The sequence below is a fragment of the Luteolibacter flavescens genome (genome assembly GCF_025950085.1).
Classification (GTDB): Bacteria; Verrucomicrobiota; Verrucomicrobiia; order Verrucomicrobiales; family Akkermansiaceae; genus Haloferula; species Haloferula flavescens.
Genome location: NZ_JAPDDS010000001.1, coordinates 746,285 through 850,607 on the forward strand (window position 1 = coordinate 746,285; position 104,323 = coordinate 850,607).

88 protein-coding genes and 1 tRNA gene (1 of these 89 only partly in view) are annotated in these 104,323 nt (G+C 63.1%); 45 read left to right on the top strand and 44 right to left on the bottom strand.

Translation table 11 applies throughout. The annotated features are described in order from the left end of the window. The 3 genes from OKA04_RS03110 to OKA04_RS03120 form a co-directional block, all read left to right on the top strand. Window positions 1–742, top strand: partial view of a sulfatase/phosphatase domain-containing protein gene (locus tag OKA04_RS03110; protein WP_264499660.1) — the 3' end only. The gene continues 1,439 nt to the left of window position 1, outside the view; only the last 742 of its 2,181 coding nucleotides appear in the window; its start codon lies off the left edge, out of view; the stop codon is at window positions 740–742. An 84-nt stretch (window positions 743–826) separates the two neighbouring features. Then, complete coding sequence (locus OKA04_RS03115; RefSeq protein ID WP_264499661.1) at window positions 827–1,852, top strand: zinc-binding alcohol dehydrogenase family protein; 1,026 nt, start codon at window positions 827–829, stop codon at window positions 1,850–1,852. Between the two features lies 1 nt (window position 1,853). After that, on the top strand, window positions 1,854–2,510 hold the full coding sequence (locus OKA04_RS03120; RefSeq protein ID WP_264499662.1) for a phytanoyl-CoA dioxygenase family protein: 657 nt from the start codon (window positions 1,854–1,856) through the stop codon (window positions 2,508–2,510). 22 nt (window positions 2,511–2,532) lie between these two features. Here the strand turns inward: OKA04_RS03120 and OKA04_RS03125 are convergent, their stop codons facing one another. From OKA04_RS03125 to OKA04_RS03135, 3 genes are read right to left on the bottom strand one after another with little or no spacing between them, the layout of a single operon-like run. Beyond that, window positions 2,533–2,832 carry a carboxypeptidase-like regulatory domain-containing protein gene (locus OKA04_RS03125; protein ID WP_264499663.1) on the bottom strand — a complete coding sequence of 100 codons (300 nt, stop codon included), beginning with the start codon at window positions 2,830–2,832 and terminating at the stop codon, window positions 2,533–2,535. 3 nt (window positions 2,833–2,835) lie between these two features. Continuing rightward, entirely contained in the window at window positions 2,836–4,350 is a 1,515-nt protein-coding gene (locus tag OKA04_RS03130; RefSeq protein ID WP_264499664.1) for a J domain-containing protein, read from the bottom strand. Between the two features lie 5 nt (window positions 4,351–4,355). Continuing rightward, window positions 4,356–6,062 (bottom strand): Hsp70 family protein, encoded by a 1,707-nt coding sequence (locus OKA04_RS03135; RefSeq protein WP_264499665.1) that lies wholly within the window; start codon window positions 6,060–6,062, stop codon window positions 4,356–4,358. A gap of 151 nt (window positions 6,063–6,213) precedes the next feature. Between OKA04_RS03135 and OKA04_RS03140 the strand changes: the two genes are divergently transcribed. The 3 genes from OKA04_RS03140 to OKA04_RS03150 all read left to right on the top strand — a co-directional run bounded on the left by OKA04_RS03140 (window position 6,214) and on the right by OKA04_RS03150 (window position 9,906). After that, window positions 6,214–7,266: a hypothetical protein gene (locus OKA04_RS03140; protein WP_264499666.1), complete on the top strand. Its 1,053-nt coding sequence runs from the start codon at window positions 6,214–6,216 to the stop codon at window positions 7,264–7,266. A 94-nt stretch (window positions 7,267–7,360) separates the two neighbouring features. Further along, window positions 7,361–8,899: an FG-GAP repeat protein gene (locus OKA04_RS03145; protein ID WP_264499667.1), complete on the top strand. Its 1,539-nt coding sequence runs from the start codon at window positions 7,361–7,363 to the stop codon at window positions 8,897–8,899. Window positions 8,900–8,937: 38 nt separating this feature from the next. Then, the gene (locus tag OKA04_RS03150; RefSeq protein ID WP_264499668.1) at window positions 8,938–9,906 is read left to right on the top strand and encodes a LysR family transcriptional regulator; all 969 of its coding nucleotides are present in this window, start codon (window positions 8,938–8,940) and stop codon (window positions 9,904–9,906) included. A gap of 9 nt (window positions 9,907–9,915) precedes the next feature. Here the strand turns inward: OKA04_RS03150 and OKA04_RS03155 are convergent, their stop codons facing one another. The 4 genes from OKA04_RS03155 to OKA04_RS03170 form a co-directional block, all read right to left on the bottom strand. After that, window positions 9,916–11,064: a Gfo/Idh/MocA family protein gene (locus OKA04_RS03155; RefSeq protein WP_264499669.1), complete on the bottom strand. Its 1,149-nt coding sequence runs from the start codon at window positions 11,062–11,064 to the stop codon at window positions 9,916–9,918. Window positions 11,065–11,112: 48 nt separating this feature from the next. Further along, the gene (locus OKA04_RS03160; protein ID WP_264499670.1) at window positions 11,113–12,423 is read right to left on the bottom strand and encodes a hypothetical protein; all 1,311 of its coding nucleotides are present in this window, start codon (window positions 12,421–12,423) and stop codon (window positions 11,113–11,115) included. A 43-nt stretch (window positions 12,424–12,466) separates the two neighbouring features. Further along, window positions 12,467–13,468, bottom strand: coding sequence for a sugar phosphate isomerase/epimerase family protein (locus tag OKA04_RS03165; RefSeq protein WP_264499671.1), 1,002 nt, complete (start codon window positions 13,466–13,468; stop codon window positions 12,467–12,469). A gap of 65 nt (window positions 13,469–13,533) precedes the next feature. Further along, window positions 13,534–14,637, bottom strand: coding sequence for a hypothetical protein (locus tag OKA04_RS03170; RefSeq protein WP_264499672.1), 1,104 nt, complete (start codon window positions 14,635–14,637; stop codon window positions 13,534–13,536). A gap of 106 nt (window positions 14,638–14,743) precedes the next feature. Here OKA04_RS03170 and OKA04_RS03175 point away from each other — a divergent pair, with 106 nt between their 5' ends. Both OKA04_RS03175 and OKA04_RS03180 read left to right on the top strand, forming a co-directional pair. After that, entirely contained in the window at window positions 14,744–15,586 is an 843-nt protein-coding gene (locus tag OKA04_RS03175; RefSeq protein ID WP_264499673.1) for a sugar phosphate isomerase/epimerase family protein, read from the top strand. A gap of 65 nt (window positions 15,587–15,651) precedes the next feature. Further along, window positions 15,652–16,182, top strand: coding sequence for a phosphotransferase-like protein (locus OKA04_RS03180; RefSeq protein WP_264499674.1), 531 nt, complete (start codon window positions 15,652–15,654; stop codon window positions 16,180–16,182). Here OKA04_RS03180 and mnmE read toward each other — a convergent pair. From mnmE to hisA, 12 genes are all read right to left on the bottom strand, one after another. Beyond that, on the bottom strand, window positions 16,157–17,500 hold the full coding sequence (gene mnmE, locus OKA04_RS03185) for a tRNA uridine-5-carboxymethylaminomethyl(34) synthesis GTPase MnmE (protein ID WP_264499675.1): 1,344 nt from the start codon (window positions 17,498–17,500) through the stop codon (window positions 16,157–16,159). The two genes, OKA04_RS03180 and mnmE, sit on opposite strands and share 26 nt — an antisense overlap. Further along, entirely contained in the window at window positions 17,497–20,601 is a 3,105-nt protein-coding gene (locus tag OKA04_RS03190) for a hypothetical protein (protein ID WP_264499676.1), read from the bottom strand. Before OKA04_RS03190 ends, mnmE begins: the two co-directional genes overlap by 4 nt. A gap of 75 nt (window positions 20,602–20,676) precedes the next feature. Then, window positions 20,677–21,780, bottom strand: coding sequence for a histidinol-phosphate transaminase (gene hisC / locus OKA04_RS03195; protein WP_264499677.1), 1,104 nt, complete (start codon window positions 21,778–21,780; stop codon window positions 20,677–20,679). A gap of 59 nt (window positions 21,781–21,839) precedes the next feature. Further along, on the bottom strand, window positions 21,840–22,238 hold the full coding sequence (locus OKA04_RS03200; protein WP_264499678.1) for a DUF2752 domain-containing protein: 399 nt from the start codon (window positions 22,236–22,238) through the stop codon (window positions 21,840–21,842). Between the two features lie 3 nt (window positions 22,239–22,241). Beyond that, entirely contained in the window at window positions 22,242–22,883 is a 642-nt protein-coding gene (locus tag OKA04_RS03205; protein ID WP_264499679.1) for a GYF domain-containing protein, read from the bottom strand. 21 nt (window positions 22,884–22,904) lie between these two features. Further along, complete coding sequence (locus OKA04_RS03210; RefSeq protein WP_264499680.1) at window positions 22,905–23,402, bottom strand: GYF domain-containing protein; 498 nt, start codon at window positions 23,400–23,402, stop codon at window positions 22,905–22,907. A gap of 16 nt (window positions 23,403–23,418) precedes the next feature. Continuing rightward, entirely contained in the window at window positions 23,419–24,606 is a 1,188-nt protein-coding gene (gene fabV / locus OKA04_RS03215; protein WP_264499681.1) for an enoyl-ACP reductase FabV, read from the bottom strand. A 52-nt stretch (window positions 24,607–24,658) separates the two neighbouring features. Continuing rightward, window positions 24,659–25,045 carry a type II toxin-antitoxin system VapC family toxin gene (locus tag OKA04_RS03220; RefSeq protein ID WP_264499682.1) on the bottom strand — a complete coding sequence of 129 codons (387 nt, stop codon included), beginning with the start codon at window positions 25,043–25,045 and terminating at the stop codon, window positions 24,659–24,661. Continuing rightward, complete coding sequence (locus OKA04_RS03225) at window positions 25,042–25,272, bottom strand: DUF2281 domain-containing protein (protein ID WP_264499683.1); 231 nt, start codon at window positions 25,270–25,272, stop codon at window positions 25,042–25,044. Before OKA04_RS03225 ends, OKA04_RS03220 begins: the two co-directional genes overlap by 4 nt. Before the next feature lie 45 nt (window positions 25,273–25,317). Beyond that, on the bottom strand, window positions 25,318–26,124 hold the full coding sequence (locus tag OKA04_RS03230) for a M90 family metallopeptidase (RefSeq protein ID WP_264499684.1): 807 nt from the start codon (window positions 26,122–26,124) through the stop codon (window positions 25,318–25,320). Next, on the bottom strand, window positions 26,121–26,867 hold the full coding sequence (locus OKA04_RS03235) for a CorA family divalent cation transporter (RefSeq protein WP_264499685.1): 747 nt from the start codon (window positions 26,865–26,867) through the stop codon (window positions 26,121–26,123). The genes OKA04_RS03230 and OKA04_RS03235 overlap by 4 nt, the downstream gene beginning before the upstream one ends. A 34-nt stretch (window positions 26,868–26,901) precedes the next feature. Next, window positions 26,902–27,663: a phosphoribosylformimino-5-aminoimidazole carboxamide ribotide isomerase gene (hisA, locus tag OKA04_RS03240; protein ID WP_264499686.1), complete on the bottom strand. Its 762-nt coding sequence runs from the start codon at window positions 27,661–27,663 to the stop codon at window positions 26,902–26,904. 83 nt (window positions 27,664–27,746) lie between these two features. Here hisA and OKA04_RS03245 point away from each other — a divergent pair, with 83 nt between their 5' ends. The 3 genes from OKA04_RS03245 (at window position 27,747) to OKA04_RS03255 (ending at window position 30,889) form a co-directional block, all read left to right on the top strand. Further along, the gene (locus tag OKA04_RS03245; protein ID WP_264499687.1) at window positions 27,747–29,285 is read left to right on the top strand and encodes a pyridoxal-phosphate dependent enzyme; all 1,539 of its coding nucleotides are present in this window, start codon (window positions 27,747–27,749) and stop codon (window positions 29,283–29,285) included. A gap of 67 nt (window positions 29,286–29,352) precedes the next feature. Then, window positions 29,353–30,336: an MBL fold metallo-hydrolase gene (locus OKA04_RS03250; protein ID WP_264499688.1), complete on the top strand. Its 984-nt coding sequence runs from the start codon at window positions 29,353–29,355 to the stop codon at window positions 30,334–30,336. 133 nt (window positions 30,337–30,469) lie between these two features. Next, window positions 30,470–30,889, top strand: coding sequence for a hypothetical protein (locus OKA04_RS03255; RefSeq protein ID WP_264499689.1), 420 nt, complete (start codon window positions 30,470–30,472; stop codon window positions 30,887–30,889). Window positions 30,890–30,905: 16 nt separating this feature from the next. Here the strand turns inward: OKA04_RS03255 and OKA04_RS03260 are convergent, their stop codons facing one another. From OKA04_RS03260 to OKA04_RS03280, 5 genes are all read right to left on the bottom strand, one after another. Continuing rightward, window positions 30,906–31,514, bottom strand: coding sequence for a lysophospholipid acyltransferase family protein (locus OKA04_RS03260; RefSeq protein ID WP_264499690.1), 609 nt, complete (start codon window positions 31,512–31,514; stop codon window positions 30,906–30,908). 14 nt (window positions 31,515–31,528) lie between these two features. Next, window positions 31,529–32,188, bottom strand: a complete 660-nt coding sequence (gene cmk, locus OKA04_RS03265; RefSeq protein ID WP_264499691.1) for a (d)CMP kinase — start codon at window positions 32,186–32,188, stop codon at window positions 31,529–31,531. Further along, a complete protein-coding gene (aroA, locus tag OKA04_RS03270) occupies window positions 32,185–33,543 on the bottom strand; it encodes a 3-phosphoshikimate 1-carboxyvinyltransferase (RefSeq protein WP_264499692.1) in 1,359 nt (452 codons plus the stop codon). Before aroA ends, cmk begins: the two co-directional genes overlap by 4 nt. A gap of 11 nt (window positions 33,544–33,554) precedes the next feature. Then, window positions 33,555–34,412, bottom strand: coding sequence for a prephenate dehydrogenase (locus tag OKA04_RS03275; protein WP_264499693.1), 858 nt, complete (start codon window positions 34,410–34,412; stop codon window positions 33,555–33,557). 80 nt (window positions 34,413–34,492) lie between these two features. Further along, window positions 34,493–34,960 carry a hypothetical protein gene (locus tag OKA04_RS03280; protein WP_264499694.1) on the bottom strand — a complete coding sequence of 156 codons (468 nt, stop codon included), beginning with the start codon at window positions 34,958–34,960 and terminating at the stop codon, window positions 34,493–34,495. Window positions 34,961–35,102: 142 nt separating this feature from the next. Here OKA04_RS03280 and OKA04_RS03285 point away from each other — a divergent pair, with 142 nt between their 5' ends. Beyond that, the gene (locus OKA04_RS03285) at window positions 35,103–35,327 is read left to right on the top strand and encodes a S1 domain-containing protein (RefSeq protein ID WP_264499695.1); all 225 of its coding nucleotides are present in this window, start codon (window positions 35,103–35,105) and stop codon (window positions 35,325–35,327) included. 343 nt (window positions 35,328–35,670) lie between these two features. Then, a complete protein-coding gene (locus tag OKA04_RS03290) occupies window positions 35,671–39,126 on the top strand; it encodes a pyruvate carboxylase (protein ID WP_264499696.1) in 3,456 nt (1,151 codons plus the stop codon). Between the two features lie 190 nt (window positions 39,127–39,316). Here the strand turns inward: OKA04_RS03290 and OKA04_RS03295 are convergent, their stop codons facing one another. Then, window positions 39,317–39,922, bottom strand: coding sequence for a hypothetical protein (locus OKA04_RS03295; protein WP_264499697.1), 606 nt, complete (start codon window positions 39,920–39,922; stop codon window positions 39,317–39,319). 109 nt (window positions 39,923–40,031) lie between these two features. Between OKA04_RS03295 and OKA04_RS03300 the strand changes: the two genes are divergently transcribed. From OKA04_RS03300 to OKA04_RS03325, 6 genes are all read left to right on the top strand, one after another. Further along, on the top strand, window positions 40,032–40,751 hold the full coding sequence (locus OKA04_RS03300) for a pseudouridine synthase (protein WP_264499698.1): 720 nt from the start codon (window positions 40,032–40,034) through the stop codon (window positions 40,749–40,751). A 150-nt stretch (window positions 40,752–40,901) separates the two neighbouring features. Beyond that, the gene (locus OKA04_RS03305) at window positions 40,902–46,022 is read left to right on the top strand and encodes a LamG-like jellyroll fold domain-containing protein (RefSeq protein ID WP_264499699.1); all 5,121 of its coding nucleotides are present in this window, start codon (window positions 40,902–40,904) and stop codon (window positions 46,020–46,022) included. 15 nt (window positions 46,023–46,037) lie between these two features. After that, complete coding sequence (locus tag OKA04_RS03310) at window positions 46,038–49,796, top strand: fibronectin type III domain-containing protein (RefSeq protein WP_264499700.1); 3,759 nt, start codon at window positions 46,038–46,040, stop codon at window positions 49,794–49,796. Between the two features lie 14 nt (window positions 49,797–49,810). Next, window positions 49,811–51,970 carry a hypothetical protein gene (locus OKA04_RS03315; protein ID WP_264499701.1) on the top strand — a complete coding sequence of 720 codons (2,160 nt, stop codon included), beginning with the start codon at window positions 49,811–49,813 and terminating at the stop codon, window positions 51,968–51,970. Window positions 51,971–52,064: 94 nt separating this feature from the next. Continuing rightward, window positions 52,065–52,220, top strand: coding sequence for a small basic protein (locus OKA04_RS03320; protein ID WP_264499702.1), 156 nt, complete (start codon window positions 52,065–52,067; stop codon window positions 52,218–52,220). A gap of 98 nt (window positions 52,221–52,318) precedes the next feature. Continuing rightward, on the top strand, window positions 52,319–53,221 hold the full coding sequence (locus OKA04_RS03325) for a pseudouridine synthase (RefSeq protein ID WP_264499703.1): 903 nt from the start codon (window positions 52,319–52,321) through the stop codon (window positions 53,219–53,221). Between the two features lie 8 nt (window positions 53,222–53,229). Here the strand turns inward: OKA04_RS03325 and OKA04_RS03330 are convergent, their stop codons facing one another. Beyond that, window positions 53,230–53,523, bottom strand: a complete 294-nt coding sequence (locus OKA04_RS03330) for a HigA family addiction module antitoxin (protein WP_264499704.1) — start codon at window positions 53,521–53,523, stop codon at window positions 53,230–53,232. Window positions 53,524–53,530: 7 nt separating this feature from the next. Beyond that, entirely contained in the window at window positions 53,531–53,839 is a 309-nt protein-coding gene (locus OKA04_RS03335; RefSeq protein ID WP_264499705.1) for a type II toxin-antitoxin system RelE/ParE family toxin, read from the bottom strand. Between the two features lie 210 nt (window positions 53,840–54,049). On the opposite strand from OKA04_RS03335, the gene acs reads away from it, so the two are divergent. Both acs and OKA04_RS03345 read left to right on the top strand, forming a co-directional pair. Further along, window positions 54,050–56,005, top strand: coding sequence for an acetate--CoA ligase (gene acs / locus OKA04_RS03340; protein WP_264499706.1), 1,956 nt, complete (start codon window positions 54,050–54,052; stop codon window positions 56,003–56,005). Between the two features lie 3 nt (window positions 56,006–56,008). Further along, window positions 56,009–56,872, top strand: coding sequence for a hypothetical protein (locus tag OKA04_RS03345; protein WP_264499707.1), 864 nt, complete (start codon window positions 56,009–56,011; stop codon window positions 56,870–56,872). 73 nt (window positions 56,873–56,945) lie between these two features. On the opposite strand, the gene mpl is transcribed toward OKA04_RS03345, so the two are convergent. Then, on the bottom strand, window positions 56,946–58,331 hold the full coding sequence (mpl, locus tag OKA04_RS03350; protein ID WP_264499708.1) for a UDP-N-acetylmuramate:L-alanyl-gamma-D-glutamyl-meso-diaminopimelate ligase: 1,386 nt from the start codon (window positions 58,329–58,331) through the stop codon (window positions 56,946–56,948). Between the two features lie 152 nt (window positions 58,332–58,483). Next, the gene (locus tag OKA04_RS03355; protein ID WP_264499709.1) at window positions 58,484–59,365 is read right to left on the bottom strand and encodes a haloacid dehalogenase-like hydrolase; all 882 of its coding nucleotides are present in this window, start codon (window positions 59,363–59,365) and stop codon (window positions 58,484–58,486) included. 132 nt (window positions 59,366–59,497) lie between these two features. Here OKA04_RS03355 and scpB point away from each other — a divergent pair, with 132 nt between their 5' ends. Together scpB and pheA are read left to right on the top strand one after the other, a co-directional pair. Then, window positions 59,498–60,208, top strand: coding sequence for an SMC-Scp complex subunit ScpB (gene scpB / locus OKA04_RS03360; protein WP_264499710.1), 711 nt, complete (start codon window positions 59,498–59,500; stop codon window positions 60,206–60,208). Continuing rightward, window positions 60,205–61,275: a prephenate dehydratase gene (gene pheA / locus OKA04_RS03365; protein WP_264499711.1), complete on the top strand. Its 1,071-nt coding sequence runs from the start codon at window positions 60,205–60,207 to the stop codon at window positions 61,273–61,275. Before scpB ends, pheA begins: the two co-directional genes overlap by 4 nt. A 301-nt stretch (window positions 61,276–61,576) precedes the next feature. On the opposite strand, the gene OKA04_RS03370 is transcribed toward pheA, so the two are convergent. After that, complete coding sequence (locus tag OKA04_RS03370) at window positions 61,577–62,275, bottom strand: hypothetical protein (RefSeq protein WP_264499712.1); 699 nt, start codon at window positions 62,273–62,275, stop codon at window positions 61,577–61,579. 117 nt (window positions 62,276–62,392) lie between these two features. On the opposite strand from OKA04_RS03370, the gene OKA04_RS03375 reads away from it, so the two are divergent. The 5 genes from OKA04_RS03375 to mqo all read left to right on the top strand — a co-directional run bounded on the left by OKA04_RS03375 (window position 62,393) and on the right by mqo (window position 69,744). Beyond that, window positions 62,393–63,430 carry a quinone-dependent dihydroorotate dehydrogenase gene (locus OKA04_RS03375; protein WP_264499713.1) on the top strand — a complete coding sequence of 346 codons (1,038 nt, stop codon included), beginning with the start codon at window positions 62,393–62,395 and terminating at the stop codon, window positions 63,428–63,430. A 100-nt stretch (window positions 63,431–63,530) separates the two neighbouring features. Further along, window positions 63,531–63,773, top strand: a complete 243-nt coding sequence (locus OKA04_RS03380) for a YMGG-like glycine zipper-containing protein (protein ID WP_264499714.1) — start codon at window positions 63,531–63,533, stop codon at window positions 63,771–63,773. Between the two features lie 119 nt (window positions 63,774–63,892). Then, on the top strand, window positions 63,893–66,058 hold the full coding sequence (locus OKA04_RS03385; protein ID WP_264499715.1) for a protein-disulfide reductase DsbD family protein: 2,166 nt from the start codon (window positions 63,893–63,895) through the stop codon (window positions 66,056–66,058). 48 nt (window positions 66,059–66,106) lie between these two features. Then, complete coding sequence (locus OKA04_RS03390; protein ID WP_264499716.1) at window positions 66,107–68,092, top strand: alpha amylase C-terminal domain-containing protein; 1,986 nt, start codon at window positions 66,107–66,109, stop codon at window positions 68,090–68,092. Between the two features lie 152 nt (window positions 68,093–68,244). Next, window positions 68,245–69,744 carry a malate dehydrogenase (quinone) gene (mqo, locus tag OKA04_RS03395; protein WP_264499717.1) on the top strand — a complete coding sequence of 500 codons (1,500 nt, stop codon included), beginning with the start codon at window positions 68,245–68,247 and terminating at the stop codon, window positions 69,742–69,744. Window positions 69,745–69,800: 56 nt separating this feature from the next. On the opposite strand, the gene OKA04_RS03400 is transcribed toward mqo, so the two are convergent. Both OKA04_RS03400 and OKA04_RS03405 read right to left on the bottom strand, forming a co-directional pair. Further along, on the bottom strand, window positions 69,801–71,120 hold the full coding sequence (locus OKA04_RS03400) for a hypothetical protein (RefSeq protein WP_264499718.1): 1,320 nt from the start codon (window positions 71,118–71,120) through the stop codon (window positions 69,801–69,803). Between the two features lie 17 nt (window positions 71,121–71,137). Beyond that, window positions 71,138–72,373 (bottom strand): hypothetical protein, encoded by a 1,236-nt coding sequence (locus OKA04_RS03405; RefSeq protein WP_264499719.1) that lies wholly within the window; start codon window positions 72,371–72,373, stop codon window positions 71,138–71,140. A 196-nt stretch (window positions 72,374–72,569) separates the two neighbouring features. On the opposite strand from OKA04_RS03405, the gene OKA04_RS03410 reads away from it, so the two are divergent. Beyond that, window positions 72,570–73,262 carry an RNA polymerase sigma factor gene (locus OKA04_RS03410; RefSeq protein WP_264499720.1) on the top strand — a complete coding sequence of 231 codons (693 nt, stop codon included), beginning with the start codon at window positions 72,570–72,572 and terminating at the stop codon, window positions 73,260–73,262. Between the two features lie 44 nt (window positions 73,263–73,306). Beyond that, window positions 73,307–73,672 (top strand): hypothetical protein, encoded by a 366-nt coding sequence (locus OKA04_RS03415; protein WP_264499721.1) that lies wholly within the window; start codon window positions 73,307–73,309, stop codon window positions 73,670–73,672. A 1-nt stretch (window position 73,673) separates the two neighbouring features. Here the strand turns inward: OKA04_RS03415 and OKA04_RS03420 are convergent, their stop codons facing one another. The 7 genes from OKA04_RS03420 to OKA04_RS03450 form a co-directional block, all read right to left on the bottom strand. Next, a complete protein-coding gene (locus OKA04_RS03420) occupies window positions 73,674–74,759 on the bottom strand; it encodes a glucose-6-phosphate dehydrogenase assembly protein OpcA (protein ID WP_264499722.1) in 1,086 nt (361 codons plus the stop codon). 100 nt (window positions 74,760–74,859) lie between these two features. Then, window positions 74,860–76,392 carry a glucose-6-phosphate dehydrogenase gene (gene zwf, locus OKA04_RS03425; protein ID WP_264499723.1) on the bottom strand — a complete coding sequence of 511 codons (1,533 nt, stop codon included), beginning with the start codon at window positions 76,390–76,392 and terminating at the stop codon, window positions 74,860–74,862. Between the two features lie 252 nt (window positions 76,393–76,644). After that, window positions 76,645–77,952 carry a 3-deoxy-D-manno-octulosonic acid transferase gene (locus tag OKA04_RS03430; RefSeq protein WP_264499724.1) on the bottom strand — a complete coding sequence of 436 codons (1,308 nt, stop codon included), beginning with the start codon at window positions 77,950–77,952 and terminating at the stop codon, window positions 76,645–76,647. Between the two features lie 80 nt (window positions 77,953–78,032). After that, complete coding sequence (locus OKA04_RS03435) at window positions 78,033–78,830, bottom strand: SDR family NAD(P)-dependent oxidoreductase (protein WP_264499725.1); 798 nt, start codon at window positions 78,828–78,830, stop codon at window positions 78,033–78,035. Between the two features lie 3 nt (window positions 78,831–78,833). Then, window positions 78,834–79,262 carry a DUF6941 family protein gene (locus tag OKA04_RS03440; RefSeq protein WP_264499726.1) on the bottom strand — a complete coding sequence of 143 codons (429 nt, stop codon included), beginning with the start codon at window positions 79,260–79,262 and terminating at the stop codon, window positions 78,834–78,836. 182 nt (window positions 79,263–79,444) lie between these two features. Beyond that, window positions 79,445–81,487: a peptidoglycan D,D-transpeptidase FtsI family protein gene (locus tag OKA04_RS03445; protein WP_264499727.1), complete on the bottom strand. Its 2,043-nt coding sequence runs from the start codon at window positions 81,485–81,487 to the stop codon at window positions 79,445–79,447. A gap of 46 nt (window positions 81,488–81,533) precedes the next feature. Next, window positions 81,534–82,142, bottom strand: coding sequence for a hypothetical protein (locus tag OKA04_RS03450; protein ID WP_264499728.1), 609 nt, complete (start codon window positions 82,140–82,142; stop codon window positions 81,534–81,536). An 87-nt stretch (window positions 82,143–82,229) separates the two neighbouring features. Between OKA04_RS03450 and OKA04_RS03455 the strand changes: the two genes are divergently transcribed. From OKA04_RS03455 to OKA04_RS03475, 5 genes are read left to right on the top strand one after another with little or no spacing between them, the layout of a single operon-like run. Further along, window positions 82,230–83,477 carry a M48 family metallopeptidase gene (locus OKA04_RS03455; protein ID WP_264499729.1) on the top strand — a complete coding sequence of 416 codons (1,248 nt, stop codon included), beginning with the start codon at window positions 82,230–82,232 and terminating at the stop codon, window positions 83,475–83,477. A 4-nt stretch (window positions 83,478–83,481) separates the two neighbouring features. Beyond that, the gene (locus OKA04_RS03460) at window positions 83,482–83,901 is read left to right on the top strand and encodes a hypothetical protein (RefSeq protein ID WP_264499730.1); all 420 of its coding nucleotides are present in this window, start codon (window positions 83,482–83,484) and stop codon (window positions 83,899–83,901) included. 20 nt (window positions 83,902–83,921) lie between these two features. Continuing rightward, on the top strand, window positions 83,922–84,407 hold the full coding sequence (locus OKA04_RS03465) for a VOC family protein (RefSeq protein WP_264499731.1): 486 nt from the start codon (window positions 83,922–83,924) through the stop codon (window positions 84,405–84,407). Window positions 84,408–84,445: 38 nt separating this feature from the next. Next, window positions 84,446–85,462 (top strand): aldo/keto reductase, encoded by a 1,017-nt coding sequence (locus OKA04_RS03470; protein WP_264499732.1) that lies wholly within the window; start codon window positions 84,446–84,448, stop codon window positions 85,460–85,462. An 8-nt stretch (window positions 85,463–85,470) separates the two neighbouring features. After that, entirely contained in the window at window positions 85,471–85,809 is a 339-nt protein-coding gene (locus OKA04_RS03475) for a MotA/TolQ/ExbB proton channel family protein (RefSeq protein ID WP_264499733.1), read from the top strand. 3 nt (window positions 85,810–85,812) lie between these two features. On the opposite strand, the gene OKA04_RS03480 is transcribed toward OKA04_RS03475, so the two are convergent. Next, window positions 85,813–86,412, bottom strand: coding sequence for a YdcF family protein (locus OKA04_RS03480; RefSeq protein ID WP_264499734.1), 600 nt, complete (start codon window positions 86,410–86,412; stop codon window positions 85,813–85,815). Window positions 86,413–86,543: 131 nt separating this feature from the next. Here OKA04_RS03480 and OKA04_RS03485 point away from each other — a divergent pair, with 131 nt between their 5' ends. Next, window positions 86,544–89,231: a PQQ-dependent sugar dehydrogenase gene (locus OKA04_RS03485; RefSeq protein ID WP_264499735.1), complete on the top strand. Its 2,688-nt coding sequence runs from the start codon at window positions 86,544–86,546 to the stop codon at window positions 89,229–89,231. 60 nt (window positions 89,232–89,291) lie between these two features. Beyond that, window positions 89,292–92,966, top strand: coding sequence for a PQQ-dependent sugar dehydrogenase (locus tag OKA04_RS03490; protein WP_264499736.1), 3,675 nt, complete (start codon window positions 89,292–89,294; stop codon window positions 92,964–92,966). A gap of 73 nt (window positions 92,967–93,039) precedes the next feature. Here the strand turns inward: OKA04_RS03490 and OKA04_RS03495 are convergent, their stop codons facing one another. The 4 genes from OKA04_RS03495 to OKA04_RS03510 all read right to left on the bottom strand — a co-directional run bounded on the left by OKA04_RS03495 (window position 93,040) and on the right by OKA04_RS03510 (window position 95,301). Then, window positions 93,040–93,474, bottom strand: coding sequence for a hypothetical protein (locus tag OKA04_RS03495; RefSeq protein WP_264499737.1), 435 nt, complete (start codon window positions 93,472–93,474; stop codon window positions 93,040–93,042). 100 nt (window positions 93,475–93,574) lie between these two features. Further along, the gene (locus tag OKA04_RS03500; RefSeq protein ID WP_264499738.1) at window positions 93,575–94,018 is read right to left on the bottom strand and encodes a hypothetical protein; all 444 of its coding nucleotides are present in this window, start codon (window positions 94,016–94,018) and stop codon (window positions 93,575–93,577) included. Window positions 94,019–94,161: 143 nt separating this feature from the next. Next, a tRNA-Ala gene (locus tag OKA04_RS03505) sits at window positions 94,162–94,234 on the bottom strand. Between the two features lie 80 nt (window positions 94,235–94,314). After that, window positions 94,315–95,301, bottom strand: coding sequence for a M28 family peptidase (locus OKA04_RS03510; RefSeq protein WP_264499739.1), 987 nt, complete (start codon window positions 95,299–95,301; stop codon window positions 94,315–94,317). A 90-nt stretch (window positions 95,302–95,391) separates the two neighbouring features. Between OKA04_RS03510 and OKA04_RS03515 the strand changes: the two genes are divergently transcribed. From OKA04_RS03515 to OKA04_RS03550, 8 genes are all read left to right on the top strand, one after another. Next, on the top strand, window positions 95,392–96,180 hold the full coding sequence (locus OKA04_RS03515; RefSeq protein ID WP_264499740.1) for a ParA family protein: 789 nt from the start codon (window positions 95,392–95,394) through the stop codon (window positions 96,178–96,180). 33 nt (window positions 96,181–96,213) lie between these two features. Beyond that, a complete protein-coding gene (locus OKA04_RS03520; RefSeq protein ID WP_264499741.1) occupies window positions 96,214–96,687 on the top strand; it encodes a hypothetical protein in 474 nt (157 codons plus the stop codon). 291 nt (window positions 96,688–96,978) lie between these two features. Continuing rightward, a complete protein-coding gene (locus OKA04_RS03525) occupies window positions 96,979–98,010 on the top strand; it encodes a rod shape-determining protein (protein ID WP_264499742.1) in 1,032 nt (343 codons plus the stop codon). Window positions 98,011–98,036: 26 nt separating this feature from the next. Beyond that, window positions 98,037–98,846, top strand: coding sequence for a rod shape-determining protein MreC (gene mreC, locus OKA04_RS03530; protein ID WP_264499743.1), 810 nt, complete (start codon window positions 98,037–98,039; stop codon window positions 98,844–98,846). After that, the gene (locus tag OKA04_RS03535) at window positions 98,843–99,445 is read left to right on the top strand and encodes a hypothetical protein (RefSeq protein ID WP_264499744.1); all 603 of its coding nucleotides are present in this window, start codon (window positions 98,843–98,845) and stop codon (window positions 99,443–99,445) included. The genes mreC and OKA04_RS03535 overlap by 4 nt, the downstream gene beginning before the upstream one ends. Before the next feature lie 10 nt (window positions 99,446–99,455). After that, window positions 99,456–101,618, top strand: a complete 2,163-nt coding sequence (locus OKA04_RS03540; protein ID WP_264499745.1) for a peptidoglycan D,D-transpeptidase FtsI family protein — start codon at window positions 99,456–99,458, stop codon at window positions 101,616–101,618. Between the two features lie 33 nt (window positions 101,619–101,651). Beyond that, entirely contained in the window at window positions 101,652–103,238 is a 1,587-nt protein-coding gene (locus OKA04_RS03545) for an Rne/Rng family ribonuclease (RefSeq protein ID WP_264499746.1), read from the top strand. Between the two features lie 155 nt (window positions 103,239–103,393). Next, on the top strand, window positions 103,394–104,224 hold the full coding sequence (locus OKA04_RS03550) for a hypothetical protein (protein WP_264499747.1): 831 nt from the start codon (window positions 103,394–103,396) through the stop codon (window positions 104,222–104,224). The last annotated feature ends 99 nt before the right edge of the window (window positions 104,225–104,323 follow it).

The window sequence follows — 104,323 nt, forward strand, 5'->3', positions numbered from 1 at the left end:
CGTGCACGACGATCCCGCCTACGCCCCGGTGCTGGCTGAGATGAAGAAAACCTACGAGGAGCAGCGGAAGAACTACCACGTCAGCCAGGCCACCATTCCAGCGAACCGCTTCGGCGAGGCCTGGTGGAAGACGCGCCATGAGGAGAAGGTGAAGCTTGCCAAGAAGGGCGGCTACGACCTCGTCTTCATCGGCGACTCCATCACGCAGGGATGGGAGGGCGGAGGCAAGGCCACCTGGGACAAATACTATGCCCACCGGAATGCACTGAACCTGGGCTTCTCCGGAGACCGCACCGAGCAGGTGCTGTGGCGGCTGATGAACGGCGAACTGGAGAACGTGGATCCGAAGCTCTTCGTCCTGATGATCGGCACGAACAACACCGGACACCGGCAGGACGATCCGGAGATGACCGCCGACGGCATCAAGCTCATCCTTGAGCTCCTGCAGGATCGCAAGCCGGATGCGAAGGTGCTACTGCTCTCGATCTTCCCCCGCGGCGCGAAGCCGGAGGAGCCCCTGCGCCAGCTCAACGACCAGATCAATGCCCGCATCAAGTCCTTCGCCGACGGGGAGCGCGTGCAGTGGCTCGAGGTGAGCGACGCCTTCCTCGATGACGAGAAGGTGCTCGCGAAGGAGATCATGCCTGATTTCCTCCACCCTAACGACGTCGGCTACGCCATCTGGGCGAAGGTGATCGAAAAACACATCGCCAAGCTGACCGGCACGCCGGAGGTGGAGTGATCGCCCGCAAAGGTAAGAGCCACTTTTCTCGAAAAGCAAAATCGCGAAGCTGACAGCCCCCGCAAGCTGGAGTAGTTAGACAGCGTGAAAGCCATCGCCATCACGCAGAAGCTCCCGCTCGACCACCCCGAATGCTTCGTCGAACTCGATCTCCCCGATCCCGTCCCCGGGCCGAATGACCTGCTCGTGCGGGTGAAGGCGGTGGCGGTGAATCCTGTGGACTACAAGGTCCGCCAGTCCCGCAAGGACGAGGAGACGGAGCCGAAGATCCTCGGGTGGGACGCGGCGGGCATCGTCGAGGCGGTCGGATCGGACGTGAAACATTTCCGCCGTGGAGATCAGGTTTACTACGCGGGCGACATCACCCGGCCCGGTTGCAATGCCGAGCTCCAACTCGTGGACGAGCGCATCGTGGCGAAGAAACCCGCGTCCCTCGACTTCGCCGCCGCGGCAGCCTTGCCACTGACCGCCATCACGGCGTGGGAGTGCTTCTTCGAGCGTCTCGGGCTGTCCGCCGGCGACCTGAAGGAGGGCAAGGGCAAGACCCTGCTCATCATCGGCGGCGCGGGCGGCGTGGGCTCCATCGGCATCCAGATCGCCACAGCGCTCACCGGCTTCACCGTCATCGCCACGGCCTCGCGCCCGGAGACGGTCGAGTGGTGCCGGAAGATGGGAGCGCACCGGGTGATCGATCATTCGGTGGACTGGACGGCCGAGTTGGAAAAGCGCGGCATCCCTACCGTGGATTACATCGCCTGCTTCGCGGACACGAATGCCCACTGGGCAAACATGGCGAAGGCCATCGTCCCGCAGGGCAAGATCACCGCCATCGTCGAGTCATCCACCGTACCGGACATCGGCCTCATGAAGGCGAAGAGCGTGACCTTCTCTTGGGAATTCATGTTCACCCGCTCGATGTTCCAGACGCCGGACATGATCTCGCAGCATGACCTGCTGAAGGAGCTGGCCACGCTCGTCGATGCGGGCCGCATCTTCAGCACGATGAAGGAGCACGGAGGAAAGCTCACTCCCGCTTCTCTCGCCCAAGCCCACCGCGACCTCGAATCCGGCGGCATGATCGGCAAGCGGGTCTTTGAAACCACGTGGTGATATGGACCTCGCGCGCGACGGCTGGAGCATCGCCCGCCCCGGCCTCACACATGATCTGTTAGAAGAATTGCGCTCCGAGGCATTCTCTCCGGGAAGTGCCGGAGTGCGCTGCCTGCTCGATTTTTCCTCGGTGAAAGTGGCGGCTGAGGAAATGAAGCAGCATCTCATCGCCGGGGATGTCATCCCATCATCCGCGGTGGCCATTCAGGCAATCGCCTTTGACAAGACTCCCGACACGAATTGGAAGGTGCCTTGGCATCAGGATCTGATGTTCCCGTTTTCGGATGAAGTCTCATCACCAGGATACGACCTACCGTCCCGAAAGACAGGCGTCCACTATGCCCGCCCTCCCGTCGATGTGCTGGAAAGCTTGCTCGCAGTCCGTCTGCACCTTGACGACTGCGATGAAACGAACGGCCCCCTGAGGGTGAGCCCGGGAACCCACTTGAGCGGCATCATTCCCTCCGCCGAGGCCGCGAATCGCGCCGCGGAGAATGGCGAAGTCGCATGCCTCGCATCCATCGGTGAAGCACTCCTCATGCGGCCGCTGCTGCTCCACGCCTCGTCACAAGCCACCGAACCTGGACATCGGCGCGTGCTCCACGTGGTCTATCACTCTGGAGCACCGATGCCTGAGCGCTGGCATCGGTTTCTGTGACGAGAGGTGCCCGTCGCGTCAGTCAGGGTTTCAAGATCACACGGATGGGCTTCGCGGTGGTATAGTCGATGTTGTTGACTCCGGTGAAGCCGGTCTTGCTGACATTGATCGACTGGACCGGTTGTGCTGCACCACCGATGTGAACTTCTCCCTTCGCATCGGTGACCACTGCTGGGAGATTCATGGACGCGGTGACAGGCTCCACTGCCGCGCCCGCAATGGGAACTCCCGCCGCATCCGTGACGATGACGTCCGGCTTGGATTGGCAGGACACGGCGAGAAGCCCGATGATAATGGCGAACAGTCGGTTGGCGATTTTCATGGTCTATCGGGACTTGCTTTCGAACTCTTGGAACAAGGGGTTCTTCGATTCCGGCGATCCGGGCACGGACTTCGGAAACGGGTCAAAGGTGGGGACTTCGCCCGCCCCCCCGGGAAGGGGTCTCAGCGACGGGAATTGATCCAGCTTCTCCTGGGCCTCCTGGAGTCTCTTCGCGCCTTCTTCCACCCGGCGGCGTTCTTCCGGACTGAAGTCTTCCAATGCAAGCGGGCGCCGGGGCACGGGAACCGGATCCGGCCCCTTGGACATATTGACGACGAGGAGGATGAGTTTGATGGCGACGAAGACCGCGAAGCCCCACAACCAACCTGGAATCCCCGAGCCCGAATTCGAAGTGGCATGATATTCCCTTCTCTTCTTCGGCTTCGGCTCGTCCTGCTCCCACTTCGGGACGTTGAGAGGCTTATGCCCCGCCGATCTCCGCATCGGGATAGAGGAAGTAGAAGACGATGAAGATGACGACGAGGTCGCCTCGCCTTCCGGCCGCTGCCACTTGGCCGTGCTGTTCTTCACGCCGGCTGCCAGATCTTCCGGCAGCAACCCGAGGAAGACCTCGAAACAAGGGCCACGTCTCGCCAAGGGCGTCTTGAGCCACTCGATCGCGGCGCGGCTTTCCTCATCGCTCCAGGTGTCCCTACCCGCGGTCCGCATCAGGCGCTGCCGCCAGAAGGACTTCAGGTGATCCGGCACCAGCGTCATCATGTGGGCCATCGCCACATGGCGGTCGATGAGCTGCATGTGGAAGTCACGCTCTCCACGGGCAAGCTGCTCGTAGGCGAAATTCGCCAGCCGCTCGGTATGGCGGCTCGTCCAGAATGCAGCGGCCCCTGCGAGTCGTGCGGCTGCGATGCCCGCCGCGGGCGTGGCGATGCGCGAGGCATTCTGGTGAAGGAGATTCGAGAGGTTCGCGATTCCCTGCGGACTCCCGTTCCGATCCAACCGGTCGATCACCGCCAGCGTGGCGACGAATCCTCCGTGCTCCAACTCGAAGACGATCGTGTCCGCCTTCAGCGCCACGGCGGGATTCTCGCCATGCCGGACGAAGACCTCTTGCATGAGTTCACCCCATCGCTCGACCTCGGACGGATTGTCGTATAGCAAGCTCTCGGCTTCCTCCACCAGCAACTGGATGTCCTTCGACCCGCCCGCAAGAGCCGCATTCAAGCGGTCGAAGCAATCGGTGATCGCACGCAATCCGGACGACATGCCAATGGAGGCAGGCTCCTCCATCCGCATCGGTTGGGTGACTTCCGGCACCTCTCGACTCGTCGCATCATCGGGATCGGGCGCTATTTCTGAAGAGATCGGAACCAGAACGTCCTCCCTCTCATAGCTCTGCCACTGCAACTGATGCAGCGCTGCCTGATAAGCATCGTGAAGCTTGCGAAAGCCCTCGGGATTTTGATCCGGACGGCAGTCCTTCAGCAACTTCGCGTAGGCGCGCTTCACGTCCCGCTCGGTCGCCCCGGCGGGGTCCAGTCCCAGTGTGGTCCACGGCATGGAGGTCAGGCGTCGAGGGGTTCAGGCTGGCGTTCGCCTTCGTGTTCGAAGAAGCCGCGCAGGAAGGTATCGAGCACAGCCGCCGCCTCCTTGATCGCCTGCGCATCCTGCGACTCCAGCGCGGCTTCGAAGCGATCCGTCACGGCATTCAGATGATCGCGCGCAGGCCCGACCAACTCTGCGAACACGCGGTTCGCGCGTTCCAGGCGCGCCCGGTTTGGCAGCAGGTCCCTCGGGTGCAGCTTCAGCGGTTGCATCCGCGCGATGGCTTCCTCGATCTCCATCTTCGATAGCGATCCCGGACGCTGCTCGATCACGAGGCGTTTCTTCTGGCCGCTGGAAAGCACGGTCACTTCCACCTCGAGGATGCCGTTCATGTCGTAGGAAAAACGGATGTCCACCTCGCCCGGGCGCTTCTGCCCCGGCTGATGCCGCAGGCCGGCCACGGTCACCTGGCCGATCCGCTGGTTGTCCTTCGTCATGCGTGCCTCGCCCTGGAAGACTTCCACCTCCACGAATTCCTGCTGGGGATGCATGGTATTGAAGACGCGGCTGCGACTGACGGGCACGGTCGTGTTCCGGTCGATGATCGGAGCGAAATAGCCAGCTTCCGGACGACCGCTCGCACTTTCCTTCGCCATCTCGACGCCCAACGTGTGCGGGCATACATCAGTCAGCACGATATCTCCCACCGCCGAGTCATTCGCACAGAGACCTGCCTGCACCGCTGCGCCCAGCGCGACGACGCGGTCGGGGTCCAGCTTGATCGATGTGATGCGCTTGAGTTGATCCTGTGCGAAGTCCTTCACCACGCTCATGCGGCTCGCACCGCCGACCATGAGCACGTCATTCAGATCGGCAGCGGTGATCCCGGCATCCCGGAGACAACGGCTCACGACCGGTCGCAGGCGGGCGGTGATCGCGGCGGTGGCATCCTTGAATTCCTCGCGCGTCACCTCCACGAGCTTGCCGTCGAGAGATACACTCGCGGATTCATGGACGGCCAGCAGGCGCTTCGCCACCTCGACCCGCTGCCGCCAGTTTCCACGCTGCGATTTGTCCGGCACCCAGCCGTGTCTCTTCTCCAGCCACTCGCACAGGGCATCGGTGTAATCCTCGCCACCGAGGCGGCTCTCGCCAGCGGTGGACTTCACCTCCACCACGCCGTCGAAAATTTCCAGCAGCGTCACGTCAAAGGTACCGCCACCAAGATCGAATACGAGCACCTGCGTCTCCTGCTCGGGATTCCGGTAGCCATAGGCCAATGCCGCGGCGGTCGGCTCATTGATGATGCGCTCCACCTGCAGTCCGGCGATCTTCGCTGCCTCCACGGTGGCTTGCCGCTGCTGGTCGTGGAAGTAGGCGGGCACGGTGATCACTGCCTTCGTGACTTCCTCGCCGAGATGCAGGCTGGCGATCCGCTTCATCTCGGACAGGACCATTGCCGAGCAGGTCACCGGACTCCATTCCTTCCCGCCGAAGCGGTACTTCGCGGGCGTGCCCATGTCCCGCTTGAAGCAGGCCATCCCGGAGGCGGGATCGGAGACCAGGCGGTCCTTCGCAGCCCTGCCGACCAAAAGCCGCCCATCCTCCGCCACCGCCACGACACTGGGGGTCAACTCCTCTCCCAACTCATTTGCGAGGACCCGGGGATGGCCGTTTTCAAAAACTGCGACAAGGCTGTTCGTGGTTCCAAGGTCGATGCCGATCACGCGCGGGAGACTGGCGGAAACCCCTCAACTTTGCAATCGCGCCGGAGATGACGGACGGGATCACTTTCCGGAAAGAGTGCCGCAGCGCCCTGATTTCACCGCCCTTGACCCTATCCTGCCGATTTTCTATGTGAGGAAAGTCATTAGAAAGATGCGCATCCCCCTGTCACATCCGATCCTCCTGCTGTCGTTCAGCCTTGCCACCACTGCGTTGGGCCAGGCCTCTAAGACCGACGTCACCCCCGCGGTGGCGATGGAATTGGACTATCTCCGGTCGCTGGCCGAAGACGGCAGAACCAAGGCAAAGGCACCACTCCTCGAACTCGCGACCAAGTATCGGGAAGCCATCGAGAAGATCCGCGATGATTCCAAAGCAGCGGCAAACCCCACCGCCCTGATGGAAGCGGAGGCGGCTCTCGGGGAATACCAAAGCTACGGCACACCCGACGGCGAGTCGGGCAACGCTGCCATCGCACGACTTGAGAGAATCTATCTCGAGCAGCGGCCCAAGGTGGCGGAGCAGGCCCGCCCTGCCCTGCTTCAGGCCGAGCGTTCGTTCGGGCAGGAGCTCAAGCGCATCGTCGAGGATCTCACCAAGAAAGGTGAGACCAGCCAGGCGATTGCCGTAAAGGAAGAGATGGATGTGATCGCCGAGCGGGTGAAGACGCTGCAACAGCCCGGCGGATTTGTCGTTCCAAAGGTTCGCGCGAAATCCGACGTGACCATCGTGGAGGCAACCTTCACCGGAGATGACAAGACCATGGACGTGACCCGCAGGATCTCGGAACTCGTCGCCGCGGGAAAGGACTTCAACGTGAACACGACGGACATGGGCGGAGATCCGAAGTATTGGCACCGCAAATATCTGAAGATCACCTACACGAAAGGCGGCATCAAGCGGGTGCAGGATCTCGAGGAAGGAGATGCCGTGCAGGTGGAATCCATCACCGGCCCGCAGGATTTGAAGGAGGCCGCCGCCTGGCTGATCGGGTCGAATTGGAAGTCGGAGAACGGCGAGCTTTTCTTCAAGGACCAGTCCGACGTGAAGAAGAAGGACCGGACCGGCCGATGGAAACTGGAGGGGCGCTATCACCTCTCCATCGAGTGGAGTGCGGGGGAGAAGCAGCGGTTTGAAATCGATACCCGCTACTCCCGGCTCAATGCACTCGGCGGCATGGCGGAGAGCTTCGTGCCCGCGGAGTGATCATGACTGCCGCTCAACTTCATAGACTGGATCTATGATGAGGACGATTTCTTTCGATTAACGGAACGTGACCACCGCAGCCTAATGTGCGGTGATGATCACGACTGTTAGAAGCATCGCCGTCGCCGCTATCTGCCTCCCCTTCCTCCCCCAGGCCAGCCAAGCTCTCACCGCCGCCTTCGACCAAAATGTCTCCGGTCCGAGGAACAACAACCGCTTTGGCGACAACATCGTCGCAGTCGGCAATTTCATGGCCGTCTCCGAGGACAACCGCGTGCTGCTCTATGAGCGGAATGGCGGCACCTGGGAGCCCTTTGCCCGGAAGCCCGTGTTGCTTTCGACGGGCGACAACTCCGATGAATTCGGCCACTACGTGCTGATGCCGGACCGGAACACGATCTTCGTTTCCGATCCGCTCTACAACGCACGGACACCTTCCGACGGCACGAACAACGACCAGGGCGCGGTGTATGTCTATGGCCGGGATGTCGGCGGGGATAACAACTGGGGCCTGATCAAGCAGATCACCGCCACCGACCACCAGCTACCGAATGGCGCGCTGTCGAAGGGACTCGGCGACGTGATGGCCTACAGCGACGGACGTCTGGTCGTATCGGCCAAGGCCAGCAGCGTCGGCATGAAATTCCTCTACGTCTTCGAGAAGGACCGCGGCGGCACGAACCAGTGGGGCCAGGTGCCCGGCGTGAAGCTGGAAGGGACCGACCTCAGCATGAGCCATTTCGCATACACTCTGGCACTCACCGGAGACACCTTGATCGTGGGCTCGCCCTTCGAGGGATACCGGGAGACACCCTCGTCTCCCTCCGATATCGGTCGCGGGGCGCTCTTCATCTATCACAGGAACCAAGGAGGATCCGACCGCTGGGGCCTGCTGCCAAATGGCCGGAGATACGCACCGGACGGAGTAACCGCCGACTACTTCGGCCGCACCATATCCATCTCGGGAGACCAGGTGGCTGTGGGTGCCATAGGCAGGGATCTCTCGTCCACGCAGAGGGACGCGGGCACCGTCTACATCCTCTCCAGGAATGAAGGCGGCCCCGGCAACTGGGGCATCACTCCCACGCGCATCACCGCGCCGGACGCCGCCGCTGGAGATGAATTCGGAGCCGTGGCGGTACTGCGCGGCGACGTCCTTGCCGTGTGCGCGAACAATGACGACGTGGCCGGAGTCAACGACGCGGGCTCGATCTATCTCTTCGAAAAAGCCACCACGGGCACCTGGCAAGCGGTCAGCGGCGGGAAGTTCTCCATCGACAACGTGCCCGGCATCACGCTGGTGAACACGAGCTTCGACACGGAGCTCTTCATGGACGACCAGCGCGTCATGTTCTGGTCGCGCACGTCCTCGATAGGACGGGTCGTCACGGACATCAGGCTGACCGGTTTCCCCTCGCCCGGCGGCTTGGGCACGGTGGACTTCAGCAGGCTCGGACGCATCACCTTCACTCCGAGGGGAACGGGAAACTATCAACTGCGCACCAGCACGGACCTGCAGGGCTGGACTGACGTGGGGGTCCCCTTCCCCGCTTCCAGCGGCGTGCCGAAGATCATCGAGACAGGCACGCCCGGCGCCGAGCGGAAGCGCTTCTATCGCATCGAGAGCCGGTGAGCTTGTCCCCCTACATCTCCCCGTGTAGCGAAAGAGGCATGAATGTTCATCACCTCGAGCTCTTCTACTATGTGGCGAAGTTCGGCGGCATCACCGCGGCGGTGCGCAGCATGCCCTATGGCATCCAGCAGCCCTCGGTGAGCGCGCAGATCTGCCGCCTGGAAAAGGAGCTCGGGGTGACGCTTTTCATCCGTCGGCCCTTTTCGCTGACCCCCGAGGGCGAGATCCTCTTCGACCGCATCCAGCCCTTCTTCACCCAGCTCCCGGATCTGGCGGACGAGATCCGTCAGGAAGGATCGCTCCACCTGAAGCTCGGCGCGTGCCCCTCGGTCCTGCGGCATCACCTGCCGGGCCTGATGCTCGCGATGAAGTCGAAGAAGCCCGGCCTGCGGATCAGCCTGCGGGAAATCCAGATGGACGAGATCGCGGACCATCTGGTGAAGCAGATCGCGGACATCTCCGTCGGCGCGGTGATCGGTGCCTTCCCTCCTCCGCTACGGATGGACGAGCTGCTCCGAGTACCGCTCGCATTGCTCGTGCCGGATGACTTTCCCTGCACGACGTGGAAGCAGGTGCTCTCCCGCCACAAGCGGAAGGACGGAAGCCTCGATCTCCCGCTCATCGCGCCGCCCGTGCAAAGCGTGATCACCCGGCGCTTCCGCGAAGGGCTCACCGCCGCCGGACTGATCTGGGAGACGGAGGTGGAAGTCGGCAACTTCGACGTGATCCGCGACTACGTGAAGCACGGCTTCGGCGTGGGCATGTCTGTCATGATCCCCGGTGTCCAGGTCACGGGCGGCCTGAGGCAGATACCGATCCGCGAATTCGCGCCCGTCCAGGTGGTCGCCGTCTATCTCCGCGAGCCGAAGCCCGTCGTCTCTTGGTTCGTGAACGAGCTGAAGGGCTACGTCCGCATGCTCATCGAGCAGACGACAGCCGGTGCCGCTGCCCCTGCAAAAAAGAACGTGACCGCGACACGAGGCCGCGGTCACGTCGCAAAGGGCTGACAGAAGAGATCAGGCCTTCTTCACGTTCACCCACTGGCCCGTCTTCGCCGACTCGAGGACGGCGTCGCAGACGTACTGGGTGCCGAGCGCGTGGCGGAAGTCGGGGTAGCGCTTTTCCTTCTGCGGGCTGTCGAGGTCCTTGAAGAACTCGGCCAGCTCGTGGGTGAAGGAGTGCTCGTAGCCGAGGCACAGGCCGGGCACCCACCAGTTGCCGGAGTAAGGATGGTCGCCATCGGTCGCGTGGATATTGGTCCAGCCGCGACGGTCACCGGGAACCCCGTGATCGAAGTAGGACAGGTAGTTGAGATCGTGCAGATCCCAAGCCAACGACTTCTTCTCACCGTTGATCTCAAAGGTGTAGAGCGCCTTGTGGCCACGCGCATAGCGGGTGCTTTCAAAGATGGCCAGCGCGCCATTCTCGAAGCGGGCGAGGAAGGCGCAGGCATCGTCGATGGTGACGGGATGCTTCTCGCCGGTGGCGGTATGCACGCGCTCCTTGATGAAGGTCTCCGTCATTGCGCTGACCGACACGATATCGCCGTTGATCCAGCGCGCGGTATCGATGCAGTGCGCCAGCAAGTCACCGGTCACACCGGAACCCGCAGCCGCCGCATCGAGGCGCCAGAGGCCGGCACCACCCTGCGGGAGCTCTTCCGAGATGGTCCAGTCCTGGAGGAAGTTCGCGCGATAGTGGAAGACGCGACCGAGCTCACCGGCATCCACGATGTTCTTCGCCAGCGTGACGGCGGGCAGGAAGCGGTAGTTATACCAGACGAGGTTCGGCAGGCCGGATTCCTCGACGGCTTTGACCATCGCCTCGCCCTGCTCGCCATTCAGCGCGAGCGGCTTCTCGCAGAGGATCATCTTGCCATGCTTGATGCAGGCGAGGGCGATCTCGGCGTGCGAATCGTTCGGCGTGCAGATGTCCACCGCGTCGATGTCGTCGCGCTCGACCAGCTTGCGCCAGTCGGTCTCGTAGGAAGCATAGCCCCACTTCTCTGCGAAGGCCTTCACCTTCTCCTCGTCACGGCCGCAGACGGCCTGACGAACCGGGACGTGCGTGGTGTCGAAGAAGTGGCTGAGCTGCGAGTAGGCATTCGAGTGGGTACGGCCCATGAAGCCGTAGCCGATGAGACCGATGCGGATTTCCTTTTTCATGATGAGGAAGAGGGTTCGTCTTGGGTTGATGTTTGATTCAAAACGGCGTCATGCCGCGCCGGGTGTTTGGGAATGCGCTTGTTGCGGGAAGTCGAAGGTCAGCACGAGTGGTTCATCTCCCGTATTCTCGATTTCCACACCACCGCGATTCAGCGCGGCCTGGGTGATGAATCCGATTTCGGGATAGATTTCGCCGAGCTTCATGTCCTGGTGATAGCGCACTTCGAGTTTTCCGACCCGACCGCGTCCGCCGTTCGTGTGGAACAGCGCGGGGCTTTCCGGGCGGAAATTCGTCCTGGCTCCGGGTGCAAGGATGAGACGGAGAATGGAGCACTTCTGGTCACCGAGGAAATCACCGTAAACAATCCACCGCGCGTCGACTCCATCGCCGGAGAACTCCTTGGCGGTGATGGCCGGACGCGAATTCTTCTGAACGAAGTCGGGATCCTGGTTCGCCTCGAAGTCGAACTTGTCCACCAAGTACTCCCAGTCTTCGTGCCGGTTTTTCGGATAGTCCTCTTCCCGGCAGGCGTAGAACGCATCGGCCGCTCCGATCCTTCCGTCGAGCGTCAGATCCTCGGCCAGGAAATGCTCGTCCATCGTGACGTGAAGCTCGTGCGTGCAAAGGTCCGTCGGCGAGTGCAGCACGCCATTCGGCATCACGAAGCCGTCATCCAGCTTCATCATCGTGTGCGACGACAAATGCCGCACCCCGTTGTATTCGCCCTGACCCCAACGCTGCATGCAGGCAAGGAACTGGTCCTTGGTGACGAACGGATACAGCCCCATGGCCGTGGTGTGGTAGTGCGACGGGCTGACTCCGGGATTGTCGAAGGAATTGATGTCGTAAACCTCCCACTTCGACCAGTGAAGGTGATGGGGAATGGGGTTCAGGTTGTCGAACTTCTTGGACACGATCGGCCAGGTGATCCTGCCGAACAGGGATTGGGAAACCGCCACGATCTTTTCTCCCATGACGGCTTCAGGATTGGTCTCGATCAGATCCTGAAGCGAGATGACTTGCCCGCCAGGAGTGAGCACGTGGGCTTCTCCTTCACGGAACGGCGCCTTTCCCGTGCGGGTATCGATGACGCCGGTCACAATTGGCACGGTGCAGCACATCCAGACCTCATCGAGGCCGGTTCCGCCCATGTAGTCCGGATAGTAGGATTTCTCATCCAGACGAAGACGTTTGCCCGGCGAGCAGAATGTCCGGCCGGCGTAGCGATGCAGAAGCTGCAGCACCCCGTCGTTCTGATTGAGGCAGTCATCGAGAATCGAATCCGATCCTCCGTCGATGACATCGTGATGAGGATACTCGTGCAGTTTCTCCGCAAGAATTGAAGTCTGGGTAGCCATGATAGATGGTTACTGAAGAATGATATATGGAGTGGCCGCCGCTTCAGAGCGCCTCGTCGACTTCGATCATCTTGCCGAGGATGGTCTCCCAGGTGCGGGCGTCCTCGAGGATGTCGTTGGGGAACATGCAACCGTCCCAGCAGATGTGCTTCACGCCGCGATCGGCAGCGCCTTGCAGCCAGAAGGTGGAGCACTTGACGATGTCCAGCTTGCCATTCGGATCATCGGCACGGCAGTGGCGGCCGGTCTTGTCGTGGCTGCCGGTTCCGTGGACCGAGCCATCGTTCTGCGCGACGTGGAAGTCGATGGTCCACGGACGCAGCGCATCGGTCAGCGTCTTGTAGGCAGGCCAGAATTCCTCGTCGGTGTAGCCTTCCTTGAGGAGGGCCGCCTCGGGAGCATTGTAGCCCATGAGGTAGAGGTAGGTGTGGGCGAGGTCGGCTTGGAAGCCAACGGTCTCTGGCATGCCGGTCGCTTCCAGCGTGTCGATCATCGCCTTCCACGAGTGCATGCCGCCCCAGCAGATCTCGCCTTCTGCAGCGAGGCGCTCGCCGTGTTGGGCAGCGACCTTGCCGGCTTCACGCCAGGTCTCGGCGATTTTCTTGGTATTGCCCGCGGGATCCTCTGCCCAATCGTGCACGCCACCGGCGGAGTCGATGCGGATCAGTCCATACTCGCGCACACCATGCGCCTTGAGGATGTCTGCGATGCGGCAGGCCTTCTCGACGGCGAGAACGAAGTTCTTGCGATCATCAGCCGAGCCGAAAGCCGGTCCGCCGACGGTGCCCGGCCAGACCGGGGCCACCAGCGAGCCCACCTTCAAGCCGTGCGCCGCGATCTTGTCGGCCATTGCCTTGATCGCATCGTCGGACGCATCCGGATCAGTGTGCGGGTGGAAGAGGAAGAGATCGACACCGTCATACTTGCGACCACCCACGGATGCAGCGGCAGTCATCTCAAGCATGCGGTCGAGTGCAATCGGCGGATGGTCGGTGCCGGGTTCCTTCCCGACCAAGCCGGGCCACATGGCATTGTGAAGTTTCATGATCTTGGGTTGTAGATGTTGGGTTGTAAGTGACTCGAAGTCCTGTTTGCGGATGCCTTGGTTTGTTAGAGAATGAAATTCCAGTCGATGGGAGCCTCGACGGAGGTGCCGGATTCCCCGGAAATGACGACCTTGCCGGGCCCGGCAGGCGTGATGGAGATGACACGGCCGAACCTCTCCGGCACGGCGGCCACCGCCTGGATGAGACGCAGCGAGACGGTCTCATCCTTCCGGAAAGCCCGCGTCGTGGGGACGCCTTCCGCTGCCAGCGGGTTCGTGCGGGAGACGTCCACGGAATCGGCGAAGTAGGAGCAGACCTCCTCGATGCCCATGCGGCCGAAGTGGCGGCCATTCCACGGAGCACCGTGACGCCCGCCATTCGAGATCCACAGCAGCGTCGAGGGAAAGTCCGCCGGGTTCTTCAGGGAAAACCACACGTAGCCGTCGAAGACCGCGGCAGACCACGCGAAAGGCTGCTCCTCCGTGGCAGGCTCCGCATGCATCATGACCGAGTCGTCGAAGCCTTGGCGCGCCGGGTACTTCGAGACATCGGCAGTGCCGCCGGTTGCAAGCGGTACCTCACGGAGATCCGTGAAGGTCGCGGAGGGCTTCAGCGCTCCGTATTCGCGATTCAGCGGGTTTGAAAATAGCCCCTGATAGACCGATCCCCAACGGAAAGGCGACACGCTGACAAGCCCCTCGCCCTCGGTGAGACGGGAAAAGTCCATCACCGGGTGATTGCCGTAGCTGTAGTCGCCCTCGACCCCGGAAATACGATGTTCGCAGTAGATCGCGGTTTCGCCCTCCCGCAAAATGACAATTTTCTCCAGCCATCCACCACTATCTTGGTCGTCCATGCCAAGGTGGAGGCGATCGTCGCCGCCGGCCACGATCTTCCACTCCGCATTCGCCGCGACGCCGTGGGGAGGCGCACTCTTCTGACCACCAAAGGGAAAGCAGAGGAAGTCCCCGCGCAGGACGGTCAAGAGCGGAGGAAGCGCGGAATCCACCTCATCCGGCGTCCAGGGAGCCAGCGCGTAGGGAGAAACCGTGCGCTCACCGAGCTGGAACTCTACCGGTGCCATGTGCCCGGCACGGCAGGAAATCCACAATGAAACCCCGCCTAGGGAGAGCTTCCAGCTTGGTTCGCCATGGACAAGATCGTTCATTGATGAGCGCGATTCAGAAAAAACCTCACAAAAACGGAAGCAAAATCACATGACCTATAAAAATGAGTAGCCGCCCGGCACTCGGAAAACTAGTCACTGACCTACCATGAACATCGGCTTCAATCTGCTCCTCTGGACCCCGGCCCTTCAGGAAGACCAGTTCCATCTCCTCTCCTCCCTCAAGGGAGCCGGCTACGATGGCGTGGAGCTGCCGATCTTTTCCGCGGACACGGAGCACTACAAGGTGGTGGGCAAGGCACTGGCCGACCAAGGCCTGCGCTCGACTGCCGTGACGGTCATTCCGGATGAAGCCCACAACCCGAGCAGCGCCGAGGCCGCCCACCGCGCCGGGGCCGTGGACTACCTTAAAAGCATCGTGGACTCCTGCCATGCCGCCGGCACGGAGATCCTCATGGGCCCCTACCACCAGCCGCTGGGCGTCTTCACCGGCAATGGGCCGACCCCCGACGAGTGGAGCCGCGCCGCCGAGGTGCACCGCGAGGTGGCAGAGTATGCCCAGCAGGCCGGCGTGAAGCTGGTCATCGAGTGGCTGAACCGCTTCGAGTGCTACTTCATCACCACCATGGCCCAGGGTGCCGAATACTCCGCACTGGTGAACCATCCGAATTTCACGACGATGTTCGACACCTTCCATGCGAACATCGAGGAGAAGGACCCTGCGGCATCGCTGCGGAAGCACATCGGCAGCGTGGGCCACGTCCATATCTCCGAGAACGACCGCGGCACCCCCGGCACGGGCAATGCCGCCATTCGCGAGAGCATCCAGGTACTCAAGGAAGTGGGCTACGACGGTTGGCTGACCATCGAGGCCTTCGGCCGCTCCCTGCCGGAACTCGCCGCCGCCACCCGCGTCTGGCGCGATCTCTTCCCCGAGCCCGAGGAAGTTTACACAAAGGGCATCGCGTATATCCGCGAGTGCTTGAAGTGAGGCTCTTCGATCTCCCGGCCCAAGAGAATTGCTAGAGGACGCGTGGCATTCACACGGACGCGGTAATGTCACATTCATCAAAGCTGATCTTTTTGGAGGGCCCGTCCGGCTCCGGAAAATCCTCCCTCGCCAACGCGTTGCAGGAGTTACTGCTTCCCACGATGTGGCTCAGCTTCTCGATGGACACGCTCATCTACACCCTCCCGCCAAGCGTCCTTCACCGATGCAATTCGGCCAACGATTGGTCGGGAGTGGACGGCAGGGCGATTGGGGCGGCAGCCCTGCGTTGCCTGAGGGCCTTGGTCGAGTGCGGGAACAACGTCATTTTCGATCTCTGCATCCCGAGCCGCAAATTTGCCGATACGCTTCAGACGGATCTCCGGGACCTTTTCCCGATCACGGTTGGGGTGCGTTGCGAGTGGAGTGAGATCAAGCGCCGCACGCTCCAGCGTGGGGATCGCAGCTTGGAAGAGGCTGAACGCTCCTTCAGGAATCAGCACCAGCTAGAGAGCTATGATCTTGTCATCGATACGACAGCGATCAGCCCTCAAGATGCCGCCGAAAAATACCTCACTTCCCGATACAAAACTGGCTGAAGATCGCGCCAAGAATGTCCTCGGTGTCTACCTTGCCGACGATTTCGCCCAGTGCGTCCAGTGCTCCGCGAAGCTCAAGGGCCGCGAGCTCTGGGGCGGCGGCGCTTTCTAACAGGACCTCTGCCGTCTCCAGCGATTCGTCGGCCCGTCGAAGGCAGTCCCGGTGACGCGTATTGATCGCCACCGAGTGTTCGCCCCAATCCGCCTCACCGAGATCCAGCGCTTCACGGATGGCCCGGCGGAGATCATCGAGACCAGCCCCGGTGCTGCACGACAGCCGGATGCCAGCATGCTCCGCCCACTCGGCATGCTCGCCCAGGTCGGCCTTGTTCAGCACGGTTACGGCGCGGTTGCTCTCCGGTAGCTCGACCGAACTATCTGCGGCAGGCAGCGACGCATCGCGGACGACCAGCAGGAGATCGGCGCGGCCGGCCTCATGAAGCGTGCGGCGAATGCCCTCCCGCTCGATGCCGCCCGCCTCATCCCGCAGGCCGGCGGTATCGACGAGCCGGAGCGGGACGCCATCGAGGATGATCGTCTCCTCGATCGTGTCGCGGGTGGTCCCCGCCTCATCGCTCACGATCGCGCGTTCGCTGCCGAGCAGGAGATTGAGCAGGCTGGATTTCCCGGCATTCGGACGACCGCAGATCACGGTGCGGACGCCTTCGCGGAGGATCCTCCCCTGCTCCGCCGTCGCGAGGAGCTTCGCGATGCCCTCGCGGACAGATGCAACCCGCGCGAGGAAAAGGTCGCCGGTATCCGGGTCGATGTCCTCCTCCGGGAAATCGATCCACGCCTCAAGGTGGGCGACCACGCCGATGAGATCCTCGCCGAGACGCACGGCCTCGCGCCCGATTCCCCCCTCAAGCTGCTCGTGAGCGGCCCGCAACGCCAGATCGCTCTGGGCGGAGATCAGGTCCATGATTGCCTCGGCCTGCGTCAGGTCCAGCTTGCCATGGAAGAATGCGCGCTCGGTGAATTCACCAGGACCCGCGGATCGGGCACCACACTCCAGCAAACGCTCCAGCACCCGGCGCGTCACGAGACGCCCACCGTGGCAGGCGATCTCCACCACCGGCTCGCCCGTGAAGCTGCGGGTGCCGCGGAAGACGGTGATCAGCACGTCATCCAGCACGCGCCCCTCGGCATCGCGAACCTTCGCACGGGTCGCCCGGCGTTCCCCGGCCCGGCTCGCCGCTCCAGCACAGGCACGATCCGCCACCTCCTCGGCTTGTGGCCCGGAAATGCGGATCAGCGCAACTGCCGCGGTGCCTCCACCGCTGGCGAGCGCCGCGATGGTATCGGTGGACTCGGTCATCTGCGAGTGGTGTCCACCGCTTGACCGCCGATGCCAAGGAATTCCCAGCAAATGAAGCGCTTCACCGCCAATTCGGGCACGGGATCCTTCGTCCACTCCAGCTCGATCGTCGCCGTGCGGGTCTTCGGTCTGGCGTCCTTCACGCCGCGCCAGTTCAGGATGGAAAGCGCGCGCCCGGCCTCGGAATCGACCGGTGCATCCACGCGCGCCGAGTCCGTCTTGTGCGCGGGATCGACCATGCGGTAGGTCTTCATGCCGGTGCGGTCCTTGCCCTTCTCCGGCACGTCCTCCACCACGAAGAGCCGGAAGATGCCGCTGGCACCGGGATTCGGCAGTTCGGTGAAGTCACGGAAGGTGCGGTGCTTCGTCTGGACAAATGTTTCCCAATCCAAGCGAAGGCCATCCGGCGTGCGCTTGAAGAAGACGTGGGCCTTGACGGGCTCCGAGGTGAAATTATCCGCACGGGCGAGTGCCGAGAAGAGCAGGTCGGGCGGCTGCAATCCGAGCTGCACCTCGATCGGCGCGAGGGGCGTGAAGAAGTCGCGCATCTCGAACTGCGGAGGCTGATCGTAGCGCATCATGAAGATGCCGCGCTTCCGGTCATCAATCGGGAGTTGCTCGACGGAAAACCCAGTCAAAGGGGTGTCCGAGTCATCAATGCGACCCGGCCCGTAGAATTGCTCCATGGTCTGCAGGAGGTCGCTGCCGTTGATGGAAAAGGCGGCCTTCCCGGAAGCCGAGTCGGCGACCAGGAATTCGGAAAGGATCTGGCGGGCCTCGGTTTGCCAGCCGGTTTCCAGATACTCCTTCTCCCGCACCTGAGCCTGCGCGCTGGTGTTCAGCCTTGGATTCCCGGCTGTGCGCTGGGGATTCAGCCACTTCGGCAGGATGATCCAGACGGCAACTCCGGTGGCCATCAGCATCATGGCCACGAGGCACGGGACGAGGACGCTCCGCCGTGAAGCGGGCTTCGCGGCTGCTTTACGTTTCTTCTTCTCCGCAGGAGCCTCCGTAGCCGGGGCTACGGCAGCCTGCGCCGGTGCAGCAGAGGCCGCACCCTGCCCCACGGGCTGTGAAGCACCAGATGTAGCCACAGGAACCTGCTGGCCATGGAGCGCCTGCTCCTGGGCCATCGCCTTCTGGACTTCCAGAGTCTGCTTCGCGGCGAACATCCGTTCCACCGCCATTGCCTTTTCCGATTGGAGGGCCTGCTCGGCGAGCCGCGCCTTCCGGGCGGCCTCGGCCTGCTCGCGCTCCGCCGTGCGGACTCGCTCTTCGGCAGCGGCTTTTTCGGAAGCACGGGCCTTCTCCATCGCCTGGGTCATCGCTTTCTCCTCGGCGAGGGCCTGCGCGGCGGCACGGGCGCGATCCGCAGCCATCACCCGCTCGGCGGCGAGGGCGCGCTCAGCCGCGGCGGCCTTTTGCTCGGCAGCAGCCTTCTCCTCCGCGAGGGCCTTCTCCGTAGCCAATGCCCGTTCTGCGGCGGCCAGCTTCTCTTGATCCTTTGCGCGCTGCTCGGCGATCTCCCGCCCTGCGGCTGCTTGTGCCTCAGCGCGGGCTTTTTCCTCGGCGACCAGCCTCTCCGCTTCCGCCTTCGCGCGCTCGGCAGCCACGGCTTTATCCGCGGCCAGCTTGGCATCGGCGCGTGCCTTCGCTTCGGCGAGTCGGCGCTCTTCCTCGGCCTTGGCCCGCTCGGCAGCCAGTGCCGCCTCGGCGGCGGCCTTGGCTTCGGCGCGCGCCTTTTCCTCGGCCAGGCGTCGATCCTCCTCCGCCTTTGCACGCTCGGCGGCGAATGCCTTCTCAGCGGCAGCCCGAGCCTCGGCACGCGCCCGCTCCTCAGCCTTCGCGCGTTCCTCTTCCAGAGCTTTTTTCGCTGCGACCGCTTGGGCCTGGGCCCGGGCCTTTTCTTCTGCCAAGGCTTGGGTGATCTCTGCCATGCGCGCCTCGGCGCGGGCTTTCTCGGCGGCCAGCGCTTGTTCCGCAGCCTTGGCGCGCTCGGCAGCGGCGGCCTTTTCCTCCGCCATGGCACGCTCCGCAATCAGCGCCCGTTCGGCCGCGGCGGCGCGCTCGGCAATGAGCGCCCGCTCGGCGGCCAGCGCTTGCTCGGCGAGGCGGGCTTCTTCGGCAGCCTTTGCCTTGCTGGCGGCTTCCGCCTTCTCTCGCGCGAGGATAGCCTCCATCTCGCGCGCCCGTTCCTCGGCCCGGGATTTCTCCTCGGCCAAAACCCGCTCGGAAGCCATGGCTCGCTCGGCCTCCTTCGCCCGTTCCTCGGCACGGGCTTTCTCCTCGGCCAAGGCTCGCTCCGCAGCGAAGGCCCGCTCCATCGCAGCCGTCTTCGCCTCGGCCTCGGCCAATTGCCGAGCGTGGACCTTTTCCACCTCGGCGGCGATCTCCGCGGCACGTGCCTTCTCGGCAGCCAGCGCGGATTCGGCGGCATGAGCACGCTGGGCGGCGACCGCCTTTTCATCGGCGATTGCCTGCTGGTTCGCCTTCGCTCTCTCGGCCTCCGCGGCGATCTCCGCGACGCGGGCTCTTTCCGCAGCGATGGCCCGCTCGGCTTCCGCAAATTTCTCGTCGGTAACCGCCCGCTGTTGGGCGCGGCCCGCTTCGGCCTCGAGTTCGGCCGCCCTCGCTCTTTCCGCAGAAAGCGCACGCTCCGCCGCGAGTGCCCGCTCGGCAGCAGCCGCGCGCTCCTCGGCCTGCGCCTTCTCGCGAACATGGGCCTTCGCCAATTCCTCAGCCCGCGACCACGCGTCATTCCGCGGCTCCTCGACCGGCGCAGGTGGCGTATCGCTAAAGGGCGAGCGAACCTGGTGCGATGGCGGCAGAGGCGGAGGAAGCACCGGCTTCTTCACCTCTGTCGCGGGTGCAGGCACGGGCACCTGCTTTTCCGTCACTGCGACGGCCGGCACCTGGATCTTTGCCTCCAGACGCTGCGGGCCAGAAGGCAGATCGTCGGTCGGGTCGGGCGACGTGATCGTCCCTCCGCAATGGGGGCACGGGCCGGTCATCGGCGGCATGTCCCGGGGCACGAGAATCCGTCCGCTGCAGTGATTGCAGCGGAATTCCCGCTGGTCCTGGAAGGCGACGGAACCCGGCATCGAATCGTAAAACCGTTAGACATAGGCCCCGCCGACCCGGCTGTCAAACCGACCGGGCTGCGGGACCATGGCTTATCACACCGCCGCTGTAGCCAGGACGGTATCGAGAACTTCGAGGCAGCGGCGATTCTGCGCGGGAGTGCCGATGGAGATGCGCAGCCAGTCGGGCAGCTTGTAGCCACTCATGGCGCGGACGATCACGCCGTGCTTCAGCATTTCGCGGAAGACGCGGTCGCCCTCGCCCACCTTAACGAGGATGAAGTTCGCCACGCTGGGGACAAACTCCAAGCCACGCTCGCGGAAGGCGGCCTCATAGAAGGCGAGGCCTTCCTTGTTGATCGCCTTGGTCTTCTCGACGTGATCGGCGTCCTCAAGCGCGGCGAGTGCGCCGGCCTGGGCGATGGCGTTCGTGTTGAAAGGCTGGCGGGCTTTTTGGAGGACCTCGGCGAGATTCTTCGGTGCAAGGCCGTAGCCGATTCGCAATGCGGCGAGGCCGTGGATCTTCGAGCAGGTTCGCAGCACGCAGACATTCCGACCCTCGCGGATGTATTTGATCACGTCCGGAGCATCATCGAGGAACTCGTGGTAGGCCTCGTCAAAGACCACCACCACATGCTCCGGCACGCGGTCCATGAAGCGGTCGAGCGCCTCCTGGCCCACCATCGTGCCTGTCGGGTTGTTCGGATTCGCGATGAAGAGCAGGCGCGTCTCCGGGGTGATCGCGTCCGCCATGCCGTCAAGGTCGTGGATGAATTCCGGATCAAGGACTTCCACGTATTTCGCGCCGAAAAGCGTGGCCATCAGCTTGTAAACCACGAAGGCGTGCTTCGCGGCGATCAGCTCGGCCTTCGGATTCAGAAAGCTGTGGCAAAGGAGCTCGATGATTTCATTCGAGCCGTTGCCGAGCACGACATTCGAGATATCGAGATCGAACTTCGTCGCGATCGCGCTACGGAGCTTCCAGCCGCCGCCGTCCGGATAGATATGCGATTCCTCGAGCGCCTGGCGCATCGCCTCCTTCGCCAGGGGCGAAGGACCCAGCGGGTTCTCGTTGGAGGCGACCTTCACGATATCGGCGGGATCCAGTCCCAGCTCGCGTGCGGTTTCCTCGATCGGTTTTCCGGGCTCGTAGGCGATCAGGTCGCAGACGAAACGGTTGGCGAATTGCTCGATGGCCATGCGCGGACGCTAGGCGGCTGATTTCACGCCCGCAACCCGCAAGATGAGTCGCGCCACTGTCAGTGCGGGGCAAGCAGCGTGAACGGCCACCACGGGAGATTCCGCACGAGGGAAAAGAACAGGACGAAGATCGCCACGGTCCACAGCAGCCATGGCGGCACGCCTGTGGCAGCTCGCCCTCGGGACTCCTGCCAAACCGATGTGGCCACTATTCCCAGGGCTGACGCCGCGATCAGGACCACGGCGGGATTCATGGAAAGGGCACCGGCCAGATCCCCCTCCAGCAGGCGCGTGGCACAGCGTGTGCCACCGCACCCGGGGCAGTGCAGGCCGGTCAGATCCCGGACCATGCAGGACGGCATGGCGGCAGACCACCATGATGCCGTTCCGCGGAGCAACAGCGCACCGGGCAGGCAGACGATCGCCAGCCACGTCCAAGGGCGCTGCACTCCGCGCATGACTCAGGGAGCTTCCCGCTTCGCCCGCTCCGCATCCATCTGGTCGCGGATCTGCTGGCGCATCTCTTGTGGGAAGAGATTGATGAAGTTGTCCTCGACCTCCTGGGGCGACATCGTGGCGACCCAGAGATTCAGGGCGACGATGATGATCGAGAGCACCAGACCGAGATAGCCAAGCACCAAGCCGGTGCGAGCCATCCCCTTTCCGCCGTTCACCGCAGGATTCTGCTTCACCTTCGAAATCGCGATGTGGCCCATCACCACCGCGCCGATGGCAAGGATCGCGGCCAGCACACCGGTGCAGCAGAAGATGAAGGCGATGATACCGCAGACCATCGAGGCGATTGCCAATCCTTGGGCTGGCTTCTGTCCCGGGATCATCTGGGCGGGATACGGGGACGCCGCGGGAGCTGCCGGAGCCTGGTATGGCGACGGAGCCGCTGCCGACACGGGCGGCGGGACATCCTCTCTCACCGGGGCCTCGATCTTGAGCTGGGGAATCTGCGCGACCGGCAGCCAGTCGGACATGCCTTCGCACCAGGCCAGGTCGTCTGGCCCGATTTCTCCCATGGAGATGCGGCTCTTGATCTCGTCCGTGGACAGCGGCCCCTGCTGGGAGCCGTTCTTTGCGTAAAACCAGTTCATGATGATGTCTTGGAAAGGGAATTAGGGATGCGCGGACGAAATGGCGAATACGAAAAACGAGATGAATCCCACACTCATGACGATTCCCAGATAACCCAGCACCAGTCCGGCGATGGCCATACCGCGGCCACCCATGGGCACCGAGCTGTTATTGATCTGGGAAATGGCCATGTGCCCGCAGATCACGGCAGGCAGGCCGAGCAGCCCCGCGAAATAGCAGGTGATGATGCCGACGATCCCGCAGACCATGCTGGCGATCGCCAATCCATTGCTGGGTGCGACCGGAGGATAATAGCCGGGAACGTAGGCACCCGGAGGTGGCTGGGTAATGTAGGGGGTGGGCAGCACCGTGCTCCCCGACAGCTCCGGGACTGAATGCAGGGGCAGCCAGTCCTTCATCCCATCCCGCCACACCAGGGTCTCCGGACCCACGCCGCCGGAGGCGATCATGGCGCGAAGTTCTTGCTCTTCAACGGGACCGGACTGGCCGGCGGAGGATCCGTAGTACCACTGGGACATGGCGATGGTATGTAAATCAGGAAGCGCTCGGCAGCTTGCGCTGGGGGTCGGTTTCGGCGGAATAGTCCACGCCGCTCAGGCCGAAGCCGAAGAGGCGATAGAACTCCTTCTGATAGCCTTCGAAATCAGCCACGTCGTCAAGCGTCTCCGTCGTGACGGTGTGCCAGATCTTTTCGACCTCCGCCTGCACCTCGGGGCGCATTTCCCAGTCGTCGATGCGGATGCGGCCCTTTTCATCGAGCTGCGGGCCGCCATCCGCGCCGTAGTGATCGGCAAAGAGGCGATGGATCTGCTCGATGCACCCCTCATGCAGACCCTTGGCCTTCATGATCTTGTAGAGAATCGAGATGTAGAGGGGCACCACGGGAATCGCGGAGCTTGCCTGGGTCACGAGCGCCTTGTTCACGGAGACCACGGCCGTGCCTTCGCCGAATTCCGTGTTCAGGCCCTTGGCCGTGTCTTCCAGGTTCAGCTTGGCGCGACCGATCGTGCCGTCAGTGTAGATCGCCCAGGTGAGTTCCGGCCCGATGTAGGAATAGGCCACGGTCTTGAAGCCATCCGCCAGCACGCCGGCAGCCTTCAGCGCGTCGATCCAGAGTTTCCAGTCCTCGCCGCCCATCACCTTCACGGTTTGCGCGATCTCGTCCTCGTTCGCGGGCTCGATGGTGACGCTATCGACCTGCTTCTTGTCGGTGTTGAGATTCTTGTTCGTGTAGATCTCGCCGGTCGGCTTGAGCACCGACTTGTAAACCTCGCCCGTTTCCGGGTCGGTGCGGCGCGGCGAAGCGAGGCTGTAGACGACCATGTCCACCTGGCCGAGGTCAGCCTTGATGGCCTCGATCACCTGCTGCTTCATCTCATTGGAGAAGGCGTCGCCATTAAAGCTCCGCGCATACAGGCCTTCCTTCGCCGCTGCTTCTTCGAAGGCCACCGAATTGTACCATCCAGCCGTGCCGCACTTGCCCTCGCTGCTCTCCTTTTCGAAGAAAACGCCGATGGTCGAGGCACCGCCGCCGAAGGCAGGCACGATCCGCGAGGAAAGGCCGTAGCCGGTCGAGGAACCGACCACCAGCACGCGCTTCGGGGCGTTCTTCAGCGCTGGCTTCGACTTCACGTAGTCGATCTGCTCCTGGACATGGGCGGCGCAGCCGTCGGGATGAGCGGTCGTGCAGATGAATCCGCGGATTTTCGGGGAAATGATCATATCGGCCCGGGACTTCTACGCCTTTCCCGGCAGAGGGCAAGCAACGAGCATGCTACCAAAGGAGAGGTATCCCGTAGGCCGGAAACCCTGCATCGCACGTCACCACGGTGAGCCCCTCCACCTTAGCTTGGGAGATGATCAGCCGATCAAACGGATCTCCGTGAAATCGTGGAAGCGACAGCAGTTCCTGATAATGCGACAAGCTGGGCGGAAGAAGCATGAACCCGTTTGCCTCCAAGACTCCCGGAAAAATGGATTCATAGCCCCCGGTCAGACGGAGCTTTCCCAGTCCGAGCTTGATCGCGATCTCCCAGGCAGTGGCGTGACTCACGTAACACTCATTGGCAGGATCCTCCATCGCCTTGCGCGCTTCGAAGCCGAGGGCATCATTGCCTTCGCAGAACCAGAGCAATGCATGGGTATCGAGGAGCAGCCTCACGCGGTGTAATCCCGGAAATCTTCCAAAGGCTCATCGAAATCCAGAGCCATCACCATCTGCCCCTTCAGACACCCAAATCCCCGGAGCGCTGCCGCAGGCTTGTCATCGCCCCCGACCGGAACCAATTCCGCGTTTACCCGGATCGGACGGCCCTGCCATTCCACAGGCAATGGCAGATGGAGCGTTCCATCGGGATCGGGATTGAGAACCGCGGTGATCTGTTTCACGACAGCAAAGATGCCCGTTTGCAACAGAAAGTAAAGACGAGGAGATCACCCCCACTCCCCGGGATCCATCCCGTAAAACTTCACCAATTCCGCGTAGATTTCAGGCTCCTCGCGCTTTAGGCCCTTGGAACGCTCGAAGAAGGTCTCGGTCGCGACGGCAAAGAACTCCGCGGGATTTTCCGCGCCGTAGTCGTCCAGCACGCTGCGCTTCCCGGCATTCACCCGCTCGCAGAAGGCGTCGTAGGCAGGCAGGAATGCCTCCGACCAACGGCCATAATCTTCCGGCTCATCCAGCTCCGGGACGCCGTCTCCCGCGCCGTCCGCCTGGTCGAGCTGGTGGGCAAATTCGTGCAGCACCACGTTCAGGCCGTCTTCCGGGTTCAGGTCGCCCTGCTTCACGGTTTGCCATGAAAGCACCACGCTGCCATGACCCCACGACTCGCCGAGCCGGATGTCTTCCATGCCCCACTCGTCCTTCACGGTGAAGGCATCCGGATACACGAGGATGCTACGAAGCCTCTCGTAGTAATCCTGCGGGCGGCGGGAGATGAGCAGGCAGGCAGGCGCGGCGATCGCTAGACGCATTTCCTCGGTCACCTCCGTCAGCCCGCCGCAGGGCTCGAAATTCATCTCTGTTAGGAAAACGTGCATCCACCCCTCAGTGTCCGCGCGGATGTCCTCCGGGATCTCTTCCCAGAGAGGAAAGGCTTCGATCAAAATGGCCCGCTGCCTCGCATCCAGACGCCGGGTCCGAAGCTTGCCGCGGTCCCTTTTCACCCGCCCGCCGTGCCAGAAGACAATGGCCGCGATCACGAGCAGGCCACCTAACAGAATCCAGAGGCCTGCGGTCATGGCTTCAGTCCTGTCTTGCGGGCCACCAGCCAGACCAGCGTGCCCCCCATGGCCAGGCCGCCGCAGAAGATAAGCCAGAACCAACCGTCCACGAAGTCCGGCAGGTCCACATTCATCCCGAAGAGTCCGCCGAGCGCCACAAGCGGCAGGAAGAATCCCGCGAGCAGATTCAGGCGAAAGGCGATCTGGTTCAGCTTTTCCGCCGTCGCCTGCTGTTCCTCGCTATGCTCGGCCTTCCAGAATTCCAGCGTCAGTCGCGCGTCCTGGGCAAGCTGCTCCGCGGCGCGCTCCACCTCACGAGCCCGGTCACGGTAGTTCCGCAAGTCGCGGTTGTCCTCGTCATTGGCCAAGGTCTGCTCGATCGCGCCGGCGAGATTCCTCGTCGCCCGGGCCAGGGGACCGGCGGCACGGGCCAGCTCGAAGACTTCCTGCGCCGTGTCCGCCTCGTCGATGACGTCCTCGTATTTGTCGATGACCCTCGCGTAGTGATCTAGCAGCTCGCCGATCTTCAGCAGCCCGCGCTTCCCCGACGAATCTACCCAGACATCGTCTCCCCGTCGCCAAAAGAGGATCGGATCGCGGTCCGGCGACCCGCACTTCGGCACCGCGTGGACAACGAGCAGCAGCTCGTATCGCCCGATCACGCAACGCTGGGCTCCCGGGCGGTTGCTGAGCTGGTCCAGCAACTCCGGCTCCAGGTCAAACCCGGCAGGGAGATAGGGGAATTCGCTGCTCTTCGACATGACGGGCGGATTTCAAACCGCCGCCCGGAAATAATCAACGGCGGTTCCACGCCACCAGCTCATCGTAGCGCACGCCCTTCCCCCCGAAGATATCGAGAGCCGAGCCTACGGTGACGTCCACCTTTCCGCCGGAGAGGCTCTGGACCTTCTCCACATCCGCGAGGGAGGCCGCACCACCGGCATAGGTGACCGGCCGTCCTGCCCAGGCACCGAGCATTTCGACAAGCTCGCCATCGATGCCACCGCAAAGGCCTTCCACGTCGGCGGCATGGATCAGGAACTCATCGCACCACGGCGCGAGGCGATCGAGGGTGGCAGGAGTGACGTCGAGGTCGGTGAGGGTCTGCCAGCGGTCCATCGCGACGGTCCAGCCGGAGGCCGTGCGACGGCAGGAGAGGTCGATGATGAGCCGGTCCGCGCCGATGGTATCCACCAGCTCCCGGACCCGATCCTCGGAAAATCTCGCGCCATCGAATAGCCACGAGGTGACAATTACGCGGGAGGCCCCGGCTGCCAGCCATTCGGCGGCATTCCCGGCATGGATCCCCCCGCCGATCTGGAGACCGCCGGACCACGCGGAGAGCGCCTCCTTGGCAGCGTCCTCATTGCCGGGACCGAGCTTGATGACATGCCCGCCGGTCAGCCCGTCGCGGCGAAACATCTCCGCGAACTCCCCCGCCCCGGCGCTGGCCACGAAGTTCTCCTTCGGCCCCGGGCCATCGTCGCGCAGTGTGCCGCCTACGATTTGCTTCACCTTTCCCTGATGGAGGTCGATGCACGGGCGAAACTTTGTCATGGCGCGCGAGCCATCGCCGCGAGATCGGCGGGCGTCAAGCTCCGGCCTTGCATGCCCCGCCCCGATGCGCCACACCCGCCGACGTGGAACGCGAAGGACTGCCACCCGACCGCCGCTTGCGCCAGGAAATCCTGTTTGCCCGTGAGCGGGTCTATCGTTTTGGCCAGCCCACGCCGCTTGAGCATCTGGCCATCCCCGGCCTCGATGTCTGGGTGAAGCGCGAGGATCTCTCCCCGATCAAGGCCTACAAGTGGCGCGGTGCCTGCAATCGCATGGCCGTCCTCACTCCCGAGGAAAAGGCATCCGGCGTGGTCACCGCCTCGGCGGGGAACCATGCCCAGGGAGTCGCCCTCGCAGCCCGGGCGCTCGGCATCGGCACTCGCATCTACATGCCCCGCTCGACCCCGCGGGTGAAGCAAAATGCCGTCCGCCATCACGGCGGGGATCGCGTGGAAATCATTCTCACCGGCGACAGCTATGACGAAGCCGTGGCGGCCGCGCTCGATGACGCGGCGAGCAGCGGTGCGACCTACGTCCACGCCTACGACGACGTGCAGGTGATGGCCGGGCAAGGCACCCTCGCCGACGAGGTCGTGCTTTCGGGCCACGGCCCCTTTGACGTCGCTTATCTGCAGATCGGCGGCGGCGGCATGGCTGCGGGCGTCTCGACGTGGCTGAAAACCTACTGGCCTGAGATCGAGATCGTCGGCGTGGAAGGCGCGGGGCAGGCCTCGATGAAGGCCGCACTGGAAGCGGGCAAGCCGGTGCCGCTCGATCAGGTGGACATCTTCTGCGACGGCACCGCGGTGCGGAAGGCGGGCACGAATACCTTCGAGATCCTGAGCACCACGCTCGACCGCATCGAGACGGTGACGAATGCCGAAGTCAGCCGCGCCATCCGCACGCTGTGGGAGGGCCTGCGCTGCGTGTCCGAGCCCTCCGGCGCACTTGGTCTGGCAGCGGTGATGAAGAACCGCGAGCAACTGGCCGGAAAACGCGTGCTGGTCGTCGTCTCCGGGGCCAACATCGACTTCCTGCAGATCGGCCTGATCGCCCAGTCCGAGGGCTCTTCGCAAAGCGCATCCCGCACGCTGCGCATCCGCATCCCGGAGCGCCCCGGCACGATGCTGGAGCTGCTGGATACCTGCTTTGAGGACGTGAATATCGCGGACTTCCAATACGGCAAGATCCACGAGAGCGAGGCATGGCCCGCCTTCACGATCACGGCGGAAGAGGCCTCGGTGCTCGATGCCCTGCCGGAGAAGCTGCAAGCGCGCGGATTCGAGTGGGAAGACCTCACCGGAGCCATCGACATCGCCTTCCGCGCGATCCCGCTGCGTGGCGATCTCCTGGAGTGTCCCGCTTTCCTGCGCCTCGACTTCTACGAGCGCCCCGGTGCCTTGCACGACTTCCTCGACAAGCTTGTCCGCGGCCGGGCGAATCTGTGCTACTTCAACTACCGCCAGTCCGGCGAACGCATCGGCCGCGCCTTGATCGGCCTCGATTTCGCGGACGAAACGAAGCGCCGCGAATTCCTCGAGTCCGTGCCGGAGCATGGCGAGGGGTATCGCTCCTGCAAGGAAGTGGACCAGGCGACCCGCGAACGACTGATCGGGCGCTGAGCCACGGCTGACACGGCGGCGGCGTTTCACTGATGAAATCCGTCCCGGGTCCGCGTAGAGTCGCGCCATGGAAGATCTTTCGAGACGCGGATTCGTGGGCACGGCCCTCGCGGGCATGGCAGCGCTGACGGCAAAGGCCGCCGCCCAACAGCCGGCGGAGCCAAAGGCCTTTCGCGATCCCTTCGTCTATCGCTTCAAGATCGGCGAGCTGGAGGCCTTCTCGATCAGTGACTGCGACCTCCGCCTCGGCGAAGGGCTCGACCTGATGTGGCCGGTGGAGGAGCGGCCAAAGATGAAGGAGGAGATGGTGCGCCACGGCGAGCGCGCCGGTCCCCTGCCCCTCTATGTGAATATCCTCGTGGTGCGCTCCGGCAGCGACGTGCTGCTTTTCGACGCCGGCTTCGGCAAGGGCAACAACCCGAAGATGGGATGGCTTCAGGAAGGGCTAGCGGCTGTCGGTATCTCGCCGGATCAGGTCACGGCCGGCTTCCTCAGCCACGCCCATGCGGATCACCTCAATGGCTTCGTCCATCAGGGCAAGCCCGCCTTCCCGAATGCCGTGGTCTATCTGCTGGAGGAAGAGCTGGCCTTCTGGCGCGCGGACAAGCCGGATTTCTCGAAGAGCAAGCGCAACCAGAACCAGATCCCCGGCATGATCAAGGAGGTGCGCGGGCACTTCGACACGCTGCAGGAAAAGCTCCGCCCCGTGAAGGACGGTACCGAGGTGCTGGGCGGACTGGTACGCATTGAGTCAGCTCCCGGCCATACCGACGGCCACGCCTGCTTCCGCATCCGCTCAGGCGATGCCGAACTGCTGCACCTGATGGATCTCGCCCATCACCACTTGCTGATGTTCGCCGATCCGAACTGGACTATCGCCTTCGACCACGACCCCGTGGTGGCCGTCGCGACACGGAAGAAATATTGGACCGAGGTCACCGGGAAACACACCCGCTGCTACGGCTTCCATCTTCCTTGGCCAGGACTCGGACACATCGTCACCGAGGACGATGGGTATCGCTGGGCGACCGAGGCGTGGGCATGGGGGTGATCAAAAGCAAACCACACACGCTGACCGGAGTCTTCCCATGCTCGAACTTGATAATCCATTCTGGGAGCAGGTGAAGTGCGGATACGGGGTTACCTACAATCCGGTCCCGGCATTGCTACGACTTGGAGCAGCAATGACCGCAGCCGAGGAAAGCGAGGCATTCGTCGAACTCTGGGATGAGCTCCATCATCAGGGAGATCTGGGAATCGGCTCCTATGCCTGCGTGCCGCAGATCGTGAGGATCGGACAGAAGCGCGCTCCGATGACTCCGGATTTCTTCGCCCTGATCGCGGTGATCGAGATCGAGCGTCACGAGAACGATAATCCGGAGATGCCCCGCGAACTTGCCGGGGAATACTCGCATGCCTTGAACCTGATCCCGGAATTGATCGCGAAGGCCTCACCGCCCAAATGGGATCAGTCGATGATCAGCTCGACGTGTGCTGCATTGGCTGCATCCAAAGGCAACCGGCTACTTGCCAGAGCCTATCTTGAGATGAACGAAGACAATGCAGTTCCGTTTCTTCGGGAGGAAACCGGCTACGAGCCCTGACCTCACGCCACTGTGATCAAAGCGCCTTCACCGCGTCCCAGATCCGGTCGGTGATCTGCTGGTAGCCGTGCTTGCCCTTCGCGGTGGTCAGTTCCGCTTCCGTGAGGCGGATCGGCGGACCGATGTGGAGAGAAATCTGGCTGAAGCGCACCCGCCCGGAACCGCGGGGCAGCGCCTCACGCGCACCGCGGATGCGGATCGGCTGGATGACCACGTTCGACTTCACCGCGATCAGGCCGACGCCCGGCTGAGCGGGGCCGAAGGTCCCGTCGAGGCTGCGTTCGCCCTCCGGGAAAATCAGCACGCGGCGACCGTTCGACAGCAGCTTGATGATCGTCTTCAGGCTGGTCATGTCCGGACGGTCCTGATCGACCGGGATGGAATTCCACGCGAGGTAGATCCACTTCAGCAACGGGCCGGACATCAGCGTCTTCCGGGCGAGATAGAACATCTCGTCCTTGTAGAGCGTGCCGACCAACGGCGGATCGAGGAAGCTCTCATGGTTCGCGGCGATGAGCACCGCACCCTCGGTGACCAAGTGCTCGCGGCCCACGACCTTCAGGCCGAAGAGCGAGCGATAGGCACTGCCGAAGAGATTCCAACCTAACCAGTAGATCCAGCGCATGGGGTGAAAGGGTGTCAGGCTGAGGCCGGCATCACGAAGCCCTGTCCACGAAGGATCTCGATGGCAGCTTCCACGCCGGATTCGATGGTATGCCCCGAGGTATCGAGCACGCATGCGCCCTCGGCGATCTTCAGCGGGGCGGTCGCACGGCCGCTGTCGGCGCGGTCGCGCGCGGCGACGCTGTCCACCTCGCCGACGACCTCGCGGCGAGCCTCGCGCACCGAGGGATCGGCATCCATGTAGATTTTGAAAGGAGTCTCGGGGAAGACGACGCTGCCGATGTCGCGGCCTTCCATGACCACGTCACCGAGCTTCAGGTAGTCGCGCTGGAGAGACACCAGGCACTCGCGCACCTCGGGGACTGCGGACACCGCGGAGACATGGGAATTGACGCTCTCGCTGCGGAGTTCGTCGCCGGGATCGATCCCGTCGACCTTGATCGTGGAAACCAGATCCGCCACGCCACACTCCAGCTCCATCTCACGCAGCGCCTGCACCACGGCCTCGCGGTCATTCGGATCGATACCGCGCTGCAGCACCTTCCAGGTTACGGCCCGGTACATCGCGCCGGAGTTGACCATGATCAGATTGAGCCTCTGCGACAGGAGCCGGGAGAGCGTGCTCTTGCCGGACGCTGCCGGTCCGTCGATGGCGATGGCGCGGTGGAGGATCATGCGGGGACGGGAACGGTGGGAAGATCGTAGTCGGCGAGATCCTTGCTTTCGGCGAGGACCGCATCGAGTTGCTTGGCGAATCCCGGGTAGGACGTGTTCACGCACGCGGTATTCCGGATCACCGTCTCACCGCTCGCGAAAAGACCCGCGATGGCGAATGCCATGGCGATGCGATGGTCCCCGTGGCTCTCGATGGTCGCGGCATGAAGCGGCGCACCGCCGGTGATTTCCATGCCGTCCTCGAATTCCTCGATCTGGCCGCCCATCGCGCGAAGTCCCTCAACGACCGTGGTGATGCGGTCGGTCTCCTTCACGCGGAGTTCCTTGGCATTGCGGATGATCGTCTTGCCCTCGGCCATGGCGGCGGCCACGGCGATGACGGGGATCTCGTCGATGAGATTCGGGATCTCGGCGCGAAGGAGTTCCGTGCCCTTGAGCTGGGAGCCACGGATCTCCACATCGCCGATCGGCTCGCCGTCGTCGGTGGAGATCACCGTGCGGGTGATCTGCGCGCCCATGCGCTCGATTACGTCGAGCACCGCGGTACGGGTCGGATTCAGGCCCACGTTCTTGATCACCAGCCGCGAGCCGGGGAGAGCGGCTGCAGCCACCACCCAGAAGGCGGCGCTGGAAATGTCTCCCGGCACCCGGAAATCGCGCGCCTGCGGAACCTGGCCACCTTCAATTGAAATCGCATTGCCCTCGGTGACGATCTTCACGCCAAAGGACTCCAGCATCCGCTCCGTGTGGTCGCGGGTATCGGCGGGCTGCACGGCGGTCGTCACGCCTTCGCAGAACATCCCCGCGAGCAGGACCGCGCTTTTCACCTGGGCGCTGGCGACCGGCAGTTCGTAGCGGATCGGGTGGAGCCGGGCACCGTGGATTTTTAGCGGGGCGCAGCCGGGCTTCTCGCCCAGGCAATCGATCTTCGCGCCCATCTCGCCGAGCGGCACGGTGATGCGGCCCATCGGGCGACCGGAGAGCGACTCATCGCCGAAGAGCTCCGTCTCGAAGGACTGGCCCGCGAAGAGACCCGCGAGCAGGCGCATGCCGGTGCCGGAGTTCCCGCAATCGATCGGCTTCGACGGCGCGTCGAGCTTCATGCTGCGACCGTAGATGCGCATCGAGGTCGGGCCGAAGCCCGGCATTTCCTCCAGCACCTGCACCTGCACGCCGCAGGCCTGCATGGCACCGAGGGTATTGAGGCAATCCTCGCTGGGGAGGAAATTGCGCACCGTGGAAACACCGTCCGCGAGACCGGCGATCATGGCCGCGCGGTGGGACATGCTCTTGTCGCCGGGCACCGGAAATGCGGCATCCAGCGTGCGGATCGATCGGACTCGGAACTCGCTCATGGAAAGGGATTTCAATCGCGGCGGAGGGAGGCGTCCCGGGCACGCTTCGCGTCCTCCAGCCAGTGGCGCAGCGCTTCATGGTCGCCAGTTTCCAGCATGGCAAGCATTTCGCTCATCTCGCGGATGCCATGACTCAGGACACCGTGTAGGGCCTCGCGGTTTTCCATCGCGATCTCCGCCCACATGGCGGGGTCGCCGCCGGCGACCCGGGTGGTGTCGCGCAGGCCGCCGCCGCCGAAAAGCCCGTCGGTCGGATCTTCCAGCGCCACCTTCGCCGCCGCGGCAGCGATCAGGTGCGGAAAATGGCTGATCCGCGCGACGAGGGCATCGTGCCGGGCGGCATCAAGCCAAGAGACACGGCAGCCGAGGCTTTCCCAGAAGCGCTGGAGCTTGCCCGCCAAAGGCTCGCCGACCTGCTCGTCATCGGTCAGAAGGCATGCCGCGCCTTCAAAAAGAGCCTCGTCCGCGGCTCCGATCCCGGTCTGCTCGGAGCCTGCCATGGGGTGGCTGCCGATGAATTTCCCGCCCGTGCGCTCCAGCAGCGGGCGCAGCACGCGGTGGGGTGCCGCCTTCACGCTGCCCACGTCGGTGACGAGCGCGTCGCGGGAAAGCCCTGCGGTCTGCGCCGCCAGCAGCACCGTGGCCATGGCACCCACCGGCGTGGAGAGCACGATGAGATCCGCGCCCTCAACCGCCTCGGCCATGTCCAAGGTAGCACCGGCTATCCCCCGCTCCTTCGCGGTCGCCACGGTCTCAGCCCGGCGGGCCCAGAGGGAGACGGGAGTCTCCGGGAAATGACGTGCCAGCGCCAATGCCAGCGAGCCGCCGAGCAGCCCGCCGCCGAGGATGGCGACTTTTTCGAACTCCATTGCCAAGGGTTGGGAAAGAAAGAGCCGGGCCCGAACGGGACCGGCTCCTAAAAATCAAGCGTGGGTCATCCGGCCGGAAATCAGGGCACCCGGAAGTGCTTCTTCTCAGAAGCCGGATACGTCGGGTCGGCGACGAGGCGACCGCTCGGGATACCCTTCACGTCGATGACCTTGTTGTTGAAGGGGCTGAAAACCATGCCGGGCTTGCCGGGGACCGGACGTGCGACCGGGATTTCCTTCGGCGGGGTCACGGGGCGATCCGCGCCAGTGCTGCCACCGGTGCCTGCCGTGTTATCATTTTTTGGCGGCTCGGAAGTTGTTCCACCGGCGGTCTCGCTCTCGGACTTGCGCTCCTTGTCAGGAGTTTGGTTCGCCTCGTCCTTCTTCTTCATCTCCTCGCGCTGCTGGCGGATCTTCTCCTGCTCTTCAGCGGATGGCTTGCGCTGGGACGGGTCGGACGGCGACTCCGGCGGGGGCTCGACGTAGGGGGTGCAGGAGGCCGCCAGGAAAACGGCGGCCGCGGCCGGGAGAATCAGTCGGAGATTCATGGTGAAGGGAAAGGCTTCCGGGGCTCGTTCGGCAACCACCGGGAAGACCTGAAGATTGCTCCGTGACCTCCTACCCGTCAAGCCGGGGCCTTGCGGGAGCTTGCAAATCGCTCAAATCCCGGGATTCCATCGCGCACGAACCATGTCATCCTCCTACGACGACTGCCTGCGCCCCCACGCCACCATCCTCCGCACGCTCGGCCCCGGCCTCTATGAAGCCGCCCTACCCAATGGCAAGCCGGTCATTTCCCATCTCTCCCGGGAACTCGCCGCAGCCCCGCCGGAAGAAATCCCGGATGGCACCAGGGTCCTGCTGGAAATCAGCCCCTTCGACCTCGACCGCGCCCGCATCGCAGAAATCGGATAGCCTTCCTGGGAGCGCCGGTCATTAGACCGGCCCGAGTGGCTTCTAACTGCCACCATCAGAGGAAGAACCTCTCTTCAAAGGAAGTGAACCGGCATTCGCCAGCACCCGGACAAAAAAGAAGCGGCCCGATCGATAAGACTCCGGAAAAACCCAAAAACCGGAAGACTCTTCAATCGGGCCGCCTGCTATTGTCGCGACAAGGCGATCCTAATCGAAAAACGGACCCCGTCAACACCTTTCCGAAACTTTTTCTCTAACAGTTCCAAACCATCAATCCGCGGCAATCTGCCGTCATGCTTTCCCCTTGGCCGATTCGGCAGCCTTCCCTTAGGAACCTATCTGCATGCCGCACCCCAAGACCGACAAGCTCCTCGCCGCGAACCGCGGTGAAATCGCCATCCGCATCTTCCGCGCCGCGAATGAACTCGGACTGCGCACCGTCTCGATGTTCGCCGAGGAAGACCGCTTCTCGCGTCACCGCTTCAAGGCCGACGAGGCCTACCAGCTAGACAAGGACAAGGGGCCGGTGGGTGCCTACCTCGATGTCGAGGGCATCGTAGCCATGGCAAAGGCGAAGGGCGTGACGCTCGTCCACCCCGGATACGGCTTCCTTTCCGAAAACGCCGCGTTTGCCCGCGCCTGCGCCCGCGAGGGCATCACCTTCGTCGGGCCCTCGCCCGAGCTGCTGGAAAATATGGGCGATAAAACCGCCGCCCGCCAGCTCGCGGAGAAATTCAACGTCCCCACCCTGCCCGGCACCGAGGACCCGATCACCGATCCCGGGGAGGCACTGAAGATCGCAGAGGGCATCGGCTTCCCACTCATCATCAAGGCGGCCTTTGGCGGTGGCGGACGCGGCATGCGTGTCGTCGAAAAACCGGAGCAACTCGCCGGCCTGCTCGCAGAGGCCCAGGGCGAGGCCGAGAAGGCATTCGGAAACGCTGCCGTCTTCCTCGAGCGCTACATCTCGAAAGCCAAGCACATCGAGGTGCAGATCCTCGGCGACCAGCATGGCAATGTGGTCCACCTCCACGAGCGCGATTGCTCCGTGCAACGCCGCTACCAGAAGGTCGTGGAGATCGCCCCGTCCGTGGAGCTCGATCCCGTGGTCCGCAAGGAACTCTGCGACGCCGCGGTCACGCTCGCCAAGGGCATCGGCTACAACAACGCGGGCACCGTCGAATTCCTCTACGACATGGACAAGGGCGACTGGTTCTTCATCGAGATGAACCCGCGCATCCAGGTGGAGCACACCGTGACAGAGTGCGTCACGGGCATCGATCTCGTGCGCTCGCAGATCCTCGTCGCGAAGGGCTACTCGCTCTTCTCGCCGGAGATCGCCATCCCGCAGCAGGACCAGATCCCGTGCAATGGCTACGCGATCCAGTGCCGCATCACCACGGAGGATCCGGAGCGCGGCTTCGCGCCGGACTACGGCCGCATCCTGAACTACCGCTCGGCCGCGGGCTTCGGCATCCGCCTCGATGCGGGCTCCGGCGATGCGGGCTCGGTGATCACGCCCTTCTACGACTCCATGCTGGTGAAGCTCACCGCGATGGGCCGCGACTTCGAGACCGCCTGTGTCCGCATGGACCGCGCGCTCCGCGAATTCCGCATCCGCGGGGTGAAGACGAACATTCCGTTTCTTGAGAACGTCATCAAGGACGACACCTTCCGCAGCGGCCAAGCCCACACGAAGCTGATCGACACCAAGCCCGAGCTGCTGAAATTCAAGCCGAAGCGCGACCGCGCGACGAAGCTGCTCACCTACCTCTCCGACATCACCGTGAATGGCAATGCCACGGCGAAGGGATGGAAGCCGGAGCAGCCGATCCTGAACCCGCGTGTCCCCCACCCCGCCGCGAAGACCTTCACCGGCAGCCGGGAGATTCTGTTGGAGAAGGGACCCGAGGCATTCTCGAAGTGGATCCTGGAGCAGAAGCAACTGCTCATCACAGACACCTCGATGCGCGATGCCCACCAGTCGCTCATTGCGACGCGCATGCGCACGCTGGACATGCTGCGCATCGCGGACGCCTACGCGGACGGCCTGCCGGAGCTTTTCTCGCTGGAGATGTGGGGCGGCGCTACCTTCGACACCGCGATGCGCTTCCTGAAGGAGTGCCCGTGGGAACGTCTCCGCCGCCTGCGCGAGAAGGTCCCGGGCATCCTCTTCCAGATGCTTTTCCGCGGATCGAATGCGGTGGGGTATTCGAACTACCCGGACAATGTCGTCGCGGGCTTCGTGAAGCACTCCGCCGATGCGGGCATGGACATCTTCCGCATCTTCGACTCGCTGAACTACCTGCCGAACATGCAGGTGGCGATGGAGGCAGTGCGCGATCACGGCAAGGCGCTGTGCGAAGCCGCGATCTGCTACACGGGCGATATCCTCGACCCGCGCCGCGACAAATTCTCGCTGAAGTATTACGTCGAGAAGGCAAAGGAGCTGGAGAAAATGGGCGCGCACATCCTTGCGATCAAGGACATGGCGGGTCTCTGCAAGCCACAGGCGGCCTACAATCTCGTCGCCGCGCTGAAGCAGGAAATCGGCATCCCGATCCATTTCCACACGCACGACACCTCCGGAATGAATGCCGCCTCGGTGATCGCCGCGGCGCGCGCCGGCGTGGACATCGCGGACCTGGCGATCGCGTCGCTTTCCGGATCCACCTCTCAGCCGAACCTCAACTCGGTGTGCGCAGCGCTCGCGAACTCGGACCGCGATCCCGGCCTGAATGCGGACACGCTCAACGAACTCTCCGACTACTGGGAGGAAGTGCTCGCGCAGTACAAGCCCTTCGACTCAGCACCGCGCGCCGGCACCGCCGAGGTGTATGAGCACGAAATGCCGGGCGGCCAGTACACGAACCTCCGCGAGCAGGCGAATGCCATGGGACTCGGCCACCGCTGGCGCGAGATCGCCCGCACCTATGCGGACGTGAACCAGCTCTTCGGCGACATCGTGAAGGTCACTCCCTCCTCGAAGGTCGTGGGTGACATGGCGATGTTCCTCATCACCCGCGGCATCAAGGCGGCGGACGTCACGAAGCTGAAGCCCGGCTCGATCGATTGGCCGGAGAGCGTGATCGACATGCTCGCCGGCGGCCTCGGCCAGCCCGACGGCGGATGGCCCGCGGACGTGCAGAAGGTGGTGCTGGGCAACAAACCCTCCACCACCCAGCGCCCCGGCGACCTGGCCGATCCCGTGGACCTCGAAGCCACCCGCGCGCAGGTGGCCAAGAAGATCGGCCGCCAGATCGATGACGACGATCTCTACTCTCACCTGATGTATCCGCAGGTCTTCGCGGACTTCGTCGAGTTCCGCCGGAAGTACGATGACCTTAGTGGACTCGCCACCCCGGCCTTCTTCTACGGCATGCATGTCGGCGAGGAAGTCGAGGTCGAGATCGATCCCGGCAAGACTCTCTTCGTGAAGCTTGTCTCCGTGGGTGACGCCGACCCGGACGGAAAGCGCACCCTCTTCTACGAGCTGAATGGCATGCCGCGCGAAAGCGTGGTCGTGGACAAGTCCCGCGTCAGCACCGGCTCGAAGGCCGCCCGCGCCAAGGGCGACCCATCCGACACCGCCCAGGCCTGCGCCCCCATGCCCGGCATGGTCACCGAGATCGCCGTGTCACCGGGACAAGAGGTCAAGGAAGGCGACAAGCTCGTCGTCCTCGAAGCCATGAAAATGCTCACCACCGTCAGCGCCTCGAAGGACGGCGTGGTGAAAGAGGTCCTCGTCCAGAAGGGCGAACAGGTGGACAGCGATGATTTGCTGGTGAAGCTCGCTTGAGACGAAAGCGGGAGGCAATCCTCGGGCTTAGTGCGGTATGTCATCCGCTCGTAATCCCGGAGAACTTCGGAACTTAGCCGGTGGCGAAAGCCACCGGTCATGACAACATCCCGCCCAGAAGGGGCGCAGAAGTCATCGTCCGACTCCATAGGACTCTATTGACCCGGCCCTCCTATGGCAGGCTTCTCGGTCACAAGGGCTTATCCTTCTTCGTTTTGCGTGACGAGATTGCAGCGAACAACGCGTAACCCACAGCGGCAAAGACGACGCCCGAGCCAACGTATTCCCAGAAGCTCCGCCCTGAAGTTTTCGTTGCTCCTTCAATCTCGGGCGTCACAGCAGCAGCCGGTAATTGTATCCAGTTTAGGACATCGTTGATCGTTGTTGATGCATCTGCCCCGGTGACGCCTGCACTCACCATGCTGTCCTGCGTCAAAATAATGTATGATTCGACTGGAATTTTGTCCTCTGAACTGGGGATCGGGATAACGCCCTTGATGTGCCTGCTCTCATACCCCTCGTGCATCACCTTGGATGTGGTTTCATGCTGAAACCCACCTTTAGCCATTCCGCGCACGTAGCCCTCTGCTGCCTCATCCAAGGACATCACCACCTCCATCTCGGTAAAGGACGCTTGAGCGTCTCCGCTAGGAGACACTACTTGGATCATCGATTTAATAGACGGCGGCATCTTCGATGGAACCTCCAACTGGGACCAACCCTCGGGCACGTTAACCTCCAACGCGAAAACGACGTGGATATTCAAGAACAAGGCTGCAAGCAGGAGGTGGAACATTTTTTGTAACATGCAATGGGTCCCCCCTGTTAAGGCTGAATCCCTGCTCAAGGCGAAACCAATCTTCGCCGACTTGCACGCCGAACACATTCATCCTCGAATCCCCTCCGTGAAGTTGGACCGCCTGCTCGCGAAGCACGAGTCAATGGGACGAAACCGCGCCCGCGCCCGGATCCTCGGCGGGCGGGTGCGGGTGGATGGCGGGGTGGCGCGCCAGTTCGATCACGAGGTGGATCGCTTCATGAAAGTGGAGCTGGATGACGTGGTGATCCAAGCGGCCGAGCGGCTGCTCTACGTGATGCTCTACAAGCCAACCGGCGTGGTGAGTGCGACGGTCGATCCCGAGCATCCGACGGTGATCGATCTCATCGACGATCCCGACCGCGGGTCGTTGCATCTGGTCGGGCGACTGGACCGCAATACCTCCGGGCTGGTGCTGCTGACGAATGACGGACGATGGTCGAAGGCATTGATGGATCCGGCCAAGAAGGTGCCGAAGGTCTATCGCGTGCAAACCCGCGATCCGATCCCCGCGGAAGCCGTGGCTGCGTTTGCGGAGGGCTTCTACTTCCATACAGAGGACCTGGTGACGCGACCCGCGAAGCTGGAAATCATCGGCGAGCGCGAAGCCCGCCTGACGCTTCACGAGGGGCGCTATCATCAGATCAAGCGGATGTTCCACCGCGTCGGAAATCTGGTCACCGGACTGCACCGCGAGCAGATCGGGGAGCTGGCCTTGCCCGATGATCTGGAGTCGGGACAGTGGCGACTCTTGAGCAAAGAGGAAGCGGGAAGATGCAGGGGCGAAGCAGCGACGGGACCCTGCTGAGCTACATTTCACCCAAGCTTGGCGATGCCGGGGACCGATAGTTTGGAACCGCGTGACGTCCGGGGGATAGGCAATCCTGCGTACGCCAAAGATCTCGACCCAAAAATCATCAAGATATAAAAGAATGTCTCAATCGCCCCCTTGGCGTTTATGGCATTCCAACCCTTCCTCCGGCGTCTCTGCGCCACCCTTCTCCTGCTCATCCTGGGAAGCTCGCTCGCCGGAGCGTCGATCCAGGAGGTCCGCGGCCTATACTCTTTCAGCGGGAATCTGAACTCGCGGTGGAACTTCCAGTCGCCCCTCGCGGCAGGCAACTTCACCCCCGTGTATGGCACCGAGACCATGCCCACCGGCGGCGCGTCGCTGAAGCTGGAATTGCCGGCCCTCACCTCCAACCAGTCCCTCCAACTGAGAAACTGGGCGGCTTCCAACAATGGAGCGGGAATCAATGGCGGAGGCGCGGCCACCCGCACGAACCGGTGGACGCTGGTGATGGACATCAAGCCCACCCTGGGTGCGACATGGACGTCCATCCTCCAGACCGACGTCGGGAACACCACCGATGCCGAGATCTTCCTCAACTCCTCCGGGCGCGTCTTCATCCGCGGCTATGTGGGTGCCGCCGGCACCATCGTGCCGAACCAATGGCAACGCCTTGCCTTCGTCTGCAACAATGACGGTGCGGGAGGCCCCCTCTCCATCACCGCCTATGTGAATGGCACGCTGCTCGGCACCTCCACCACGACCACGCCACTGGACGGAGACTTCTCGCTCGGACCCGCCGCCCACCTCTTCACCGATGACAACAATGAGACGAGTCCGAACCAGATCAACACGCTCGGCTTCTGGACTCATCCTCTGAGCGCTGCCGAGATCGCTGCCATGGGCGGTGCCCAGGGAACCGCGCCAGAGATCCAGTGGCCATCCATGCCTTCGGCGACGGCCATGCCCGGCCTCACGGGAAAGCTGAACTTCGGCAGCTTCCAACTCGTGCTGCCGAATTCCGGCTTCCAGATGGGCTCCGGGACCGTCGCCTTCAACGGGGCAAATGCGTACGTCGCGGCATTTCCGAATTACTTTCTCAGTGGCACACGGGCCGTGCGTCTCGCGGCTAACGGCGACCTGATCTACACCGGCCCGGACACCACCCTCAGCTTCACCGGTGGCGGCTCCGTCCGGCTGAACAACGTGCTGATGAATCCCGGCACGATCACCCTCAGCACGACGGGCGCGATCGCATCGAACTACCAATGCACCCTGCCCATCGGCATGGGAGTCACCACCTCTCCGAAAGGTAGGAAGCTGGCCCAGATCGCCAACAACGGACCGCGGGGTCTGACGTCGGGATTCACCCCGACCGGCGGTGCCATCACCCTGAGTTCCTCGAGCTTCGGCTTCACGGGAGGCCAGACCCTGTATCTCTCGGTCGAAAATTTCCCGGTTCGCTACACCGTCCCTTCGATCACGTGGGCTCCAAGCTCGGGCGCCTTCCAGGTTCCGGCTTCGTCCACCCCCGCCTTTGACCGGCAATACGAGAGGATATGCCTGGAGGAGTGGAACGCCATCTCCGGCGTGCAGGGAGATCCCCGTCCGTCCAATGACGACTCCTTCGCCTTCGTGACAAACACGTCCCTCATGGTCTTTGACACAAATGCCAGCGGGTTGCCGCGACTGCGTGAGGGGACTTTCAATTTCACCACGGGATCTTCCACCGGCTTCGAGTCGCACTTCCCGCGCGGCGCGAGGCTGCGCTGGAGTCTCGGCGGGAGCTCGATGCTTCGCTACGTCGCCGGAGCGATCGATGGCAGCGTGAGCCACCTCTTCGAGGGCACCACCGCATCGCTCTCCGTCCGGCGGGACAGCCCGGAAAGCGGTTGCGGTATCCTCGCCGGGAACAGGACCTTCTCCTTCACCCCGCCGGATCACTGGAAATTCACGCGCGACGGAGGACTCCACGCCCAAGTCACGGTTGGCAATTCCATCGAGTGGGGAGCGATCGATGCCTCCACCTTCGCGCACCGGACCAATTCGGGGTTCGCCACGGGTGGCTTCCTGATGGCGGGGAATTGCCTCCGCTCCGAAAATTCGACGGGCATCAACATCATCCACCGCCCTGCCGCGCTGCTGCTCTCCGGCAATGGCAACGGGACCGTGCCTGACACCGTGGTCGAGCGTCCGGGAACCGCTGCCTATTACACAGGGGCGGCCGATTACCCGGGGCTGAACCTTCGGGCTCCTTCCAATGGATCCATGACGGCCACCAGCCGGCTCGCAGGCACGCCGCTGACCTACTCGCTGCGCGGAGCCAGCAAGTTCAACCTGCGCCCGGCAGGAGTGACCGGCGTGCTGGATGCCGTGACCCAGACACCCGGTCCCGGGCAGAGCTATCCGATCAGCACCGTGCTGGCGGGCTATGCGGTGGGGCTTTCCGATATCCGCCTCTCCTTCCTCGACGGGGCAAACGTGGGCTCCGGTGTGAACGGTGCCTTCAATCTCCCTGCCCCTGCCATGCTCACGAATCTGGCGGTCGAGCGCCTGCGCTTCGGACAGCGGGGGGAATTGCTCGATGCCACCTTCCCGAACTCCAACGAGATGACGCTGGGCTACTGGGGCTGCAAGCTCACCCCCCGCGCGATCCACTTCGCCCTGCCGGACACGGCTTGCCCCTCGCCATCACAGTCAACGCTCATCCTCGGCTCGGAGGTGAAGCTGCCCGCTCTTTCAGACCAGGCATTCCACGGGAACATCGGCGTGAAAGCCAACGGCCACACGGTCACCCCGAATGACAACCTGGTGCTGAACAACGGAGAGAAGGTGACGAGCCGCCTGCGACCGCCGTCGCAACTCAAGCTGAAGGGCCCGGGGACCACCACCTATCCCTTCACCCCCTGCTCCACGGGTGCCTACTTGAATGAATACTCGAATGTCGTTCCTCAGGGTTTCGTGGTGCTTCCCGGCGAGATCGACGTGCCCTTCTTCCGCAGCCTGCGCACCGTGATCCACGCGAAATCGAGCGCAGGAGCCACCACTGCCAGCAGCCTCAGGATCTTCGCCGGGGACACCCCTACCTTCAATTTCTTCGGCGCTGCCGAGCCGGACGGAGGAAATCTCGGTCATCCGATCGGAACTAATCCTGATGGAGTCCCGCTGCCGGCTCCTAATGCACGGCGCGAGTTGTGGGATCTCATCAAGTTCGATCTCCCCGTGGAATGGAACGACCTTACCCGTCGATTCGTTGGAGAGCCGAAGCAGGACGACCTCGTCCTCTTCAAACTCGACCAACGTTGCACGAGCCTCGGTCCGAAAGTCGCGGAGATCAATTTCGGTGCATCGATCGATCCTGATGCGATTTCGATCAGCACCGCGAAACTCTTCGACAGCTTGGGGGCCGACTCGTCCGGGCTCCTGGGCCAGATCGTAAGCAATCTCAATGACGCCGGCGGAAGCGGCAGCGCCTTCTCCTCCGCCTTGGACAAGCTGCTGTCGGCAGAAAAGCTCAATGACGACCTCCTCGCCATCCTGGTGCCAGGCCTGGAGTCGGCTCTCGATACGCCTGCTGACGCCCTCTACAAGGCCTTGGCCAAAAGATACGAAGACTTTGGTAGCGCAACCTACAGATCGGGAGGCCAAGAGGTGGATACCATCTTCAACAACGCCATAGCTGGCACCAGGGGCCAAATCTCCGCGCTCCCCGACGCGGAATGGGGCCAGTCGATCCGGGCATCCCTCGAAGATGCGATCGGCGTGTGCGACCAATTGCTCGTTCTGACCGACAATGCGGACAGGGTCCTCGCCATTTCCATGGCCATCGCGAGTTTGGATGAGCCGATAGCCCCACCTCCGGGATTTGTCCAAACGCTACAGGATCTCAAATCGTCGGTCACCGAATTACGGAAGACCTTGGCCAACATTCAGGACACCTTCGATGGCGGGTCGTCCATCGATCTCCTCAATAGCACGATCAGCAATGACGGAACCGTCGAGCTCTGGTTGCAACAGGCAATCAAGCAACTGAAGGATGATTGGGTGAGCCGTATCGACGACCCGATGGGCGCGGACTTCTTCAAACCGGATGCCCGTAGGCAAGAATTCATCGCTGCTTTCAAGAAGGCGGTGAGTGCTGGCTTCCTGGGATCATCCACGGCACACAGGCTCCGTTCGGCAATCTCCGCCACGACGGACGACGCCCTCTATCAGCTTCGCGGGTCTTTCGATGGTGTCATCTCGACCGCGAATCTCGCCGCTCAGTCCGTCTTTCCCCTTCCCGATACGACCGTCCAGACACTCGGAGCCATCTCGGAAGTCTTCCAAGGTGCGTCGATGACCGGCTATGCGCGCATCAATGGCGACTCGCTCCAGGAGATACGGTTGGATGGAAACCTGAAGCTCAAGATGCCGGACGACATGACCATCCAGGCGTGGTTCCACCTCCGGGACGTAGATGGATCCATGCCAGGCGATGGGACACTTTCGCCAGGCACCGTGAAGACCGTGGTGGAAGTCGGCGCCAGCGCTCCGCTGGATTTCCTCGGCCAGAAGGCGCAGGCCACGGCAGAGATGCGCGTCGGCATCGGTGCCAATGGCCCCGTGATGGTGAGCGGCTGCATCGGCACGAAGGGCAACCTGGACTTCCAATCAATCCGCGTGAAGGAAGCCCAGTTCGGCGTGGGGATCGGCGCACTCGATGCCTACGTCTTCGCCAAGGCGGCGGGAGAGCTCAACGCCGCGGCGTTTGCCATGAGCGCGGAGGCAGCCCTTTTCTTTGGAAAGACCTCGACCATCCAACCCATCCAGAAGGTCAATCCGAACATCGCGGCCCTGTTGACGGCTCTCGATGTCACCACTCCCGAGACAGGGGGGCCGCTCTACGGTGCCTACATGTTTGCCTACGGCGACTTCTCGGTGCTGTCCTTGCTCGGGATACCACCAAGCTGCCTCCTCGATCTGCGGGTGGGCGGTGGCCAGGGATACTACGGCTTCTACCGTCCCGGTGCCTCCACCCTCGCGGGGATGCAGTTCGCCTATGGGGTCCGGGGTCAGGTGCTGTGCCTGCTGGACATCAGCGGCCGCCTCGACGGCTACATCGCCGGTGCCGTGGCGAACGAAGATATCAGCTTCAACTCCATGAAGGCGGCCGGACGCATGATAGCCACGCTCTCGGGCGAGATCGGCATCAGCCCCTTCAGCTACGATTGGAAGAAGAACTTCTCCGTGGATGTCATCTTCAACGCTGCCGCCGACCCGAAGACCTCCTGGTCGATTCACTACTAATTTTCTAGTAATTCCATGTTCCGGACCCTCCGAGTGATCCTCCTGGCGCTCGTGGCCGCCCACGGCAGCCTTGCCCTGGCCGCACCACCCGCAAAGATCGTCCTGCCCGACAACCTCGCCACCACGGCGACAGGCAAGACCGTCGTCGGCAAATCGTGGCTGTATCTGGTGATCCAGCCGAGCGATCCCGCGGCGATCAGCGGGAAGACCTTCCGCGTCTATCTGAAAAACGCCGGCATCAATGCAGGCGGGACCTTCACTCCCATCGGAGACATCAAGCCGGTCACCGATCCCGCCACCGTGGGAGTGATGCTCCAGCGCGCGTGGACGCTGGGCGACACGGAGGCAAACATCTCCGCCATCGCCCAAGACCTCACGAACCAGTGGAAGACCGCCGGGCAACTGGTGCCACCCACCCTGCCCGGCAAGATGGCCGCGCTGGTGAACCGCAGCAACCAATCCACGAATGACGCGATCACGCTGCGCCAACTGGCGATCAGCCACCCCGCCTTTCGCATGCCGCTGGGACTTGCCTGGGGAGGCCCGATCGCCCCGGCCCCCGGAACCCTCTGCACCGCGGAGGTGCGCCAGCTCACACCCGGAGGAGAGGATGCCGGTGTGGTGGGAAGGTGTGAATTCACCGCCGGCCAGGCGACCGCACTGGTCGCGCCAGGCAAGCCAGTCCAAGTGGCGGACCTCACCGCCGAGGGCGACCTCACCGTGAAGCTGCGCTGGGCGCTGCCGACCAATCTCCGCCGCCAAGCGCTCCAGACCGTGGGCTTCCGTGTCTGGCGGGTGCCGGCCGATGCCACGTTGCCGACCCAGCCGACCCTCGCCCAGGTGCTGGCCGTGCCCGGATCCAAGCAACTCAGCATCGCCCCGATCCTGCTTTCGAAGCTCTATAGTTCCGGGAATCCCTCCAGCAGCCCCACGGACGTTTCGAACTTCATCGCCGATCCGACCACGTTTTTCTTCGCGGATGACAATGGCCGGGACCAGACAGCCCCGATCGTTCCCACTCCGGCGAGTCCGCCATTCCTGCAAAAGATCGGAACACCCCATCCGGAGAATACTTCCTACAATTACTACGTCGCGGCACTCGACTGGCTGAAGCAGCCGGGTGCCTTGTCCACGGTGGGCACGGGGACCGCCGTGCGCACCCTGCCCCCGCCCGTGCCCTCCGGCCTCGCTGTCGAGGAGATCGCTGCGAGCAACGTCTCTCCCACCACGGCTTTCCGTCTCACCTTCGACTCGAACTCAAATGCGGCTCCCGCCGTCTCCACCCAGCGATACGCCATCTATCGCGGAGGCCCCGGAAGCACGTCCCTGGCCCAGCATTCCCATCTCCAGCCCTATCCTCTCCTGCCACCGCCGTCGCCTGCCGTTTCACTGAATCCGCAGGTCACACTGCCCCACACCGGGGATCGCATCACTCACAACGATACCACCCTCATCTCCACCAACCGGGAGACCGAGACCTATTGGTATAGCGTCCGCGCCATCCATGACACGGTGCTGGGTCCTGTCTACTCGGCGCCCAGCCCGCCAATCTTCGCGACCTTCAAGGATCGGATCGGGCCGGTCGCTCCGAATGGATCTTGGATTGCCGACCACCAGCAGGCAGTGATCCGCGAAGTCTCATACTCGGCCTCCGTCCCGCTTGAAGCTGGCACTTTCACGCCGGGGAAGGGTCGCTACACGCGCATCCGGGTACGCCGCTCCGATCCCGAGGTACTGTATGCTCATACCATCATTTATGATTCCCGGACCTTGGCTTTCAGTATTGGTCCGCGCATCTATTTCGCGCCGGGCGAGAATGAAATTCACATCGATGATTTCTGGGAGGACCCCAACGCTTCAAACTTCAGCAGCGCCCGTGTTTTCGCGGTGACCTGTGCCGGGGCGGACAGCAGATTGAGCTACCTGGCTTGGCGGGAGGTCACCTGGGGCGGTGCCGTTGCAGCTTCCACGACGCATCGGACCGAGATTGTTTTCGAGGGCAGCACCTCGACCACCACCGGCCTTCTTCCGGCCACCGTTGCCTCGTCGAAAATGCTCATCGATCCCGGAGTGTCCAGTTTCACCCCGAGCGGCTATCAGGTGCGGGCGACCCTGCCGAATTCACTGCACAATGGCAGGACCGTCATCGCGACGATCACCCGCTCGGGCTTCCCGGCGCGCCGGGTGCTCGGCAAGGTGACCACGAACTACGCCGACTTTCCCGATCCCGATCGCCAGGCCTCTGCGGCTCCGGCAAGCTACTCCCTGCGCGTCCTGAGACTCTATCAGAACCACGCCGGAACCTCGCCGACCGCCAATGACCTGCCTCCTTCATGGCCGCCGGAACTTCTCTGGCCGCCCTTGGTCGATCACCAGGCCCACTACGCTCCCGGACCGGGGAATTCATCCAGTGTCTCGATCACGCTCCCGCTGACGCTGGGGACGAAGGAGTATCGCCTGTATCGCCAGATCGACGGGGGTGAATTGTCACTGATCGGCGAAGGCATCGCCGATGCGATCTCCACGGCCCAAATCATCATCGCAGATACTCCGAATCAACCGGTCAGTGGTCGGGTCTGCTACTACGCCCAGCTCGTGGACCAGAGTGGGAATACCAGCCCGCTCAAGCAACTCGACCCCTGTCTCGACATCCTGGCACCCGCCCCCGTCCCGGTCCTGAATGAACCTGTTCCACTCGGAACCACGGCGGGGCCGCAAATGAAGCTGGATTGGTTTTGCCCTCCGAATGGCGTCCGGCGCTTCCTCATCCGGCTGGTGGATCTGACCACGGGCACCGTGGTCTCCAGCTCCGCGGTGGCCAAGCGGCTCCCGCCGTCCGAGGCCATCTACTTCAATCCCGCGCCGCCCGGACAACAGGGAAACTCCCTGCCTGCCGGCGCCATCTTCGCCACCGACCTGACTGCGCCCATGCCCGGCACTGGCGCTCCCGTAGCAGCCACTTCCAGCCACACCGCGACCTTCAACATCGAACTCGATCACGAGTATCAGGTGGAAATCATCGCCCAAGGGATCCGGGAGAACGACGTCAAACGCAGCCTGCCACGGAAGTTCACCTGGAAGTCTCCCGTTGCTTCCGGTGCCGTTGCATGGCCCGCCAGGCCCTTGCCGATCGTGGTGAGAGGAGCCGATCATGTAATGAATATCACCGCGTCCGAGCTTCGGGCGAGCAATCCACGCTTCGCCGGTGCCTACGCCACACCGAACCGGAATTTCGATGATCAGGTGACGCCCGTGCTTGTGCCCATCGGTGTCATGCCCCTCACGCCAAATGGATTTGGAAGCGCGCGCTTGGCGCCCCAGGCCGCCTCTCAGGTAGGTTCCTATCCCCAGCTCATACCGAATACCTCATCCAATCGCTACAAGGGTAGCCAGGACCCGAATGCCTACCTCATACCCATCTTTTCCTCCGACTCCATATCGAAAGCAGTCCCGATCCTTCCTGCAGTTCTCTACCGGCAGATCGTCTCCGCACAGGGGCTCAATACCCTCCAGACCGGAGACCTCGTCCAGGTCAGCCCGCTGATCACGAAGATCGCCTGGCGGAACGAGAGTGGCCGGGCTGGGATCGTCGACCCTCTCATCGTGACGCTGAACAACCACGTCAATGGCAGCGACCAGGACGCGAGCTTCTGGATTCCGGATACCCATCCTGTCATCGCTGGACACACCTACCGCTACTTCCTCGTCCGCTTCGGGGATGACCATGAGATCGACCAGGTGATCGACTGCGGAGCCATCACCATTTCTCCCTGACCACCCGCCCGCCGATGAAATACCACCTTTCTCTCGCCGGATGTGCCTTGCTCTGCCTCCCCGCTGCCCGAGCCCAGGATCCGATGACTCTGGAGGCAAACCGCTTCCTCTACTCGCACGGTGACTTCAACAATGACGGTCGTCGCGACGGAGTGATCGTGGACCGGGAAAGCGGCACCATCCGTCTCTTCAACCAGCTCGCCTCAGGAGGCTTCACCTGGGGCGAGGCTCAGCCCTCGGGCATCGATTCTCCCGAGGCGCTCTCGGTGGGACGCTTCTACCTTTCCACTCACGATGCCATCGTTGTCGGATCCACGGTGGCAAACCGCGTCCATCTCTTCGGCCTGACAAACCCCGCGGAGATCTTCACGCCAAAGGAAATCTTCCCCGGTGCCCCCGGCCCGTCATCGCTCGCCGCGCTGGATATCGACGGAACCGGCAGCATCGACCTTCTCACCATCGGGGAAGGTGTCGCACCGCGGACCTACAAGGGCCGTGGCCGCACCTACGAAGCGCTCACCCAACTGACCAACACGACACCTACCAGCGCATGGACGGCGAACTACCCGCTCGTCACCGATCGTCTCGGTGCCGTGCGACCGAAGACCGGATCGCCACCCCGCCTGACGAACCTGTATTACGCGGACGGAAGCGCCACCGCTGCCTTCTATCTTGAGATCGCCGGGGCCTCAGGCCTGTCCGGCTCCATCTCGGTCGCGAATATCCCATCGAATTCGCGCTACTCAGCCGGCTCGCTCGATGCCACTGGGCTGACCCATTTCCTCTTCTGGTCGCCCGGGCAATCGACCCTGCGCTGCGTCCGTCTGAATGAGCCCACTGCAGGCACCTTCGCCTTTGGCACCGTGCAAAGCCACACGCTGGCCGGGACCGGCGGGCTGGATCTGGTGGTGCCGGTGAAGAATGGCGCCGGGGCGCGGATCGCCGCCCTTTTCGGCGATGGTTCCGTACGCGTCTACGAGTTCGACGGAACCGCCACACCTGTCCTGCGTGCTACCCTGCAGGACGTGCCTGCGGACATGATACTGCCCATGACCGGCGATGGCTTTCTGATCGCGAGCGGGCTGCGTGGTGCCCAGCCCGAGTGGCGGCGATACACGCCATCGGGGCAAGGATACACGCAGTCTGCCAGCGGCAGCATCCCTCCGGCGAGGCCCGCCGCGATGGTGTCGAACATCCTCTTCCTCTCCGCCGAGCCATTCGTGAATGAAGGAGTGACCGTCAAGTCGCTCACCCATTTCCGCGAGTGGACCACCGGGGCCACGGTCTCATCCGGCCTTGCTTGGAATATCAATTCGCTGGCGTATGTGAATTCAGGGAGCGGCTTGGGCGGCTCCCAACTCGTCACCCTCTCGGGTACGTCCACGGGTGACTTTCCGCTCGTAAACCAATATTCGCCGGGAATCTCGATCTACAGTTTTGAGGGAGGCGCGGGAATCCGGGCAGCGGACATCGTCTTTGACCCGCCTCCGGGCACCTACGCGCCTCTTCCTGCGCTGCCACCACTCCCTGAACCTCCTCCGTCGGCCACAATGCCTCCCGCGCCGCAGCCGCTCCCGGCGGTCACGGTCAGCGTGGCAGCCACCCAGAGCGGGCATACCCTGCGCTATCGCACGGGCACGTCGGGAGACTTTGCCACCGTGCCTGACTCCGGGAAGATCGAGGTCTTCTCGACGACGACCATCCAGGTCTACGGGGAAAACGGCGGAGTGCGGACCCCGCTTCGCTCCGGCACCTACACGATCTCTCCGGCCTCATCCCTGAGCGTGCCCGCGTCAGCGGATGCCGATGGTGACGGCCTGCCGGACGCCTGGGAGGCCGCCTTCCAAGCCTACGATCCCCATGCCGACCCGGACGGGGACGGATATACGAATGCCGAGGAAGCAGCCGCCGGTGGCGACCCCGGCCAGTTCGCCTACCTCGCCGCGATTCCTCCGAAACTCACAGGAACGCTGGTCGGACCTCCCGGCAATCAGGTCCTCCGTCTGGAGTGGGCCGCAGCCGACAACGTCTCCTCGCTGCAGCTCTCCACGACGCTCACCGGATGGAGCACAGCACCCGGTTCACCCGTTCTCAGCGGCAACAAACGCCGCCTCGACGTGCCCGTCACCGCGGGCTCACCCCAGAAGCGTTTCTACCGGCTCAGCCGTCCGTGATAAATCCTTTGCGTTACTGGATTTTCCCATTGCCATCCGCGCGGGACCTTCCTAGTTTCCGCGCCCCGCGACCAAGCAACCCGCGAATTTTCCCATGTCGAAGCACAACAGTCTCAAGGCCAAGGGCGGCGCCGAAGGCAAGCGTTCAGTGATGAAGCGTTTTGAACGCGTCAAGCTCATGAAGGAGCGCGGTGTCTGGAAAGACGGCCGTAGCCCCATCGGTCTGCCAAAGACCAAGGGCGAAGGCTGAGGCCGGCCAATCCCGCATTTTTCCGCAGATGCGCAGTGCCCGCAAGGCGCTGCGCTTTTCGCGTTTCTAGCCCCGCTATTCATCCTATCATCACGTCCATGCCCGAAGGCACCCGTCTCAACAAATTCCTCGCCTCCTGCGGCGTCGGCTCACGTCGCGCCTGCGACGCCATGGTCCAGGACGGCCGGGTCGAGATCAATGGCAAGCCCTGCCTGAATCCCGCGCATCATGTGGAGCCCGGCGACTTCGTGCGGGTGGACGGCAAGCGCGTGCAGACGAAGGAGACGAGCACGGTGATGTTTTACAAGCCGCGCGGCTATGTCTGCTCGCGCGAGGACGAGCTGGGCCGGGACACGATCTACACGATCCTGCCCACCATCCTGAAGCACCTGCACCACGTCGGCCGGCTCGACCGCGACTCGGAAGGCCTGCTCATCCTGACGAATGATGGCGACCTTTCCCAGACGCTGATGCATCCGTCGAAGCTGGTGGAAAAGGAGTACATCGTCACCTCGAACCAGCCGGTGCTCAACGAGCACCTCGATCTCTTCAAGAGCGGCGTCTATGTGGAAAAGGTGCGCATGCGGGCCAAGGAAGTCACCCGCCTCTCCTCACGCCGCTACAAGATCGTGCTGGAGACCGGCCTGAAGCGCCAGATCCGCATGATGTTCCAAGCGCTCGGCTACCAGGTGCAAAAACTCGTCCGCGTGCGCATCGGCATGGTGGAACTCGGCGACCTCCCGGAAGGCGCATGGCTGCCTATCGACGAGAAGGTCATCACCCTCCTGCAAAAGAATCCGAAGCCCCGCGGCGGCAACCGCCCCGCGGTGAAGGCTGCAAAGAAGACCGCGAAAAAAGCAGCGAAGAAGGCCGCTCCTGCGTCTGCTCCACCAAGGGCAGCCGCCAAGCCCGCCCGACGCAGTTCAGCCTCCGAAGCCCGCCCACCCTCCGCGCGGGGCTTTGGAAAGAAGACGGCGAAGCGCGCTCCGCGGCGCGGATGACCCGGAGATCAAGCCACCAATGGCTTGATCGTCTGCATCACTTCCTTCCCCTTCTCTCTCGTAGCCTTGCTCAGGTCGAAATCCGACTGGAGGCGCAGAAGAAGCGAGGCGGAGATTCCAAGGTAGCGCTCCAACCGGAGCGCTGTATCCGCTGACACTCCTTTCCGCCCGGCGAAGATGTCGCTGAGACGGCTTCGCGGGATGTGCATGTCGCCCGCTGCTCGCGAAGCGGTGATTCCCCGGGTCTCCAATTCATCCCGGATCAGCCCCGCTGCGGGATTGGTCTTCAAGTCGATCTTCATGGTTGGGTCACTTGTGGGTGTCTTGAATTTCAACGAATTCCACGTCTGTCAGTCCTTCATCGGCCCATGCGAAGGTGATCCGCCACTTCGAGTTCCGGCCATCAGCATCAATTGAGTATCGGTCCGAGCCGTGAAGCTTGTGATAATGAAGTGCTCGCAGTGTGAGCAGGTCTTTCTCTGAAGCACGGTTGAGAATTGCTAGACGTTCCTGAGCCTTCTCCAATCTCAAGCCGCCGAGTCGATTGGCCTCCTTGCGAGTGAGAATGTCACCGCAGAAAACCTTCTCGGTCGCTTTATCGGCGAAGCTGCGGATCACCGGGACACTGTAACCAAAAAAGAGAACACCACAAGCAGATAGCTTTTGCGATGCTTTCTCGAACTCGACGAATGTCGGTTTCCGTCAATACCCCGAGAAAGTCCGTGGCATGCGCCACCGAAGCGCAAATTTTGAGTCGCCCCCTGCGAATTGTGGCTTTTAGTTTCGGGTAGTCCGGCAACCCGACTTGCGCCGGCAACCCAAGGCATCATGAGCAACAAGATCGAAAGCCATCTCGTCGAAGACCGCGTCTTCAAGCCAACCAAGGAGTTCTCGGCGAAAGCACGCATTTCCAGCATGGCCCAGTACAAGAAGCTGTGGCAAGAGTCGGTGGACAAGCCGGAGGTCTTCTGGGCACGCGAGGCGAAGGAACTCGAGTGGCGGAACAAGTGGACGAAGGTGCTGGATTGGAAGGCTCCGGATGCGAAGTGGTTCGTCGGCGGGAAGCTCAATGTCTGCGAGAACTGCGTGGACCGACACGCGAAGGGCTCGCGCCGCAACAAGGCGGCCATCATTTTCGAAGGCGAACCCGGCGACCGCCAGGTGCTCACCTACGCGCAGCTCCACCGCGAGGTCTGCCGCTTCGCCAATGTCCTGCTGGCCAAGGGCGTGAAGTCGAAGGATCGCGTGCTGGTTTACATGCCCATGATCCCGGAAGCGGCCATCGCCATGCTCGCCTGCGCCCGCATCGGCGCGGTGCACTCCGTGGTCTTCGGCGGCTTCTCCTCGGACTCCATCGTGGATCGCCTGGAAGACTCCGGCGCGACCCATGTGGTGACCGCAGACGGTGGCTGGCGCCGCGGCAAGATCGTCCCGCTGAAGGACAACGTCGATGAAGCGCTCAAGAAGTACAAGGCGATCAAGTCGGTGGTCGTCTTCAAGCGCACCGGTCAGGAGATCTCCATGACCAAGGGCCGCGACACCTGGTGGCACGAGGAGACCGAGAAGGTCACCGCGAAGCACGAGGCGAAGGCCTTCGACTCCGAGCATCCGCTCTTCATTCTCTACACCTCCGGCTCCACCGGAAAGCCGAAGGGCATCCTCCACACCAGCGGCGGCTACCTCACCGGCACCTACGTGACCTGCAAGTACGTCTTCGACATGCAGGATGACGACGTCTACTGGTGCACCGCCGACGTCGGCTGGATCACCGGCCACAGCTATATTGTCTATGGCCCTCTCGCGATGGGCGTGACGCAGGTGATGTATGAGGGCGCTCCGAATCAACCGGACTTCGGCCGCTTCTGGCAGATGATCGAGGAATACGGCGTCTCGATCTTCTACACCGCACCGACCGCCATCCGCGCCTTCATCAAGGCAGGCGACCATTTCCCGAAGAAGCACGACCTCTCCAGCCTGCGCCTGTTAGGTTCCGTCGGAGAGCCCATCAATCCGGAGGCCTGGATGTGGTATCACGAGAAGATCGGCGGCGGACGCTGCCCCATCGTGGACACCTGGTGGCAGACCGAGACCGGTGCCATCATGATCACTCCCCTGCCCGGCTGCACCCCGCTGAAGCCCGGCACGGCCACCCTGCCCTTCTTCGGAGTCGATGCCGCCATCCTCGACGAGACCGGCCAAGAATGTAAGGCGAACGAAGGCGGTCGACTCGTGATCCGCAAGCCGTGGCCGTCGATGACTCGCTCCATCTACGGCGACAAGGCCCGCTACAAGAAGACCTACTGGTCCGACTACCAAGGAATGTACACCGCCGGTGACGGTGCCCGCCGCGACAAGCAGGGCAACTTCTGGATCGTCGGCCGCCTAGATGATGTCCTCAATGTCTCCGGCCACCGCCTTGGCACCGCCGAAGTCGAGAGCGCGCTGGTCGGCCATCCTGCCGTGGCGGAAGCAGCGGTCGTTGGACGTCCGGATGATCTGAAGGGTCAGGCGGTTGTGGCGTTCGTGACGCTGAAGGCCGGTATCGCCGATTCCGCGGCGCTGCAGAAGGAACTCCGCGAGCATGTCGGCAAGGTGATCGGGGCGATTGCGAAGCCCGATGACTTGCATTTTGCACCAGCTCTGCCGAAAACCCGCTCCGGCAAGATCATGCGACGCCTGCTGAAGGAACTCGTAACCACGGGAACGGTCAGCGGGAACACCACGACGCTTGAAGATTTCTCCGTGATTGCCAATCTTCAGGAAAAGATCGCCGGTGCCAAATAACGAATGACGACGACCCGCTACATTTTCGCTCGGATTGCCCAGGCCTTTGGCGTGAACCGCCGCCAGCGGCGCATGTCGGAGGCTGCCTCGGAAATGCACCTGCTGCGCGAGGCGGAGCAGGTGCTGGGGCAGTCCGTGTGGGAGCGGGTCGAGGAAGTTGAGGAGCTTGGCGTCGAGTACTGGAACCTGCGGAAGCTGATCAAGGAGCGGAACGAAATCGGCACCAAGCTCGCCGAGTGCGAGGCCTTCCTCGCCGACGCCCATGACCAGCGCTCCAGCCTGCTCAACGCCAAGTCCGATTCCCAGCTAGAGCTGGAAGAGAAGCGTGCAAGCCTGCTGACCGAGCTCGAAACTCTCGCGAAGGACCGCGACCTGGTGATCCAGCAGGCTCGGGAAATCCGCCGGGTTTATGACGGCCTCAAAATGAAGCTGGAAGTGACCCAGCACGACGGCGTCACAAGCGCGACGGAGAAAACGAAGTCCCGCATGCTGGAACTGAAGTCGCAATTCACCCAGCTCAAGCACGACCGCGACCGGATCGCAGCCAGCATCGCCGATGGAGACGCCATGGTGGACACCATCGACGCTGAGCTTTCGGAAGAGCGTCAAAAGCATCGCGCCGAAGCGTCGGTCGCTTTCCAACAGATCGGCCAGGCCAATCGCGACATCTCCTCATTCAAGGCGCAGCAGGGCCTGATCGACACCCAGATGCGGCAGCTCTACAGCGAGATCGGCCGACACGTGAGCCGGAATGCCTTCATCAACGACCAGTGCCGGAGCGCCGCCAAGGGCCACATCCAGATGATTGATGTGATGCGCGCCTTGAGGAAATCGGTGGCCATGAACCACCGCCTCGCTGGCATGTGACCTCGGCGGCGGCACCTTGCCGCCAGCCTTGATTCATGGAGTCCGATATCCCGGTGGCCGGGACCAGCGTCGTTCACGCCAGCCGCTCGAGCAGCTTCTTGTGGATGCCGCCGAAGCCGCCGTTGCTGAGCACGGCTACCACGTCGCCGGCCTTCGCCTCGCGCGCGACGGTCTCCACGATCTCGTCCACCGTGTGGATGTAGCGGCCGTTCCCGCCGTGCCGTGCGATGTCCGCGGCGAGCTTGTCGGGATCGAGGCGGTCGTTCTCCGGGATCTTGTGAAGATCCGGGATCTCTGAAACCACCGCCTCATCGGCAAGCGCAAGTGCTTCGGCCAGCTCGTTCTGGAAAACGGCACGGCGCGTCGTATTCGAGCGCGGCTCGAAAAGGATCCACAGGCGGCTGTTTCCGTAGCGCTGGCGCAGGCTGCCGACCGCGAGCTTGATGGCAGTCGGATGATGCGCGAAGTCATCGATGACCTTCACGCCACCGGCCTCGCCACGGAGTTCCTGGCGACGGGCCACACCGTCGAAGCTCTCGAGGCCCGCACGGATTTCATCCGGGGTCAGCCCGGCGAAAAGCGCCGCGGAGGTGGCCATCGCAGCGTTCCGCACGTTGAATTCACCCGTCATCCGCAGAGAGTAGCGCTCGCCGCCGAGGGTGAAGGAACTACGATCCGCATCGTAGGTCACATCGGAGATGCGGACGTCATTCCCCTCGCCAAGACCCACAGTCTTCACAGGGCACGGAGCCTTCTCCGCCACATCACGGCAATTGGGGTCGTCGCCATTGATAATCGCGCAGCCGGTGCGTGGCACCACGTTCAGCAGGCGGCGGAAGGTCAGCTTGATCTCGTCGAGATTCGCGTAGATGTCGGCGTGGTCGAATTCGATGTTGTTCACCACCGCCACCTCCGGGAGGTAGTGGAGGAACTTCGAGCGCTTGTCGAAGAAGGCCGTGTCGTATTCGTCGCCCTCCAGCACGGTGAATTCCGAGTCGGTGAAATTCGCGCCGCGGCCCAGGTTCTTCGGCAGTCCGCCGATCATCCAGCCCGGCTCCCTGCCTGCCGAGATGAAGAGCCATGCGAGCATGGAGCTCGTGGTGGTCTTGCCGTGCGTGCCGCTCACCACGTAGTTCCGCTTTCCGCGCAGGAAATGCTCCTTCATCACCTCCGGCAGGGACTGGTAGAGCAGCTTGCGGGAGAGCGCGGCCTCGGCCTCCTCGTTGCCACGGCTGATGGCATTGCCGATGACGATCACGTCGGCGTCCGCAGGCAGGTTCTCGGCACGGTAGCCTTCCGTGATCTCGATGCCCTCGTTGCGGAGGAAGTCGGACATCGGCGGATACACGTTCGTATCGGAGCCGGTGACGGTGAAGCCCTTGCGCTTCATCGCAACGGCCACGGCGCCCATCGCGGTCCCGCAGACGCCGGTAAAATGGAAATGCTTCTTTTCGGACATGTGAGTGGCGACTCCCTCCGCCAAGCCCCGATGATCAGGACCAGGATGGATGGGATGGATAGGATTTTAGAATAAGGGTTCGGGTGGCGTTCCGGGCCGACAGGGTCAGGGTTTTATTCCATCCATCCTATCCATCCTGGTCCCATGTGTTTTCAAAAGGTCGGCGCGGCGACGGTGGCGTTTTCCCGCTCCTCCACCCGGCGACGCAGGATGCGGTCGGCGGTTTCGCGCACCATTTCGGAAAGCAGCAGCCAGAGGTGGCTGCCCTGCCGGTAGTCCGCCGGGGCGATGTGCTTCACCCGCCCGGCGTGGGAGGAGAGCTGGAAGCACTTCCGGAAGCTCCGGCTGGTCGGGTCCTCGGGATTGTAAACGGCGATCGCCTGCCCGCCGCTCTTGCTCATGACGGTGAAGCACGGCACGTCGGTCGGCCCGTCACCCACGTAGATCATGTTATCGAAAGGGATCGGCCGCTGTTCCGCAGGCATGTGGTCGTTCACGTCCTGCGAGTAGTCGAGCATCCCCTTGTTGATGCGGAAGAGGAACTGCGTCTTCGTGGTGTGCGAAATCGCCCGCTTCGGGAAGCTGATGATGCCGTGGGAATCCTCGCCGAATTCGCAGCCGAAGATCGCCTTCACCTTGGTATTCAGGCGGCTGCCATCGAGGAGCGCCTTCAGGCCGGAGGAAATGATGTAAAATTCGATTTTCACCCCCACCGCCTCGTGATGCGGACCGAGGCAGGCCTTCGGCAGGGTGTCGAACATTTCGAAGACGCCCGGGAAAAAGGTCAGGCCCGCACCCAGCTCGACCAGCCGGGCATTTGTCACCTGATCCATCTGGAGATAATCCAGAATGCACTTCAGGTAAGCGAGTTCCCCGTCCCACTGCTGCTCTGTCACCAGCTTGTTGCACTTTTTCCAGAACTGCGCGGGATCGATGCCGAATTCCGGGAACAGCACATCATCCTGCATGTAGCGGGGGCTGAGCGTCTGGTCATAGTCAAAAACCAGAGCGATGGTATTCTGCGGGGCGGCCATGGGGCGCGGCAAGCGAACCAGCCGCCCCCCTGCCCCGCAAGCGGAAAGCCGGGCCGGAAAAATCCCCGGGTGACACACGGTCGCCGGCACGCTTGAAATGCCCCCGAGCTTGCCTAAGCTCCGCCGCCCGCCATGGAACTTTCCTCGATAGTCGAAGCCTTGCTGACCGCCTCGGACGAGCCGATGCCGGCGGAGGAGATCGCCCGGCTGATCCGCGCCCGCGTGGCGGAGGCCGAGGACGCCCGCGCCCGCAAGGTGGAGGACGGCGAGACCCCGGAAGAGCTGCCGGACTGGCTGGTCGGCCTCGCCACCGTCTCGTCGGACCAAGTCATCGCCGCCATTGCCGCGCTGAACCACATCTACGAGGCCAGCGGTCGCGCCTTCCTGCTGATGGAGCGGGCCAAGGGCTGGAAGATTTTCACCCGCCCCACCTACGGCGAATTCGTCCGCCAGCTTTTCCCCGGCCGGAAGCCGGAGCGCCTCAGCGGCCCGGCCATGGAGACGCTCGCGATCATCGCCTACCGCCAGCCGATCACGAAGGCGGCGATCGAGGCCGTCCGCGGCGTCGCCTGCGATGGCATGCTGCAAAAGCTGCTCGACCGCGAGCTGGTCCGCATCGGCGGCCGCGCCGAGCTGCCCGGTCGCCCGCTGCTCTACGAGACCACGGAGTCCTTCTACGAGCACTTCGGCATCCGCAGCATTGATGACCTGCCGAATGCCCAAGAACTCCGCCGCGTGAAGCTCCCCGAGGCACCCTCGGAAGGTGCCGCCGCGGAAGAACAGCTTGCCCTCAGCGCCACCGGCGCATCCCCTGCCTCCGCCTCTCCCGACGAAAAAGCGTGAACCTCGACGACATCCGCAAGAACATCGACCAGATCGATGGCCAGCTCCTCGATCTCCTCTCCGACCGTGCCGACCTGGTCCACCAGGTGGGCGAGGTGAAGAAACGGGACGGCCTCCAGATCTACGCCCCGGAGCGCGAGGAAGCGCTTTTGCGCCGCCTGATCGAGCGGAACAAGGGCCGCCTGCCGGAGAAGTCGATCCGCGCGATCTATCGCGAGATCATGTCCGCGGCGCTCGCGCTGGAGGACGACCTGAAGATCGCCTATCTCGGCCCCGAGGGCTCGTGGACCCATCAGGCCGCCATCAAGAAATTTGGCCACTCGGTGGACTACACGCCGCTGCCGAATTTCTTCGAGGTCTTCGACCAGGTCGCCCGCCGCCGCGCCGATTACGGCGTCGTCCCAATCGAGAATTCCACCGAAGGCGCGGTCTCGCACACGCTGGATCTATTCGTCGATTCGCCTCTCCAGATCTGCGCGCAGATTCTGCTGCGCATCGAGAATTGCCTAATGGCGGACGTTCCCCGCGAGCAGATCAGGACGCTTTACTCGCACCCGCAGGCACTGGCCCAGTGCCGCGGCTGGATCCTGAAGCATTTCCCGAAGGCGGATCTCGTCGAGGTCTCCTCCACCACGCGCGCCGCCCAGCTTGCCAAGGAAAACGCCGCCGACGGTGCCGCCGCCATCGGCAGCCCCGCCGCCGCGGAGATGTACGGGCTGACGGTGATCGAGGAGTCGATCCAGGACCGCGCGACGAATACCACGCGTTTCCTGGTGATCGGCGAGAAGACCTGCCCGCCCACCGGCAACGACCGGACGTCGCTGCTCTTCGCCATCCATGACCGCCCGGGCTCGCTGGTCCGCGCGCTCCAGGCCTTCGACCAATTCCACATCAACATGTCGAAGATCGAGTCCCGCCCCTCCAAGCGGAAGGACTGGGAATACATCTTCTACGTCGATCTTTCCGGCCACTGCCAAGACCCGGTGGTGAAGGGTGGAATTGAGGAACTGGAGAAGCACTGCTCCATGGTCAAGTTGCTCGGGTCGTATCCCGACGCGGGCGAGTGACAAGGCTGGCAATCTAATCGGCGGAGCCGGCTCCGCCGATCCTGTGCCCCCTGGGAGCGCGTGCCACTGGCACGCTTGGCAGGTAGGCGAACTTACAGAGAGAGCCGCCTCCATGGACACGCAACCGGGAAAGCACGCTCAACCCGTGCTTCGCTCGCCCATCCAAGCGAGCCGGAGGCACGCGCTCCCAGGAGGCACTCCGGTGAGGTGCGGCTTTTGCACGTCGTTCGCATGACCTTCCAAGCCGGCTGAAGCCAGCGCTCCCCGCTCCGCCGATCCAGTGCCCCCTCGGCGACAAGTCTCAGCGCCCTTTGACGAGGACCCCGTTCCAGAAGCCGGGGAGCTTCTCCGTGAGCTTGTCGAGGGCCTTCTTCTTGGCGTTCCGCTTGGAGCGCTCCTTGGCATTGTGCAGGTCCATTCCGGCGGTGAGGCCCTTGTTCGTGGCGCTCTCTTCCATCACTCCGTAAAGGTAGCCGGTGCGGGCGTCGCGGACCATGAGGGTTGCCGTTGCATTGACCGTGTAGCCATTCGTCGGGGCCAGACCCAGCGTCGCAATGCTCAGCGGCAGGAAAGCATCGCTGGAGCTCTCGCTGGTCTCAAAGCGATAGATTGCCACGAGATCCGCGCCGACCTTTCGCGCCTCGATATCGAGATCGCGGTAGGACTTCACCTCGCTAAGAAGGGCCACGCGATTCAGGCTGACCAGGCCCGCCACGCCGGGGAGCGCGGAGGCGGCAGCAGCGTGGTCGGACTGCTCCACATCCGTCTCCGGGATCATGCGGAAGCCACTGTAGGAACTCTCGATCCTCGCCACCGCCACTCGCGCGGGGAAGCGGACCGTCGGGCGCGCATTCGAGACGGACTCGGTCGCGCCCGACGATCCTGGTGTCACGGGCAGGGAATAGCTCGCAGGCGTGTCGTACTGACAGGCACCATTGAGGAAAGCGGAGACGATCAGGGAGGCGCAGAAGCGGTTCATCGCCGCGAAGGCTAAGGGCATTCGCTTCTATTCCATGAATCGAAAGCCGGGCACCATTCATCGACAGGGCCGATGATGAGCACGCGCCGCCGATCTTCCGTGTTGGACCGATCTGCGTTCGATGTTCACGCTCCGTCCGTGCCCGACGCCTACGATCTCGCCCGCTCCCTGCTCTTCCGCCTCGATGCAGAAAACGCTCACCACCTGAGCCTGCGGGGGCTGCGATTGGCGGAGAAGACAGGCACACTGTCCGCGCTCTTTCCCTCCGATGAGTTCTCGTCGCCAGCCGAAGTGATGGGCCTGCGGTTTCCGAATCGCGTCGGCCTCGCCGCGGGTCTGGACAAGGAAGGCAACACCATCGACGCACTGGGTCGTCTCGGCTTCGGCTTCGTCGAGATCGGCACCATCACCCCCCGGCCCCAAGCGGGAAATCCGAAGCCCCGGCTCTTCCGCCTCATCGAGCACGAGGCGATCATCAACCGCATGGGCTTCAACAACCCGGGCATCGCCGCCGGGGTGGCAAACGTCCGCCGTTCGAAGCACTTCCAAGGCGTGATCGGCTTCAATATCGGCAAGAACAAGGACACGCCGAACGAGAATGCGGCCGATGACTACCTCATCTGCCTGAAGGCCGCCTACCCGGTGGCCGACTACATCGCCGTGAATCTTTCCTCGCCGAATACCCCCGGCCTGCGCGACCTGCAGGGCGAGGAAGCCTCGGCACGCCTGCTGGAGCGGCTGAAAAAGGAACAGGCCGCGCTCGAAAACGAGCACGGGAAGCGCGTCCCGTTGCTCTTCAAGGTGGCTCCGGATCTCGATCCGCCTCACGTCACCGCCTTGGCAAAGGTCTTCCTCGACGGCGGGCTCGACGGCCTCATCGCCACGAATACCACGCTGGCCCGCGAGCCCGTGGCCGGTCACCCGCGCGCAAACGAGGCGGGCGGCCTCTCCGGCAAGCCGCTCACCCAGCGCAGCACCGAGATCATCCACGCCTTCGCCACGGAATTCGGAGGGAAGGTCCCCATCATCGGAGTCGGCGGCATTTCCTGTGCCGAAGACGCCGTGGACAAGATCCGCGCCGGGGCCAGCCTCGTGCAGATCTACTCCGCTTTCATTTACCAAGGCCCCCGGCTGGTCCGCGAATGCGTCCGGGCGGTCGATACTTTGGACTTGTGAATAAATTTTTCGGACGGAACGTCAGAACCGTCGCCGCATTCCGCCTTGCGCATCGAGCATTCTGGCGGAAGCAGTTCCACGTAACCGAACCAATCGAACCATGAAGAAATCCCTCGCTCTCCTCGCCGTCGCCTCCGCCTTCATCGGCACGAGCTGCCAGAACTACGGCCCGAACGCCAACCGCGGCGCCGCCACCGGCGCGCTGATCGGTGCCGGTGCCGGTGCCATCATCGGCAACCAGTCCGGCCGTGCGCTGGAAGGTGCAGCCATCGGTGCCGCCGCAGGTGGTGTCGCCGGCGGTGCCTACGGCAATGCCCGTGACCAAGAGCAGCGCGGCTACTAATTCGGTCCTCCGGACCTTGATTTCCCGTGCCGGGCAGGTCATCTCGACCTCGCCCGGCATTTTTGTGGGATAAATTCGCCTCCCTGCTCCTCTATTCACCAGTCACGACTGTTTTGACCATGCGATTGCCCCGCCTTATCCTCGCCACATTGCTTGCCTCCCTGCCTCTGGTGCAGGCGCAAGACGACCTCAGTCCCTTCGGAAACTTCGGAGGAGGCGAACAGCAGGAGCAGGTGCCGGCAACCGCGGAGATCGTCTCCGAAAACAAGGAAGTAGCGCCCGGAGAGCCCTTCCGCGTAGCCCTGAAGATCACCCACGCTCCGCACTGGCACACCTACTATGTGAACCCCGGCCAGGTCGGGTTCCCCCCTTCCATCGAGTGGGAGCTCCCGGAAGGAGCCACCGCGAGCGACCTGCAGTTCCCGGTCCCGACGCTCGGATTCGCTGCTGACGCCCCTTTCTACGGCTACGATGGCGAGACTTGGTTCATCCAAACCATTACCCCGCCTGCCACGCTGAAGGCAGGTGAAACCTTCACCCTTTCCGGGGAGGCCTCGTGGCTGGCCTGCAAGGAAAGCTGCATCCCGGGTGACGCGGAACTGAAGCTCTCGCTGCCCGTCGCCACATCTGCCAGCCCGAATCCGGAGTCTGCCGATGGATTTGCCAAGGCCGACGCCGCCATGCCACAGAAGCACGGAGCTTGGATGGTGAATGCCAGCGGCAACGGCGACACCGTCACGCTGACCCTGACTCCCGGTGAAGGCGCGGTCTCGCAGCCCGAGAACGTCCGGTTTTTCAGCAGCGACGCCCTTGAAGATGCTGCCAAGTCCCAGGAACTGACCAAGGACGGAGATTCCTGGAAACTCGTGGTCCATAGAAATCCCGAGACCGATCCGAAGCCAACTTCCATCTCCGGTATCCTCAAGTCCGACAACGGTTGGATCACTGGCAATCCGTCGAAAGGAATCACCCTCGATGCCATCGCCATCGGAGCCCCGGCAACAGACGGCGGCTCGGCCGGAGCTGCCAGTGCGGCAACCGAAGAACAACCGGCACTGCTCCTGACCTTCGGCCTGATGTTCATCGGCGGATTGATCCTCAATCTGATGCCCTGCGTCTTCCCGGTGATCGGCCTGAAGATCATGGGCTTCGTGCAGCAGTCCGGCCATGACCGCTCAAAGGTGGTGAAGCACGGTCTCATCTTCACCTCCGGAGTGCTCGTTTCCTTCTGGCTGCTGTGCGCCCTGATGCTGGCTGGAGGCATCCGCAACTGGGGTGGCCAGCTCCAGAACCCGTGGGTCGTGCTTTCCCTGCTGCTCGTCATGCTGGTCTTCGGCCTCAGCATGTTCGGGATCTTCGAGATCGGCACCTCCGCCACCGGTGTAGGAGGCAAGCTCACCAACAAGGACGGCCTCTCCGGCACCTTCTTCTCGGGCATCCTGGCCACGGTGGTCGCCACTCCCTGCTCCGCGCCATTCCTCGGTACTGGCCTGAGTGCCACGGTGCAGCTCCCCACGCCATTGTTCCTCGCCAGCTTCACCTGCATGGCCCTGGGTCTCAGCCTGCCCTATCTCGTGCTGTCATTTTTCCCGGCCTTGGTGGACAAGCTCCCTCGCCCCGGCCCTTGGATGGAGTCCTTCAAGCAAGGGATGTCCTTCCTGCTCTTCGCCACGGTGGCATATCTCGCGTGGGTTTACCTCCAGCAGGTGGGGGATCAGATCGCAGGGCAAAAGAGCCTCCATGTGCTGATCGGGATCGCGGTCATCTCCGCCGCCTTCTGGATCCTCGGCCGCTGGTCGGTGCCCTACCGGACAGCGAAGGCCCGGGGCATCGGACGCGTCGCCGCTGCCGCCTTCTTCGTCACCGGCTTCATGCTGATGAAGCCTTCACCGGCTCCCGCAGCCGAGCTCGCCAGCTCCACCCAGATCCAGTGGGAGGAGTGGACGCAGGAAAAGCAGGACGCCCTGCTCAAGGAGGGCAAGTCGATCTACATCGACTACACCGCCCGCTGGTGCCTCACCTGCCAGACCAACAAGGCGGCGGCATACACCGAAGAAACCGCGAAGTTTTTCAAGGCCCACGGCATCGTGGCGCTGAAGGCCGACAAGACCGTGGACAAGCCCGAGATCGACGCCGAGCTCAAGCGTCTCGGCAAGGTCGCGATCCCCGTGAACGTGCTCTACTCGAAGGGTGATCCTACACCACACGTCACCAACACGGTGCTGACCGCGGGTTATCTCCAAGGCTTCGTTCGCGATCACCTTGGCGAGCCGGTTGCACCATGAACTCAATCCATTCTTCCCACTGGCACGGGCCGCGCTCATGCTCGGGAAGTGAGCGACATACCCCAGCTGGTCCTCGACGATCCTTGGCTTGAATCCCATGCCGGAGCGATCCGGCATCGCATCGACCGGTTCAAGGCCACCCTTGCCGACATCGAGGCCCGCAGCGGCAGTCTCGCAGCCCACTCCGCGGGGCACCAGCTCACCGGAATCCACCGTCAGGCCGATGGTGGATGGATGATCCGCGAGTGGCTTCCGAAGGCGAAAGCCGTGTCGCTCGTCGGCGATTTCAATGGCTGGAACCGCGAGAGCCATCCCCTCGCCCTCGCACGGGGCGGCGTGTGGCAGCTCCATCTCCCGGCAGGCACGCTCGCCCACGGCCAGAAGGTCAAACTGCACGTCACGGGTGCGGACGGCACGCATCGCGACCGCATCCCGGCCTGCATCCTGCGCGCGGTGCAGGATCCGGAGACGCACGATTTCTCCGGCCAGATCTGGGAGCCAGAGGAGCGCTACCAGTGGCGGCACGACTTCGATCCCTCGTCGGTGAAGGTCCCGCTCATCTATGAAGCTCACGTCGGCATGTCGGGCGAGGAAGGCCGCGTGCATTCCTATCGCGAGTTCGCGAATGCCACGCTGCCACGCATCGCCGCGGGCGGCTACAATGTCGTCCAGCTCATGGCCGTGCAGGAGCACCCCTACTACGGGTCCTTCGGCTATCACGTCTCGTCGTTCTTCGCCCCGTCCTCGCGCTTCGGCACGCCGGAGGACCTGAAGTATCTCGTCGATACCGCCCATGGCCTCGGCATCGCCGTGCTGCTGGACATCGTCCATTCGCACGCGGTGAAGAACATCGCGGAGGGTCTCAACGACCTCGATGGCTCGGGCAATCTCTACTTCCACGCCGACGACCGGGGAGATCACCCGCAGTGGGACTCGAAGGTCTTCGACTACGGCCGCTCCGAGGTCCGCCAGTTCCTGCTGTCGAATGTCCGCTACTGGCTGGAGGAGTTCCGCTTCGACGGCTTCCGCTTCGATGGCATTACCTCGATGCTCTACTGGCATCGCGGGATGGAGTCCTTTGACAACTACGACAAGTACTTCGTCCACGGCGTGGACCAGGAGGCCATCCTCTACCTGCAGCTCGCGACCACGCTGGCGAAGGAGCTGCGGCCCGGTGCGATCGTCGTGGCCGAGGACATGTCCGGCATGCCGGGTCTCTGCCGCCCGGTGAGCGAGGGCGGCGTCGGCTTCACCCACCGCCTCGCGATGGGCATTCCCGACTTCTGGATCAAGCTGCTGAAGCACACCCGCGACGAGGACTGGAACCTCGACGAAATCTGGGGCACGCTCGTCAACCGTCGCCATGGGGAGGCAAACATCGCCTATGCCGAAAGCCACGACCAGGCGCTCGTCGGCGACAAGACCCTCGCCTTCTGGCTGATGGACGAGAAGATGTATTGGAACATGGGCAAGGACGATCCCGACCCCGTGGTCGAGCGCGGCATCGCCCTGCACAAGATCATCCGCCTGCTCACCTTCGCCCTCGGTGGCGAAGGCTGGCTGAATTTCATGGGCAATGAATTCGGCCACCCCGAGTGGCTGGATTTCCCACGCGAGGGCAATGGCTGGTCCTACCACTACTGCCGCCGCCAGTGGTCGCTCGCCGACAATCACGCGCTGAAGTACCCGTGGCTCGGTGCCTTCGACCGCGCGATGATCGAGACCGGCAAGCAGCATGGACTTCCGGGCGCGGACAGGCCGCAGAACCTGTGGATGGACTACGAGCGGAAGATCATGTGCGCCCGTCGGGGCGATCTTGTCTTCGTCTTCAATCTGTCCGTGGACTGCTCCCAGCCGGACTTCCAGTTTCCCGTCCCGGGCTCCGGAGCCTACCGCCTCGTCCTCGACACGGATGCCCGCGAACTCGGTGGCCAAGGTCGCGTGGATGCGGGCATCGAGTATCCGGTCGATGAAAACGGCAAGCTGACGATCTACTCGCCGGCCCGCACGGCGATGGTTTTCGCGCCCGTCTGACGTCGGCTCGTGGGAGTGGCGAGCGCGGCGGGGTGAATCCCTCCGCGCTTTTTTCCAAACCCAAGACCAAGAGCGTCAATCCCACTTCCGCGCTCGACCTGCGGGGGCGCACTTTCAATTCTGGGCATCCGCCACCGATTTCCCAGAAGCCCATGCCGCACTCCACGCACATCCAGAATCCCGACGTCATCATCATCGGCAGCGGCGTCATGTCGTCGAATCTCGCCGCGATGCTGAAGCGGTTGGAGCCGGCGCTCACGATCCAGGTTTACGAGGCGACCGAGAAGCTGTCGCAGGAAAGCTCCGACGGCTGGAACAACGCGGGCACCGGCCACGCGGGCATCTGCGAGCTGAGCTACACGCCGAACCGCGAGAAGGACGGCAGCGTGAATGTCACCAAGGCGATCCAGATCTTCGAGCAATTCGAGCACTCGAAGCAGTTCTGGAGCTACGCGGTGGCCACCGGCATGGCGGACAATCCGCGCGAATTCATCAATCCCGTCCCGCACCTCAGCTTCGTCCACGGGCAGGGCATGGTGGACTACCTGAAGGCCCGCTACGAGGGCATGGCGGCCCACCATTTCTTCCGCGAGATGGAGTTCAGCACAGACCGCGAGCGCATCGCGGGCTGGGCCCCTCTCCTCCTGGAGGGACGCAAGGACGTGCCGATCGCCGCGACCAAGATGGACGGCGGCACCGACGTGAATTTCGGTAACATTTCCCGCAAGCTGTTAGGCTGGCTGGAGAAGCAGCCGGGATGCGGCGTCTCCTCGAGCCACCGGGTGACCGACCTGACGAAATCCGGCGACCGCTGGGAAGTGCGCGTCAAGAACCAGGCAACTGGCGAGAGCTTCGAGAACAACGCGAAGTTCGTCTTCGTCGGAGCCGGTGGCGGCAGCCTCTCCCTGCTCCAGAAGTCCGGCATCCCGGAAGCCAAGGGCCTCGGCGGCTTCCCGATCGGCGGGCAATGGCTGATCTGCGAGAACCCGGACGTGGTGGGCAAGCATCAGGCAAAGGTCTATGGCCAGCCGCTGGAGTCCGCCCCGACCATGGCCGTGCCGCACCTCGACACCCGCATCCTCGACGGGAAGAAGACCCTGCTCTTCGGCCCCTTCGCCGCATGGACCACGAAGTTCCTGCACAAGGAAGGCAGCTTCCTCGACCTGCCGCTCTCGGTGAAGCCGGACAACCTCGCCACGCTGGTCAAGATCGGCATCAGCAATCTCGAGCTCGTCAAATATCTCGTCCAGCAGGGCACCCAGAGCATGGCGGACCGGATGAACGTGCTCCACGTCTTCTATCCCGCCGCCAAGGCCGAAGACTGGAAGCTCATCGACGCCGGCATCCGCGTGCAGGCGATCAAGAAGACCGATGGCGAAGCCGGCATCGTCCACTACGGCACCGAGGTCATCACGAATGCGGACCGCAGTATCTCCGCCCTGCTGGGTGCCTCGCCCGGGGCCTCCGTCTCGGTCAATATCGTGCTGGAAGTGGTGAAGAAATGCTTCCCCCACCTCCTCGACACCCCGGAGGGCAAGGCCCGGATGAAGGAAATGATCCCGACCTGGGACGAAGACCTCACCAAGCCCGAGAACGCCGCGCGCTATGCCGAAGTCGCCCGCCGCGCGAACGAATTGCTCGGCTTGGCCTGAGAATCATCGACCGTGAGCGTAGGCCAGCGCGCCTGATCAGGGCAATCGCAGTGCAATCATGGTTCAAGACCATGCTTGGCCGCGAACGCTCTCGCCGCAGCCCTGGATGCCTCGCTCTTCTTCGGCCAATAGCAGTAAACATCCATCAAGGTCTTCGTCCGCAGATCACCGGGAGGAAGGAACTCCGCCCATTGCGCGGCAGACTCCGGTTCGACGTCGAGCACCGTCGTTGCGAACCTCGCGATCGCGGCATTCTTCGCCGCGCCGTCCGGAGCAAAGCTCAGCCAGTCGGAGGCTGCCTTGTGGTCACGCTTCGCCCAGTAAGCCATGACATGACCGATGGGACGGCCACAGTAGCGGTCTTCCAGCTTGCGGTCGAACCATTCGATCCATCGGGCCTCTTCACCGGGACGGACATCATCCCCGATATCGCTACCCAGACTCCAGATCTCCGAAACCGTCAGACCGGCCGACTCCGCCCATTTGGTCCCGGCATCCACACCATCCTGTGCCAGCAACCTGCCCAGCACTGCTACCGTGTAGTCGCCGGCCTGACTGCGATCCGCCTTGCTCTCGATCTGAGGTAGGTAGTCACGCAGCGCCTTAAGGGCTTTCAGCCGCTTTTCCGGAGTATCCGCCACGCCCATGACCCCTTGGGTGGCGTTTGACGGAGGATCTATTTGGAATTCATCTACCAGGGAGAAAGCCAAGGAGGGGTCGGTGTTCGCCGCAGCTCCGATCATCCCTTGCCTCACCTCCTCATCGACCAACTCGGGATATTTGGAAGTTGCCTCACGGACCCAGGCCAAGCCGCCGGGAAGATCCTCCGCTGCCCATCTCCGGAGCGCAGAAGCGAGAGATCGCGGGTCTATTCCCAATCCGACCCAGTCTTCGGATTCCGTGTAGAGCGTCAATCCGTCGGCGGGCCTACGGTCGATGAGGGCCCACATGGCAAACTTGCAATGGGCCTTCCGCTCAGCATCGGTCAATTCGCCGGACTCCCTGACCGCTCTGATGTAGCGGCGGAAATCCGCGATGCTCATGGCTCCGATCTCCAGCATGGCATCGTCCCTCCGCGCTGAAAGCTCGGCCGAGTAGCTCATGAGAAGCGCCGAAGCCATATCACGGATGAATTGCACCCGCTCCGCATCCAGGGTCACCTCTTTCGGTTGCGTGGTCGGCTTTGACGAGATCGATCCTCCGGTTTTCGGATCCTTCGCCTCGGGCGGCGTGGAAGCGGCCGCATCAAGCTGTTGCCTTAGCGAGGAAAGGCGGGAGCGCTCCACGCCGAGAACCCGTGACTGATGCCATGCGGTGCCTAGAATCGCCGCAGTTGCAGCAATCGTTACCGTTGCCGTCGTGAAATAGGTTTTCATGGATTGAAACGGTGGCTTCAACGATGGCTGCGGATGTGTCGGGTGACTTCTTCCCGTATCTCGGGGTCCGATATTTTCCCTGCCAGCTCCAAGGACCTGGCTCCGTGACAGCATCCGCCGTTTTTCAGGAAGCCATGCAGGACCTCGTCGTTCCCTGCGGAATTATGGAAAATCATCACCACGGGGGCGACTTCGTCGAAGTCCAGATCCCGACCGTACAGGGCGTTGCCGAAGCCGAAGCCGGTCAGGAGATCCGCCCTCTCCACATCACGGACTGCGACCCAGTCTCGCATTGCTTTCATTTCGCTCTCCAGGTCGGGAGCCGAAGCAGGAGCCTTCATGCGATGCTCCACAACCGCTTCCATGCACGCCCTCAATTCATCCGGCTTCGCATCGATCTGATCAAAGAATTCCGCAGCCTTTTCCAAGCCGCCGCTCGCCAGCAAGCCGGCCTTGTGCCGCAGCACGTCATCGCGCTCCTCCTGCGGCAGGGTTTGTCGGACCAGCTCGGCGATCGCGAGCGGTTCAACGTCCTTGGAGCCCTCCCATCGGAGGTTCTTGAACAACCTGGCCGCCTCCTCCTCCGGCATCGCCGAGATACGCTCCACCAACAGTTCGGCCTTGTCCGGAAGCATCACCCTGAGGACGGCGGTTTCCAGTGCGATGCGACCGGGGCTGATACGGGAAAGCGCGTTGGCATAGAGCGGATTGGAGGCAACCATACCGTCCAGCCAAGCCAGGGCAGCCCCGCTATCCTCCTTCGTCCATGACTCCATCGCCCTTGCGAGCAAAGTGCTCATGTTGATGCTGTCCGCATATTTCCCGAACCGCTCGAGGGCAATCTGCGGGGAAACCTTTACCAGCCTGGGTAGAAACCGTTGGGCCAGTTCCATTTTCAGCCTCTCCGGGATGTCGCTTGCTTCCAACTCGTCGATCGCGGCCATGAGCTGATCGGGAGAAAGGGCCTCTATCTGCCTGTGGAAGATGGCGTTGTCGGCGTGTCCACGCTCGCCCTTTGCCAGCATCAGGGCCTCCTCCCAATCGATGCCGGAGCCGGAGAGTGGCTCACCCTGATCACCAGAACTCCCAGATCCCTTCTGAGCGGCCGGGCGATTGCCCAAGGGAGCGGCCAATCTCGCCTCCAGGTCCGAGGACTCGGACCTCAGACGGGTGATTTCCCGCTGCTGGACAACGATCCAAGCGAGTGCGCCGAGCGCGACAACGCCGACCAAAGAGATGATTTTCGGTTTCAAGGGGAGGAATGCTGCGGTGGTATCCGCTTCACCCGCAGCTTGCTGCCCTGATCGCCGTCAGGTCAAACAATCCACGTCGATGGCCCTGTCTCGCGCCCGATGAAATTCCGGCTGAATAGAAGGCGGAGTTTTCGCGTCATTTCACCGGCAAATGGCCGCGTCTGCGGCTTTAGCCGCACGACATTTCCGCCATGGGGTGGATCTCGTCCGCAACTTCCCGCTCGCCGCGTGGTTTTCCCCGGTGATCATGGAAGCCGCACTGACCTTCCCGCCGATCCACATGCCCGAATCCCGTCCGATGCCAGTGAATGAGAGCGCGGACGGGGACGATGTGGACGTGGCGCTGATGTACCGCATCGCGGAAGGCGATGAGCGGGCTTTCCGCCAACTCGTGGAACGGCACCAGAATGCGGTGGTCGGCACGGTGGCACGCATGCTAAATGACGCGACCGAGGCCGAGGACATCGCCCAACTCGCCTTCCTGCGCGTGTGGAAGCACGCGAAGCGCTGGCGGCCGGACGCGAAATTCACGACCTACCTTTTCACGATCACCCGCAACCTCGTCTTCAACGAGACCCGCAGGCGCTCCCGCCGCAAGGAGGTCTCCACCGACGAGCGCGAGGACGAGAGCGGCTTCCAAATGTCCGCGGAGACCCGCAACGAGCCGCAGGAGGAAACGATGAAGCTGGAGATGCACCAGCAGATCGACCGCGCCATCGCCACCCTGCCCGAGGCCCAGCGCACCGCGGTGATCCTCTACAGCTATGAGTCGATGCCCTACGAGGACATCGCGAAGGTGCTGAAGACGTCCGTCTCCTCGGTGAAGAGCCTGCTCTTCCGCGCGCGGACCACGCTTCGCGAAAAGCTGGCGAGCTACATGGCGGAGTGAGGTCCTGGCTTTCCTCGCGATGATCTGCTCGCTATGACCGGGGCGTGAGGAAGCGAGTCTTTGCCCTCCTGACTTGGTTCGTGGCGATATTGGCGGGTCTCTACGTCTGGACCTACGCGTGGTATCGCTTTGCAAACAGTCATGGCGTGATCGACCACGTCGGCATCTTCCGCCACACCCGGCACTCCTTCACATTCGCCGATTGCGCCCTGAACCGGGGCAAGGCTTGGACGGCGGAGAGCTTCAGCGGGCCGAGCATCGTCTCAAGGCTATCCGCCAAAACAGGCACACCGCTCGCCCCCGCCGTGAACCGTGCATTCACGCCGCTGATGTGGCTGGATCACCTCTTCACCGGGCGCTGGATCGAATTCAGCGACGACGCAGCACTCCCGGTTTTCGCGCCGCCCTGATCTATCGCTCCAAAAGCTGCCGGAAGCGCGGCAGGACCTTCTGGAAGAGCGTGTTCTTACCACCACGGGAAAGCTGCTCGCGGATGAGACTCGCACACTCGTCCGGATCGACCGGGCCGGGCGCCTCAATGGCGTAGCCCGGTGCTTCGATCCGCCGGATGAGGTGATTCGCGCCTGCGTCGCGGGACACAGTGGCGGTGACGCCACCACCAGAGAGCTTCACTAGGCCGAGCGGAGCTGACGATTCATCAGCCGAGACGGTGACCGTGATCGGTTTCCCATCCGGACCTTCAAAGGAGAATCCCTCCTTGCTTCCATTGCGGCGCTGGACCGCGAGATCGAGCTCCATGCCATCCCGCCAGCCAGCCTGGACCACGAGCCAAGCGAGCATCTGGAGAGCAGTCTGGCGATTGTCCGGATGATGGACGATCTCCACGCTCTCGATCTGTGGCAGCGCGGCAAGCACGAGCGGATCATCGAAGAGATGCGCCACGGAGACGCGGAACTGGAAGCAGCGCGTCCACGAGAGATCCTGCACCACCAGCTCGCGGGTCGCCCCCTCGATCGCCTCGGAAATGCGACCAAACGACTCCTGCGGATTCGCCCAGCTCGAGCTGTCGAAGACGAAACGATCCACCAGGCTGTAGAGGCGATCCTCGAAGCGTGGCGAAAGCTCGCCCTGCCACCACAGGATCAGCGGCAGGTCCGATGCGAGGTGGGCGAAGACCGTGTTGCGCAGGCGTCCGGTGGCCTTGCCGGTGAGGGCAAAGGAGATCTGTTCGCAGCACACGGATTTCTTCCCGTGGGAAAGATGGCAGTGCGCGGTGATCCAGGCGCGGATCGACGCCTCGGGCGCATTCGGATCGATGCCGACGAGGATGGCGCGGCAGGCGTGCTCCGCGGTGAGCTCACGGATCGCGGCGGAGTTTTTCTCCAGCGAGCCCGGCTCCTCGGAATACACCGCCAGATTCATCAGCGAGGCATTCGTGCGCGCCTCGTCCTCTTCCCACAGCTTGCGGAGTTCCTTGTCGATGGAACCGACGGAAACCTCGCGGCCGAGTTCGGGATGCATGGAAAGCGTGGTCATGCGAAAAGTTGAGAGTCTTGGGTCGAGGGTTGAGAGTGAGGAAGGAAGCGCGAGCCCGGAATCTTGCTCTCGACTCTCGACCACCCACTCTCAACTTCGCTTACAGTCTCCGCCAGACGTGGCCGTCGGCTTGCAGGAGTTCGTCGGCTTCCTTCGGGCCCCAGGTGCCGGCGACGTATTCGGCCATCGGCGGCGGGGTCGTGCTCTGGTGCCAGGCATTCTCGATGTGGTCGATGAAGCGCCATGCCTCCTCCACCTCGTCGCGGCGGGCGAAGAGCGTGGCATCGCCGGCCATGGCATCGAGAAGCAGGCGCTCGTAGGCCTCCGGGCTGCCCTTGCCGAAGCTGGTGGAGTAGTGGAAGTCCATCTTCACCGTCTCCAGACGCAGGCTGGTGCCCGGGATCTTCGAGACCATGCGCAGCGAGATGCCCTCGTCCGGCTGGATGCGGATGACCAGCACGTTCGCGCCGGGCACGCCGCCGGGCAGCGCATTGAAGAGCACGCAGGGTGCGTCCTTGAAGTGGATGGAAATCTCGGTTGCCTTCTTCGGCAATTGCTTGCCCATGCGGATGTAGAAAGGCACGCCGCTCCAGCGCCACGTATCGATCATGAGGCGCAGGGCCACGTAGGCCTCGGTCATGCTCTCGGGATCGACGCGGTCTTCCTCCCGGTAGCCGGGCACCGACTTGCCGTCCACATGGCCCGCGGTGTACTGGGCGCGCACGACGTTCTTGGCGACCTTCTCGGGGGTATCCCACTGGCGAAGGGATCGGATCACCTTCACCTTTTCATCGCGGACACCATCGGCCGAGAGATCGGTCGGCGGCTCCATGGCGATGAGGCTGAGGAGCTGCAGCAAGTGATTCTGCACCATGTCGCGGAGGGCTCCCGACTTGTCGTAGTAACCGCCGCGGCCGCCTTCCATGCCAAGATTCTCCGCGCAGGTCACCTGCACGTGGGAGATGTAGCGGCTGTTCCAGAGCGGCTCGAAGATCGCGTTGGCAAAGCGCAGCACCATGATGTTCTGCGCGGTCTCCTTCCCGAGGTAGTGGTCGATGCGGTAGGTGTCGCGCTCCTGGAAGGTGCGGTTCACCACCTCGTTCAGGTGCTGCGCGGTCTTGAGATCGGTGCCAAAAGGCTTCTCGACGATGACCCGGGCCCAGCAGCCGTCCTTGGCCTTGTTCAGACCCGCGGCCTTCAATTGCTCGAGGATGTCATCGAAGAACTCCGGTGCCGAGGCCACGTAGAAAAGCCGATTCCCCTTCCCACCACGGTCGCGGTCGATCGCGTCGAGGCGTTCCGCGAGGCGCTTGTAGCCGTCGGCATCGGTGAACTCGCTCTGGTGATAGTGGATGCTTTCCTGGAAATTCGCCCAGATCGCGTCGTCATGGCCGGAGCGCGAGACCTTGCGGTTCAGCTCCTCCAGTCCCTTGCGGAATTCCTCGTCGCTCTTCTCGCGGCGGGCAAAGCCGAGGATCTTCACGCCCGGCGGCAGTTCGCCGTCGATCGCGAGGTTGTAAATCGCCGGGACCAGCTTCCGGTGGGTAAGGTCTCCGGTGGCACCAAAGATCACCACGGTGCAAGGCTCGGGGCGCGAGCGGGAGACGAGGTCTTCGCGAAACGGATTCGTCATGGGCAGGTGCGCGGTGTCGCTCAAAGTGGGCCGACGGGAAAGAGAAATGGGTATGAATTCTCGTCAACAGGCAGATCAGCCGGGCGATTGGGGAGTCCTGAGCATCGGCGAAATGCTGCACCGGATGCCTGGGAATCCGCAGAAGCAAAGACTGGAAGCCCTTGGAAACTCAGAGCCCACCTCGTCTGTCGAAACAGGTTCCACCTGTCACATGACCGGCTGTGCCAGTCCGGATGCCGGATTTGTAGGAAATCACCCGAAGTTGATCCGTTTCCGCCAGTAGATCGGAGGCTTTTCCAGAAGATCGAGGATGCGGGCGGTCGCTCCGTCGTGCCCTTGGAGAACCCCCGCAGCAGCGTCACACGACGACTTACGGAGCGCCTCATCCCGGAGCAATCGTTCGAGGGCATCACGGAACTCCGCGGCATCACGAAAACGGACGGCACCACCGGCAGCCACCAGCGACGATGCCAGCGGCTCGAAATTCTCCATGTGAGGTCCGAAGAGCAAGGGACGACGCGCCATGATCGCCTCCGCAGGATTCTGCCCGCCGGTGCCGAGGATGGTTTTCCCGATCACGACCACGGTTGCATGAGCAGTCCAGTCGCGGAGCTCGCCGGTGCTATCGATGACGAGGCAGGCGTCCGCGGCATGGGAGGGAAGCTCGAAAGCGGACCTGAGCACGACCTTGAAGGCCTCCTTCTCCAGATCCGCCTTCACCTCAGCACGGCGCTCGGCATGCCGGGGAACGACCGCGAACAGCGCGCCGGTTTCGCGCACGACCTTGCCGAGCCACGCCTCTTCCCCGGCGTGCGTGCTGGCTGCGAGCACGACCGGGCGATCTTTGCCAAAAGCCTCCAGCATGGCAGCGAACTCAGGCCGTTGCGTTGGCTTCGCAGCGGCTCCGGGATCGAATTTCGAGCTGCCCGAGACGAAGATGCGATCCTCGGCCACGCCCAAGGCGCTCCACCTCCCGAGGTCGGCGGCCTCTTGGGCAGCGACCAGATTGAGCTTGCTGAAAAGAGGGCTCACCACGGGCGCGAGCTTGCGATAGCGGCGCTCGGAGCGCGGCGACATGCGGGCATTCACCAGCCGCACGGGGATATCCCTCTTCCCGCAGGCCAGCATCAGATGCGGCCACATTTCCCCCTCCACGAGCACGATCTGCGCGGGCTCGAAGCGATCCAGATAGCGCTTCACGCAGAGGCGGAAATCCACCGGCGCGTAGGTGACGCGGACGCCCGGCAATGCGGCCTCCACCCCGACGGCGTGGCCCGTGGCTGTGCCCACCGCCAGCACGAAGCGCTTGCCCGGCTCGCGCGTCTGCCACGCGCGGATCAGCTTTACCGCGATCATCGTTTCCCCCACGCTCACCGAATGCAGGTGGACCTGTCCGCAGGGCTCGTCTTCCAGCGGGGGCTTGTAGATGGAAAAACGCTCGCGCAAGCCGCTGCCGAAGCCCCCCCGCTGCCCCATCCTCACCAGCCAGCCCGGCATGGCCACCAGCAGATAGACGGGCAGCAGCAGACGGTAGATCGCCAGAACCAGCGTGAAAAACATCGGGAAGACGCTAGTGGGCCAAACGAAAGCGGGCAACTGCGATGCAGCCGCCCGCGATCGGAAGCGAAAACGATGTCACCTCACCTCCGTGGCCGCGTGGCCATGACAATGCGGATGATTGCCAGCGGGAGCAGGGAAATGCCGACGGCCGCAGCCGCCACCTTCCATCCGGGATAGACGCGCGGGCTATCATTCTCCAGACCGGCGATCCCTTCCCGGACCACCTGCTCCTGGGGAACGTAGAACCACTCGCGCGCACCGAAGTCCGTGCCGGGCTGGCGGCCTGCCACCTCACCGAATTCGGTATGCACCGGGCCGGGGCACAGCGCCATCACGCGGATGCCATGGTCGCGGACCTCGATCCGAAGCGCCTCGGAAAAGCTGCTCACATACGCCTTCGTCGCCGCATAGACCGCGAAGTCCGGGATCGGCACGATGCTTGCCAACGAGCTGACATTCAGGATGGATCCGCGTTTCCGCTCGATCATCGAGGGCAGGAGCGCGTGCGTCAGATGGGTCAGCGCCTCGACATTCAGCCGGAGCATCGCCTCAACCTTCAGCCAGTCCGAGGTGACGAATTCACCGTAGTCGCCCATGCCGGCATTGTTCACCAGCAGGTCCGGAACGAGCCCCTTTGACAACAGGTGGCCCACCACCTGGAGACGCGCATTGGCATCCGTCAGGTCAGCCTCGATCGGCATCACCCGGAGACCGGGATGCCGGTCTTCAAGCTCACCGGCCAGCTCGACCAAACGCTCCGCACGACGGGCGATGATCACCAGCGTCTCGCAGCGGGGTGCGAGCTGGCGGGCGAACTCGGCCCCGATGCCGGCGGAAGCGCCGGTCACCAGGGCACAGGAGTAACGGGTCAGAGACACGTCTTAGGCAACGGGTTCACCCTGCGGCTGGGCCTGGACCTGGACGATGCGGAGCGGCAGGCGCATGAGCAGCTCGCCGTCGCAGCCGAGATCGACCGAGTAGATGCCACCCTTCGGGAACTGGAGGCCCTGGAGGTTCAGGATCACGTTGCGGGTCAGGAAAGGAACGCCCGGGGGAAGCTGCACTTCGAACTCGGGCTCGATGGGCATGTTCTTCGGGTCGAGGGCTTCGCCGTCCTCGTTGATGATATTGATGGAAAGCTTGTGGCGGCCGGAGTCCTCGGGGGTGAAGCAGAAGCGGAGAGCGAGGCTGCAGCTCGGATGCACGACCGGAAGCTGGCGGGCGGCGAGAGTGTCGAAGGTGCCGGAGATGACGAGCTTGCCGTTGTAGTCAGCGGCGAAGTCGCAAAGGGTGGCAATTTGGATATCCATGATCGTGACTTGGGTCGGTAGGTAAAAAAAGCCCCGCGCCGCGGGGCATCGGGTATCTGCCGCCAAAGTCGGGCCACGTCCAGCTTCGAAAGCGGCGAGTTTTGACACATCCCCGCTTCATCTTGCGAAATGCTTCTCCGCCCGCCGGTGGTGCCCGGCGGGGAGGCTCCGCAGCTTGGCCTTCAGTCCTCTACTTCGTCCGGAAACTCGAGTTCGGAGGGATCGACTTCCAGCGCCTTCGGAACCGGGGGCACGTCGGCTTCGTTGCCGCTCGACTGCGCCGCCGGGTCGAGAACTTCGCCATCGGGAATCTCGTTGATGATCCCCTCGCCTGCCGCGGCTTCTTCCTCGGTGACCGCGCCTGCCTTTGGGGCGATGACGGATTCGTCGATCACTTCCAGTGCCTTTGGTGCCGGGGCGATGATCTCCTTGATCTCTTCCTTAAGCGGCTCGAAGAAAGCCTTCACGATCGGCGCGGCGTTCTTGCCACCGCTGGGATTTTCGCCCGGGCGGCCTTCATAGACCGCGGCGAAGGCGAAGCGGGGCTGGTCGTAAGGCATGAAGCCGGCGAACCATGCGAGGTTCGTCTTGTTCGCAATCTTCCACTGGGCCGTGCCGGTTTTGCCGCAGAGCTCGGTGAAGCTCAGCCCGGCAGCGCGACCGGTGCCGCCATCGACCACCGCACGCATGCCTTCACGGGTTGCCTCGATCGCCTTCTCGTCGATACCGAGCCAGTTGCGGCGCTTCGGCACCGCCTGCTCGATCACGCGGCCAAACGGATCCTGCACCTGATTCACCAAGTGGAGCTGGGGCAGCACGCCCCCGTTCGCGATGCCCGCCATCGACTGCGCCACTTGCAATGGCGTCACCAGTAGCGGTCCCTGGCCGATGGACATGTTAAAGGCGTCACCGTCTTTGAAGCGGCGCTTCTCGACCGCGAGCATCCACTCGTTCGTGGGGACATTGCCCGCGTTCTCCCCGATCAGGGGCAGGCCGGTCTTGTCACCGAAGCCGAAACGGCGGGCGGTATTCAGGAAATTGTTCGCACCCAGCCGCATGCCCACCTTGCCGAACCAGATGTTATTCGAGGACGCGAGGGCTTGGACAACGTTGATCGAGCCAGCACCCTTCTTGTTGTGGTTGTGGAAGGTGTGATTGCCGATGGTGAGCGCGCCGGGGCAGTCGATGAGGGTATTCCGGGTGACCTCGCCCGAATCTAGGGCGGCCAGCGCGACGATGGGCTTGAAGCACGATCCCGGAGGATAGGCGGACTGGAAGGCCCGGCCGTAGAGCGGCGTGGCGGGATCTTCCTCCAGTTCCTTCATCCGCTTCGCGGAGATGCCGGGGATCCACTCGTTCAGGTCGAAGGAAGGGCGAGAGGCCATCACCAGCACCTCGCCGGTATTCACATCGATGAGGACGAAGGCACCGCGACGCGCGTGCTTGCGCAGCACATCCTCGGCATGCTTCTGCCAGTCGAGATTCAGCGTGGTGATGACACTGCCACCCGGGCGCGGGCGCTTCGGCTGCTCCTCGGGGAATTTCCGGCCGTGCTCGTCGTAGAGCAGCTTCTTCATCCCCGCCTGCCCGCTCAGCTCCTTGTTGAAGAGATACTCCAGACCGGCGCGGCCCTCGGATTCCTCCCAGAGCGGCTCGTTGAAATTGATCGGGCCGGTCGGCAATTTTCCGACGCTGCCGGTATAACCCACGATGTGCGCGGCCAGCGAGCCGTGCGGGTAGTAGCGCTGATAGACCGGATGAAGGATCAAGCCGGAGCCGAGACCGGACTCGATCTTCTCCTTCAGCGCCTTGTCGAGGTGTGTGGAAATGAGCAGCGGCAGCCAGCGACGCTCGCGGTAGTGGTTCCACAGCTCGTCATCGGTCGGCTCGCTCACCCCGGGCACGAGCAGCTTCGCCTTGTCGATCCGTGCCCTGCCCCATGCGACCACGAAGTCCCGGTCGGCCTTCTCAAACTGCTGGTACTGAATGCCAAGCTGCCACGCCACGCGGTTCTGGGCAAATGGCTGGCCATTCCGGTCAAGGATCATCCCGCGCGGTGCGGGGATCGACAGAGTAATCGCCCGCGCGTCCCGCCGCGTGAAGATCGAGGCATCCGTGGCCGAGCCGCCGGGCAGACCGGTCTCTGCGACCGCGGCAAGTTCCTGCGCCGGCGAGGCGGTCGCCGCAAGGGCACCGAAAAGTAGGTGGGAAATGAAGCGACTCACGGCGATCTGGGGGAAATGAAGCACTTGGCGAGGCCCTCGGCAACGCTCAATCCCAACCGGGATCTTCCCAATCCGCAGGATCGCTCCCGATACCCCGGACGATCTCCGCGGGCAGGAAGATGAACTCGTCCTCGCGCTTCTCCGCGGGATCGAGCCGGAACTTCAGCAAACGGCGCTCCCACCGGCCCTCCGACTCCACGGAAACGTCCGCCAGCACGGTCAGGACGCCGTCCTCCCGTGGCTTCACTTCCAGATAGCCCGGGATCTCGAAGACGGCCCGGGTCAATGCAGGCTCGCCTTTCAACGTGCGAAATTCCGCGCGTCGGCCGAGGTGCTTCGCCGGATACCACTCGTCGCGCTTCGTCACGGACGTGGTGGTGCGCAGGCGGTGGATCACCAGCGCCTGCTGCTTCCCCGGCTCGCCCTGCGCCTCGATCCGCCAGCGGAATGGTCCGTCGAGCGTGGCCATGCCGCCTGACACGACCATCGCGCTGAGGACGAAGGTCCCGCCCGCCGTGCCCTCGGGCTTCACGCTCAGGGAGACCTGTGCTCCATTGACCGGCACGGCAGCGCCGCGGGCATAGGTGTGCTTTTTCGCGGAGATGGCCGCGCAACTCGCGAGGAGCAGGTAGAGGACGGGAGCGAGGAATCGCATGGCACTATCCGCCCGATTTCCCGCCCTCTGGCAATGCTCCAAAAACGACTATCCACCTCGCCGGGCCGGGTACATCCTTTGCCGCCCATGGAATGGAACACCCTTGCCCTCCTCATCCTCTTGGCGCTCTTCGCGCTGTGGAAGCTGGATTTCATCGCCACCCTGCTGAATCTGAAAGCCCTCTCGCCTGAGGTCCCGGCGGAATTCGCGGATGTCTTCGACGCCGAGCGCTATGCGAAGTCGCAGGCCTATACCCGCGAGTCCGCGCGCTTTGAGATCATCCACTCGACCTTTTCCCTCGGCCTTCTGCTGGTCTTCTGGATCCTCGGCGGCTTCGGCTGGCTGGATGGCGTCGCACGCGGTCTCGTGACCGGGGAGATTCCCGCCGGGCTGGTTTTCCTCGGCCTGCTTTTCCTCGGCCACACGCTGGTGCACCTCCCCTTCTCGATCTACGACACCTTCGTCATCGAGGAGAAATTCGGCTTCAACAAGACGACGCCAAAGACCTTCATCATCGACCAGATCAAGGGCCTGCTGCTTGCCGGACTCATCGGCCTGCCGATGGCCGCGGGCATCCTGTGGATCTTCGGCCACGTCGCGAATGCCTGGCTGTGGGCGTGGGGATTCTTCGTCGCCTTCCAGCTCTTCCTCACCTGGCTGGCGCCCACGCTGATCCTGCCGCTCTTCAACAAGTTCACGCCGATGGAAGACGGCCCGCTGCTCCAGGCCATCCACGCGATGGCGAAGAAGTGCGGTTTCCCGCTCGCGGAAATCTCGGTGATGGATGGATCGAAGCGTTCGACCAAGGCGAACGCCTTCTTCACCGGCTTCGGCAAGACGAAGAAGATTGCACTCTACGACACCCTGATCGAGGAGCAGACGCAGGACGAACTCGTCGCCGTACTCGCGCACGAGATCGGTCACTTCAAGCTGAGGCACATCGTCCAGCGCCTCGTGGTTTCGGTCGTGCAGGCGGCCGCACTTTTCTTCCTGCTCGGTCTCGTCATCGACGGCGGGAAATTCTCCCGCGAACTCTTCGATGCCTTCGGCGTGAAGACGATCTCGGCGCACGTCGGGCTGGTGTTATTCGGCCTGCTCTTCTCTCCCGTCAGCCGCCTGCTGGGCATCGCCGCCGCGGCATGGTCGCGGAAGCATGAATTCGAGGCCGACGCCTACGCTGCCAAAGCCACCGGCAAGCCCGAGTCACTCGTCACCGCCCTGAAGAAGCTCTCCGCGAAGAACCTCTCGAACCTCACGCCGCATCCCTTCCGAGTCTTCCTCGATTACTCGCACCCACCGACCTTGAAGCGCATCGACGCGCTGCGGTCGCTCTGAGATCATGACCCGCGATCCACGTTTCCGTCCTGGACTCCTGATCGGAGTCGCGGTGATCGTGACGCTCGCCATGGCTGCCAATATCGCAGCCCATGGCTGGAACTGTTTTGGATTTCGTCCCGGCGGGACAACCTCCTCTATGCTTTTCCTGTTGCTGCAGACGTCCTGCCTGCCAGCACTCCCCCTGATCTTCGTTGGAATCTCCCGTGTGGATAACAGGCCCCTCAAACACTGCCTTGTTTATCTGGGTGTGGTGATCACGCTGGGCCACATATTCCTGACTATCTTCGGCATAGGAATGTTCACTTCAGCTCGTGTCGACCCCATCTGGTATTACTCGGCCTTTCTATCCGGTATCGTTGTAACGATTTCGCCGGAGCTGATTGCCATGGCTTTCGTCCCGCGCCGTGGTGGCAACCCTTGATCCCTCGCAACCCTGCTCCCATGTCCCAAAGAGGCCTTCTCCACCACATGATCATCAATGTGAGGGACGTGGCGCGCTCGTCGCCTTTCTATACGGCGATGTTCCGCTATCTGGGCTATGAGCTGGGCGATAGCAGCTATGGTGCAGACTACGGCTTCGAGGACTGGAAGAGGTGGGATCTCGACACGCCCCACGAAATCAGCATCTGTCAGGTTCGCGATCCCTTGAAAAGAGTGCCGCACCAGCGCGGAGCCCTCGGGCACCACTGCCACATCGCCTTCTGTGCGGAAAGCCGGGAAGACGTGGACCGCTTCCACCGTGAGGTACTCGTTCCACTCGCGGAAAAGGGGCTGTGCACCATCGAAGACGCACCCTGCGATTGCCCGGAATACAACGAAGGCTATTACGCGACCTTCTTCACGGATCCCGACGGACTGAAATTCGAGTTCGTGATCAATCCGAATCACCTTATCAAAAAAGCCGCTCGCGATTCCGCTGCCGGATGAAGCGAGCTGCATCCCGATTTTCAAACCACCCGCTATTCATGTACTCCGCCGATCCCACCCGCTATGATGGCCGCATGCCTTTCCGCCGCTGCGGCGATTCCGGACTGCTGCTGCCCGAGATCTCGCTCGGTTGCTGGCACAATTTCGGCCACGTCGATGACCAGCACGAGGCTCGCGCCATCCTGCGCCGCGCTTTCGACCGCGGCGTGACCCACTTCGACCTCGCGAACAACTACGGTCCGCCAGCCGGAAGCGCGGAGGAGAATGTGGGACGCATCCTTTCGGAGGACTTCGCCGCGCATCGTGACGAGCTGATCATTTCCTCGAAGGCCGGGCACCAGATGTGGGACGGTCCGTATGGCGAGTGGGGCTCGCGCAAGCACGTCCTCTCGTCGCTCGACCAATCGCTGAAGCGCCTGCGCCTCGACTACGTGGACATCTTCTACTCGCATCGCCCGGACAAGGAGACGCGGCTGGAGGAGACCATGTCCGCGTTGGCGACCGCGGTGAATTCCGGCCGCGCGCTCTACGTGGGACTCTCGAAGTATCCGCTGAAGATGCTGAAGAAGGCGGTGAAGCTGCTCAAGGACATGGGCGTCCCCTGCCTGATCTACCAGCCGCCATATTCCATCCTCAACCGCTGGCCGGAGACCGAGGGCATCCATGATTGGCTGGAGGAAAAGGGCATCGGCTCGATCGTCTTCAGCCCGCTCGCCCAAGGCATGCTCACGGGCAAGTATGTGAATGGCATCCCCGAAGGCTCGCGCGCCGCACGCTCGGAAGGCTTCCTCCAGTCGTCGCAGGTGGATGCGCAGATCGAGAAGATCCGCGCGCTGCATCGCTTCGCCGAGGATCGCGAAATGAGTCTCCAGCACCTCGCGCTCCGCTGGGTGCTCAGCCAGAGCGCCGTGACCTCCGCCATCATCGGTGCCCGCACCGTGGCGCAACTCGATGACTCGCTGAACGCACTCCATGCCTCCCCGCTCGACGAGGAAGCATTGGAAATCATCGACGCGATCGCTCCCAAGGTGAAGCAGGACGAAGCGGAAGGCTGATTGATGCCATGACTCAGCCTTACCTCCCGCCGGAAGCTCCCGCCGTTCTACCCGAATCTGCGGAGGTTGTGGCCCGTCGCCGTTTTTGGAAGCGAGCGATTTGGATCTCGGTCGCCCTCACCGTCATTCCTCCTCTGGTCGGCATTGGCATGTCGGCCACGAGCATGGCCCTCGCATTCTCGGAGCTCGGAGAAAGTGATGGCGGCGATGCTTCCGAACTGTCACGTCACATCGGTGGCTCGCTTATCGCGACAGCCATCGGGCTGACCGTCAGCATCGTCGGGCTCGTGGCCCTCATCGCGTCGGTCATCTGCTTTCGCTCGGCAAAGCAGGCCCCGGCCCGGTGATCGCTACTTGCCCGTGAACCAGTAGCCGTGGAGATAGAAGACCTCGCGGATGAGGAAGCCCGCCTTCACCTTCCACGTGCGATAGCGCGTGGTGGGAGTCGGTGAAGTGACCGCATCGATGCCGAGGTCCGAGGCCATCGATGCGGCACGCTTGAGGTGCAGCGGATCGCTGACGATGACCGCGGTTTTCAGACCGTGCTTTTTCATCACGTTCTTCGCCTGCTGGAGATTCTGCTCCGTCGTACGCGACTTGCTTTCCGTGAGGATCGCCTCCGGCGGGACGCCCGCCGCCATGGCGTGGACACGCGCCACCGCGCTCTCCGACTGGTCCGCATCGATGACGCTGCCACCGGTGAAGAGCAGGCGCTTCACCTTGCCCGATTGGTAGAGCGCCACCGCGTGATTGATGCGCTCCGCGAAGACCGGCGAGGGCTTGCTGCCATAGGCCGCGGCACCGAGCACGATCGCGCAATCCGAAGGACGCGCCCGGTCGTCATCGCCAAAGGAAACGATCCTGAACGCCACCGCGCAGAGCCACAGCACGACCGCCAGCGTCAGGAATCCGACGCCGCGGGCGAACCTGCGGAAGCGCGTGCTTTTCACGCCGCCGAGGCACCTTGGAGAGCCCCCCTTTGTCAAGCTTCAGGGGGTCCCGTAGGCATCTCAAAATGCACCCGCAGGTTGATTGACAAAGATCTAGTCCTTGGCACCCATGCTGCATCTGCATCGTAGCCATGTGCCGGATCTCCCCCCCGACGGTGCTGCTAGCTTGCGTCCTCGCGTCCGCGGCGGGTCCGCTGCCGCTGCGTCAGCCAAATCCCTCCCTCAATGTCCCGCCCACCCCGCCTGCGACCAGCCTCGCACTGGTGGATGCCTTGCCCGGGCTGACCTTCAGCGGAGCGGTGTGCATCGCCTCGCCGCCAAATAGCAACAAGCTCTTCGTCTGCGAGCGGAGGGGAAAAATCTGGCTCATCCCGGATGTCGCCGCGGCCTCGCCCACCAAGCTGCTCTTCCTCGATGTGGCCGCCATGCTCGTCGCGAGAGGCGGGGAAAGACTCCGCACGAACGACACCGAAATGGGCCTGCTCGGAATGGCCTTTCATCCGAACCACGCTGCCAACGGCTATTTCTATCTGGCCTACAGCGCCGGCATCGGCAGCGGGAACAATCCCCCGCTCCACGACCGCCTTTCGCAGATGAAGGTGCAGGCAGGCAATCCCGACCTCGCCGATACCACCAGCGAAATCGTCTATCTCGACCAACGCGACGAGGAAGGAAACCACAACGGTGGCTGCATCCAATTCGGCCCCGATGGCTACCTCTACTACAGCATGGGCGACGAGGGAGGGCAGAACGACAAGCGCTTCAATGCCCAGCTCATCGACAAGGACTTCTTCTCCGGGATCTTCCGCATCGACGTGGACAAGAAGCCGGGAAACCTGGAACCGAATCCCCAGCCAAATCCCGCCTACGAATCGACCGTGGATGCGATCAAGCGGGACAATGGCATCGCACGCTACTCGGTGCCGGCGGACAACCCCTTCGTGGGTGCGACCACTTTCAATGGCCTACCGGTCGCGGCGGGTCATGTCCGCAGCGAGTTCTGGGCGACCGGTCTCCGCAATCCGTGGCGCTTCTCCTTCGATCCCGCGACGGGCGATCTCTGGTGCGCCGACGTGGGCGGCTTCAAGCGCGAGGAGGTGAACAAGATCGTGAAGGGCGGCAACTACGGCTGGGTTTATCGCGAAGGGCCCTTCGAGGGACCGTGGGACGACGCCGACCACCCGCCCGCGCCAGCGGGCTTCACCTCCATCGATCCGGTCTATCACTACTCCCAGAGCGGCTCCGGGAACTTCGTCGGCGACTGCATCATCGGCGGCGTGGTCTATCGCGGAGGCCGGGTGAGCTCGCTGCATGGCAAATACCTCTTCGCCGACCACGGCTCCGGCAACGTGTGGTCGATGAACCTCGACGGCACCGGGGTGACGCGGATCTTCAGCCGCGGTGGCATCTCTTCCTTTGGCGTCGATCCGTCGAATCAAGACGTCCTCATCGCCGTGGAGAGCGGCAGCCAGATCCTCCGTATCGTTTCGCAGGCCGCTTCCAGCAGCTATCCGTCCACGCTCTCGGCGACGGGACTCTTCAGCAGTGTGGCAGACCTCACGCCAGCGCCGGGACTCGTGCCTTACTCGGTGAATCTCCCCTTCTGGAGCGACCATGCGATCAAGCGCCGCTGGTTCACCGTGCCGGATGCGAATGCCACCTTCGGTTGGTCAAAGGACGGCGAGTGGACGCTGCCAACCGGCAGCATCTGGGTGAAGCACTTCGATATGGAAATGGAGCGCGGCAATCCAACCACCAGAAAGCGCATCGAGACGCGGCTGCTTGTGAAGAACCTGAACGGAGCCTACGGCGTCAGCTACCGGTGGAATGCCGCGGGCACGGAAGCATCGCTCGTCGGTGACGCGGGTGAGAGCTTCAATCTCGCCGTGACGGAGAATGGCAACCCGGCTCCGCAGACGTGGACCATCCCCGCGCGAGGCCAATGCATGATTTGCCACACGCCGCAGGCCGGGCACGCGCTGTCCTTCAATACCCGTCAGCTCAATCTCAGCAGCGACATGGCGGGCCACGAAGGCAACCAGCTCACGACTCTCTTCGACCAGGGCTATCTCTCTAACAGACCGGGCTCGCCCAATCTCCTGCCGCGTCACTTGCGGCCGGACGAAGATGCCTACTCCGTGGAGGCGCGCGTGCGCTCTTATCTCGCGGTGAATTGCTCGTATTGTCATCAGGATGGCGGCACCGCGCTCGGTCACTGGGACGGTCGCCCCGAACTCACGCTGGCGGCGACCGGCCTCATCAATTCCGACGCCACGAACGACGGCGGCAATCCCGCGAACAGACTCGTGGTGCCGGGCGATGCTCTGCACTCGATCGTGCTCAATCGTGTGGCCGGGGCCAATGGCTTCACCCGCATGCCGCCGCTGGGCAGCAGCGTGATCGATGCGGCCAGCGTCGCGCTTCTCACCGAGTGGATCGATGGCGAACTGGAGCGACGACGAATCTACGCCGACTGGCGCGCGGAGAATTTCGAGCCTCACGATGACCCCGTCGGTGAAGAGAATGCGGACGCGGATGGCGACGGCGTCTCGAACCACGACGAATTCCTCGCCGGGACAGATCCGAAGGACGGCAGCAGCAGCTTCCGCCCCCAGATCTCCATGACACTGCCTCTTCTGAGCTTCACACTTCCGGCGAACCGCTCATTCCAAATCCAGACCTCGGACGATCTCGGCACCTGGTCCGTGTGGGACAGCCCGGAAAATCAGGGGCTGCCGGTGGCGGGCGGCTTGATGGAGATCGCCTTCCCTGCCGCGGATCCGCAGAAGTTTTTTCGCATCCAGCTCCACGAAAACTGACAGGAGTCCGCCACCCGAAGTCTTTTGCGTTTCCGATTTATCGGACTACGGTCCCGCCCGATGTTGCGGAAACCCATCTTCCTGATCGCACTCCTGGCCAGCGCCCAGGGTCAGAACGTCACCCACCGCTGGACCTTCAACAGCACCGGCGCCGCCACCAATGGCACCGTGATCCCCGATGCCATCTCCGCCGCCCCGGCCACGATTGTCGGCACGGGTGCCGCGCGGAACGGGACGACCATCACGCTGCCAGGCACCACGAATGGCAATGCCTCGGCTGTCAACATCTCGGCCTATGTGGACCTGCCAAATGGCATCATCTCCTCGAAGACGAACCTGACCGTGGAGGTCTGGGCCACGCCGGTTTCCACGAAGACGTGGCAGCGCTTGTTCGACTTCGGCACCATGAACACGGCAGGCACCGGAGAGATCAGCAACACCTCGGGCGCTCCCGGTGGCGGGACGAACTCCCGCGACAATCTGATGCTCTCGATTTCCCGCGACGGCGGTCTCAACAACCAGCGCCTCGCCGCACGGAATGACGGCGGGGGCGAATTGGGAGTGAACAACGCGATCAACACCACACTCGGCAGCCGCTATCACTACGTGCTCACCTTCCAGTCCGGTGTCGGTGCGAATGCCGCCACCGGCGGTCGCCTGACCTGGTATCGAGATGGCGGGCAGATGGCGACGCTCGACACGGATTTCCGTCTCCATCAACTGAGCGACCTCAACAACTGGCTCGGTCGCTCGCAGTTCACGGACGACTCGAACGCGAACATCAGCTACGACGAGGTGCGTCTCTACGACCACGTCCTCACCCCCTCGCAGATCTCCGCGAACGCACTCGCGGGCCCGAACACGAACTTCCCCGCGCCTGCCGTGACCGCCGACGCCGTGACCATGCTGCACGGCACGAAAGCGCGCGTGAACGTGCTCGCAAATGACTCCGGCGAGATCGTGCGGTCCACCATGACCATCGACACGCCACCCACGTCCGGGACGGCAACAGTATCAAGCGACGGCAGCATCCTCTACACGCACACGACGGGCACGCCCGCGGGCGACAGCTTCATCTACCGCATCTCCAATAGCACCGGGCAATCGTCCACCGGCACGGTCACCGTCAGCTTCTCCAACTCGCTCAAGTTCGCAAATCCCGCCATCCAGGTCCCGGCTGCGGCACCCGCCACCGCCTACGCGCTGCCGAATGCGCTGGGAAGCCTCACCTTCACCCAACCGGTCTGCCTCGCCACGCCACCGGGAGAAACGCAGCGACTCTTCGTGGTCGAAAAGACCGGCATCATCCGCGTGGTGAATGACGTCAGCGCCACCGCCCCGACTTCCAGCGTCTTCCTCAACCTGAAGCAACTGGTGGACGCCCGGGGCAACGAGGATTTCGTGAACAACACGAACCTCGGTGACGAGCACGGCTTGCTCGGCCTGGCCTTCCATCCGAACCACGCGATGAACCGCCAGTTCTACGTATTCTATTCGCTGCTCAAGAGCGGCACACTCTATCAGCGCGTCAGCCGGTTCACGACCATGGACGGGAACACCAATGTCGCGGACACCTCGAGCGAGGAGATCTTGATCGACCAGCTCGACCAGGAGCCAAATCACAATGGCGGCGACCTGCACTTCGGTCCCGATGGCTACCTGTACATCTCTGTCGGCGATGAGGGCGCGGCGAACGACACGCGCCTCAACAGCCAACTCATCAACAAGGACCTCTTCTCCGGCATCCTTCGCATCGACGTGGACCGGAACATGACCACGAGCATCGAGCCGACCGCCCATGCGGCGATCCCGACTCCCGCAAAATTCGCGATCCCGAAAACGAATCCCTACGTGCTCACCGCGGAAGGCGGCGACTGGAACGGGCAATACAACGGCAGCAACGTCACCGGCACGGTGCGAAAGGAATTCTGGGCAACCGGCCTGCGCAATCCATGGCGCATGTCATTCGACCCGGTCACCGGCACGCTCTGGTGCGGCGATGTCGGCCAAGGCGCGCGTGAGGAAATCAACATCATCACCCGCAAGAGCAACTACGGCTGGGTCTACCGCGAGGGCACGATCACGGGACCACGGACGAATAACCCGACGATGCCCGCGAACTTCGACAGCGCCTACCACGTCCCGCCCATCAGCGAGTATCCGCGCTCGGATGGCTACTCGGTCACGGGCGGCCGGGTCTATCGCGGCACCCGCATCGCGCCGCTCACCGGGAAGTATGTCTTCGCCGACTACGGCAGCGGGAATATCTGGGCGATGGACCTGACCGGCGCGAACCGCCAGCGGATCGCGAGTGAGGCAGGCATCTCGGCATTCGGCGTGGATCCTTCGAATGGCGACCTGCTGCTCGCGGACCTCGCGGATGGCGTGGTCCGCCGCCTCACCACCACGACGAATCTCACCGGCTATCCGGCGACGCTTTCCGCCACCGGACTCTTCGCCGATCTCGGCGATCTCTCGCCCTCGCCCGGGCTGGTGCCTTACGACGTGAATCTCCTCTTCTGGAGCGATCACGCCATCAAGCGCCGCTGGATGGTGGTGCCGAATGGAACCTCCCAATTCACATGGTCGAAGGACGGACTCTGGACGCTGCCCGCGGGCACCATCTGGGTGAAACACTTCGACATGGAGATGCAGCGCGGGGTGCCTGCGAGCAAGAAGCGGATCGAGACACGCCTGCTGGTGAAAAACGCGGGCGGTGCCTATGGCGTGAGCTACCGCTGGAACGAGGCAGGCACGGAGGCGACGCTGGTCGAGGATGGCGGCGTGAATTTCCCGCTGAACGTCACCGAGAATGGCAATCCCGCCCCGCAGACCTGGCGCATCCCGAGCCGGGCCGAGTGCATGATCTGCCACACTCCGCAGGCGGGCCACGCGCTTTCTTTCAATACCCGCCAGCTCAACCTCAGCAGCGACATGGCGGGCTTCTCCGGAAACCAGCTCACGACTCTCCGCCAGCAGGGCTATCTCAGCAACGATCCCGGCTCGCCGAACCTGCTGCCGCGGCATGTGCGACCGGATGAATCCACGGTCTCGCTGGAGGCGCGCGTGCGATCCTACCTCGATGTGAATTGCTCGTACTGCCACAAGGCAGGCGGCACCGCTCCCGCATCATGGGACGGCCGCTCGGAGCTCACGCTGGGCCTGACGAATCTGGTGAACGGCACCGCGAGCAACAACGGCGGCAACTCCTCCAACAGGCTCGTCGTGCCCGGCAATACCGCGAACTCCATCGTCCTCCACCGCATGGCGATGACCAGCGGCTTCACCCGCATGCCACCGCTCGCCACGAACGTGATCGACTCCGCGAACGTCACGCTTCTGACGAACTGGATCAATGGCGAACTGGCGAACCGCCAGACCTACGATGAATGGCGTACTTCGAATTTCGAGCCCGCCAACAATCCTCTCGGCGAGCCCACGGTGGACGCCGACGGCGACGGCATCAGCAACCACGACGAATTTCTCGCGGGCACCGATCCGAACAATGGCAGCAGCGCCTTCCGCCCGCTGATCTCCACCGCTCCTCCGAAGCTCGGCTTCACCCTGCCGGCGAACCGTTCCTACCGCATCGACACGTCCACCGACCTGAACCAGTGGATGCCATGGGACATCCCGCAGAACCAAGGCCTACCTGTCCCCGGCGGCCTCATCGAGATCCCCTTCCCCGTGGCGGATCCGAGGCAGTTCTTCCGCATCGAGCTGCGCGAGAACTGAGCATCTTCGAAAAGGAAAAGGCCCCGTCGGGAATCTCCCGCCGGGGCCTTTTCGTGAAAACTATCTGAACACATCAAGCGCGGCGCGGACGGAACATGAAGACCGTGCCGATGCCGCCGAGGACGAAGGCTCCGATGCCCACCGGGAACATGATGCGATCGTCATCCGAGCCACCCACGATGATGGCCTCGTCCGGCTGATCCGCGAGAACCTTCACCTTCACCATGGGAACAGTGATGGAATCCCCATCGCTGATGGAGTTGAAATACTCGCTCTTGACCTTGAAGTCCTTCTCCTGCGGAGCGCCGTTCGCATCCGGATACTTGACCGTGATCGTGTAGGTCTTGGCACCCTTCCGGCCTTTCTTCATCTCCCCGCCCATCGGCACGCCGACGACCTCCACCCCTTCCGTTTCGATTTTGCCGATACGCTGCCTCTCCTTGAAGCCCATGAAGGCAAGGATAGGACCAACAACCAGCGCCAGAATTGCGATAAGCTTGAGCCGCATGGGCAGGATCTCAATCCCGCCCATCTTCACTCATCAAGAAGAAAGCGGAATTGAGATAAGTCGCTGTTTGTAACGATCAATCCTGACCTCCACGTTACAGTTAGTATCCTTTCTTCCGGATCATCTCGGAAAGTTGCTTCTGGAAGTCCACCACATCTTCCTGCGTCGGGCGATAGCCCGGGGTATCCGGATCGAGGCCGGGGCGGCCTTGGTGGTCGAGCATCCAGATGGCGGTCTCGCCGTCGGAGAATGTGACCTTGCCGGAAATCAGCGCACCGGGCAGCGCGATGTTGTCCATCTCCACGGTCACCATGCCGGTCGGCACGGGTTTGGCGATCTCTTCCTCGGGCTTCTTCTCCTCCTTCGGTGGCTCCACGAGTTCGATGCCGAGATCCAGCACCATGAAGCGGGCGTCCATGTAGGTGATGCCGATGTCATACTCCTCCTTCAGTCGCTTCTGGAGGTCGGCAATGCTGGCGCCTTCCGCGGCCCACTGCTTCAGGGCTGACTTCTGATCCTCGGTGAGTTTGCTGGCGCTGAACATGCCGCGATTCAGCCCGCAGGGCCGGCATTTCCAAGCCCAAATCCCGGAATGTGATTCACCGGAACCAGCGGTCCGGACACACGAAAAGAGCCGTGATGGAAGAAATCAACTCTCGCCAGACAGAGGCGAAAGGAAGCGAGGAGTGGAGCATAGCGGATTCGAACCGCTGACCCCTTGCATGCCATGCAAGTGCTCTACCAACTGAGCTAATGCCCCTCGTTTTCCTCGTCTCCGCCTCACCGGCGGCGACGTGCGCGCTTGGTAGGGGCTGCCTCGGTACGGTGCAAGACGTTTTTTCAATTATCCGACAATCTTTCGATCAATGCCACCAATGCACGCGTCGCGGATGCATGAATCGCAGGATCGGGAGCCGTGGCATCCGCCTCGTCCGCCTTCACCACGGGCCGCGTGGCCACACGCGCCGCAGGCAGCCCGAGCTCGAACAAGGTAGCGGATGGATCGAAATCGTCTTCCAGGCAGATCGCCTCGGCACCTACCACCTCGCCAAGGCCGTCCGCTTTCGTAAGCGCAGCATTCCCCGCATCGCGCGAGCTGATCATAAGAGTCCCTGCCGCGCCGGTGGACTCCACCACGAGGACGGTGCCAGCCTTGCCGATGCGTTCGGCGAGCTGCTGCTGGATCTCCATCACGGGCGACTCCCCGTCGTAGGCATGGGGAATGAAGGCGAAGTGAACCGGGCGCACCGGCTTGGAATTCGCGAGGGCATGGGCCGCAGCCATCAGGCTGGTCACCCCGCTGGCATTTGCCTCCGCTCCCCGCGATCCCGGACGCGAATCATAGGGAGCCACGAGCCACAGCGCCGGTTGTTTCTCATCGCTGCCGCGAACGGTCGCGATCAGGATGGGCCAGCGCGAGCCATTCACATCCGGCCCCGCGATGCTTTCCATGCGATAGCCCGCATTCGCCGGGCCGAGCGAGCCCTCGATCATCGCCGCCGCACGATTCAGCCCTTGGATGCCTGCCGGGCTGGAGACGTGGCGCTCGCCCACAAAGCCGAGCACCTTCTGCATGTCGTCGCGCAGGACATCATCGCTGACGGAGGTGGTGAAGCGCGCCTGCTCGACCTGCGCCGCTGTGGCCTTGGCCTTGAAATGCAGCCACAGGCCGATGCAGCTCGTGATCACCAGACCGAGCGGCACGAGCCACAGGAGGAGGGCGATGCGCTTCTGGAGGGTCGGCGGGGACGATTCTTCTTCGGTCACGCGCCATCCGTCCGCGATGCCGCCGCGCGGTGCAAGAGCCGAGATTCTCCGGGAGATCATCCGGGCAGGGATGGATTTCCGCCGCCGTCACGGTTTTGTTTGCCACCGCGCCATCGGGCCGGAAGACTGCGCGCCGCTGTTCGCCGCTTCATGAAAGTCGTCGCTGTCGCAAATCAAAAGGGAGGCGTGGGGAAAACCACCACCGCGCTCAACCTGTCCGCTGCCCTCGCCCTGCGCGGGCAACGTACCCTGTTGATCGACCTCGACCCGCAGGCGAATACCACCAGCGGCCTCGGCATCGAGTGCGATGGCGAGGGCACCGTCTACCCCGCCCTGCTCGGCGAGGCGAATGTCCGGGACAAGATCATCCCCACCGGCCGCGAGAATCTTTCTCTCATCCCCTCCCACATGGATCTGGCGGGTGTGGAAATCGAGCTCGCCCGCGGTGATGACCACCTCACCCGCTTGCGCACCCACCTGCAGGGGCTGAAGCCGAACGATCTCTTTGACGTCTGCATCCTCGATACCCCGCCCTCGCTCGGCGTGCTGATGACCTCAGCGCTGGCCGCCGCGGACGAGATCCTGATTCCCCTCCAGTGCGAGTGGTTCGGCCTCGAAGGTCTCGCGAAGATCGTCCACGTCATCGACCAGATCCGCGACTCCGGGGCGAATACGGAACTGAAGCTGGAAGGCATCGTTATGACGATGTTCGACGGCCGGACGAATCTCGCGAAGCAGGTCGTCGATGAAGTCGGCAACTATTTCCCGGACGCCCTCTACCGCACGGTGATCCCGCGGACCATCCGCCTCGGCGAAGCACCGAGCTACGCGAAGACCATTTTTGAGCACGATCCGACAGGAATCGGCGCGAATGCCTACGCCAGCCTCGCCGATGAGTTCCTGACCCGCCACGCCGCGGTCGGGCCGGTGCTGGCTTGAGAATATGACAGCGCTGACGAAGGCTCGGGCGAAATGAATCTCGATGAAGCCGTCGAGAAGATCCGTCGAGCCGGCTTCCCAGCGAGAAAGCTTCACGGGACACTGGGAGAAACAGTGACTTGTGGCTCTCCCATCAATGAAGTCGGAATAAACGCGGACCAAGAAGCTTTAATATCCCTGTTTCCGACCAACCTAGGATGGGGAATTCATACACCTGCCATTCTTGGAGAAACGGACTATCAAGAAGGCTGGACCTTGGAAGAGGCGGCGGATTTGGCAATAGGCCTTCTAACCTCCGCACATCTACCCTTCCGAGATGAGGATCTGGTCATCACCATTGCGAGATGCCAAGGCGGCGACGGCAGTTGCATGGACCACACTCCAACCGGATTGCACAGGGTTCTTTTCATGCCCGGACAGGGAGGAAGAGAGAGCCGGATGACCCGCGATCGGGCGATGAGGGAGATCGCGCTTGAGTTGGCAAGGATCGCAATCGATCCGAAATAAGCGATAATTTCGCAGACCCAAAATAAGCAGACGCCGCTGCTGGCACACACCGGCCCGCGGCACTTACCCAATACCTTCATGGTGAGTGACCCACCTGCATTTCCCACCGGGCATCGCTCTTTGTATTACAAGGGATTCCCGCTTGACCCGGCGGGGGCCAAATCGCCATAGTCCGCCGCCTTCCCGATTCGTCGGGAAGGCCGAATTTTTTGAACCCTCGCAATCGGCGGACGGTGCCGCGCCGGGACTCTGATGACCGTCACTCTTCCTTTCCAATCCTTTCACCATTAAATGTTTGCTCGATTATTCGGCAGCTGGTTTTCCAACGACATCGGCATCGACCTCGGCACCGCCAATACCCTCGTCAACGTCAAGGATCAGGGCATCGTCCTGCGTGAGCCCTCGGTGGTCGCCGTGAAGGCGGGTACCAATGAGGTGCTGGCCGTGGGCGATGACGCAAAGCGCATGCTGGGCCGCACGCCCGGCAACATCGTCGCGATCCGCCCGCTCAAGGACGGGGTCATCGCCGACTTCGAGGTCACCGAGGCCATGCTTCGTCATTTCATCCGCAAGGCGAACAACCGCCGGCGGAACAACCCGCGCGTGGTCATCGCAGTCCCCTCCGGTATCACCGAGGTGGAGCGCCGCGCGGTCAGCGAGTCGGCCGAGCAGGCCGGCGCGCGCGAGGTCCACATCGTGGAAGAGCCGATGGCCGCCGCGATCGGCGTGGGCCTGCCCGTCATGGATGCCTCCGGCAACATGATCGTGGACATCGGCGGTGGCACCACGGAGGTGGCGCTCATCTCCCTGGGCGGCATCGTCTTCGCCCGCTCCGTGCGGACGGCCGGTGACGAACTGGACGAGGCCATCGTCTCCTACATGAAGCGGGCCTACAACCTGATGATCGGCGAGCGCACCGCCGAGGACATCAAGATCCGCCTCGGCTCCGCCGCCCCCCTGCCGAAGGAAATCACCATGGATGTGAAGGGCCGCGACCTTGTGGCCGGCCTGCCGAAGACCATCACCATCACCTCGCAGGAGATCCGCGAGGCCATGGCAGATCCCCTTTCCACCATCGTCGATGCGGTTCGCACGACGCTGGAGCGTTGCCCCCCGGAACTCGCCGCGGACCTAGTGGACCGCGGGATCGTGCTGGCGGGCGGAGGTGCCCTCCTGCGGGGGCTCGACCGACTTCTCCGGGAAGAAACCGGCCTGCCGGTCCATGTCGCCGAGGACCCCCTCAGCGCCGTGGCGGAAGGCACCGGCAAGATGCTCCAGGAACTGGAGGTGCTGAAGCGGGTCACCACTTCGTCCCACTACTGACCGGCTGACGCCAAGCGCCCCTCGCCATGAGGCCGCTCAATCTCCTCGCATTCCTTCTCTTTCTGGCCGGGGCCGTATGGGCCCTGACCCGGAGCGAGCGTGCCGTGCGTGATATCCAGGCCACCTACTACCAGTGGCTGACGCCTTTCCTCACCGCGGGCTCGTCCATGGAGGTGAAGGCCCGCTCATTCCTCGACGAGGTGCAGAGCTCGAAGGAGCTGGAAGCCGAGATCGAGACCATGCGCGCGGAGTATGACCGGCTCCGTCTGGTCGAGGCCGAGGCGCAGAATCTGGAGGAAGAAAACGCCCGCCTGCGCCGTGATCTGGACTTCCAGAAGCGCATGGAATTCAAGGCCACCGCCGTCCGCGTGATCCGCCGCCAGCCCACCACGTGGTGGCAGACGGTGGATATCGACCGCGGCGCGGAAAGCGGCGTCTCCCTCCACCAGCCGGTGGTCGCCGATGGCGGTCTGGTCGGCAAGGTGGACCGGGTCGGCAAGGAGGGAGTGTCCTCCGTGATCCTGCTGACCGACGAGGCGTGCCAGGTTTCAGTCAAGATCGAGGGTACCCCCGAGGTGGGCATCCTCAGTGGCCAGCGTGGCCAGTATGAAGGCGGGCCACGGCTCCGCCTGCGATTCCTTTCCACGAAAGCCCGGATCAGTCCGGGCACTCGTGTTTTCACCACCGGGCGCGGCGGACTTTTCCCCGCGAATGTCCTGGTGGGTACGGTCGAGTCCGTCGTCCCCGGCTTGCTCGACTCCGAAGCTTTGGTCCGTCCGTCAGTTGATTTCACGGATCTGAGCACGGTATTCCTATTGCCTGCCGTGACCCAGTGATCCGATACGCCCTCAGCCTTTTCATCCTCGTCTTGCTGGCGCTCGCGGCGCAGCAGTTCATCCCGTCCCTGACCGGGCTCTACAATGCGCGGCTGCTGCTGGTGACCCTGGTCTTCCTGTGTGCCTCGGTGACGGTGGGCCCGCCGGTGATGCTGGCCCTCGCCTTCGTCTGTGGCTTCCTCTGGGATGCCCAGTGCACGCTCGGCCCGCCGGGTGGCGACGCGGAGATCTACAAGTATCCCGCGGAGTCCCTGCGCTTTGGCTACTCGATCATTCTCTACGGCGTGATCGGCTACCTGATGCAGGGCATCCAGCCGCTCTTCCGCGAGGGCAAGTGGCAGTTCTCCACCATCCTCGTGGGCATCTCGATCTTCGTCTATCTCGCGGCGGAGTATCTCTCGATCAATTTCATCCGCGGCGGCTTCGCCTTCAATGAGGCGACCCTCTACCAGATCGCCGCCACTTCCACGCTGACCATGCTCTTCTCACCGCTGGTCTTCTGGGTGCTGTTCTTCATCGCTGAGAAATTCGGCCACGAGATCCGCTTCGAGGGCCTGAAGAAGAAGCAGCAGCAGCGCCGTCGTCGCACCCTCGCCTGACCTCATCGCCATGGAACCCCGCTACCGGCTTCGCGTTTACCTGCTCACCGCCCTCGTGCTGGCCGGCTTCGGCGTGCTCTTGTCGCGGCTCTACGAGTTCCAGATCGACAAGCGCGAATTCTACCGGAACCAGGTCCCCGGGAACCGCCAGATCACCGTCCGCGAGCCCGGCATCCGCGGCACCATCAAGGACCGCAACGGCGTCGAACTCGCCCGCAACAAGCGGCAGTACGAGATCTCCTTCAATCTTGAGGAAATCCACGAGGCCTACCGGCTCCAGCGGGAAAAGGATCCGAAGCTTGACACCATCAAGAACGACAACGGCATCCCCCGCCCCAAGGAGATCACGGACATCGTGGAAATCGTGAAGGAGCGGGTGATCAAGCCATTGAAGGACCTCGGCCTCGCCCGCGACTTCAATGCGACGAAGCTGCGCACCCACTACAAGACCCACGGCGGTCTGGTGCCCTTCGTTTACACCCGTGACATCACCTACGAGGAGTTCGCGAAATTCGCCGAGCACTCGCTGGATATCCCCGGCGTTTACCTGAATGTCCGCCCGCTGCGCGAGTATCCCTACAAGGCACTCTCCAGCCACACGCTCGGCTACCTCCGCCAGTGGTCCACCGGCGAGATCCCCGAGGACGCCCGCCGCCAGTACGGCTACCAGTACGTCGGCGACGACAAGGGCGTGGCCGGAGTGGAGGCGACGCTCGATGACATCCTCCGCGGCCCCGAGGGCTGGAAGCAGGTGGTGAAGAGCGAGAAGGGCAAGATCCTCGGCGAGACCGACGCCGTCGATCCCGGCATCGGTGCCGACGTGATCCTAACCATCGATGCCGAGGTCCAGTATCTCCTTTCGAATATCCTCCGCCGTGCCGGCACCGCCTCCGGCGTGGTGATGGACGTGGAAACGGGCGAGATCCTCGCGATGGCATCCGTCCCGGACTACGATCCGAACGACTTCATTCCCAGCATCTCGATGGAGAAGAATGCGGAATACGAGCAGGCCAAGATCAAGCCATTGATCGACCGCTCGATCAGCCGCTTTCCACCCGGCTCCACCTTCAAGATCCCGACCGCCCTGGTCGGAGCCACGAAGGGCCTCGCCACGCGCAGCTACAACTGCAGCGGCTACCTCTCCTACGGCAATGCCAAGGTCGGCTGCTGGATCGCGCAAAAGGGCGGCAGCCACGGCGGGCTCGGCCTTTCCAAGGCCATCCAGCAATCGTGCAACCCCTATTTCATGCAGCTCGCCGGCTCGATCGGCACGAAGGGCATGGCGGATGGCTTCTCGATGCTCGGCCTCGGTGAAAAGACCGGCATTCCCCTTCCCAACGAGAGCCCGGGCCTCGTGACCGGTAGCCGCGCCTGGCAGCGTGCCAGGCCGAACTTGAAGGTCACGCCGATCGATATCGGCTTCCTTTCCATCGGCCAGGGCAATGCCCTCGCCACCCCGCTCCAGCTCTGTGCCGTCACGGCCTGCGTGGCGAATGGCGGGCGCTACTATCACCCGCGGCTCGTGAAAAGCGCCGTGGCCCACCGCGGCGACCAGATCCAGGAGATCATCAAGGACGAGCCCCGCCTCAAGGTGGACCTCCTGAAGGAAGGCGTGAAGCCCTCCGACTTGAACCTGATCCGCGAGGGTATGCGCATGGCCGTGAATGTCCCGGGCGGCACCGCCGGTCGCGCGAAGATCCCCGGCTACGAAGTCGCGGCCAAAACCGGCACCGCCCAGGTCAGCAAGGTGCTCGACATCCACAATGCCTGGACCATCGCCTTCGCCCCCTACGACAAGCCGAAGTATGCCGTCTGCCTGCTGGTGGAAAACGGCAAGTCCGGCGGCGCGGTCTGCGGTCCGCTGGCACACCTCCTTTTCCGCGGCCTGATGGCGCGCGACGAGGGCATGAAGCTCCCTCTCCACCCGCTCGACCCCGTGATCGGCAATATGGACGCCATCAAGGAAATCGCCCTGCCGGACGACGTGCTTGCCGCCATCGACGTCAGCCAGGACGACGGCGAGACCGGCAACGAAGGCACCGAGGCAGCGGCAGCCGCAGGCATCTCCACCGAACCCCTCCCCGACTCCCAGGTCGTCACACCAAAACCCACCATCACTCCCGAAGCCGATGCGGACGGCACCGTTACCCAACCCGAAGGCCGCGAACGCTAAACCCCTTCACACCCATTCCTCTCCATCAAATCCATGATTCAGAAAATCAAACGCTTCCTCGGCATCGGGCGACCGAATCCGAAGGAAGGCAACACGGTCATCGTCAATGTCGAACGCCTTGAACGCCGGGTCGCTCTCCTCGACAACGGTGTGCTGGAAGAATACACCGTCGAACGCGAAGGTGAGCAGAACATCGTAGGCGGCATCTTCAAGGGCCGCGTGAAGAACATCGAGCAGGGCCTGAAGGCCATGTTCGTGGACATCGGCCTCGACAAGAACGCCTTCCTCCACTTCTGGGACGCCATCCCCGCCGCACTTGACGCCGGTCTCGAGGAAATCGAGCGCGCCGGATCGAAGAAGAAGCAGCAGCAGAAGATCACTTCGAAGGATATCCCGAGCATCTACCCGATCGGCTCGGAGATCATGATCCAGGTCTCGAAGGGACCGATCGGCACGAAGGGCCCGCGCGTCACCACGAATATCTCGCTGGCCGGCCGCTACCTCGTGCTGATGCCCTACACCGAGCAGTTCGGTATTTCCCGCAAGATCGAAGACCCGAAGGAGCGCCAACGCCTCCGGAAGATCATGCAGAAGCTGAGCGTGCCGGAAGGCATGGGCATCATCATGCGCACGGTGGCCCACGGCACCCGCGCACGTCACTTCGTGCGCGACCTCGCCATGCTTTTGGAGCAATGGCATGGCGTGGAGGACAGGCGCGACTCCGGCCCGGCACCGCTGTGTGCCTTCCAGGAGCCCGGCCTGATCGAGCGCACCGCCCGCGACTTCCTCACCGATGAGGTGGACCAGGTGCTCTGCGACGATGCCCAGACGACCGAGTTCATCCGCGAAATCGCCGGGAAAATCTCGCGCCGCGCCAAGCGCCGCATCCATCACCTGCCGACGAGCCAGCCGATCTTCGAAGCGGTCGGCATCCAGAAGCAGATCGACGAGGCCTTCTCCCGCCAAGTGTGGCTGCCCTGCGGCGGCTACATCGTGATCGACGAGACCGAGGCGCTCATCTCCATCGACGTCAACACGGGCCGCAACCGCGGCTCGAAGGACGTGGACAAGATGATCCTCGAGACCAACGTGGAAGCCGCCCAGGAAGTCGCCCGCCAGCTCCGCCTGCGGAATATCGGCGGCCTGGTCGTGGTGGACTTCATCGACATGCGCCACCGCAAGGACCAGCAGACGGTCTACAAGGCGATGAAAGATCGCCTGAAGAAGGACAAGGCGAAGACCCAGGTGCTGCAGATCTCCGCCATCGGCCTGATGGAGATGACCCGCCAGCGCCTGAACGAGTCGCTGCGGGACACGATGTTCGAGCCCTGCCCCTACTGCCAGGGCCGCGGCCGCGTGAAGACGCCCATGACCATGAGCGTGGAAATCCAGCGCCGCATCGTCACCGTCATCAACAAGCATCGCGACCAGGCCGGCGACCTCGTCGTCGTGGTAAATCCGGACGTGCTCAACCGCTTCAAGACCGAGGACAGCAAGCACCTCGTGGAACTCGAGCGCCAGCACTCCGGCCGCCTCATCTTCCGCTCGGATCCATCGCTCCACCGCGAGCGCTTCCTCATCGTCGACGCCGCCACGGAAAAGACGATCGACCAGGCCTGATCCCAAGACCGCGGAGCCAGACCACTCCAGAATATCAAATCGCCGCCCTCACAAGGGGTGGCGATTTTTCATTTCCCCCACCCTGCAATCCCAGCCGATGGGAATCGCCTTGCGGAGTTGTGGATTCATTCGTATTCGCATCTCAACTTCAACTTATGAAACCGCTCCTTCTCCCCCTCCTGCTTTCACCCCTGATCCTCAGCGCTCATGCGCAACAGGTCGAATGGACCGCATCCGGATCGGTCACTTCGGTGAGCGGTTCCGGCTTTGCGGCGGCAGTAACCGCTCCGGTTTCCGTTAAATTCTCCTACTCACTCGTTTCGACTTACCAGCCTCTTACCGGCATCATCAATATTGCGGACAAGGGTGAGTTCTTTGGAGACATAGGCCTGAACATGGAGGTCAGCATCGCCGGGGACACTTGGAAAGGAACGGTGCCAAATAGTCCGGCCCATGGAACATACGCGTTGTTGGTCGACGCACTAATGCCGAGCGCAGCCCCGGACATCTTCACCGTGACCGCTTCATCTGCAGATACCGGGGTCTTCTCACCATTCCCCTACACCGGCTCTTCCTCCGCCCGCTCCATACAAGTCGTTCTTCGCGACGATACGGTACCAAGCCACCTCCTTGCGCTCGGTGTCTTGCCCGATGCAACCACCCAGGTCTCCGCCATCACCTCAGGTAGCGGCTCCGTCTCCGCTGGAAGCGACCGCATTTCCTTCTCCATCGATCCTGCTTCCGTCACCGTCTCCAGCATCGAGCCGAAGATCCCATTGACGATCACCCGCACGCTTTCCGGGATCGAGCTTCGCTGGCCTTCCGAAACCGGAACCACTTACAAGCTTCAGGAGAATGCGGGACTATCCTTGGCCGGATGGACACTTGTTGACGACTATCCGGGGACGGGTGAGGAAATCGTGGTCCCACTGACTCCATTCGCTCTGAATCCAGAGCGGCGCTTCTATCGGGTGATCACCGAATAGCAGCTCTCGGCTCCATCGGACAGTAAGCGTGGTCCGAGCCGCCGTGTGATTTTCCTTGGCGGTTCTCGTGCTCAGGCCGCTTTCCGAACCGGCTTGCCT

Coding starts and splice junctions, on each gene's coding strand:
- OKA04_RS03120 (WP_264499662.1), top strand. CDS start 1,854: ATGGACCTCGCGCGCGACGGCTGGAGCATCGCCCGCCCCGGCCTCACA.
- OKA04_RS03125 (WP_264499663.1), bottom strand. CDS start 2,832: ATGAAAATCGCCAACCGACTGTTCGCCATTATCATCGGGCTTCTCGCC.
- OKA04_RS03130 (WP_264499664.1), bottom strand. CDS start 4,350: ATGCCGTGGACCACACTGGGACTGGACCCCGCCGGGGCGACCGAGCGG.
- OKA04_RS03140 (WP_264499666.1), top strand. CDS start 6,214: ATGCGCATCCCCCTGTCACATCCGATCCTCCTGCTGTCGTTCAGCCTT.
- OKA04_RS03145 (WP_264499667.1), top strand. CDS start 7,361: ATGATCACGACTGTTAGAAGCATCGCCGTCGCCGCTATCTGCCTCCCC.
- OKA04_RS03150 (WP_264499668.1), top strand. CDS start 8,938: ATGAATGTTCATCACCTCGAGCTCTTCTACTATGTGGCGAAGTTCGGC.
- OKA04_RS03155 (WP_264499669.1), bottom strand. CDS start 11,064: ATGAAAAAGGAAATCCGCATCGGTCTCATCGGCTACGGCTTCATGGGC.
- OKA04_RS03160 (WP_264499670.1), bottom strand. CDS start 12,423: ATGGCTACCCAGACTTCAATTCTTGCGGAGAAACTGCACGAGTATCCT.
- OKA04_RS03165 (WP_264499671.1), bottom strand. CDS start 13,468: ATGAAACTTCACAATGCCATGTGGCCCGGCTTGGTCGGGAAGGAACCC.
- OKA04_RS03170 (WP_264499672.1), bottom strand. CDS start 14,637: ATGAACGATCTTGTCCATGGCGAACCAAGCTGGAAGCTCTCCCTAGGC.
- OKA04_RS03175 (WP_264499673.1), top strand. CDS start 14,744: ATGAACATCGGCTTCAATCTGCTCCTCTGGACCCCGGCCCTTCAGGAA.
- OKA04_RS03180 (WP_264499674.1), top strand. CDS start 15,652: ATGTCACATTCATCAAAGCTGATCTTTTTGGAGGGCCCGTCCGGCTCC.
- mnmE (WP_264499675.1), bottom strand. CDS start 17,500: ATGACCGAGTCCACCGATACCATCGCGGCGCTCGCCAGCGGTGGAGGC.
- OKA04_RS03190 (WP_264499676.1), bottom strand. CDS start 20,601: ATGCCGGGTTCCGTCGCCTTCCAGGACCAGCGGGAATTCCGCTGCAAT.
- hisC (WP_264499677.1), bottom strand. CDS start 21,780: ATGGCCATCGAGCAATTCGCCAACCGTTTCGTCTGCGACCTGATCGCC.
- OKA04_RS03200 (WP_264499678.1), bottom strand. CDS start 22,238: ATGCGCGGAGTGCAGCGCCCTTGGACGTGGCTGGCGATCGTCTGCCTG.
- OKA04_RS03205 (WP_264499679.1), bottom strand. CDS start 22,883: ATGAACTGGTTTTACGCAAAGAACGGCTCCCAGCAGGGGCCGCTGTCC.
- OKA04_RS03210 (WP_264499680.1), bottom strand. CDS start 23,402: ATGTCCCAGTGGTACTACGGATCCTCCGCCGGCCAGTCCGGTCCCGTT.
- fabV (WP_264499681.1), bottom strand. CDS start 24,606: ATGATCATTTCCCCGAAAATCCGCGGATTCATCTGCACGACCGCTCAT.
- OKA04_RS03230 (WP_264499684.1), bottom strand. CDS start 26,124: ATGACCGCAGGCCTCTGGATTCTGTTAGGTGGCCTGCTCGTGATCGCG.
- OKA04_RS03235 (WP_264499685.1), bottom strand. CDS start 26,867: ATGTCGAAGAGCAGCGAATTCCCCTATCTCCCTGCCGGGTTTGACCTG.
- hisA (WP_264499686.1), bottom strand. CDS start 27,663: ATGACAAAGTTTCGCCCGTGCATCGACCTCCATCAGGGAAAGGTGAAG.
- OKA04_RS03250 (WP_264499688.1), top strand. CDS start 29,353: ATGGAAGATCTTTCGAGACGCGGATTCGTGGGCACGGCCCTCGCGGGC.
- OKA04_RS03255 (WP_264499689.1), top strand. CDS start 30,470: ATGACCGCAGCCGAGGAAAGCGAGGCATTCGTCGAACTCTGGGATGAG.
- OKA04_RS03260 (WP_264499690.1), bottom strand. CDS start 31,514: ATGCGCTGGATCTACTGGTTAGGTTGGAATCTCTTCGGCAGTGCCTAT.
- cmk (WP_264499691.1), bottom strand. CDS start 32,188: ATGATCCTCCACCGCGCCATCGCCATCGACGGACCGGCAGCGTCCGGC.
- aroA (WP_264499692.1), bottom strand. CDS start 33,543: ATGAGCGAGTTCCGAGTCCGATCGATCCGCACGCTGGATGCCGCATTT.
- OKA04_RS03275 (WP_264499693.1), bottom strand. CDS start 34,412: ATGGAGTTCGAAAAAGTCGCCATCCTCGGCGGCGGGCTGCTCGGCGGC.
- OKA04_RS03280 (WP_264499694.1), bottom strand. CDS start 34,960: ATGAATCTCCGACTGATTCTCCCGGCCGCGGCCGCCGTTTTCCTGGCG.
- OKA04_RS03285 (WP_264499695.1), top strand. CDS start 35,103: ATGTCATCCTCCTACGACGACTGCCTGCGCCCCCACGCCACCATCCTC.
- OKA04_RS03290 (WP_264499696.1), top strand. CDS start 35,671: ATGCCGCACCCCAAGACCGACAAGCTCCTCGCCGCGAACCGCGGTGAA.
- OKA04_RS03295 (WP_264499697.1), bottom strand. CDS start 39,922: ATGTTCCACCTCCTGCTTGCAGCCTTGTTCTTGAATATCCACGTCGTT.
- OKA04_RS03305 (WP_264499699.1), top strand. CDS start 40,902: ATGGCATTCCAACCCTTCCTCCGGCGTCTCTGCGCCACCCTTCTCCTG.
- OKA04_RS03310 (WP_264499700.1), top strand. CDS start 46,038: ATGTTCCGGACCCTCCGAGTGATCCTCCTGGCGCTCGTGGCCGCCCAC.
- OKA04_RS03315 (WP_264499701.1), top strand. CDS start 49,811: ATGAAATACCACCTTTCTCTCGCCGGATGTGCCTTGCTCTGCCTCCCC.
- OKA04_RS03320 (WP_264499702.1), top strand. CDS start 52,065: ATGTCGAAGCACAACAGTCTCAAGGCCAAGGGCGGCGCCGAAGGCAAG.
- OKA04_RS03325 (WP_264499703.1), top strand. CDS start 52,319: ATGCCCGAAGGCACCCGTCTCAACAAATTCCTCGCCTCCTGCGGCGTC.
- OKA04_RS03330 (WP_264499704.1), bottom strand. CDS start 53,523: ATGAAGATCGACTTGAAGACCAATCCCGCAGCGGGGCTGATCCGGGAT.
- acs (WP_264499706.1), top strand. CDS start 54,050: ATGAGCAACAAGATCGAAAGCCATCTCGTCGAAGACCGCGTCTTCAAG.
- OKA04_RS03345 (WP_264499707.1), top strand. CDS start 56,009: ATGACGACGACCCGCTACATTTTCGCTCGGATTGCCCAGGCCTTTGGC.
- mpl (WP_264499708.1), bottom strand. CDS start 58,331: ATGTCCGAAAAGAAGCATTTCCATTTTACCGGCGTCTGCGGGACCGCG.
- OKA04_RS03355 (WP_264499709.1), bottom strand. CDS start 59,365: ATGGCCGCCCCGCAGAATACCATCGCTCTGGTTTTTGACTATGACCAG.
- scpB (WP_264499710.1), top strand. CDS start 59,498: ATGGAACTTTCCTCGATAGTCGAAGCCTTGCTGACCGCCTCGGACGAG.
- OKA04_RS03370 (WP_264499712.1), bottom strand. CDS start 62,275: ATGCCCTTAGCCTTCGCGGCGATGAACCGCTTCTGCGCCTCCCTGATC.
- OKA04_RS03380 (WP_264499714.1), top strand. CDS start 63,531: ATGAAGAAATCCCTCGCTCTCCTCGCCGTCGCCTCCGCCTTCATCGGC.
- OKA04_RS03385 (WP_264499715.1), top strand. CDS start 63,893: ATGCGATTGCCCCGCCTTATCCTCGCCACATTGCTTGCCTCCCTGCCT.
- mqo (WP_264499717.1), top strand. CDS start 68,245: ATGCCGCACTCCACGCACATCCAGAATCCCGACGTCATCATCATCGGC.
- OKA04_RS03400 (WP_264499718.1), bottom strand. CDS start 71,120: ATGAAAACCTATTTCACGACGGCAACGGTAACGATTGCTGCAACTGCG.
- OKA04_RS03420 (WP_264499722.1), bottom strand. CDS start 74,759: ATGACCACGCTTTCCATGCATCCCGAACTCGGCCGCGAGGTTTCCGTC.
- zwf (WP_264499723.1), bottom strand. CDS start 76,392: ATGACGAATCCGTTTCGCGAAGACCTCGTCTCCCGCTCGCGCCCCGAG.
- OKA04_RS03430 (WP_264499724.1), bottom strand. CDS start 77,952: ATGTTTTTCACGCTGGTTCTGGCGATCTACCGTCTGCTGCTGCCCGTC.
- OKA04_RS03440 (WP_264499726.1), bottom strand. CDS start 79,262: ATGGATATCCAAATTGCCACCCTTTGCGACTTCGCCGCTGACTACAAC.
- OKA04_RS03450 (WP_264499728.1), bottom strand. CDS start 82,142: ATGCGATTCCTCGCTCCCGTCCTCTACCTGCTCCTCGCGAGTTGCGCG.
- OKA04_RS03455 (WP_264499729.1), top strand. CDS start 82,230: ATGGAATGGAACACCCTTGCCCTCCTCATCCTCTTGGCGCTCTTCGCG.
- OKA04_RS03460 (WP_264499730.1), top strand. CDS start 83,482: ATGACCCGCGATCCACGTTTCCGTCCTGGACTCCTGATCGGAGTCGCG.
- OKA04_RS03465 (WP_264499731.1), top strand. CDS start 83,922: ATGTCCCAAAGAGGCCTTCTCCACCACATGATCATCAATGTGAGGGAC.
- OKA04_RS03470 (WP_264499732.1), top strand. CDS start 84,446: ATGTACTCCGCCGATCCCACCCGCTATGATGGCCGCATGCCTTTCCGC.
- OKA04_RS03475 (WP_264499733.1), top strand. CDS start 85,471: ATGACTCAGCCTTACCTCCCGCCGGAAGCTCCCGCCGTTCTACCCGAA.
- OKA04_RS03485 (WP_264499735.1), top strand. CDS start 86,544: ATGTGCCGGATCTCCCCCCCGACGGTGCTGCTAGCTTGCGTCCTCGCG.
- OKA04_RS03490 (WP_264499736.1), top strand. CDS start 89,292: ATGTTGCGGAAACCCATCTTCCTGATCGCACTCCTGGCCAGCGCCCAG.
- OKA04_RS03495 (WP_264499737.1), bottom strand. CDS start 93,474: ATGCGGCTCAAGCTTATCGCAATTCTGGCGCTGGTTGTTGGTCCTATC.
- OKA04_RS03500 (WP_264499738.1), bottom strand. CDS start 94,018: ATGTTCAGCGCCAGCAAACTCACCGAGGATCAGAAGTCAGCCCTGAAG.
- OKA04_RS03510 (WP_264499739.1), bottom strand. CDS start 95,301: ATGATCTCCCGGAGAATCTCGGCTCTTGCACCGCGCGGCGGCATCGCG.
- OKA04_RS03515 (WP_264499740.1), top strand. CDS start 95,392: ATGAAAGTCGTCGCTGTCGCAAATCAAAAGGGAGGCGTGGGGAAAACC.
- OKA04_RS03520 (WP_264499741.1), top strand. CDS start 96,214: ATGAATCTCGATGAAGCCGTCGAGAAGATCCGTCGAGCCGGCTTCCCA.
- OKA04_RS03525 (WP_264499742.1), top strand. CDS start 96,979: ATGTTTGCTCGATTATTCGGCAGCTGGTTTTCCAACGACATCGGCATC.
- mreC (WP_264499743.1), top strand. CDS start 98,037: ATGAGGCCGCTCAATCTCCTCGCATTCCTTCTCTTTCTGGCCGGGGCC.
- OKA04_RS03540 (WP_264499745.1), top strand. CDS start 99,456: ATGGAACCCCGCTACCGGCTTCGCGTTTACCTGCTCACCGCCCTCGTG.
- OKA04_RS03545 (WP_264499746.1), top strand. CDS start 101,652: ATGATTCAGAAAATCAAACGCTTCCTCGGCATCGGGCGACCGAATCCG.
- OKA04_RS03550 (WP_264499747.1), top strand. CDS start 103,394: ATGAAACCGCTCCTTCTCCCCCTCCTGCTTTCACCCCTGATCCTCAGC.